Raw genomic sequence first — 113294 nt, forward strand, 5'->3', positions numbered from 1 at the left:
GAAGATCGGCACCATCGCCGACCTGATCCACTACCGCATGATCCACGAGCGCACCGTGCAGCGCGTCTCCGAGCAACCGGTCGAGAGCGAGCTGGGTGAGTTCAACCTGGTCACCTACCGCGACGCGGTGGAAGGTGACGTGCACATGGCCTTGACCCTGGGCAAGATCTGCGCCGAAGAGCCGACCCTGGTCCGCGTACACAACATGGACCCGCTGCGCGACCTGCTGCTGGTCAAGCAACCGGGCCGCTGGAGCCTGCGCGCCGCCATGGCTGCCGTGGCCGAGGCCGGCAGCGGCGTGGTATTGCTGCTGGGGCACCCGCTGGACGGCGACGTGCTGCTGGCGCACATCCGCGAAAGCGCTGGCGATGCACCAGTCAAGGCACCGACCACCTACAGCACCGTGGGTGCAGGTTCGCAGATCCTGCGCGACCTCGGTGTGCGCAAGATGCGCCTGATGAGTTCGCCGATGAAGTTCAACGCGATATCCGGATTCGATCTGGAAGTTGTAGAATACGTGCCCTCCGAGTGACTTGAGGCGGCAGTGACGCCCTCCAGCTCGAGTCCATACCCCTGTCGAGGCCGCCAGCATGCGGCCTCGCTCTTGAAGATGAGAATATCGGAATGACCCTGAAGACCATCGAAGGTACCTTCATCGCCCCCAAAGGTCGCTATGCTTTGGTGGTTGGCCGCTTCAACAGCTTCGTCGTCGAAAGCCTGGTAAGCGGTGCCGTTGATGCCCTGGTACGCCACGGTGTCAGCGAAAGCGACATCACCATCATCCGTGCCCCGGGTGCATTCGAAATCCCGCTGGTGGCACAGAAGGTCGCCCAGCAAGGCGCCTACGACGCGATCATCGCCCTGGGCGCAGTGATCCGTGGTGGTACCCCGCACTTCGAATACGTGGCGGGCGAATGCACCAAGGGCCTGGCCCAGGTGTCCATGGAGTTCGGTGTTCCGGTGGCCTTCGGCGTACTGACCGTCGACTCCATCGAGCAGGCCATCGAGCGTTCCGGCACCAAGGCCGGCAACAAAGGTGCTGAAGCTGCCCTGTCCGCTCTGGAAATGGTCAGCCTGCTGGCGCAGTTGGAGGCCAAGTGATTAGCGACGAAAGCGATCGTTTCAACCCGCGCGATCCAAAACCTGCGGATGCCGGCAAGCCATCGAAGAGTGCCAAGCGCCGCGAAGCCCGCAAGCTCGCGACCCAGGCACTGTACCAGTGGCACATGGCGCAGCATTCGCTGAACGAGATCGAAGCGCAGTTCCGGGTCGATAACGATTTCTCCGATGTCGACGGCGCTTATTTCCGCGAGATCCTGCATGGGGTCCCGGCGATCAAGAGCGAAATCGACAGCGCCCTGAAGCCATGCCTGGACTTGGCACTGGAAGAGCTCGACCCGGTCGAGCTGGCCGTGCTGCGTCTGTCTACCTGGGAGTTCATCAAACGCGTCGACGTACCGTACCGCGTGGTGATCAACGAAGGTGTCGAGCTGGCCAAGGTCTTCGGTGCCACCGATGGCCACAAGTTCGTCAACGGTGTGCTGGACAAGCTGGCCCCGAACCTGCGCGAAGCAGAAGTAAAGGCGAACAAGCGCTGATCCTGGCGCTTGCGGACCATGGGTGAGTTCGAGCTGATCAGCCATTACTTCGCCGCCGCGCCCTGTGCGCAAGGCGGTGAAGGCGTGGCTCTTGGCATTGGTGACGACTGCGCCTTGCTGGGCCTTCCTGCCGGCGAGCAACTGGCGGTGTCCACCGACACCCTGGTTGCCGGGGTGCATTTTCCGGCTCTGTGCGACCCTTGGTTGCTCGGCCAGCGCTCGCTGGCCGTGGCGGCCAGCGACCTGGCTGCCATGGGCGCCACCCCCATCGGCTTCACCCTTGCCCTGACCTTGCCCGAGGTCAGCGCCGACTGGCTGCAAGCCTACGCCAGCGGCCTCAACCGCATGGCCGGCCACTGCCAGCTAAGCCTTATCGGTGGCGACACCACTCGCGGCCCCCTGAGTATCACCATGACCGTGTTCGGCCGGGTTCCGGTGGGGCAGGCGTTGCGCCGTGATGGCGCTCGCCCGGGCGACCTGCTTTGCGTCGGGGGCGAGTTGGGTAACGCGGCAGGGGCTTTGCCGCTGGTGCTGGGCCAGCGCCAGGCCGATGCCGCGCTGGCGCAACCGTTGCTCGACCATTACTGGTCGCCGTCGCCGCAGTTCGCCCTGGGCCAGTTGCTGCGCGGGCGTGCAACTTCGGCACTGGATATTTCCGACGGCCTGCTGGCCGACTGCGGGCATATCGCCAAGGGCTCCCGCGTGGCGCTCGAAGTGAACCTGGAGCAGGTGCCGGTGTCATCCGCCCTGCAGGGCTTGCTCGGCGCCGAGGCGGCCGTACACGCGGCGCTGACCGGTGGCGATGACTACGTGCTGGCGTTCACCTTGCCGCCAGCCGAGCTTTCATCCCTGCAGGCACAAGGCCTGGCGGCATTCCACGTCATCGGGCGGGTGCTCGAAGGGCAGGGTGTGAGCCTGCGCGACCGGCAGGGCCAGGACATCACCCCGCGGCAACGCGGCTATCAACATTTTAGGGAGACACCGTGACCGATCACCCCAACCAGGTGCCTGCGGAGTTTGTTCCGCCTTCGGTCTGGCGCAACCCGTGGCACTTCATCGCCTTCGGTTTCGGTTCTGGCACCTTGCCAAAGGCGCCGGGCACCTGGGGCTCGCTGGTGGCCATACCGTTCATCCCGCTGTGGCAGATGCTGCCCGACTGGGGCTACTGGCTGTTGCTGGGCGTGAGCATGCTGTTCGGCTTCTGGCTATGCGGTAAGGTCGCCAATGACTTGCGCGTGCACGACCATGAAGGCATTGTCTGGGACGAGATCGTCGGCATGTGGATAACCCTCTGGCTGGTGCCGGAAGGCTGGCAGTGGCTGCTGGCGGGGTTCCTGATGTTCCGCTTCTTCGACATTCTCAAGCCGTGGCCGATCCGCTGGGTCGACCGTCATGTGCATGGGGGCGTTGGCATCATGCTCGACGATATCCTGGCTGGCGTGTTTGCCTGGCTGGGGATGCAGGTTCTGGTTTGGGCGGTTGCCTGATACAGGGAGCGTGTGAATGGCCATGAGGACCGTGCTGCTGGCAATGCTGCTGAGCCTTGCCCCGTGGGCGGCGGCTGCCGAGGGTGTGCCGAAACAGATCCACCTGGTCAGCGAAGAGTGGCTCGACTACACCAACGCCGACGGTACCGGGGTAGCCTGGGACGTGCTGCGCAAGGTGTTCGAGCCGGCCGGGGTCAAGGTAGTGACCCAGAGCGCGCCCTACAGCCGTGCGGTCGGGCTGGTGAAGCGTGGCGAGGCTGACGCCTGGGTAGGCTCGTACAAGGAAGAGAACGACGACAACCTGTACCCGCGCTGGCACTTCGACATGGACCACATTTACGCGCTAGGGTTGGTCAGCAAGCCAGTGCCTACTCGGCAGACCATAGGCCGCTACCGCTTGGCCTGGGTGCGTGGCTACGACTTCGGTAGCTATCTGCCCGATGTGCATGACTTCCGCGAAGTCCAGCGCCGCGAAGGCATCCTGCCGATGCTCGAGCATGACCGTGTGGACTTCTACATCGATGCGCTGACCGAGATCGACTATGTGCTCGGCCAGACCTCCCAGCCCGAGCGCTTCCGCCGCACCCATGTGGCCGAACTGCCGCTGTACCTGGCCTTTGCCCGCAGCGACCAGGCCAAGGCCCTGCGCGACCTGTTCGACAAGCGCATGACCGAGCTGGTGCGCAGTGGTGAGCTGAAGCCGATCTTCGAGCACTGGCAGCAGCCGTATCCGTTCAGCCCGGATAGCAAACCACATTGAGCGCCCCGTTTCATGGGCATGCCCGCTCCCACAGGATTGAGTACAGACCTTTGCTAAGCATCGAACTTTTCGATCTTACCCCACGGTATTCAGCCAGCCCACATCCCCCAACCTGCTGATACAATCGGCCCACGAGAAATTTAAACTTATTCCAGGAGCACAACGTGCCCGTCGTCTTTGTTGCCGCCTCTAAACTCCCGACTCCCTTCGCGACCTTCACCATGCATGGCTTCCTCGACGAAGCCACTGGCCGTGAGCACGTGGTGCTCAGCCTGGGTGACATCGCGGACGGCCAGCCGGTGCTGGGGCGCCTGCACTCCGAGTGCCTGACCGGCGATGCCCTGTTCAGCCAGCGCTGCGACTGCGGCTCGCAGCTGGAAGCCGCGCTGCAGGCCATCGCCCGTGAAGGCCGTGGCGTGCTGCTGTACCTGCGCCAGGAAGGCCGTGGCATCGGCCTGCTGAACAAGATTCGCGCCTACGAGCTGCAGGACGGTGGCGCCGATACCGTCGAGGCCAACGAGCGCCTGGGCTTCGCCGCCGACCAGCGCGACTACGCCATGTGCCTGCCGATGCTGGAGCACCTGGGCGTGAAGTCGTTGCGCCTGATGACCAACAACCCGCGCAAGGTCAAAGCCCTGACCGACATGAGCATCGTCGTCGCCGAGCGCGTACCGCTGCACACCGGGCACAACCCGCACAACCGCTACTACCTGGCAACCAAGGCCGGCAAGCTGGGCCACATGCTGGGTAACGAGCACCAGGGCGAGGTGCCTCAGGCGTGACCCGCGCCGAGGTCAAGCGGCGCTTGGCGCTGGCCTGGTGGCAATACCTGGCGGTGGGCCTGGTGCCGCTGCCAGTGATGGCCTGGGCCTTCGGTGGCGGTGATGCGCTGGCCTCGGTGCTGGCCATGCCACTGTTCATTGCCGGCGCGGCGACCATGTTCCTCAGCCTGCCGCGCTTTAGTGCCTACAAGCGCGCCCTCATCGCCACTTCCAAGGTGCTCGGCACTGGAGAAGAGCCCGCCGCCTGGATCGAACTGGCGCGGGTGCGGCGCCTGGCTATGTTGTATGCCTGCTTCCCGGCCTGGGTCGCCGCTTTGTCGGTGCTGGTCGGCCTTGAGGCGGTGCCGCAGATCCTGCTGGCGTTGTCCACCGCAGTGGTGCTGTACCTCTATCGTATTCCACGCCAGCTCGGCTGATGCGCCTGCTGCCCGGCCTGCTGGCGCTGCTCGTCTGCTCCGCACTGCCCGCCGAACCCCTGCGAGTGGTCAGCCTGGCCCCGTCGATGAGCGAGATCATGCTCGAACTGCAGGCCGATGACCTGCTGGTCGGTGTGCTCGACGGTGGCGAACGGCCGGCGGCGCTGCGCGAGTTGCCCTCGGTGGGGCGCCAGGGGCAACTGGACCTCGAACGCCTGCTCAGCCTGCGCCCCGACCTGTTGCTGCTGTGGCCGGGCAGCGTGCCGCCGGCCCAACGCGACCAGCTCAAGCGCCTGGGTATCGCAACGTATAGCGCAGAACCCCATGACATCGACCAGCTGATCGAGCAGATCGAAGCCATCGCCGAACGAATCGGCCGTGCCGAACAGGGCCATCGGTATGCCCAGGCCCTGCGTGACCGGCTGCGGCAGCTGCGCCAGCAGTATCGACGGGACGAGCCCTTGCAGGTGTTCTACCAGGTCTGGGACCGACCGCTGTACACGCTCGGTGGCCGGCAGGTGGTCAGCGATGCCCTGGCCGTTTGCGGCGCGCGTAATGTCTTCGCCGATCTCACCCAGGCGGCGCCGCAGGTAAATGTGGAGTCTGTGCTGCTGCGCAACCCACAGGTCATTCTGGCGGGTGATCAGGCGCAGCTGGAGAGTTGGAAGGCCTGGCCGCAACTGCGTGCGGTTGCCGATGATCGTTTACTGGTGGTGCCAGACAAAGGCCTGGAGCGGCCTAGTGGGCAGATGATCGAAGCTACGGCGCGCTTGTGTGCGCTGCTCGAGGCTAACGCGTCAACGCCCAAGTGAGGTTCTGCGAGGGCTGCGCCCTCGATCGCTGGCAAGCCAGGCTCCCACAGGGATAGCGCATGACTTGAGGCTGGCGCGGTCGAGGTGGGAGCTGGCTTGCCGGCGATTGGGCCGCAAAGCGGCCCCCGGGGATTACAGGCCGAGCCTGGCCATCCGAGCCTTCACCGAAGCCTCGATCCCAGCCGCATCCAGCCCGCACTCAGCCAGCATCTGCGCCGGCTTGGCATGCTCGACATAGATGTCCGGCAACCCCAGGTGCAGCAGCGGTTTCACGATCGCCTGGCTGGCCAGGAACTCACCCACAGCCGCACCGGCACCGCCCATGATGGCGTTTTCTTCGATGGTCACCAGCAGCTCATGGCTTGCGGCCAGTTCCAGCACCAGTGCCTCGTCCAGCGGTTTGACGAAGCGCATGTCGACCACGGTAGCGTTGATCTGCTCAGCCACCTGCATGGCCTCGGCCAGTTGCACGCCGAACACCAGCAAGGCGACTTTCTCGCCCTGGCGACGGACCACGCCCTTGCCGATTTCCAGCGGCTCCAGGTCACCGCTGATCGGCGCGTTCGGGCCGGTGCCACGGGGGTAACGCACAGCCGCCGGGCCGTTGTACAGGTGGCCGGTGCTGAGCATCTTGCGCAGCTCGTTTTCATCGCTTGGGGTCATCACCAGCATGCCCGGGATGCAGCGCAGGTATGACAGATCGTAGCTGCCCGCGTGGGTCGGGCCGTCTTCGCCGACCAGGCCGGCGCGGTCGATGGCGAACAGCACGTCAAGATTCTGTACCGCCACGTCGTGGATCAGCTGGTCGTAGGCGCGCTGCAGGAAGGTAGAGTAGATCGCCACCACCGGCTTGCTGCCCTCGCAGGCCATGCCGGCCGCCAGGGTCACGGCATGTTGCTCGGCGATCGCCACGTCGAAGTAACGCTCCGGGTAGCGCTCGCTGAACTCGACCAGGTCGGAGCCTTCCTTCATCGCCGGGGTAATGCCCACCAGGCGGTTGTCGGCGGCAGCCATGTCGCACAGCCACTGGCCGAACACTGCGGAGTATTTCGGGCCGCTGGCTTTCTTCGGTGCGGCGGGTTTGTCGGCCGGCTCCAGCTTGGTGATGGCGTGGTAGCCGATCGGGTCGATCTCGGCTGGGGCGAAGCCCTTGCCCTTCTTGGTCACCACGTGCAGGAACTGCGGGCCCTTGAGGTCACGCATATTCCGCAGGGTGGCGATCATGGTCGGCAGGTCGTGGCCGTCGATCGGGCCGATGTAGTTCCAGCCCAGTTCTTCGAACAGCGTGCCCGGCACCAGCATGCCTTTGGCGTACTCTTCGGTGCGGCGGGCGATTTCCCAGGCGCCCGGCAGGCGCGACAGCACTTTCTTGCTGCCTTCGCGCATGCTCGCATAGGTGCGGCTGGAGAGGATCTTGGCCAGGTAGTTGGACAGACCACCGACATTGCGCGAAATCGACATGTCGTTGTCGTTGAGGATCACCAGCATGTCGGCGTTGACTTCCTGGGCGTGGTTCAACGCCTCGAAGGCCATGCCGGCGGTCAGCGCGCCGTCACCGATCACCGCGATCGACTTGCGGTCGCTGTTCTGCAGGCGGGCGGCAATGGCCATGCCCAGTGCAGCGCTGATCGAGGTGCTGGAGTGGCCGACGCCGAAGGTGTCGTACTCGCTCTCGCTGCGGCGCGGGAAGGCGGCGATGCCGTCCTTCTGGCGCAGGCTGAGCATGCGGTTACGGCGCCCGGTGAGGATCTTGTGCGGGTAGGCCTGGTGACCCACGTCCCACACCAGCCGGTCGTCGGGGGTGTCGAAGACGTAGTGCAGGGCGATGGTCAGCTCGATGACACCCAGGCCGGCACCAAAATGCCCACCGGTCTGACCCACGGTGTAGAGCAGTTCCTGGCGCAGTTCGTCGGCCAGGGTCTCCAGGTCGGCTTCGGCCAGCCGGCGCAGGCCGGCAGGCGTGTCAGCGCGGTCGAGCAACGGCGTGACCGGGCGTTCGCGGGGGATCTCTTGAAACGTCGTGGGCATCAGGCGAGTCGTTATAGGTGTGTTAAGACGCGGCAGTTTACCCCATTGTAGGAAATACTGCCCATTCAACCACGGGTTACGCGGCCCCTGTGGGAGCGGGTTCACCCGCGAATGCGGCGGTAAACTCAACATCGCATTCGCGGGTAAACCCGCTCCCACAGGGATTGGTGTCGTTGCTTAATTGCGGCGTTCGACGATGTAACGCGCCAACGCCCGCAGCGGTTCGGCCTTTTCGCCGAACCCTTGCAGTGCGACCAGCGCCTGGTCGCGCAGTTCGATCGCATAGGCCTTGGCCGCTTCCAGGCCCAGCAGCGCCGGGTAGGTCGGTTTGTCACGGGCGATATCGGCCCCTTGGCGTTTGCCCAGGGTGGCGGTATCGCTTTCCACGTCGAGAATGTCGTCCTGCACCTGGAAGGCCAGGCCTATCGCCTGTGCATATGTCTGCAGGGCATCCAGTTGCGCCTGCTCGGCGCGGGCGCTGGCCAGGGCGCCGAGGCGCACGCTGGCTTCGATCAGCGCACCGGTCTTGTGCCGGTGCATGAACTCCAGCGCCTGCTGGTCCAGCTTCAGGCCCACCGAGCCCAGGTCGATGGCCTGGCCACCGACCATGCCTGCCGGGCCGGCAGCCTTGGCCAGGGCCTGGACCATAGCCAGGCGAATGCTGTCGTCTTGCGGGCTCAGGCGCGGGTCGAGCAGGGCGCTGAAGGCCAGGCTCTGCAAACCGTCGCCGGCGAGGATCGCGCAGGCTTCATCGAAGGCTTTGTGGGTGGTCGGCTGGCCGCGGCGCAGGTCGTCGTCATCCATGGCCGGCAGGTCGTCATGCACCAGCGAGTACGCGTGGATCAGTTCCACCGCACAGGCTGCGCCGTTGGCGTGTTCGGCCGGGGCACCCAAGGCTTCGCAGGCCGCGTAGGCCAGCAGCGGACGAACGCGTTTGCCACCGTTCATCACGCTGTAGCGCATGGCGGCGTAAAGGCGTTCGAGTTCCTTGGTCGGGGCGACGAACAACGGTTCGAGGGCGGCGTCGACCCGCGCCTGGCAGCTGGCCTGGTAGGTGCCGATCATGCTTCCGGCTCCGCGTCGAAGGGCTGGGCAGCCAGTTCGCCATCGCGTTCCAGCAGGATTTGCACCTTCTGTTCGGCCTGGGCCAGGGCGCCCTGGCAATCGCGGGTCAGGGCGATGCCTTGCTCGAAGGCGGCCAGCGACTCTTCCAGCGACAACTCGCCGTTCTCCAGGCGCTCGACCAGTGCTTGCAGGTCTGCGAGGGATTGCTCGAAATCGAGGGAGGCTTTTTTGCGGGCCATGGCGACTGTCTCGGTGGCATTCAGAACGGCGCGACACTAGCAGAGCGGGGCGGGGGGAGCAAACTTCCGGCAGCCTGAGGTTGGACTTGCTGGCCTCTTCGCGGGTAAACCCGCTCCCACAGGTACTGCACCGGTTGCGAGTCTGCGCGGTCCCTGTGGGAGCGGGTTTACCCGCGAATGGGCCGCAAAGCGGCCCCGTGCGGTGCATCAGGCTGGCTCTGTTTCCAGCTCCAGCATGGCCTCACGGTAACGCGCCAGTTCCTCGATGGTCAGCACCGGCAGATTGTATTGCCGCGCATACACCGCCACCTGCTCGCCACGGGCCATCGTGCCATCGGGGTTCATCAGTTCGCACAGCACTGCCGCCGGGCGCAACCCGGCCAGGCGTGCCAGGTCCACCGAGCCTTCGGTGTGGCCACGGCGGGTCAGCACCCCGCCATTGCGGGCGCGCAGCGGGAATACATGCCCCGGGCTGACGATATGGCGCTGCTCCGCAGTAGAGCGCAATGCCGCGCCAATGGTGGTGATGCGGTCCTGGGCGGACACCCCGGTGGTAATGCCTTCCGCCGCCTCGATGGTGACGGTAAAGCCGGTGCCGTGGCGTGCCTGGTTGTTCTGCACCATGGGTGCCAGTTGCAGTTCGTCGACGGTGGCCTCGTCCAGGCACAGGCAGACGATGCCGCTGCAATCGCGAATCATCATGGCCATGGTCTGCAGCGAGATGTTCTCGGCGGCGGCGATGATGTCCGCTTCGTCCTCGCGGTCGTCGTCGTCGAGCAGCAGCACAGGGCGCCCGGCCCGGAAGGCGGCGATGGCGGCGCTGACATTGGGGAATTGCGGGTGGTGCGTGGTGGACATGAAACGCTCCTCGTGAATGATCGATGAACGTCTCGGGGCGAACAAAATGCGCGCGCAGGGGCGCCCGGATGGCCCCTGCCTGACGCCTTCTTTCATCCGGACTATGACCGTCGGCTCTGGAGTCTCACCAGATCTGCTGACCCCCGACATGGCCGGGGCGCTCGCGGGCTCATCTTTCGATTTACCGCCGGTGGGGACTTTCACCCCGCCCTGAAGACCCGCCAAGCATACAGCACATTGCCACCTCGCTGGCAACCGACGGCTCTACGACCTTTGGCGGTATCATTCGGCTATGCATTCGAGGAACAGCCCCATGGACATTCTTCAGGTCGCCGGCGGCAAGCCGGTCAAGTTGTGGACCGACGGCGTACCGGTGGAAGACGACGCCCGCAAGCAACTGCTCAACACGGCCAGGATGCCGTTCATCTTCAAGCACCTGGCTGTGATGCCGGACGTGCATCTGGGCAAGGGCTCGACCATCGGCAGTGTGATCCCCACGGTTGGCGCGATCATCCCCGCCGCGGTGGGTGTGGATATCGGCTGCGGAATGATCGCCGCGCGCACGTCGCTGCACGCCCGCGACTTGCCGGATAACCTGCATGGCCTGCGCAATGCCATCGAGCACGCCGTGCCGCATGGCAAGACCTTCGGCAAACGCGACCAGGGCGCCTGGGCCGATGTGCCGGCCCAGGCTGACAAGGCCTGGGGGCGGTTGGCCGGGCGCTTCAAGGCCATCACCGACAAGTACCCGCGGCTGGAGAAGACCAATAACCGCCATCACCTGGGGACGCTGGGCGGCGGCAACCACTTCATCGAGGTGTGCCTGGACGAGGCCGACCGCGTCTGGTTCATGCTGCACAGCGGCTCCCGGGGCGTGGGCAATGCCATCGGCAACCTGTTCATCGAACTGGCCCAGGCCGACATGCGCCAGCACCTGGCCAACCTGCCGGACAAGGACCTGGCGTATTTCGAGGAAGGCAGCCGCCATTTCGCCGACTACGTCGAAGCGGTGGAGTGGGCGCAGGACTACGCCAGGCAGAACCGCGAACTGATGATGCTGGCGGTGGTCGGTGCGGCTCGCAAGGCGCTGGGCAAACCGTTCGAGGCCAGCCTGGAAGCGGTGAACTGCCACCATAACTATGTGCAGCGCGAGCAGCATTTTGGCCGAGAGGTGCTGGTGACGCGCAAGGGGGCGGTGTCGGCGCAGAAAGGGCAGTTGGGCATCATTCCCGGCTCGATGGGGGCCAAGAGCTTCATCGTGCGAGGGCTGGGCAACGAGGAGTCTTTCTGTTCCTGCAGCCATGGTGCCGGCCGGGTGATGAGCCGGACCAAGGCCAAGAGCCGCTTCACCGTGGAAGACCAGCGGCGGGCCACGGCGCATGTGGAATGCCGCAAGGACAAGGAGGTGATCGACGAGATCCCCATGGCCTACAAGGACATCGATGCGGTGATGCGCGCGCAGCAGGAATTGGTGGAGGTGGTGCACACCTTGCGGCAGGTGGTGTGTGTGAAGGGCTGACGGGTTTACCGCGACATCCCCTCAATCGCGCCGGTAATAATCAGATTTTTCCCGTTGCGCGTAGGGCGTTTCTGAAATAGCTTCCTAGCGCCCTTGAGCCATTGCGGTGGTGTTCCTGGCGGCCTAGTGTGGCCCTGTCGTTGCCAAATCAGCGACCGGGCCTGCAAGCCTGTCCAGAGCAAAATGCCGATCACCGATGCCAATGGCATGCCATTGCGCGCGCTTAATGGTGGCTGCGTACGGGAGGTTTTCGAACCTGCCGGATTTTGCTCTCTGCCGGTCTTGCAGACCCGTACGTGGCTGCCACCCATCACACTGCAAGTCATGAGTGGCAGCTCTAGCCAACCTATAGAGAGTGTCACCATGCTTAAGATTGTCCCCGATCCACCCCACGATATTCATTCCCTTGAAGACACCCTGATCCAGGCCACGGACTATGCGCTGTGCGCTGCGACCGTTGTGCATCAGGCCATGCTGCTGCCGCCCAAGTCGCCGGCGTCGGTTTTGATGATGACGTCGATGCATGAACTGGAGACGCTGCGGGCTTTGCTGGAGTCGGCATTGATTCAGGTGCAGATGCCCACTGGGCCCAGGACTTTGCACTAGGGCCTAAGCAATGTGTTGCCTGTTCCGGCCTCTTCGCGGGCACGCCCGCTCCCACAGGATCTTCACAGTACTCAAGACTTGCACAGTACCTGTGGGAGCGGGCGTGCCCGCGAAAGGGCCAGAGCAAGCAGTCGAGAAATTTCAGGGGGATTCAACAATGACCACAGAAGACACCCAGTTCACCGTCGGCAAAACCACCTTCTACCAAGGCGAACACGGCACCCATCCACTGTTCCGCATCGAGCCCGGCATCCCCTGCCGCGATGCCCGCGAGCAGTCCTCAGAGTTGATGGGCTATGTCCGCGAACTGACCATCACCGGCCTGATGGATGAGAAGCCGATGATGATCTGGGCTGCGCACTACCTGAGTGCGATGGCCAAGGCGCTGATGGATGATGCCGAGCTGGGCATGGGGCAGTGAGCGTTTGCCTTCAGGTTGTGTGAAGGCCGCAAGGTGTTCGCCTTAGCAATTTCAGCGCCTATGAGACCGAGCGCCGCCCGCGCGGCGCTTCGCGGGGCAAGCCCGCTCCCACATTTGTTGCAACGTGCCAAACCTGTCAGGCCATGGTTGCCCGCTTTGTTGGACTGGCGATATCTCCCCGTTGGCGCTGCTGCCGCCCCACCTATCTTGAGTCGTGCGCCAAGGCTGACAACCATGGCCTCACAGACATGGCCACGTTGCAACAAATGTGGGAGCGGGCTTGCCCCGCGAAGCGCCGCGCGGGCGGCGCTCGGTCTCATAGGCGCTGCAAACCTGTCGGTATACACCTGCTGGCCCGCTGGACCCGGCGGATCGCGTGCTGCGTAACCTGCCTTCAGTCTTTATGCATGTGCTGCTTGCCATCGCGATGAGTATGGGCCTTTGAATGCCCCTCATCATGCTGGCTTGCGCCCGAGGCCTGCTCACCATGGTGGCCAGGCACGTTGCCGCGGAGCTGGCCTTCATGGTTGTGCATTTCACTTTCGCCACCACCATGCTGGTGGCCGCCACTGGCCGCGACCATCGTTTTGTACTGCTGGGCGTTCAACTGGGGGAGCTGATCCAGGAAGGCGACGATGCCCCAGATGTATTCATCGCCCATGCTCTTGCCCCATGCCGGCATGCCGGAGGCCTTGATGCCGTGCTTGATGATCCAGAACGCTGCAGCGGGGTCGCCACCGATCCCGCTTTTGGTCAGGTTGGGGGGCGATGGATAAAGAGCCTGGCTGAGCTCGGTCTTCTCGACGCCAGGGGCAAGGTGACAACCGATGCACATGGCGTTGTAGTTACCGGCGCCGGTACCAATCAGCGTTTCATCTTTCAGGTCTGGCACCTCGATGTCCCTGGCCCGTACTGCGATCGAGCGGTCCCGTGCCATGGCCAGAAAGGCATGCACGGCGGGGAAATGGGGATCATCGGCCCCGACGTTGACCAGGCCGGAGTACGCAGCACCCAGCACGGCCACGCTGGCCACCGCGCCTGCTGCAACAAGCGTTGTTATTGTTCTTTTCATGTCTGGTTCTCAAAACCACATGCGGATACCGGCCACGAAACGCGCTTCATCCACATCACCACCCTCGTCGCGGACGAAATCAGCGGTTTTGCCGTAGGAGCGGTTCCAGGTGACGCCGATGTATGGGGCGAACTGGCGAACAATTTCATAGCGCAGGCGTAGCCCGACTTCGGTATTGGCCAGGCCGGAACCCACACCGCGCACAGGGTCGTTCTTGCCATAGAAATTGGCTTCAGCGGTCGGCTGCAGGATCAGGCGGTTGGTCAGCAGAATGTCGTAGTCGCCCTCCAGGCGCGCGGCAGTCTGGCCGTTCTCGCCAATGAACACGGTGGCTTCGGCTTCGAAGTCGTAAAGCGCCATGCCCTGGATACCGAACGCCGCCCAGGTCTGGGGGGATTCAGGCTTGAAGTCCTGGCGCACCCCGGCAACCACATCCCACCATGGGCTGATCGAGCGGCCGTACAGCAGCTGCAATTCGGCATCCTCGGTGACACCGTTGGTGCGTTCACCTTCGGAGCGGATCCACAGCCGGTTGATATCGCCGCCTACCCAGCCAGAAGCATCCCAGGCCAGCGTGCTGCCTTCATCCGCATCCTGGTACTCGAGCTGATCCAGCAGGAAGAAGCTGTTGATAGCACTGTCGTGCATCTGATGCCCGCCCAATGGGGGGAAGGCTGCCTGGCGGTCGGCATCGGTCAGCACCGGGATCGGGGTACGGCTTGTTGTCGGTGTATCCGCCGAGCCTTGGTTCATTGTCGAATGGTCCATAGCCTCATGATTCATAGCTCCATGATTCATCGCGCCATGGTCCATGCCCTGCATGCTGCCATGATCCATCTCGCCGTGGTCCATCATCGAATGGTCCATTTCTTCAGCGGCGAAGCTGGGCGCAGCGCCCAGCGCCCCCAGCGTAACGGTCAGTGCCAACAGCGATGGTCGTGCCAGGCTATTGAGCATCTTTCCCTGCCTTGGCTTTGTTACTGCCATGGGATTCCATCATCTTGCCGTGGTCCATGCCCTGCATCGAACCATGGTCCATACCCTTCATGGCGTCATGGTTCATACCTTTCATCGAGCTGTGATCCATCCCTTTCATGGCGCCATGGTCCATGCCTTGGGCACTCCTGGCTTCCTTGGCATCGGCAGACTGCTGATCGTTGCCGTCGGACCAGGATGATGGGGCATAAACTGCAAACAGGCCGGCCATCGCAGCAGAGAGAAAAAACGCGCTTCGTTTCATTGGTTTGCTCATCTCGGATCTCCAGTTCATTCGTCCACGCGGACTTCGCGGAACATGCCCATTTCCATGTGGAACAGCAGGTGACAGTGATAGGCCCAACGCCCCAAGGCATCTGCCGTGACGCGATAGCTTCGTTTTGAGCCAGGCGGCATGTCGATCGTGTGTTTGCGCACCATGAAGTTGCCGTTCTCATCCTCCAGGTCGCTCCACATGCCATGCAGGTGGATGGGGTGAGTCATCATGGTGTCGTTGACCAGGGTGATGCGCAGGCGCTCGCCATACTTGAGGCGCAGTGGCTCGGCATCGGAAAACTTGATGCCGTCGAAGGACCAGGCGAACTTTTCCATGTGGCCGGTTAGGTGCAACTCGATTGTGCGACCAGGCGCGCGGCCGTCCGGGTCCGGGAAGGTGCTGCGCAGGTCGGCATAGGTCAGCACACGGCGGCCGTTGTCACGCAGGCCGATGCCCGGATCGCCCAGTTTTGGCGTCGGGGTCATCGTTTGCATGTCGACCAGGGGGTTGTTGGTCTCGGACTCTGGGTGGCTCTGCATGGGCGCGCTGGTGCCAGCCATTTCGCCATGGTCCATGCCGGCCATGCTGCCATGGTCCATGCCGGCCATGCTGCCATGGTCCATGCCAGCCATGTCGCCATGGTCCATGCCCATATCGCTCATGGAAATGGTCGGCCGTGGATCGACAGCGGGAACAGGGGCTTGTAAGCCTTCGCGAACAGCCAGGGTGCCCCTGGAATACCCGGTACGGTCCATGGATTGAGCGAAGATGGTGTAAGCCTGCTCGCTTTCGGGCTCGACGATGACATCGTAGGTTTCGGCAACGGCGATGCGGAACTCGTCGACCGCAACGGGTTTGACATGCTGCCCGTCCGCCGCGACAACCGTCATCTTCAGGCCGGGAATTCGCACATCGAAATACGTCATGGCCGAGCCATTGATGAAGCGCAGGCGGATTTTCTCGCCCGGCTTGAACACGCCCGTCCAGTTACCGTCGGGGGCCTGGCCGTTCATCAGGTAGGTGTAGGTGTAGCCGCTCACGTCAGCGAGATCGGTGGGGCTCATTTTCATCTCGGCCCACATCTTGCGGTCGGCTACCGCGGCGGACCAGCCCATTTCGCTCACATCGTTGACGAAATCGCCCACCGTGCGCTTGTGGTAGTTGTAGTAGTCGGACTGCTTCTTGAGCTTGGACAGCACCCCTGCAGGGTCTTCATCCGTCCAGTCGCTGAGCATGACCACGTAGTCCCGGTCATAGGTGAACGGCTCAGGGTCTTTCGCGTCGATGACCAGGGCGCCATACACCCCGACCTGCTCCTGGAAACCGGAGTGGCTGTGGTACCAGTAGGTGCCGTTCTGCTGGACCTTGAACTTGTACTCATACATGCCGTCGGGGGCGATGCCATGGAAGCTCAGGCCCGGCACGCCGTCCATGTTCGCCGGCAGGATGATGCCGTGCCAGTGGATGGAGGTGTCCTGCTGCAAGCGGTTGCGCACACGCAGCGTGACGGTATCGCCTTCGCGCCAGCGCAGGATGGGCCCGGGGATGGAGCCGTTGATTGCCATCGCTGTACGCGCAGCGCCGGTAATGTTGACCGGCAGCTCACCGATGTAGAGGTCGAAGTCGGTGCCGCTCAGCACATTCGGTTGGCCGGGGCTGGTCACGGCCCAGACCGGCGTGCGCCACATGCCCAGCCCGCCAAGCAGTCCGGTAGCGGCAAGGCCTTTGACGAAGGAGCGTCTGGTGGTTTTGCTTTGCATGCCGTTGCGTCCAGTCAGTCGAAAAGTTGCTGGTGTTCAGGCGGTTGAACGCCCCAGCCGTGGGTCGAGAAGCCCCACAATCTTCCTTCACGCTAGCGGACCTGCGCTGTCAGTTGGCTGAGCTTCAGATTACTTTTCTGTCAGCTTGCGGTGGGTCAAATTCAGTAAGCACGCCGCGCACCCTGTGGGAGCGGGTTCACCCGCGAAGAATGCGACGCGGTTTATGGCACCGGCTTTGCCGGTGTTCGCGGGTAAACCCGCTCCCACAGGGCCCTGCGACATCTTTGGGTTATGTACTCTGTGGGAGCGGGCGTGCCCGCGAAGGGCTGCAAAGCAGCCCCATCAAGGGGCTCTTTGGCCTGGCCACTACTCGATATGCAGCGCCGCCACCGGATGCAGGCGGGCCGCCCGCACGGCCGGAGCCAGTCCGGCGAGAATGCCGAGCACCGCCGCCAGCAGCAGCGCCAGCAGCAGAAACAGCGGTTGCAGCGCCAAGGGCAGGCTCGGCATGGCCAGGTGCAGTAGCCCCAGCAGCAGGCCCATCAACATCAGGCCAAGCACGCCACCGGCCAGGGACAGCAGCGTCGCTTCGGCCAGAAACAACCCAAGTACCTGCCGCGGACTGGCGCCAATCGCCCGCAACAGGCCGATTTCTGCCGTGCGCTCGCCCACAGTGGTCGTCATGATGGTGAGAATGCCGACGGCGCCGACCAACAGCGAAATGCCCCCCAACGCACCAATGGCCAGGCTCAGGGTGCCGAGAACGCGGTTGAAGCTGCGCAGCATGTCGTCCTGGGTGGTCAGGCTGAAGTCCTCCGCACCGTGTCGTTCGCCGAGCACCTCGCGAATCTGCCGGCTCAACGCCCGTGAAGTGGTACCTGCGCCAAACACCACATGGGCTTTGACCACCCCGGTACGGTTGAACAGGCTTTCCGCCCAGTCCACCGGGATGTAGGCGATATCGTCGAGGTTGAAACCGAGCAACTGGCCTTTCTCCGCCATCACGCCGATCACCCGGAAACGCACGCCGCCGACGCGTATCAGATCACCCAGCGGGTTGCGCGCCCCGAACAGTTCGGTACGCAGCTGATGGCCGAGCACCACATAAGGCGGCGAACGGCCGTCACGGGCCGGGGGCAGGAACTCGCCCAGGCTCAGTTGCATGCGCCAGGCCTGCGCCATCTGATGGCCACCACCGAGAATGTCGCTGCGTCGGCTCAGTTGACCGAACTGGATATTCCCGCTGCCCTGAATGATCGGCACCGCCGCCTCGACATGCGGCAAGCGCCGCAGGGCGTCGGTGTCACTGATGGTCAGTGGCCGCACGCTGCCGAGCAGGCCGCCGAGGCCGCTGGTTTGGGTCTTGCCCGGGCGCACGGTGATGATCCGCGTACCAAACTGCGAGAAGTTCTCCAGCACATAGCCGCGCACGCCTTCGCCTATGGCCGTGAGCAGCGCCACGGCGGCTATGCCGATCGCTACCCCGAGCAGGGTCAGCAGGCTGCGCAGCGGGCGGCAGGTCAGCGCCGAGCTGGTCAGCCGGAAACCATCTTGCCAGCGCATCAGTGCGCCCCCGGCGGGCGTAGCGCCGCCACCGGCTCCAGCGCCGAGGCCCGAGCGGCCGGCAGCCAGGCGAACAGCAGCGCCGTGCCAAGTGCCAGCAGCACTGCTCCAGCCCGCGCCCACCAGGGGGCATAGAGCGGCAGATCGAACGCCAGGCGCCCCAGCCAGAGCAAGGTTTCGGCCAGCAGCAGCCCTGCCAGTGCCCCTGTCAGGGCCAACAGCGCTGCCTCGCCGAGGAACAGCAGGCGCAGCTGCGCCGCCGTCACGCCTATGGCTTTGAGCAGGCCGATCTCGGCGCTGCGCTGGCTCACTGCAATCCAGGTCACGTTCATGATCAGGATGCCTGCCACCAGCAGGCTGATCGCGGCAATGCCAGCCACCGCCAGGGTCAGCACCGCGAGTATCTGGTCGAAGGCGCTGAGCAGGCTGTCCTGGCTGACCAGGGTAACGTCCTCCTCACCCTCGTGACGCTCCTTGAGCGCGGCGAGTATCAGCTGCTTGCTAGGGTCGAGAAAGCTCGGACCATGCACCTCGACAAACACCCGCGACAACCCCTCGCTATTGAACAAGGCCTGTGCACTGGCCACCGGGATGATCAACATCTCGGCGAAATCCATCCCCAACGATTCGCCCCGCTCACCGAGAATGCCGACCACCCGGAAGCGCCGGTCGCCGGCGCGCAACCATTCACCCAGGGCCGGGCGAGCCCCGAACAGTTCGCGCCGGAGTTTGCCGCCGATCACGCAGACGGCTTCAGCCTGCTCAGGGTCCAGCGTCGGTAGGGGCTGGCCTTGTACGACCGTCAGTTGGCGAATGGCGAAGAAGTCCCGGGTGGTGCCCAGCGTCAGCACCTCACGATTGCGGTTGCCGACTATTACCTCCATCTGCCCGGCCTGCTGCGGCGCGACCCGGCGGATGCCCGGCAACCGGGTGATGGCCTGGACATCCTGCAAGGTCAACTCGTGTGGCGTCAGCCCGGTGAGCGGCGGCATTCGCCCGGTGGTTTCCTTGCGCCCCGGGAAAACGATGAGTATGTCGCGCCCGAGCAGCGAGAACTCGTTCAGGACGAAGGCCCGCGCCCCCGCGCCAAGACCGGTGAGCAGATTGACCGCGACCACCCCGATAGCGATGGCCAGCAGTAGCATTAGGCTGCGTGAGCGATGCCCACGCAAGGCACCTAGCCAGAAGCCCAGGGCATCGGCAGCGCGCATCAGGCCAGCGCCCACTGCGGCGCAATACTGTGGATCCGCCCGTCACGCATGTGCAGCTGGCGCTGTGCACGGGCGCCCAGGCTGGCATCGTGGGTCACCACTATCAGGGTCAGGCCCTCGCCGTTGAGCTCCTCCAGCAGGCTGAAGACCTCTGCGCCGGCCTGGCTATCGAGATTGCCGGTGGGTTCGTCGGCCAACAGCAGCGCCGGTTGCATGACCATCGCCCGGGCGATCGCGACGCGCTGGCGCTGGCCACCGGACAGCTCGGCCGGGCGGTGGGCAATGCGCTCGCCCAGCCCCAGGCGTGCCACCAATTGGCTGCTGCGCTTGCGCCGTTGTGCCGCACCAATGCCGGCGAGGACCATCGGCAGCTCGATGTTTTCCAGCACCGTCAGCCGTGCGATCAGGTGGTAGGACTGGAACACGAAACCTATCAGTCGGCTGCGCAACTGGGCGCGGCGCGCCTCGCTCAGCGACGCCGTGGCCTCGCCCTGCAGCCAGTATTCGCCGGCGCTCGGCGCGTCGAGCAGGCCGAGGATGTTCAGCAGGGTCGACTTGCCCGAGCCTGACGGGCCCATCACCGCCATGTAGTCACCGGCGGCGATGTCCAGGTCCAGGCCATCCAGCCCCATCACCTGCTGCTCGCCCAACTGGAAGCTGCGGCTACCGCCGCGCAGGCGGATCATTTCTCGGTCTCCGCGGTATCCACAGGGATCACCGCCACGGTATCCTTGAGCCCTTCCTGCTCGTGGCTGGCGACTATGCGTGCGTCCTCGTCCAGCCCTGCAAGCACCTCGGTCCAGCGCCAGTTGCTCAGCCCGGTTTGCACCTGCACCTCGCGCAACACCCGGGCGCTCGGGTCATATCGCAGCACGCGCTGCCCCTCCAGCAGGGTCTCGGTGGGGATGCGCAAGGCACCCGTGTGCTGCTCCAGGAGGATCTCGACATCGGCGCTATAACCGGTGAGCAGGGCCAGGTCTGCCGGCGGCTGGTCGAAGCGCACCTCGACATCGACGGTGCGCGCCTGCTTCTCCAGTTCGCGCACATAGGGCGCGATGCGGCTGACGCGGCCGGTGAAATGCTGACCACGGAAGGCATCCAGGCTGATCCGTACGGCGGTTCCTGGGTGAACCCGGGCAGCGTCCACCTCATCGATCGGTGCCTCTACATACAGGCAGCTGTCGTCGATCAGGTCGACTGCTGGCGGCGTGGGAATACCTGGCGGCGAAGGGGTGACGAACTCGCCGAGTTCGCCGTTGATTTCTGCGACGATGCCGGCGAATGGCGCGCGCAGAGTCGTCTGTTCCAGCAGTGAGCGCTGCAACTGCAGGCTGGCGTCGGCCTCGCGTATCAACACGGCACTGGCACTGCACATCAGCTTCGCCAGGTTGGCCTTGGTTGCCGCCTGATCGAGGCGATCGGCGGCAATCAACTTGCGGTCGGCCAACTGGCCCAGGCGATCAAGGTCGCGTCGGTCCAGGAGAGCTTGCTGGCAGCGCTGTTCGCGGGTGTTGCGCTGGGCCTCCAGCCGCGCCTCGGCTTCCTGCAGCCTGGCCTGTTGCTCGTCCTGCCGCAGGCGCATGAGCACCTGACCCGGCTGGACCCGCTGGCCCTCGCTGACCAGCAACTCGGCAACCTGGCCGCCGACATTGAAGGACAGGTGCGAGCGTCGACAGGACTTCAGCGTACCCGCGCGCGTGTTGGCCACCACCGTCTCAACCGGCCCCCGCTCAACTTCCAGCAGCCTGACCGGCAACGGCTGCGGGCGGCTCAACCAGCCGCCCAACACCACGAGACAAGCCAGGATCGACGAGCCAATCAATAATTTGCGCATGGACTACACCTCCTCCCATATGGCTTGAGCCTAGATCAGGAGGGTGAAAGCTCCACGCGAAACGTCATTTATCCGACTATTTTCGGATGAGCGTTAGTATAGCGTCATAAAAATGGCGAATGAGATTTTTTTCGCTCACGCAACGGCGATTCCCCGGCCATGGGAAGGCTGCAGAAAGTTCAGAGGATGAGAATGGCGGGCATTAAAAAGCCGGCTTGTGGCCGGCTTCTCGGGGACGCTTCCGACTAATTTATGGTAAGCCGCAATCGCCTTAACTGTGTGGCCATCAAGGGGCCGAAAGAGATGGCAGATGCCCGTGTGGGATATCGCCGAGCCCTCTGGACCGCGGCTTGCGCCGGTCGGGGCTGAATGTGCGGCGTAGCATACAAGGGCGCGCGCAGGATGCCCAGCAAAAAATGGCACAGGTTGTTTCAGTCGGGCCGTTGCTGGCGGAAATGCGACCAGTGGAACACCCAGCCCAGTATCTTCAGCCCTTGTGTCTGGCGCTGGGCGGCGGTGTAGCGTTCGACCGCATAGTTGCGCCGATCATGGCTGTGCAGGTACAGCGTGCCGTGCTGGCCGAGGCTGAGGTTGTTAACCCTGAGCACGCCGTTGTGCAGCAGGGCATAGGTTTCGCCCTCGACCACCTGGGTCATGCCCAGGTCGATGGCCAGGGTAGCTTGCAGCGGAATCAGCGGGGTCATGTTGCTGGCGGGCATGGCCAGGCAGATGGCGTCGTCGGCATGCACTCCCAACCCTTTCAGGGCTTTTGCGGGCAGGCACAGGTGTTTGCCGGCCACGGGCGACAGCAGGCCGTTGTGCAGCTCGTAAAAGGGCACCTTCAATGTACGGCCGCCTTGCGCCGATAGCGGCGTGGGCGGGTTGGCGGGCGCCGGCCCCGGTGGGCAGGTGCGCAGGATCGGGTTGTGGTGTTTGGGGCCTTCGCCCGTGCGCAACCAGCGACGATGCACGCAGAACAGGTCCGCCATTTCGTCCAGCCGGGCCAGGGGCACGCCGCGCTTGAGCCAGTTGTTGACGTGCTGGGGCGTGACGCTGCGCTGGGCGGCGAAATCAGAAGGGGTCAGGCCACATTCGTGGAGGAGGGCTTTGAGTCTGTCACCGGATGTGTTCATGGCGGCGAGTGTAGCGGCGGGGTGCCAGCAAGGATATGAACCGGATGTTGATGGAGCTTGTGTGAAAAGCGCCTGTTTGTAGGGCGTTGGAGTAGGACTGCGTAGGATTTATTACCGCATCAGGCGTTGGCGCGGTAGCTGTAGGAGCGGCCTTGTGTCGCGACGGGGCGCGACGCGGCCCCAAACCATCCCGCACGATGTACCTGAGAGACCGCATTTGCTGATTTTACGGCCGCTTCGCGCCCGATCGCGACACAAGGCCGCTCCTACAACCGACCGCGAAGGCAGGTCATTCAACAAGAGGGCCGCGAACGCAGGTGTTGACGAATGGCCATAAAAAACCCCGCCGAGGCGGGGTTCTTCATGCAACCGGCATCAGCCCTTGTAGGCAGCAACCGATTTGGTGATCGCGGCGCGGGCGGCGTCAGCGCCTTCCCAGCCTTCGATCTTGACCCACTTGCCCTTCTCGAGATCTTTGTAGTTGGCAAAGAAGTGCTCGATCTGCTGGATCAGCAGGGCTGGCAGGTCGGTGTATTCCTTCACGTCGACGTACAGCTGCGACAGCTTGTCGTGAGGAACAGCGATGACCTTGGCGTCGCCGCCGCCGTCGTCGGTCATGTTCAGCACGCCGACCGGACGGGCGCGGATAACCGAACCTGGGGCTACCGGGTAAGGGGTAACGACCAGCACGTCCAGCGGATCACCGTCATCGGCCAGGGTGTTCGGGATGAAGCCGTAGTTGGCTGGGTAGAACATCGGGGTAGCCATGAAACGGTCGACGAACAGGGTATCGCTGTCCTTGTCGATCTCGTATTTGATCGGCGCGTGGTTGGCCGGGATCTCGATGGCGACGTAGATGTCGTTCGGCAGGTCTTTGCCCGCCGGAATCTTGCTGTAGCTCATTGGGCAGTGCCCCCGTGTTTGACCAAAAAAGTGGCGGCGATTATAGGCACATTCTGCATGGGCATGCCACGCCTGGCCTGATGTGCGGCCCCGTCAGGCGTGGCTTTCGCGGTATTCCGGGTGTTCGGCCTGCAGCCGGCACAGGCGCGCCAGCGGGTCCTGGCGGTAGAACAGCGACAACTGGCGGTAGACCTGTGGATAAGCCTGTTGCAGCAGGTCGGGAGCACTAAAGAAGTACTCGCTGGTTACGGCAAAGAACTCTGCGGGGTTCTCTGCGGCATATGGATCGATGGCGGTTTCGGCGTCGGGGTTGGCGTCCAGCTGGCGGTTGAGGTCGTCATAGGCCTGTTGCATGGCGGTTGCCCATTCATCCACGGGCATGCCGCTGTGCAGCGGCGGCAGGCCGTTGGCATCACCATTGAGCATGTCGAGCTTGTGCGCCAGTTCATGGATGACCAGGTTGTAGGCCTCCCAGCCACCACTGGCCAGCACGCCGCTCCAGGCGAGGATGATCGGGCCCTGCTGCCAGGCTTCGCCGCTGTGCTCACCGTCCCACACGTGCTCCACGCCACTGGCATCGCGGTGGCGCTGGGGGCTCTTGAAGTCGTCGGGGTAGAGGATGATTTCGTGGAAACCCTGGTACCAGTTCAGCTCGCCCAGGTGCAGCAGCGGCAATTGCGCCTGGGCCGCCAGCAACAGGCGCTGCTCGTCATCCGGCTCGACGCCGGGCAGGCAGGTGAGGTGCTTGTCGAGCAGGAACAGGATGCAGGCTTCACGCAGCCAGCGATCCTCTTCGTCAGTGATGCCGTCCAGCATTGGCAGGCGCTCGCGCACGGCCTGCCATTGCTGGGGGGTGATGGGATAGCGCGCCAGGGTGCGCTTGCGCCGCCAGGCGCTGAACGACCACATCGGCAAGTTTCAGTGCGCTTTGGCCGTGCGGCCCAGACGGCCACGCAGCAGGCCGAGGATCATCGGTACCAGCGACAGGATGATGATGCCCACCACCATCAGCGACAGGTGCTGTTTGATGAATGGCACGTTGCCGAAGAAGTAGCCCAGGGTCACCAGGCCGCCGACCCACAGTAGCGAACCGGCGACACTGAAACCGAGGAAGCGCGGGTAGTGCATGTGGGCGATGCCGGCGACGAACGGCGCAAAGGTGCGCAGGATGGGCAGGAAGCGCGCCATGGTCACGGTCTTGCCGCCGTGGCGTTCATAGAAGTCGTGGGTACGCTGCAGGTAGTCGCGACGGAAGATCTTCGAGTTGGGGTTGTTGAACAACCGCTCGCCCGTCGTGCGGCCGATCACATAGTTGGTGCTGTCGCCGAGGATCGCGGCGGCCATCAGCAGGCCGGCCAGCAGCAACGGGTCCATGCCGCCACCGGCGGCCACGGCGCCGGCAATGAACAGCAGCGAATCGCCAGGCAGGAAGGGCATGACCACCAGCCCGGTTTCACAGAAGATCACGGTGAAGAGGATGGCGTAGATCCAGGGACCGTAGTTGGTGACCAGCAGATCGAGGTAGGCATCGAGATGCAGGATAAGGTCCAGCGGGTTGAAATCCATGTACAGCACCTGTGTTCTTGGGCGTAGGCTCGGTTACCTGCGGATGGGTAAATTTTCACACACGACAGGTGGGCCATTATACGGCTAAGTCAGGATCATGCCCGGGGAGTTTGTAGCGGGGGGTTACGGCAGGGGGTATTCCTGTACCGGCCCTTTCGCGGGCATGCCCGCTCCCAAAGAGATATCACTGCTTCCTAAGGCTGTGCTGTACCTGTGGGAGCGGGCGAGCCCGCGAAAGGGCCGGTGCAGGTCAATCCTGGCTGATCGGCAGGATATAGCTCTTGAACTCGTTATCCTCACGAAACCCGATGGATTCGTAAGTCTTGTGCGCTACCTCATTGTCCGCGCTGGTTGACACCCGCATGCGCACGGCGTTGGTTTCCTTGGCCATTTTCTTCGCCTCACGCATCAGGTGGTCGGCCACCAGCATGCGCCGCGAGTCCTCGGCCACGTAGATATCGTTGAGAATCCATACCCGCTTCAGCGACAGCGACGAGTAGCTCGGGTACAGCTGGCAGAAGCCCAGCAGCTTGCCGTCATCATCATCGGGTAGCGCCAGGTAGATCACCGACTCATCCCGCTTCAGGCGCTTTTCCAGGAAGCTGCGCGAACTGTCGGGGTAGGGTAGCTGCCCATAGAACTCGCGGTATTTGACGAACATCGGCGTAAGCAGATCGAGGTGTTCCAGGGTTGCCTTGATGATGCGCATGTGCGGCCCTCAGAGTCCATTAGGGGAAACAGCGGATTGCCAGCAGCTTTCAAAGGCATGCTGCCCAATGCTTGGCGCAAGTGCAATCCGCCTTCCGTGACATGTTTTTTATCCTTTGCCGAGCAGGAAGTTACCTTTCTGGCCGGTGCTGTTTTCGCTCTCCAGGCTATGGACCTCGGCCTCGTCCTTCAGATTCACCCCGGAAAGCTGGCGCCGGCAGGCTTCGCGCATCAAGTACAGCAAGCGGTGCGCCGCCATGCCATAACTCAGGCCCTCCAGGCGGATGTTGGAAATGCAGTTGCGGTAGGCATCGGTCAGGCCGACCTTTGGCGCATAGGTGAAGTACAGGCCAAGGCTGTCGGGCGAGCTGAGCCCCGGGCGTTCGCCGATCAGCATCACCGTCATCCGTGCGCCCAGCAGCTCACCAACCTCGTCGGCCACTGCCACGCGGCCCTGCTGCACCAGCACCACCGGGGCGCTGGTCCAGCCGTCGGCGGCGGCCTGTTCCTCGAAGCGCGCCAGGAACGGCAGGGTGTGGCGGTGCACGGCCAGTGCCGAGAGGCCGTCAGCGACGACGATGGCCAGGTCGACCCCGCCGGGGTTGGCCTGGGCATGCTGGCGCAGCGCGGCAACCGAATCTTCGTTCAGCCGTCGCCCCAGGTCCGGGCGTTGCAGGTACTGGTTGCGGTCGCTGGCGGCGCTGTGCAGCACCAGGCTTTCGCGCCCGCGGTCACTCAGCTGGGTAGCCAGGCCGGCATGGTCGAAGGCCAGGTGCACGGCATCGCGTGCCTGGGCGTGGGCGAACTGGAAGTCCAGTTGTGCACCTGTAGGCAGGCTGGTGCCGGTGCGGCCCAGGGCGATGCGCGCCGGGGTCAGGTTGCGCAGGGCCAGCCAGGGGTTTTCGGGGGTAGGCGTGCGGTGGTCCATGGTCATCCCTATGCAAGCTGTGCCAAGGCCTGGCGGAAGGCCGGCGGCAGGTTGTCACCAAAGCGCACCCGGCCATCGGCCTGGGTGAAGATGCCGGTGCGGGCCAGCCATGCCTCGAATTCCGGCCCGGGCTTCAGGCCCAGGGTCTGGCGCGCGTACAGCGCGTCATGGAACGAGGTGGTCTGGTAGTTGAGCATGATGTCGTCGGAGCCTGGGATACCCATGATGAAGTTGATCCCGGCCACGCCCAGCAGGGTCAGCAGGGTGTCCATGTCGTCCTGGTCGGCTTCGGCGTGGTTGGTGTAGCAGATGTCGCAACCCATTGGCACTCCCAGCAGCTTGCCGCAGAAGTGGTCTTCGAGGCCGGCGCGGATGATCTGCTTGCCGTTGTACAGGTACTCCGGGCCGATGAAACCGACCACGGTGTTGACCAGGAACGGCTTGAAGTGGCGGGCCACGGCATAGGCGCGGGTTTCACAGGTCTGCTGGTCGACGCCGTGGTGGGCGTTGGCTGACAGCGCGCTGCCCTGGCCGGTTTCGAAGTACATCAGGTTCTGCCCGAGGGTGCCGCGTTTCAGCGAAAGGCCCGCTTCGTAGCCTTCCTGCAGCACGTTCAGGTTGATGCCGAACCCGGCGTTGGCCGCCTCGGTGCCGGCAATGGATTGGAACACCAGGTCCAGTGGCACGCCACGGTTGATCGCCTCGATCGAGGTGGTGACGTGGGTCAGCACGCAGGCCTGGGTGGGGATGTCGTAGCGCTGGATGATGGCGTCGAGCATCTCCAGCAGGGCGCAGATCGAGGCGATGCTGTCGGTGGCCGGGTTGATGCCGATCATGGCGTCGCCGTTGCCGTACAGCAGGCCGTCGAGAATGCTGGCGGCGATGCCGGCCGGCTCGTCGGTCGGGTGGTTGGGCTGCAGCCGGGTCGACAGGCGCCCGCGCAGGCCCATGGTGCCACGGAACCGGGTGACCACGCGGATCTTCTGTGCCACCAGCACCAGGTCTTGCACGCGCATGATCTTCGACACCGCTGCGGCCATTTCCGGCGTCAGCCCGGGTGCCAGGCTGCGCAGGCTGTCCTCGTTGGCCTCTTCGCTCAGCAGCCAGTCGCGCAGGCCACCCACGGTCAGGTGGCTGACCGGGGCGAAGGCCTGGGCGTCGTGAGTGTCGATGATCAGGCGCGTGACTTCATCATCTTCGTAAGGGATCAGCGCTTCGTTGAGGAAATGCGTCAGCGGGATATTGGCCAGGGCCATCTGCGCGGCGACCCGTTCGCCATCATTGCTGGCCGCGACGCCCGCCAGGTAGTCCCCCGAGCGGGCGGGGCTGGCCTTGGCCATCACTTCCTTGAGGCTGTCGAAGCGGTAGACCAGGTGGCCGACCGTGTGTACGAAACTTGCCATACAGACTCTCCAGAGCCGCGGGTTGCCCCGCGGCGGGTGGCGGCGATCAGTGCAAGGCCTCTTCGGCCTTCTGGATCGCGGCGAATTCCTCTTCCGGTGTACCCGCGACCAGGTGGTGGCGGCTGTAGAAAGCAAAGTAGGCAATTAATACCGCATAGATCACTGCGGCGCCAATCACCACCCGTGGGTCTACCAGGAAACCGGCGACCACAGCGATGCAGGCCAGTACCAGTGCCAGGCCCGAGGTGAAGATGCCACCAGGGGTGCGGTATGGGCGCTCCATCTTCGGCCGACGGATGCGCAGGGTGATGTGCGCGGCCATCATCAGCACGTACGACAGGGTAGCGCCGAACACCGCCACCAGGATCAGCAGGTCACCCTGGCCGGTCAGCGACAGGGCAAAGCCGATGATCCCGGGGATGATCAAGGCCAGTACCGGGGCCTTGCTCTTGTTGGTTTCCGACAGCTTGCGCGGCAGGTAGCCGGCGCGGGACAGGGCGAAGATCTGCCGGGAGTAGGCGTAGATGATCGAGAAGAAGCTGGCGATCAGCCCGGCCAGGCCGATCAGGTTGACGAAGCCGCCCATCCAGGTGCTACCGCCGTAGGCTTTGGACAATGCTTCCACCAGCGGGTTGCCGGACGCTTTCAGTGCTTCGGAGCCTGCGCCGCCAGGGCCGACCACCAGGATCAGCAGGGCGAAGGCCAGCAACACCAGCATGGCGCCGATCAGGCCGCGTGGCAGGTCACGCTTGGGGTTCTTGGTTTCTTCGGCAGCCAGCGGCACGCCCTCTACGGCAAGGAAGAACCAGATGGCATAGGGGATGGCCGCCCACACGCCGACATAGCCGAACGGCAGGAAGCTGCTGGCGCCCACAGCGTCCGTTTTGGCGATGTCGAACAGGTTGGCTGCATCAAAATGGGGCACCATGCTCACCAGGAACACGGCCAGAGCGATGGCTGCGATGGCGGTGATGATGAACATCAGCTTCAACGCCTCACCCACGCCAAAGATGTGGATGCCGATGAACACGATGTAGAACGCCAGGTAGATCATCCAGCCGCCGATGCCGAACAGTGACTGGCAGTAGGCGCCGATGAACACGGCGATGGCGGCGGGGGCGATAGCGTACTCGATGAGGATTGCCGTGCCGGTGAGGAAGCCGCCCCAGGGGCCGAAGGCGCTGCGGGCAAAGCCGTAGCCGCCGCCTGCGGTGGGGATCATCGACGACAGCTCGGCCAGCGAGAAGCACATGCACAGGTACATGGTGGCCATCAGCAGGGTGGCGAGGAACATGCCGCCCCAGCCGCCCTGCGCCAGGCCGAAGTTCCAGCCGGCATAGTCGCCGGAGATGACGTAGGCCACGCCCAGGCCGACCAGCAGGACCCAGCCGGCGGCACCTTTTTTCAGTTCACGTTGCTGGAAATAGTCCGAGCCGACTTTTTCGAAGTCGACGGAAGAGCCTGCCGGCGAGCCGGCGGAATGATCGCTTGGCATAGATTCACCTGTTGTTTTTCTTGGTGGCCGGACGGGTTCCGGGCCGATGGTGATGGGTACTGCAGGAAGCGAGCCAGAGCGGTTGGTGCTCTGGATATTGTGTTTGCAGGTCCGGCCTCATCGCCGGCAAGCCGGCTCCCACAGGTACTGCACAGGTCTGGAATCCCCTGCGATCCCTGTGGGAGCTGGCTTGCCGGCGATGGGCTGCAAAGCAGCCCCGAGGCCATCCCAGGTTTAGAAGAAGCCCAACGGATTGATGTCGTAGCTCACCAGCAGGTTCTTGGTCTGCTGATAGTGGTCGAGCATCATCTTGTGCGTCTCACGCCCGACCCCCGACTTCTTGTAGCCACCGAACGCGGCATGCGCCGGGTACAGGTGGTAGCAGTTGGTCCACACGCGGCCAGCCTTGATCCCACGGCCCACGCGGTAGGCACGGTTGATGTCGCGGGTCCACACGCCGGCGCCCAGGCCGAACTCGGTGTCGTTGGCGATCGCCAGGGCTTCGGCTTCGTCCTTGAAGGTGGTGACGCTGACCACCGGGCCGAAGATTTCTTCCTGGAACACGCGCATCTTGTTGTTGCCCTTGAGCAGGGTCGGCTGGATGTAGTAACCGGTGGCCAGCGAGCCCTCCAGTTTTTCGACCTTGCCGCCGGTCAGCAACTCGGCGCCTTCCTTCTGGGCGATATCCAGGTACGACAGGATCTTCTCGAACTGCTGTTGCGAGGCCTGCGCTCCGACCATGGTGTCAGTGTCCAGCGGGTCGCCGCGCTTGATCTGCAGCACCTTCTTCATCACCACTTCCATGAACTGCGGGTAGATCGACTCCTGCACCAGTGCCCGTGACGGGCAGGTGCATACCTCGCCCTGGTTGAAGAACGCCAGCACCATGCCTTCGGCCGCCTTCTCGATGAAGCTTGGTTCGGCTTGCATGATGTCTTCGAAATACACGTTCGGCGACTTGCCGCCCAGTTCGACGGTGGACGGGATGATGTTCTCGGCGGCGCATTTCATGATGTGCGAGCCCACCGGGGTCGAGCCGGTGAAGGCGATCTTGGCGATGCGCTTGCTGGTGGCCAGTGCTTCACCGGCTTCGCGGCCATAGCCTTGCACCACGTTGAGCACACCAGGTGGCAGCAGGTCACCGATCACTTCCAGCAGCACGGTGATGCCCAGCGGGGTCTGTTCGGCTGGCTTGAGCACCACGCAGTTGCCGGCGGCCAGTGCCGGGGCGAGCTTCCAGGCGGCCATCAGGATCGGGAAGTTCCACGGGATGATCTGCCCGACCACGCCCAGTGGCTCATGGATGTGGTAGGCCACGGTGCCTTCGTTGATTTCCGCGGCGCCGCCTTCCTGGGCGCGGATGCAGCCAGCGAAGTAGCGGAAGTGGTCGACCGCCAGCGGAATGTCGGCATTGAGGGTTTCGCGGATCGGCTTGCCGTTGTCCCAGGTTTCGGTAATGGCCAGCAGTTCGAGGTTCTGCTCGATACGGTCGGCGATCTTCAGCAGAACGTTGGAGCGGTCCTGCACTGAAGTGCGGCCCCAGGCGTCGGCCGCAGCGTGGGCTGCATCCAGGGCTTTATCGATGTCTTCGGCAGTGGAGCGAGGGAATTCAGCGATCAGCTTGCCATTCACCGGGGAGGTATTTTCGAAGTACTGCCCCTTTACCGGAGGAACGAACTCACCACCGATGTAGTTGCCGTAGCGGCTCTTGAAGGAAACCTTCGCGCCTTCGGTACCGGGATGTGCGTAACGCATGGTGTGTCTCCTGGCTATTGTGTTTGTTAGGGAGTTGGAAAGCGTAGAGCAAAGGTTGGGCCAGCGTTTCGAGCGCCAGGAAAATCAATGACTTGGCTCGGTTCTTTGGGCCTGGCCCACGATCTCTGTGCCAGCGCCGGTACGCGCGGGGGTGACACTTTGTGCCATTTGCGACACGTAACCGGAGGGTGCATTGCAAAGCCTTGCCGGGTGGAGGATGCTGGCGGGACTCTCTATCTGCGGAGAACTACAACAATGCAGAGCAATCATTTCAGTCGCCATGCCCAGCAAGTCCATACCGTCGCCCATGGTGGGGCCGGAGAGGGTGGAAGTGACCCGTCCATCGCCCGCTCCTGGCTGCGCTGCCTGGAGGACTACCACCTCGACCCGTCGGTGATCGAGGCCCCGGTGGTGCTCGAGCATGGGCGCCTGCTGGAAAGCCGCGAGCGCCTGCGCCAGGTGCTGCAGATTGCCGACCATGAAATGAACAGCCTGCACCAGCAGCTTTCCGGGGCCGGCCATGCGGTGCTGCTGACCGATGCCCGTGGGGTGATCCTCAATTGCGTCAGCGCGCCGACCGAGCGGCGCAGCTTCGAGCGTGCCGGGCTGTGGCTGGGCGCTGACTGGAGCGAGGCGCGCGAGGGCACCAACGGCATCGGCACCTGCCTGGTCGAGCGCCAGGCGCTGACCATCCACCAGAACGAGCACTTCCGTGGCCGCCACACCGGCCTGACCTGCTCGGCCAGCCCGGTGTTCGACCCGCATGGCGAGTTGCTTGCAGTGCTGGATGTGTCTTCGGCGCGGCCCGACGTTTCCCGGCAGAGCCAGTTCCACACCATGGCTTTGGTCAACCTGTCGGCGAAGATGATCGAAAGCTGCTACTTCCTGCGCCATTTCGAACAGCAATGGCTGCTGCGTTTTCACCTGCAGGCCGAGTCGGTCGGCCTGTTCAGCGAAGGCCTGCTGGCGTTCGACGGTGACGGGCGCATCTGCGCCGCCAACCAGAGTGCGCTGAACCTGCTGGGCACGGTGCGTGGTGGCGTGCTGGGCAAACCGCTGGAACGCTTTTTCGCTTGCAGCCACGACGAACTGTTCAGCCGCGCCACGCCCAGCGGCAGCACGGCCTGGCCGCTGCATACCCTGGACGGGCGCCAGGTGTTCGCCAGCCTGCGTGGCCAGGCGCGCGCACCGGTGTGGTCGGTACCAGCCGCCCAGCCGCGGCCCACGCGGGAAGTGGAGCCGCTTATCTGCCTGCTCGACCCCGCCTTGCAGAACGACTTCCGCCGCAGCGTGCGGGTGTTCGAGCGCGATGTGCCGCTGTTGCTGCGCGGCGAGACCGGCTGTGGCAAGGAGGCTTTTGCCCAGGCCGTGCACCAGGCCAGCGAGCGGCGCGGCAAGCCGTTCGTCGCCATCAACTGCGCCTCGATCCCGGAGAGCCTGATCGAGAGCGAACTGTTCGGCTACCGCGGCGGCAGCTTTACCGGTGCACGCAAGGAAGGCATGCGCGGCAAGCTGCTGCAGGCCGATGGCGGCACCTTGCTGCTGGACGAGATTGGCGACATGCCACTGGCCCTGCAAACCCGCCTGCTGCGCGTGCTGGAGGAGCGCCAGGTGGTGCCGATCGGTGGCGAGCCGCAGGCGGTCGACGTGCGCATTGTCAGCGCTACTCACCGTGACCTGCTGGATAGGGTGGAGCAGGGCAGTTTCCGCGAGGACCTGTATTACCGGCTGAATGGCCTGGAAGTGGCATTGCCTGCGGTGCGCGAGCGCAGTGACAAGGCGCAGTTGCTGGACTTTCTGCTGCGTCAGGAGGCGCAGGGAGAACCGATCGATATCGAGCCCAGGGCGCGGCAGGCACTGCTCGACTTCGCCTGGCCGGGCAACGTGCGGCAGATGCGCAACGTGCTGCGTACCCTGGTGGCACTTTGCGAAGACTCCCGCATCGTGTTCCCGGATCTCCCAGCCATTGTTCGCAACAGCACCGTCCCTGTAGGAGCGGCCTTGTGTCGCGAAAGGGCCGCAGAGCGGCCCCAGGGGCCCAGCCGCGCCGACCAATTTGCAGGGGCTGCTGCGCAGCCCGATCGCGACACAAGGCCGCTCCTACAGGATGCGGAGCGGCAAGCATTGTTGGAGACGCTAGAGGCAAAACACTGGCACCTCACCCGTGTCGCCGAGCACTTGGGCATCAGCCGCAATACCTTGTATCGAAAACTGCGCAAACACGGCATCACCAGGGCCGACTGAGCGAAACATCTGGTGCGATTTGTCGCGCCCTGGGCTACCCTGCCTCGATGTTTTGCGAGGTCGACCATGCATATTCACATTCTCGGTATTTGCGGCACTTTCATGGGCTCGCTGGCGGTGCTGGCCAAGGAACTTGGCCACCGCGTCACCGGCTCGGACGCCAACGTCTATCCCCCGATGAGCACCCAGCTTGAAGCCCAGGGCATCGAGCTGACCCAAGGCTATGACCCGGCCCAGCTGGACCCGGCGCCAGATCTGGTGGTCATCGGCAACGCCATGTCGCGTGGCAACCCGGCGGTGGAGTACGTGCTGAACAAGGGCCTGCCCTATGTTTCCGGCCCGCAGTGGCTGGCCGACCACGTGTTGCAGGGCCGCTGGGTGCTGGCCGTTGCCGGTACCCACGGCAAGACCACTACCAGCAGCATGCTGGCCTGGGTGCTGGAACACGCTGGCATGAGCCCGGGCTTCCTGATTGGCGGTGTGCCGCAGAACTTCTCGGTGTCGGCGCGCCTTGGCGATACGCCGTTCTTCGTGGTCGAAGCCGACGAGTACGACAGCGCCTTCTTCGACAAGCGCTCGAAGTTCGTCCACTACCACCCGCGCACGGCGATCCTCAACAACCTCGAGTTCGACCATGCGGACATCTTCCCCGACCTGGCCTCGATCGAGCGGCAGTTCCACCACCTGGTGCGCACCATCCCCAGCGAAGGCCTTGTCATCCACCCCACCACCGAGCAGGCGCTGGAGCGAGTGATCGGCATGGGTTGCTGGACCCCGGTGCAGACCACCGGCGAAGGTGGCCAGTGGCAAGCCCGTCTGCTCAGCCCCGACGGCTCGCGCTTCGAAGTGCTGTTCGACGGCGAAGCGCAGGGCGTGGTGGACTGGGCGCTGACTGGCCAGCACAACGTCGCCAACGCCCTGGCTACCCTGGCAGCGGCGCGCCATGTAGGCGTGGTGCCAGCCATGGGCATCGAAGGCCTGAGCGCCTTCAAGAGCGTCAAGCGGCGTATGGAGAAGGTTGCCGAAGTGCAGGGCGTGACCATCTACGATGACTTCGCCCACCACCCGACCGCCATCGCCACCACCCTAGACGGCCTGCGCAAGCGCGTTGGCGAAGCCCCGGTGATCGCCGTGATCGAGCCGCGCTCCAACTCGATGAAGCTCGGTGCCCACCGTGACGGCCTGCCGGAAAGCGTCAACGACGCCGACCAGGTGATCTGGTACGCCCCGGCCAACCTTGGCTGGGACCTGGCTGCCACCGCCGCGCAATGCAAAGTGCCCAGCGTGGTGGCCGACAGCCTCGAAGCGATCATCGAGCGGGTCAAGGGCCAGGCCCGCCCAGGTACCCATGTGGTGATCATGAGCAACGGCGGCTTCGGCGGCCTGCACGGCAAGCTGGCCGAGGCACTGAAGTGAGCGGGCCGGAACGCATCACCCTGGCCATGACGGGCGCCTCTGGTGCCCAGTATGGCCTGCGCCTGCTCGACTGCCTGGTGCGTGAGGACCGCGAGGTGCACTTCCTGATCTCCAAGGCCGCGCAACTGGTGATGGCCACCGAGACGGACGTGGTGCTGCCGGCCAAGCCACAGGCGATGCAGGCCTTCCTCACCGAATATACCGGCGCTGCCGACGGGCAGATCCGCGTGTATGGCAAGGAAGACTGGATGTCGCCGGTGGCCTCGGGCTCCGGCGCCCCGGCGGCAATGGTCGTGGTGCCCTGTTCCACCGGCACGTTGTCGGCGATTGCCACCGGTGCCTGCAACAACCTGATCGAACGTGCTGCCGACGTTACCCTCAAGGAGCGTCGCCAACTGATCCTGGTGCCGCGCGAGGCGCCGTTCTCCACCATCCACCTGGAGAACATGCTCAAGCTGTCGCAGATGGGCGCGGTGATCCTGCCGGCGGCGCCGGGCTTTTATCACCAGCCGCAGACCATCGACGACCTGGTCGACTTCGTGGTGGCGCGCATTCTCAACCTGCTGAACATTCCCCAGGACATGTTGCCGCGCTGGGGTGAGCACCACTTCGGGGTGGATGATTGAAGCGAGCGCTGGTGGGCTTGCTGGCGCTGGTGCTGCTCGGTGGCTGCGCCACGGTGCGCACGTTGGATGCCAACAAACCCGGGGCACCGGTGGTGTATGCCGGTACCCGGTTGGACTTGTATGTGATCAATGGCGGGTGCTGCCCGCGGGATCGTTACGGGGCTGAGGCGCCAGCGTATCCGGGGCTGGACCTGCCGGGGAGCATGTTGCTCGATACCTTGTTGCTGCCGTTGTCGTTGCTGACAGCGGCCGGTGTAGGCTTCCAGGCCACTGGTGGCCTGTAAGGGCCCTTTCGCGGGTAAACCCGCTCCTACAGGATCTGTGTAATCTTCTTGTGATCACTGTACCTGTGGGAGCGGGCGTGCCCGCGAAGAGGCCATCACAAGTGAAGCCTACTTCTTGCCCAACCTGCGCAACTCATCCGACTCCACAATCCGCACCCCGTCCTCTTCCTCCAGCGCCAGCCGCCACAGCGCCCGGGCCAAGGTACAAGCCTCGATCCCCCGATACTTCCCGGGTATCAGCTTGGCAAACGGCGAAGCCAACTGTTCACTAAGCCGAGGCTCGACCCGCTCACCCAGCAGCAACGATGGCCGCACGATGGTCAGCTGCGGCCAATCCTGAGCCTTGAGTGCCTCCTCCATCTCACCCTTGACCCGGTTGTAGAAAATCGACGATTTCGGGTCGGCGCCCAATGCACTGACCACCAGCAGATGCCGCGCGCCCAACTCCCGGGCACGCTTGCTGAACGCCACCACCATGTCCAGGTCCACCGCGCGGAAGGCCGATTCGGAACCGGCCTGCTTCAGTGTGGTGCCCAGGCAGCAATAGGCGATATCGACCCGCCCACCCAGTTGTGGAAGGAACACAGCCGGGTCGCCTACCGGGTTTTCCAGGTGCGGGTGCTCGGCCAATGGCCGGCGGGTAGGCGCCAGTACGCGAGTGATGGTGGGCTCGTTGAGCAGGCGGTCGAGCAGGTGTTCACCTGTCAGACCCGTGGCACCGGCAAGCAGGACATGCTGAGGCGTCAAATACATGATGTCTCTCCCTTGTTACACACAAGCTTAGTGGCTGCGTGGCGTTTCCGCCTGTTCCCCCACGTTGGCCTGTGCGGCGTTACGCAATGCTTCTTCGGCCTGTTGCCGGCGCAGGTGCTGCCAGTGCTCAAGCACGTTCGGCGGCGCCCACAGCTGCGGTTCGGAGGCCTCGAAACCTTCCCTTTGTTCTCTTTCGGCAACGCTGGCGCGCGCCAGTTCAAACGCCTGTTTCAGGTCGTCGGTCTGGTTCAGCGCTTCGGCGAACAGGGCATCGCCGAAATAGGTGAAATCGGCTTCTTCCGAGCAACCGAAAGACACGCGGTCGGCCCGGGCGGCGGTCATGATCAGCGTGCGCTCATCTTTGAGCGGCGTGATGTAGCCCCCTGAATAGCAGGCGGATATGACAATCACCTTGTCGCGGTTCTTCAGCGGTGCCAGCGCGCTCGCCAGCTCGTCGGCAGACAGATCGGCCAACTGCAGGCGCGGTTGGTCGAGTACCAGCTGATGGTCCTGGCTGCCATGACTGGTGAGATAGATGAACACCAGGTCTTCGGGGCCGCTGCGCTCGGCCAGGGTACGGGCGGCGCGGGTCAGGTTTTCGCGTGTGGCCATGGCTCGGGTGGTCATGTGGTCGCGGTGGTTGACCAGGGTCACCTGGCCACTGGCGCCAAAGCGCACCTTGAGCATGTTGCTGACATAGTCGGCTTCACGCATGAACACGCTCTGCTGGCCATCGCCGGCCACCACCAGGCTGTATAGCTGAACTGGTGGCGCCGAGCGCGGTACCCGGGCCAGCGCTTCATCCAGCAAACGGCCCTGGTTGAGCAGCGTCAGGTCCAGCGGGTCGGGCAACAGCTTGCCGTTCTGGTCCCGTACGCGCACGCCGTTGCTCCAGGTGCCACTTTCGACCTTGCCGTTGGCCAGGATCAGCCGGCCCTGGCCGTGGTAGGCATCGTTGAGAAAGCCACCGATGTACTTGCTGCCGTCGGCCAGTTGCAGGCTGCCCTGGCCCGACAGGCGCCAGTCGGCGAAGGTGCCTTTGTAGTGGCTGCCATCGCTGCCCAGCAGTTCGCCTTCGCCAACCAGCGAGCCGTCCTTGAATTCGCCGATCCACACATCACCATCGGCATTTTCGTAGCGGCCACGGCCTTCCAGGCGGTTGTCCTTGAACTCGCCGATGTACTGCTCGCCGTCAACGCTGTCGTAGGTGCCGCTGCCTTCCAGCTGGCCATTGATGAAGTGGCCGCTGAACTGGTTGCCGCTGGCATCGCTGCGCACCCCAGCGCCGTTGGGCTTGCCCTTGGCGAACAGGCCCTGGTAGCGGCTGCCGTCGGCCAGTTCCAGCTCGCCGGCGCCTTCGTACAGGTCGTCCTTGAACTGGCCGCGGTAGGTCTGGTCGGCTTGCTTGAGGGTGCCTTCGCCGTCGCGGCGGCCGTGGCTGAAGGTGCCGGCATAGTGGCTACCCGGGGTAGTCAGCTCGCCCAGCCCCTGGAACAGCCCTGCGGCGAACTGGCCGCGGTACACCTCGCCGTTGCGGCCGTGCCATTCGCCCTGACCGTGCCATTGGCCGTCCTTGAAGGTACCGGCGTACCAGCTGCCGTTGGGGTAGTCGATCCGGCCCTCGCCTTGCAGCAGGCCATCGACCACCTGCCCCCGGTACCGCCCACCGTCAGGGAGGCGCGCGTCCGGCGGGAGCAGCGATTCGCCATCGCCGCAGGCGGCGAGCAGCAGGACCAGGGTGACGGGGAGCAGTGAACGCATGGCGAGAACCGGGCAATAGGTCTGCCGAGTATGACGCAGAATGGGGTCCTGAAACAGCGAACGCATGTGCTGGCGCAGCTCTCGAGCCTGCACTGCATTGAAAAGCTGGCACGGAACCTGTGGCAGCGGGCGTGCCCGAGAACACCGGCGAAGCCGGTGCCATGTACCGTGTGGTCTTCTTCGCGGGTGAACCCGCTCCCACAGGTATTGCGGTGACCTTCAGCTTTGCGCAATACCTGTGGGAGCGGCTTTAGCCGCGAACACCGGCGAAGCCGGTGCCATCCACCGAGTTGCCTGATTCGCGGGCACGCCCGCTCCCACAGGTTACGTGTTGCCTTTGAGGTGCAATCAGCGCACGCCCGGCGAAACGATGATCTTCACGTTCTCCTCCTTGTTGTTGACCAACTCCTCGAAGCCCAGCTCGACAATCTGCTCCAGCCCGATCCGCCCGGTCACCAGCGGGCGAATGTCCAGCCTGCCGTCAGCGATGAAGGCAATCACATCGGCAAACTCGCCGTTGTACGCCAACGCTCCCAGCACCTGCTTTTCGGTGGATACCAGTTCGAAGAAGTTGAACTCGCTAGGCTCCTCGAATATCCCCACCAACACGCACTTGCCCGCCTTGCGGATGGTGTCGATGGCCAGCTTGGCCGTGTGCTTGTTGCCGATGCATTCAAAACTCACATCCGCGCCCAGCCCGGCAGTGAGCTTGCGGATTTCCACCAGGGCGTCGCACTGGCTGGGGTCCAGCACCACGCTGGCGCCAACCTCTTTGGCCTTGGCCTTGCGCGCCGAGGACATTTCCAGGGCGATCACCTGCGCCGCGCCAGCCGCCTTGGCACACATGATGGTGCACAAACCGATGGTGCCGGCTCCAACTACCACCACCGTCTGGCCAAGCAGGCTGCCGGCCTTCTTTACCGCATGCATGCCCACCGCCAGCGGTTCGATCAGCGCCCCGGCCTCTGCCGGGAAACCCTGCGGCAGCAGGTACAGCAGGTTGGCGGGCACGTTGACCAGTTCGGCAAAGGCGCCGTTGTTCATCAGGCCGGTGAAGGCCAGGCGCTCGCAGATGTTGTACAGGCCGTGGGTGCAGTAGTAGCAGGTGCCGCAATGCTGGCAGGCGTCCGCAGCCACCGGGTCACCGACGGCAAAACCTTCCACGCCTTCACCCAGCTTGGCGATCTGGCCGCAGAACTCGTGGCCGAGGATGCACTGGCCCTGGATGCCGGTCAGCGGGTGCGGTGCCTCCACCGGGATGAATACCGGGCCAGCGACGTATTCGTGCAGGTCGGAGCCGCAGATGCCGCACCAGTCCACCTTGATCTGCACCCAGCCGGGCGCAGGGTCGGCCGGCAGGGGCACCTGTTCGACGCGAATATCATTGCGGCCATGCCAGACGGCGGCGCGCATGTGGGTGTGGCTCAGGTCGTTCATTGTTGTTCTCCAGGCTCACGGAAAGGGCTTAGTGCTTGCGCAGGAACGCGAGCAGTTGCTGGTTGACCTGTTCGGCCGCCTCCATTTGCACCATATGGCCAGCCTCGGGCAGCACCAGCACTTCAGCCTCCAGCCCTTCGGCATGGCTGGCCGGGATGATCGCGTCCTTGCCGCCCCACACCACCAGGGCCGGGTGTTGTCCCAGCACCCCGCGCAGGTCGTGGCGCTGCCGGTCGCCGTCAGCGATGGCCGATGCCAACAGGCGCAACGCGTCGTCCACGCCTTCCAGGCGCTTGAACTTGAGCATGTCCTCCAGCATCTGCCGCGTTACCAGTGCGGGGTCGGCAAACAGCTGTACCATCTGCGGTTTGAGGGCATTGCGGTTGGCGGCAGCGACGAAGCCTTGCAGGTACTGTCCGTTGATCTCCTCGCCCAGCCCGGCACTGGCCACCAGGCTCAGGCTGGCCACCCGTTGCGGCGCCAGGCGCGCCACGTTCAGGCTGACCGCGCCGCCCATGGAGTGGCCGGCCAGGTGGGCCTTGGCGATGTCCAGGTGGTCGAGCAGGGCCAGTACGGTTTCGCTCAACTCATCCAGGTCGCCCCGTTGCAGGGCCTTGGCCGACTCGCCATGGCCCGGCAGGTCGAGGGCGATTACCCGTCGCTCGGCAGCCAGCGCCGGGTGGTTGAACAGCCAGTTGTTGAGGTCGCCACCAAAACCGTGCACCAGCACCAGCGGCGTGCCGCCTTCACCGAGCTCGAACCAGCGCAACTGCCGGCCAGCCACTTCAGCCTTCTGTGGCGCTGGCCCTTGGGCCTGGTCGGCGCCCCCCTCGGCGACGAACTCGGCCTGGAAGCGCTGCACCACGGCATCGATTTCGGCTTCTTCGGCTTCGCCTTCCACCACCACCGCCAGCAGGGCACCGACCGGCAGGGTTTCATCAGGCCTGGCCACCTGGCGGCGCAACACACCGCTGAACGGGGCTTCGACGCTGCTGCTGATCTTGTCGGTCTCGACGTCCAGCACCTCGTCGCCCTTGTTGATTTCGTCACCTTCCTGCTTCAGCCAGGTATCCACCCGGCCCTCGGTCATCGACAGGCCCCACTTGGGCATGGTCAGGGTATGGATCTGGCTCATGCGGCACTCCTTGCGGCTTCGATCACTTTGCGTACCGCAGCCTCGATCTTCGCCGCGTCAGGGATGTACAGGTCTTCCAGTGCATCGGAGAACGGCACAGGAGTATGCGGGGCGGTGACCATTTCGATCGGGCCCTTGAGCGCGCCGAAGGCCTTCTGTGCCACCAGCGCGCTGATGTCGGTGGCCATGGAGCAACGCGGGTTGGCTTCGTCGATCACCACCAGGCGGCCGGTCTTTTCCACGCTTTCCAGGATGCTGTCCTCATCCAGCGGGCTGGTGGTGCGCAGGTCCAGCACTTCGCAGTCGATACCCTGGCGGGCCAGGTTGTTGGCGGCCTCCAGCGCCACATGCACCATGCGGCCATAGGTGACCAGGGTCACGTCGTCGCCATCACGCAGGAAGTTGGCCTCACCGAACGGTACGGTGTACACCTCTTCCGGCACCTCTCCCTGCATGCTGTAGAGCAGCTTGTGCTCGCAGAAGATCACCGGGTCGTTGTCGCGGATCGCCTGTATCAACAGGCCCTTGGCATCGTACGGCGAGGACGGGCAGACCACCTTCAGGCCGGGAATGTGCGTCCACAGCGAGGTGAGCATCTGCGAGTGCTGGGCCGCCGCGCGCAGGCCGGCGCCGTACATGGTGCGCATCACCAGCGGGGTTACCGCCTTGCCGCCGAACATGTAGCGGAACTTGGCGGCCTGGTTGAGGATCTGGTCCAGGCAGCAGCCGGCGAAGTCGACGAACATCAGCTCGCACACCGGGCGCAGGCCCTGGGTGGCAGCACCGACGGCAGCGCCGACGTAGCCGATTTCCGACAGCGGTGCGTCGAGCACGCGCCCCGGGAACTGATGGTAAAGGCCCTTGGTCACGCCCAGCACGCCCCCCCAGGCGTCATCCTCGCCGGGGGCACCGGCGCCGCCGGCAACGTCTTCGCCAATGATGAATACAGTGTTGTCGCGGCGCATTTCCTGGGCCAGGGCTTCGTTGATGGCCTGCTGGTAGCTGATCTTTCTTGCCATGGTGATTCTCCTGTTGTTCTTGTAATCCGCGGCTCAGGGGTAGGCGACGTAGACGTCGGTGAGCAGGTCGGCGGGCTGTGGCTTGGGATCGGACTTGGCGCGGCGCACGGCGTCTTCGATCAGGTCCTCGACGCGGGCGTCGATGGCGTCCAGTTGCGCAGCCGTGAGCAGGCCGGCGCGGGTGGTCTTGTTGCGGAACTGCATGAGGCAGTCGCGGGATTCACGCAGGTTCTTCACTTCGTCCGGGGCGCGGTAGGTTTGTGCATCGCCTTCGAAATGGCCGTAGTAGCGGCTGAGCTTGACCTCGATCAGCGACGGGCCTTGCCCGGAACGCGCACGTTCGATGGCAGCGCCGGCGGCCTCGTACACGGCAAAGAAGTCGAAACCGTCGATGGTGACACCGGGCATGCCGAACCCGGCCGCGCGATCGGCGATATGGTCGCAGGCAACCGACCAGGTCGAGGCGGTGGCTTCGGCGTAGCCGTTGTTCTCGGCCACGAAGATGCACGGCAGGTTCATGATCGAGGCCATGTTCATGGCTTCGAACACGGCGCCTTCGTTGGAGGCGCCATCGCCGAAGAAGGCCACCGATACATCGTCGCGGCCTTTGATCTTGGCCGCCAGCGCCGCCCCGGCCACCAGCGGAGCGCCGGCACCGACGATGCCGTTGGCGCCGAGCATGCCTTTTTCCAGGTCGGCGATGTGCATCGAACCGCCCTTGCCGCCGCACACGCCGGTCTTCTTGCCGTAGATCTCGGCCATCATGCCGTATACGTCCACACCCTTGGCGATGCAGTGGCCGTGGCCGCGGTGGGTCGAGGCGATACAGTCGCTATCGCGCAGGTGGGCCATGACTCCGGCGGCGGAAGCCTCCTCGCCGGCATACAGGTGCACGAAGCCAGGGATCTCGCCGGTGGCGAACTCGACGTGCAGGCGTTCTTCGAAGGCACGGATAGTGCGCATCACTTCATAGGCATGCAGCAGTTGTTCGGTACTGAGTTGATTGGACATCTTGTTGTTCTCCGGGGTTGTCTCAACACGGGTTTGCAGGGTGCAGCCGATGGCCACGGGGCACGGCCAGCAAGTGATGGCGGGCGGCGTGCGCCAGTACGGCCTCGACGTCCACGCTCAATGGGCCTTGGTGGTCGAGGGTGATGGTGGGGCTGTCATGCTCGGCGAATTCGATTTCGCGCTCGCCGTCCAGCGCCAGGGTGCCGCTGGCCAGGCTCAGGCGATGGGCTACGCCGGGCGTCAGGGCGCCGCTGGCGGTGATGCCGCAGCCTTGCAGCAGGCCGGGTGCCAGTGGTGCGAGCAGCGCTTGTTCAGCACCGGGGTTCAGGCGTACCCAGGCACCGTGCGGGTCCTGGCGCGAGACCGGGCACCACAGGCCGCACAGGGCCGAGAGGCCGATGGCATGGGGTTCGGCGAAACACGCGAAGACTTCGCAAAGGTCTTCGCTGCGGCTCAGTGCCCGAGCGCCGATGAAGCGCTGAGGCGACACCGCCACCTCCACCAGTGCCCATTCGGCAAGCTGTTGTTCGGGCACCTTCACCAGCAGGCGCTTGTTGCGGCGCAGGCCGATGCTGGCTGGTACCCGTCCGCTGGCAAGCAGGCCGCCGGCCAGGCCGGCGCTGGTGGCCTCGCGCAGTTCGGGGAAGGCATTGTTGGTGCCGGTGGACAAGGTCAGCAGCGGCACGTCCCCGGCCTCGGCAGCGACTGCCTTGTGGGTGCCGTCGCCGCCAAGCACGGCGATCATCGCCACACCGCGCTCGACCATTTGGCGGGTGGCCAGGCGGGTATCGGCAACAGTCTGGGTCAGCGGCAGGTCGAGGATTTCGATGGCCGGCCAGTGCTGGTCATGGGCGACCGGGCCCTGGCTGGCCTTGAGCACGGCAGCGGCGATGCCGGTCATGTCGCTGGGCAGCAGCACCTGGCCGATGCCGGTAGCACCGAAGGCAGCGAGCAGGCGCTGGATCGCCGATGCCTTGTCGGTACTCGAATAGAGCCCGGCATTGGCAGTCAGGCGGCGCAGGTCGCGGCCGGAGGCAGGGTTGGCAATGATGCCGACAGTTGGGGCGGGTAGCGGCATGGCGCACCTCGTTTCTTGTTTGCCAGTGCCGGAGCAAGCGCGGTGCCAGTTTTCCTTGGGTTGGCTGAAATCACCGGGGCAGAGCGGTTTCGTTGCGCTCTGGCCGGAACGTATGGCCGGGCTGGCGAGACGCCGGGTGCCAGCCGAGGTATGGCATGGCCGAGACGCTGAGACGCTGCGTTTCAAGCCGGCCGGTAATCACGCAGTGCTTGTCGGGGCATGCCTGGAAGCGCTTAATGGCCGGACAACGATAAAAACAGCAACGAGAACCGGAGGGCCTGAATGCTTGCCGCGAACTCCCGAGCCCATGTCGACTGCGTCAGCAGGGTGCTGAAGAATGCCGACCGCCTGCCGCAGGCGCCGGTGCCACCGCTGATTCTCGATTCATGGCGCCGTTCCATGGAGCTGTACCGCCTCGACCCCGGGTCCCAGCAGGGGCCGCGCATTCTGTCCCAAAGCCTGCTCAACGAGTGCCGTGAGCGCGCCGAACTGTTCCTGCGTATCGCCAGCGATGCCGTGGCCCGCCTGCATGAGCGGGTGCGCGGTGCCGACTACTGCGTGCTGCTCACCGACGCCTTGGGGCGCACCATCGATTACCGGGTCGAGTCTGCCATCCGCAACGACTGCCGCAAGGCCGGGCTGTACCTGGGCACCTGCTGGTCGGAGGGCGAGGAGGGCACCTGCGGCGTGGCGGCGGTGTTGACCAGCAAGGCGCCGGTCACGGTGCACAAGCGCGACCACTTCCGCGCCGCGTTCATTGGCCTGACCTGTACGGCGGCACCGGTGTTCGACCCGCTGGGCGAGTTGCTGGGCGTGGTGGATGTCTCGGCCTTGCAGTCGCCGGACGACCGCCGCAGCCAGCACCTGATCCGCCAATTGGTCGAGCAGACTGCGCGCGAGATCGAAAATGCCTTCTTCATGCACAGTGCCCAGGGCCATTGGGTAATGCGTGCCCATGGCACGCCGGGCTATGTGGAAAGCCAGCCCGACTACCTGCTGGCCTGGGATGGCGATGGCCGTCTGCAGGCGATCAACAGCCTGGCGCGCCAGCGCCTGGTGGAGCATTTGGGGCGTTTGCCCGAGCACATTGGCGAGCTGTTCGACATGGATCAGCTGCGCCGCGTGAACGCATCGTCTGCGCAACGCCTGCCGGGCCTGGGTGGGCTGTACGGCCGGGTCAGCGCCCCCCGCCAGCGCCAGCGTGCGCAGCCGTTGCGCCAGGCCCAGGACGCCCGTATCGAGCAGCATCTGCGCCTGGCCACGCGGGTCAAGGACTGCAATCTGGCGGTGCTTGTACAAGGCGAGACGGGGGCTGGCAAAGAGGTGTTCGCCCGCCAGCTGCATCAGCAAAGCCTGCGTCGCGATGGCCCGTTCGTCACCCTGAACTGCGCGGCCATCCCGGAAAGCCTGATCGAGAGCGAGCTGTTCGGCTATGTGGCCGGGGCCTTCACCGGGGCTTCCAGCAAAGGTATGCAGGGGCTGTTGCAGCAGGCCGATGGCGGCACGCTGTTCCTCGACGAAATCGGTGACATGCCGCTGAACCTGCAAACCCGGTTGCTGCGCGTGCTGGCGGAGGGTGAAGTGGCGCCGCTGGGCGCGGCGCGGCGGGAGCGGGTGGATATCCAGGTGATTTGCGCGACCCACCGCGATTTGGCGGCGATGGTGGAGGATGGGCGTTTTCGCGAGGATCTTTACTTCCGCCTGGCCAATGCCCGCTTCGAATTGCCGCCGCTGCGCGAGCGTGAGGACCGCTTGGGGTTGATTCACCAGTTGCTGGTCGAGGAGGCCGAGGCCTGCGGGGTCGAGGTGATGTTGGCGGATGATGCGCTGCAGGCGCTGCTGGTCTATCGCTGGCCGGGGAACTTGCGCCAGCTGCGGCAGGTGTTGCGCTATGCCTGTGCGGTGAGTGAGGGCGGGCAGGTGCAGATGCAGGACCTGCCGCAGGAGGTGCGCGGCGAGGTAGTCGCATCGGCTGAAAGCAGCATGTCCTGTCCGGCCCGGCAGTTGCTGCTGGATGCGCTGATCCGCCATCGCTGGAAGCCGGCCGATGCGGCGCGGGCTCTGGGGATATCGCGGGCAACTTTGTACCGGCGGGTGCATGAGCACCACATCGAGATGCCGCGGATGAAGGGGTAGGACCCGGGGGCTGCTTTGCAGCCCAATCGCCGGCAAGCCAGCTCCCACCTCGACCGCATAGACCTCAAGCCGTGTGCAATCCCTGTGGGAGCTGGCTTGCCGGCGATGAGGCCCTGACAGGCAATAAAAAACCCCGGAACAAGTCCGGGGTTTTCAGTACATCACACTACGCGATCACTCCTGGCTGGCCAGTTTGTGCTCGAGGTAGTGAATGTTGACGCCGCCTTTGCAGAAACCTTCATCACGCACCAGGTCGCGGTGCAGCGGGATGTTGGTCTTGATGCCGTCGACGACGATCTCGTCCAGGGCATTGCGCATGCGCGCCATGGCTTCGTCGCGGTCCTTGCCGTAGGTGATCAGCTTGCCGATCAGCGAGTCGTAGTTCGGCGGAACCGAGTAACCGCTGTACAGGTGCGAATCAACACGCACGCCGTTGCCGCCCGGGGCGTGGAAGTGCTTCACCTTGCCTGGGCTCGGGATGAACTTCTTCGGGTCTTCGGCGTTGATACGGCATTCCAGTGCATGGCCACGGATGACCACGTCTTCCTGGCGGAACGACAGCTTGTTGCCAGCGGCGATGCTCAGCATCTCCTTGACGATGTCGATACCGGTCACCATCTCCGACACCGGGTGCTCAACCTGCACGCGGGTGTTCATCTCGATGAAGTAGAAGCGGCCGTTCTCGTACAGGAACTCGAAAGTACCCGCACCACGGTAGCCGATCTCGATGCACGCATCGACGCAGCGCTTGAACACTTCCTGACGGGCTTTCTCGTCGATGCCCGGGGCTGGCGCTTCTTCCAGTACCTTCTGGTGACGGCGCTGCAGCGAGCAGTCACGGTCGCCCAGGTGAATGGCGTTGCCCTGGCCGTCGGACAGTACCTGGACTTCCACGTGGCGTGGGTTGGTCAGGAACTTCTCCAGGTAGACCATCGGGTTGCCGAAGGCTGCACCGGCTTCGGTACGGGTGAGCTTGGCCGAGGAAATCAGGTCCTCTTCCTTGTGCACCACGCGCATGCCGCGACCACCACCGCCACCGGCGGCCTTGATGATCACTGGGTAGCCGACGTCACGAGCAATCGCCAGGGCGACTTCTTCATCTTCCGGCAGCGGGCCATCGGAGCCCGGCACAGTCGGTACGCCCGACTTGATCATCGCGTCCTTGGCCGAAACCTTGTCGCCCATCAGGCGAATGGTGTCGGCTTTCGGGCCGATGAAGGCGAAACCGGATTTTTCCACCTGCTCGGCGAAATCGGCGTTTTCCGCCAGGAAGCCGTAGCCCGGGTGGATCGCGGTGGCGCCGGTCACTTCGGCGGCAGCGATGATCGCCGGGATATGCAGGTAGGAATCCTTGGACGATGCAGGGCCGATGCAGACCGACTCGTCTGCCAGGCCCAGGTGCATCAGTTCACGGTCGGCGGTGGAGTGCACGGCGACTGTCTTGATACCCAGCTCTTTGCAGGCACGCAGGATCCGCAGGGCAATTTCCCCGCGGTTGGCGATCAGGACTTTTTCGAGCTTCCCAGACATCGTTGGCTCTCCGCGATTCAAACGACGGTGAACAGCGGCTGGTCGAACTCAACCGGCTGGCCGTCTTCTACCAGGATGGCGTCGATGACACCGCCAACATCGGCTTCGATGTGGTTCATCATCTTCATGGCTTCGACGATGCACAGGGTGTCGCCTTTCTTCACGGTCTGGCCAACTTCAGCGAAGTTCGGCGAGGTCGGCGAAGGCTTGCGGTAGAAGGTACCTACCATCGGCGAGCGGATCACGGTGCCTTTCAGGGCCGGGGCGGCGGCAGCGGCTTCAGCGGCCGGAGCGGCAGCGGCGACCGGGGCAGCAACAGGAGCGGCGGCTACCGGAGCCGGTGCGAAGTACTGCTGGGCAGCCGGGGTCTTGCTGTGACGGCTGATACGGACCGACTCTTCGCCTTCCTTGATCTCCAGTTCATCGATGCCAGACTCTTCCAGCAGCTCGATCAGTTTCTTGACTTTACGGATATCCATTAATCATCAACTCCCAAAGGTTCGGTCAGGGGGCGAAATACAAAAAACGTATCTGAAACGTTTCTCTCGAACCCTGGCCCACTGAGGCCAGGGTTTTCATCATTTGGGCTGTGCGTTGGCAGCCAGTTGTTCCAGCGCGGATTCCAGGGCCAGGCGATAACCGCTGGCGCCCAGGCCGCAGATCACCCCTACTGCAACATCGGAAAAGTAGGAGTGGTGGCGGAACGGTTCGCGTTTGTGCACGTTGGACAGGTGCACTTCGATGAATGGGATGCTCACCGCAAGCAATGCGTCACGTAATGCGACGCTTGTGTGGGTGAAAGCAGCCGGATTGATCAGGATGAAGTCCACACCCTCGTTGCGTGCGGCGTGAATGCGGTCGATCAGTTCGTATTCGGCGTTGCTCTGCAGGTACTGCAGATGGTGGCCTGCGGCGCGGGCACGTTGCTCCAGGTCCTGGTTGATCTGGGCCAGGGTCACGGCGCCGTAGTGGCCAGGCTCGCGGGTACCGAGCAGGTTGAGGTTGGGGCCGTGAAGCACCAGTAGCGTTGCCATCTGCGGATTCCTTGGATTTGTAGGGCAATTCGACACAGCGCGGCGAGTGTGCCGTAAAGCGACGGCAAGTGTCCAGTTCCCGGCAATAGCCAGCACGATGTCCGAGGTTCGCGCGAAGTATGTGACCAAATAATTAAATTTGGTCACTGATTTCTGGATTTTTCACAGCTCGCGGGAAGTTATAGACCGACTTTACCGCGCACGCGTGTGAGAATTTGCGCAAATTCACTGGCATTTATCTCGCCAATGACCCGATCAGCGGTTATTTCGCTACCGTTCGCGGCAAAGAACAGCAGGGCGGGCGGGCCGAACAGCCGGTAGCGATCGAGCAGGCTGCGTTGTTCGGCATTGCTTTCGGTGATGTCAAAACGCAGCAGCTTGAAGCCGGCCAGTTGCGCTTGCACCTGCGGCGTGGTGAGCACCTCGCGTTCGATCACCTTGCAACTGATGCACCAGTCGGCGTACCAGTCCAAGAGCACCGGCTGGCCGGCTGCCTTGGCCTGGGCCAGGGCAGCGTCCAGTGCGGCGGGGGTAGTGATCGTCTGCCAGCTATCCGCCTGCACCGCGGGCCCGTTGCCGGTGGCCACAAGGGTTGCCGGCGGCAGCGGGCGCAGTGGGTCGCCGTGGCCGCTGAGGGCGCCGTACCAGCAGGCCAGGGCGTACACCAGCAGGGCCAGGCCGAGCAGTTGGGCCAGGCGCTGGCGCGCGGTCTTGACGACAAATTCGAGGGCACCGAGGAACAGCGCCACGCCGGCGGCGAGGAAACCGACCAGCAGCAAGGTCAGCGGGCCTGGCAGCACACGGCTGAGCAAACCGATGGCCAAGCCCAGCAGCAGGACGCCGATGGCGTTCTTCACCGTGTTCAGCCAAGGGCCGCTTTTCGGCAGCCAGGCCGCGCCACCGGTAGCCACCAGCAGCAATGGTGCGCCCATGCCCAGGCCTAGGGCGAACAGCTTGAGTGCGCCGCCCAGGGCATCGCCGCTGGCGCTGATGTACAGCAGCGCACCGGCCAGCGGCGCCGACACACAGGGCGAAACCAGCAGGCTGGAGAGTACGCCCAGTATTGCCGCGCCCAGCAGCGAGCCGCCCCGGGTGTGGCTGGCCACATTGTTCAGGCGGTTGCTCAGGGCTTGCGGCAGTTTCAGTTCGAACAGGCCGAACATGGCCAGGGCAAATACCACGAAAAACAGCGCGAAGGGCACCAGTACCCAGGCCGACTGCAGGCGCGCCTGCAGGTTCAGGCCGGCGCCGAACAACCCCATCAACGCACCGAGTACCGCGAAGCTGGCCGCCATCGGCAGCACATAGGCCAGCGACAACGCCAAACCGCGCAGGCCGCCAGCCTGGCCGCGCAGCACCACGCCGGAAAGGATCGGCAGCATCGGCAGCACGCAGGGGGTGAACGTCAGGCCGACCCCAGCGAGGAAGAACAGCAGCAGCGACTTCCAGGTCCAGGCGTGTTCACCGCCGGCCGGGGTGCTTTTGCCGCCTTCGCCATCGATGCTCAGGCGTGCGGTTTCTGGCGGGTAGCACAGGCCTTTGTCGGCGCAGCCCTGGTAGCCCACCAGCAGGGTGAAGGCGCGCGGGTCATTGCGCGGGAGCTCGATATCGAGCACGCCGTGGTACACCTCGACATCGCCGAAGAACTCATCGTGCTTGGCCTCGCCCTTGGGGATGCTTGGTGTGCCCAGGGCAATGTCGGCCGGTTCGGTGCGGAACTGGAAACGGTGGCGATAGAGGTAGTAGCCGTCGGTTGCGACGAAGCGCAGCTTGATGGTTTGCGCATCGGCCTGGACCAGGCTGAGCTTGAACGCTTCGTGTACCGGCAGGAAGTCGGCGTTGTTGGCCAGCGAAGCTGCGCCGAGGGTGGCGCTGGGGCGGTTGTCGAGCAGGCCCGTGGCGAAGGCAGGGCTGGCCAGCAGCAGGAACAGCAGGAAAAACAGGCGGCGCATGGCGGACTCGCGAGGTGGAACGTGCTGGGCATGATAGCGGAGTTGGTGCGGGTTGGGGCCATGCTGGTGGCGGGGGCGACACATGGCCGCTGGCTCATGTGCTGCCTGTGTCGGCCTCTTCGCGGGTAAACCCGCTCCCACCTCGTCCGCATGAACCTCAAGCCATGCGCTATCCCTGTGGTAGCGGGCATGCCCGCGAAGAGGCCGGTACAGGCCAACCTAGACTCTGAAGGCCCGCACCGCCCGGTTCAGTTCACCACCCAGGCTCAGCAACTGCTCGCCTTGCTCTCGCCCCTCGCCAATGCGCTGCAGGTTGTCCTCACCCAGCTCATGAATCCGCTCGCTGTGGTCGCGAATCTCACTCACGGCACCACTCTGCTGCGCCGTGACATCGGCAATCCGCACCGCAGTGTCCGAAATGGTGCGAATGGCACAGACGATCTCGTCCAGCGCCCCGTCCGCCGCCTGGGCCTGGTTGGCCGTGGCCTCGGCATGCTCAAGCTGCGCACGCATCCCGGCTACCGAGCTTCTGGCTGCCTGCTGCAAGCGGTCGATCAGTGCCTGAATCTCGCCGGTCGCCCCGGTGGTGCGCTGTGCCAGCGAACGCACCTCATCGGCCACCACGGCAAAACCACGGCCCATCTCACCGGCGCGGGCCGCTTCGATCGCGGCATTCAGCGCCAGCAGGTTGGTCTGCTCGGCAATCGAGCGGATCACCGTCAGGACGCCGCCGATGGTGGCCGACTCCTCCGCCAGTTGCTCGATCATGCGGGCGTTGCCCTGCACCTCGTCGACCAACTCACGCAAGCCCGACAGGCTCTGGCCGATCACCGCCTGGCCCTGCTCCACTGCACGCCCGGCATCGCGGCTGGCGTCGGCTGCGGCGCTGGCGTCGCCGGCCACTTGCTGGATGGTCGCTTCCAGTTCACCCAAAGCATCGCGGATCTGCCCGGTGTCGCCGGCCTGGCGTTCGGCGCCGTCATGAAGGGCGGCGCTCATGCCGGCCAGGGCGTGGCTGCTGCCAGCCACCTGCTCGGCGTTGTGGCGGATGGTGCCGACCAGCTCTACCAGATACTGGCGCAGGCGGTTGAGCGATTCCTGGATGTCGCGCAGTTCGCGGTTGGTCCTGCCCAGGGCGATGGCCTCGGCGAAGTCACCCTCGGCCCAGCGCGACAGGGCCGGGGCCAGGCCGGTCAGGGTGCGCGCCAGGCGGCGTTGCAAGGTGTCGATCAGCAGGGCGATAAGCAGGATCAGGCCGATCATCAGACCCTGGATGATGCGCACTTCGCCGGCAATTTTCGCATGCTGGCCGCGTACCTCGGGCTCCAGTGCCGCAATGGCCTGTTGCACGGCCTCCAGGCGTTGGCCGGTGCTGGTAGCCAGGGCGACGCGGCGCTCGATCTGTTCGCGGGTGCGCTGCAGCTCGGCCGGGTAGCGGCCGAGCAGGCTCTGCAGTTCGCGCTTGAGGCCGACGGCAATGTCTTCCTGCTGGGCGCTGGCCTGGGTTTCCAGGCCCATCATCGCGGCGAAGTCGTCGGCACCGGACTCGGCGCTACGGGTTACGCCGAGCAAGGGCAAGGCATCGATCGCCTGGGCCTGGGCACGGATCAGCTGCAGCTCACGCTCCACTTCGTCGGCCAGCTCCGGGCGGCCGCTGCTGACCAGCTTGTCCCGGGCCAGCGACAGGCGACCGAGGTGCACGGTGGCGTCGAGCAGTGGCACCAGGTAGCGGTTTGCGTCGGCGTTGCCGCTGTCGCGGGCGTAGCCGGCCAGCTGTTCGAAGTTGGCACCCAGTTCCCGCTCGGCCTGCAGCAGCAGGGCTTGCGGGTCGCCGGCCAGCTTGCCGGCGGCCAGCAGCTCCTCGGCGGTAAAGGCCTGCAGGCTGTCCAGGCTGGGGCGCAGTTTGTCGGCCAGTTCGCTGGGCCACTCGGCCAGCGCGGCCTGCAACTGCTGGTTGGCCTCCATCGCCGCGGCATGGCGCAGGGCATCGCCGCTGCCCAGGTACGCCTGGATGTTGCGGGCCGCCTGGTTCTGGAACTGCTGGGACAGGCCCAGGTAGCGCTCCATCAACTGGTAGGGGCGCTCAAGGGCCCGCTGCGACCACCAAAGGGTGGCGCCCAGAGCGATACACACGGTTACCAGCAACAGGGTGTTGAAATTGGTCAGCCACTTCAGGCGCATAGCCGCGAGCTTCCTGCGGGGAGGGGAGAGGTCGGTGGCTGAAGTTATTGCGATTTTGTGACGGGGTGATGACGACAGGGGGGTGGCGCCATAAAAAAGTGGCACAGTGCCTCTATTGGTGGCCGTCTGCACTGGCCTCTTCGCAGCACAAGGCTGCTCCTACAGAGCGTGCGATACCTGTAGGAGCAGCCTTGTGCTGCGAAGAGGCCAGTGCAGGCTATAAGAAACTCAAGGCTCCACACGGACTACGCAATTACGCCCGGCATGCTTGGCCCGATACAGCGCCTCGTCCGCCGCACTGGCCATGGTCAGCGCATCCAGCCCCTCATCCAACTGCACCACCCCTGCACTGAAGGTGCACTGCAAGTCCCGTGGCTGCGCCGGGTAGAGGATCTCGGCAAAGCGCCGGCGGATTTCGTCCAGCACCTTGTGCGCCGCGTCCAGCGCGGTATTGGGCATCACAATGGCGAACTCTTCACCGCCGTAACGGCCAATGAAATCGGTCTTGCGCAAGCGCTGTTTGAGAAACAGCGCCAGGCTCTTGATCACCCGGTCGCCCATGGGGTGACCGTGGCGGTCGTTGATCTTCTTGAAATGGTCGATGTCGAGCATGGCAAAGCACAACGGCAGCTGCTCGCGACGGGCGCGGAAGCTGCAGTCTTCCAGCAATTGCAGGATGTGGGTGTGGTTGTACAACCCGGTCAGGCTGTCGCGCACCATGCGCGCCTTCAGGTGCCGGGCGCGGGCGGCGCGGTTGCGCACGGTGGTGATCAGGTGGCGAGAACGAAACGGCTTGGTCAGGAAATCATCACCGCCTTCGCTCATGGCATCCAGCTGCTTGTCCAGGTCGTCTTCGGCAGACAGATAGATGATCGGCACGCTCACATAACGGTCGCTGTGGCGGATCACCTTGGCCAGTTCAGGGCCGGTGCAGGCCGGCATGTACAGGTCGAGGATGATCAGGTCGGGCTGGAAGTCAGCCAGCTCGGCCATGGTGCGGATCGGGTCGGTCAGGCTGCGGGTGATCATGCCGGCGCTGGCCAGCACGCGCTCGGTGTACAGCGCCTGGGTGCGTGAATCGTCGATGACCAGTACGCGCAACGGGTCGTGCTGGGTTGCATTGGTCAGCAGTTCGACCTTTTCCAACAGGCTGGAGGCTTCCAGGGTGCCGGTGAGGAAGTCCTGGCCACCGGCGCGCACGGCGGCCAGGCGGGTCGGGGTGTCGGTTTCGTGATGGCTGAAGAACAGCAGTGGTATATGTCGGGCCAGCCCCTGCTGCATCTGGGCAGCCAACAGCAGGCCTTGGCCGGCACCGTTGAAGTCGACATCCATGATGATGGCCGAGGGCGGGTATTCGCTGATCGAGGCCTGAAACGCCGCAGCGCTGGCAAGCGCCTGCACCACCAGGCCAAAGAATTCCAGTTGCTGGGCCAGGCGCTGGGCGCGCTCGTGGTCCTGCAGCAGGATGTACACCGGCTTGCGCAGGGGCGGCAGCAGCACCTGATCGAGCGGGTCGTCCTTGCGCAGGCCGCTACGCGTCAGCTGTTGGGCGGGGCACAGCGGGCTCGGCTCGGCTGCTTGGCTCATGTCCTGGCTACTTGTAGGTTGGGGTGTGCAGGGGCAATGATGGCTCTATGCTAGCAGTTCTTTTCAGGTGCGTGAGTGCCCTGCGTCAACAAAGCGGCCAGAACGAATATTCAGTTGCTGACCGATTGGTCGCTTATGCGTAAGGCGGTGTCTGCTTTATAGTGCTGCCACGCGGGCTTGCCGTGGCACCCTGGCGCAGGCCTGTGGTCCAAGCCCCTGAACCGTCGTGACTGATTAAGGACAAAGCCATGCTGGACTGGAAAAACCGCGAGGCCAAAGCCGAGCCCCGCGAGCGTGTCGACGGCCGTGGCGCCGCCGCCCGTAGCTATCTTGGCGGCCTCTGGAGCCGTGCCCTGGGGACCCTGATCGGGTTGTACCTGCTGGTGTGCATCGGCCTGGGCTGGTACTGGAGCCAGGAGCCGGAGCTGTTCCCGGTGCAGCAGAACGCCCAGGCCGCAGCCGAGCGTACCGGCCAGCAGATGGTGGTGGGCTACACCACTATCGAAACCCTCAAGACCGTGGCCGGCACCTTGCTGAACAAGCCGGGTGGCTACATTTCCAACGACCGCTTCCCGCCAGGGCTGTGGATGGACAACATGCCGAGCTGGGAATATGGCGTGCTGGTCCAGGTGCGCGACCTGTCCCGTGCCTTGCGCAAGGACTTCGCCCGTTCGCAGTCGCAGTCGACCGAAGACGCCGACCTGGCCAAGGCCGAGCCGCGTTTCAACTTCGACAACAAGAGCTGGATCCTGCCGTCGAGCGAGTCGGAGTTCGAAGAGGGCATCAAATCGCTGACCCGCTACCAGACCCGTCTGGCTGCCGGCGACAAGGGCGCAATCTTCTATACCCGTGCCGACAACCTGAACAACTGGCTGGGTGACGTGGCCACCCGCCTGGGCTCGCTGTCGCAGCGCCTGTCGGCCAGCGTTGGCCGGGTCAAGCTCAACACCACGCTGAAGACCGAGTCGCTGGTCGCCGGCCAGGCGCCGCAGGTGGACGAGGAGCTGGTGGAAACCCCATGGCTGCAGATCGACAACGTGTTCTACGAAGCCCGTGGCCAGGCCTGGGCGCTGTCGCACCTGCTGCGCGCCATCGAGGTGGACTTTGCCGACGTGCTGGCGAAGAAGAACGCCACGGTCAGCGTGCGCCAGATCATCCGTGAGCTGGAGGCCTCGCAGGAAGCCCTGTGGAGCCCGATGGTGCTCAACGGCAGCGGCTTCGGCATGTGGGCCAACCACTCACTGGTCATGGCCAACTACATTTCCCGGGCCAACGCGGCGGTCATCGACCTGCGTCAGCTGCTGTCGCAGGGTTGATGATGGCGATCAGCCCGAACGAGGCCGCCCACCGGGCGGCTTCCGACCGAGAACTGGTCACCTGGGTGGATGAAGCCGACCGGGTGCTGGGTGCCTTGCCCCGGGCCGAACTGCGCGAGCGCGGCCTGATAGGGCGTTGCACGTTCATTCTGCTGTTCAACAGTGTCGGTGAACTGTGCGTGCACCGGCGTACCCTGAGCAAGGCGCTGTACCCGGGTTACTGGGATGTGGCGGCAGGCGGCATGGTGACGGCCGGGGAGGCGTATGCCGATTCGGCAGCGCGGGAGCTGGCCGAGGAGCTGGGGATCGACGGTGTGGAGCTGCGTTTTCATGAGCGGTTCTACTTTGACCAGCCGGATAACCGCTTGTGGTGTGCGGTGTATTCGGCGGTTTCGGATGCGCCGTTGCGGCTGCAGCCGGAAGAGGTGATCGAGGCGCGGTTCATTGGCCTGGAGCAGGCTGAGCAAGAAAGTCTGACCAAGCCGTATTGCCCGGACTCGTTGGCGGCGTTGCAGCGCTATAAAGCCAGCCTGGGATGACGCCGTGAACCGCTTTGCGGTCCTTTCGCGACACAAGGCCGCTCCTACATTGATCGGGGTACGCAGGGCTTTGTAGGAGCGGCCTTGTGTCGCGATCGGGCTGCAAAGCAGCCCCAGTGTCGAAAGGAGTCGCAAAACATTCGCAAAATGCCGCATTCCAGTACTTAGCAACAGCGGGATTTATCGTTACACTGCGCGCCCTTTTCGGGCTGCCGCAGGTCTTGTGGCAGTAGCGCCGCCCCTGCCAGAGTGGGGCTTCGCGGTCGGGCTCAACCCCCAGGGGCCGACCAGTTTTTGTCCTCAGCACAGAGGAACAAAAGTGGCCAAGAAAGCTTCTTCCTTCGCCGCCCTTGGCGGTCTCGTTTACTCCACCGACACCGGTCGGCACTGCCCCGACTGTAGCCAGCCGGTGGATGCTTGTACCTGCAAGCAGCAGGTCATCCCCGAAGGCGATGGCATTGCCCGTGTGCGCCGCGAAAGCAAGGGCCGCGGCGGCAAGACCGTGACCACCGTCACCGGCGTGCCGCTGCCGCTCGATCAGCTCAAGGAGCTGGCCTCTACCCTCAAGCGCCGCTGCGGTACCGGTGGCGCCCTGAAGGATGGGGTCATCGAAATCCAGGGCGACCATGTCGAACTGCTGATCGGTGAGCTGACCAAGCAGGGCTTCAAGGCGAAAAAATCCGGCGGCTGATGCGGCCACGCGATTTTTTGCCCAGTGCTTTCTAAACTCGTTGCCGTGACCAGGGTCTACCCCAGGGCACGGACGAATCGTCATTTTTGGCTTTTACACTGCGCCCGCCTCCTTGCGGGGCAGTGTCTTCGACTTATCTATAGGGGACTTGAATGTCCGTACGACGCACACGCAAAGACGATGGTAGCCAATGGACCGTGGCCGACAGCCGCAGTGTTTATGGCATCCGCCATTGGGGCGCTGGTTATTTCGCCATCAATGAAGCCGGGCGCGTCGAAGTACGCCCCAACGGCCCCAAAAGCGCACCGATCGACCTGTTCGAACAGGTCGACGAATTGCGCCAGAGCGGCCTGTCGCTGCCATTGCTGGTGCGCTTCCCCGACATTCTGCAAGACCGCGTGCGCCAGCTGACCGGCGCCTTCGATGCCAACATCGCGCGCCTGGAATACCAGAGCAAGTACACCGCGCTGTACCCGATCAAGGTCAACCAGCAGGAAGCGGTGGTGGAAAACATCATCGCCACGCAGAACGTCTCCATTGGCCTGGAAGCCGGCTCCAAGCCCGAGCTGCTGGCAGTGCTGGCGTTGGCGCCGAAGGGCGGCACCATCGTCTGCAACGGCTACAAGGACCGCGAGTTCATCCGCCTGGCGCTGATGGGCCAGAAGCTCGGCCACAACGTGTTCATCGTCATCGAGAAAGAGTCGGAAGTGGCCCTGGTGATCGACGAGGCCGCCGAGCTCAAGGTCAAGCCGCAAGTCGGCCTGCGCGTGCGCCTGTCGTCGCTGGCCTCGAGCAAGTGGGCCGACACCGGTGGCGAGAAGTCCAAGTTCGGCTTGTCCGCCGCCCAGCTGATTTCGGTGGTACAGCGCTTCCGCGATGCCGGCCTGGACCAGGGTATCCGCCTGCTGCACTTCCACATGGGCTCGCAGATCGCCAACCTGGCGGACTACCAACACGGCTTCAAGGAAGCCATCCGTTACTACGGTGAGCTGCGTGCGCTGGGCCTGCCGGTCGACCATATCGACGTTGGCGGTGGTCTGGGCGTGGACTACGACGGTACCCATTCGCGCAATGCCAGCTCGATCAACTACGACATGGACGACTACGCCGGCGTGGTGGTGGGCATGCTCAAGGAATTCTGCGACGCGCAGGGCCTGCCGCACCCGCACATCTTCTCCGAGAGCGGCCGTTCGCTGACCGCCCACCACGCCATGCTGGTGATCCAGGTGACCGACGTCGAGAAGCACAACGACGACGTGCCGACCATCGAGAACAAGGAAGCCCTGCCCGAGACCGTGCAGTGGCTGGTCGACCTGCTCGGCCCGACCGATATCGAGATGGTGACCGAGACCTACTGGCGCGCCACCCACTACATGGGTGACGTGGCTGCGCAGTATGCCGATGGCAAGATCAGCCTGGCCGAGAAGGCCCTGGCCGAGCAGTGCTACTTTGCCGTGTGCCGCCGCCTGCACAACTCGCTGAAAGCCCGCCAGCGCTCGCACCGCCAGGTGCTGGACGAGCTGAACGACAAGCTGGCCGACAAGTACATCTGCAACTTCTCGGTGTTCCAGAGCCTGCCGGACACCTGGGCCATCGGCCAGGTATTGCCGATCATCCCGCTGCACCGCCTGGACGAAGAGCCGATGCGTCGTGCCGTGCTGCAGGACCTGACCTGCGACTCCGACGGCAAGATCAACCAGTACGTCGACGAGCAGAGCATCGAGACCAGCATGCCGGTGCATGCGGTGAAGGAGGGCGAGGACTACTTGCTGGGTGTGTTCCTGGTCGGTGCCTACCAGGAAATCCTCGGTGACATGCACAACCTGTTCGGTGACACCGACTCGGTGAACATCTACCAGAACGCCGACGGTAGCGTGTACCACGCCGGTATCGAGACCCACGACACCATCGAAGACATGCTGCGCTATGTGCACCTGTCGCCGGAGGAGTTGATGACGCATTACCGTGACAAGGTGGCCAGCGCCAAGATCACTGCGCGGGAGCGGACTCAGTTCCTGGATGCTTTGCGCCTTGGTCTGACTCGGTCTTCGTACCTGTCGTCGTGATCCTCGGGGGCCGCTTTGCGGCCCATCGCGACACAAGGCCGCTCCTACAGGGGACCGCGAAACCACATGGAATTGCGGTTTCGCGGGAAATCGCGGCGCGAGCTTTTGTAGGAGCGGCCTTGTGTCGCGATCTGAGGGCGCAGCCCTCACCGCGTCATACTCGGTAATGATCCACCGGCGATGCATTTCATCGCCATGCCTATCCTGTGAATGCAATGTTCAAAGGAAGTCGACATGGATCGTCACGGCAACCATCGCTTGCGCCAAGGGCGCTTTTCAGAGCCAGGCCGGCTCTACCTGCTAACCACCATCACACGCCATCGCCTCCCGTTATTCGAGAACCTCTGGTTTGCGCGTTCGGCCATTCAGCAATTGCGGCTGAGTGATCGAGAGGGGAGTTGCCGTTCGCTGGCCTGGGTCTTGATGCCGGACCATTTGCATTGGCTGATCGAGCTCGGCCCGACCAGCCTGGGCAAACTCATGTGTGCCTTCAAGTCGCGAAGCAGTTGCGCGCTCTACCGTACAGGTGCCGAGCGACAGCACATCTGGCAACCCGGCTTTTACGACCGGGCGCTGCGCAAGGAGGAGGATGTAAAGGCCGCTGCCCGCTACATCATCGCCAATCCCATTCGGGCTGGCCTGGTGCGGCGGGCTGGTGATTATCCACATTGGGATTGTGTGTGGCTGTGAATCCGCAGGTGATCGCGATACCAGGCCATCTCCATGTAGGAGCGGCCTTGCGTCGCGATGGGCCGCAAAGCGGCCCCGGCATTACTGAATCCACTCACCTTTTTCCTGCAACCGCCATCCCACCCACCCCAACGTCACTGCCCGCAACCCCATGAACCCGAGAAACGCCAACCACAACCCATGGTTGCCAAACCCACTCATGAGCACCCCCAAGGGCAGCGCAATCACCACCGAAACCAACATCGCATTACGCATCTCCCGCGCCCGGGTCGCGCCTATGAACAAGCCATCCAGCAAATAACTCCACACCGCAATCAACGGCAGCAATGCCAGGTACGGCAGGTACGGATAAGCCGCTGCCCGCACACTCTCGATGTCGGTCTGCAAATCGATGAACAGGTGCCCGCCCAGCAGGAACAACCCGGCAAACCCCAGGCTGATGATCAGCGACCAGCCACAGGCCACCACCAGCGAGCGGCGCAATGTGTCGCGGTCGCGGGCGCCAATGGCATGGCCGCACAGGGCCTCTACCGCGTGCGCCAACCCGTCAAGCGCATAGGCAGTCAGCAGCAGGCCGTTGAGCAGCAGGGCATTGGCCGCCACGGTGGCTTCGCCCAGACGAGCGCCTTGCACGGTGATCAGCAGGAACACCAGTTGCAGCGCCAGGCTGCGCAGGAAGATGTCGCGGTTCACCGCCAGCAGCGGTCGCCAGGCCTGCCAGCGCTTGAGCGCCGCCCACACGATCTGCCCCGGGTAGGCGCGCAGGGCCGGGCGAGTCAGGGCCAGGCCGAGCAGGGCGGCGCTCCATTCTGCAATCACCGACGCCCGCGCCGAACCTAGCACGCCCCAGCCCAGGCCAAGCACGAACCACAGGTTCAAGGCGATGTTCAGCAGGTTGGTGGTCAGCAGGATGGCCAGTGGCGCCCGCGCGTTCTGGGTGCCGAGGAACCAGCCGACCAGGGCGTAGCTGGCCAGTGCCGCGGGCAGGCCAAGCAAGCGGGTATGGAAGAAGTCTTCGGTGGCTTGCTGCAGGGCCGCGCTGGGTTGCATCGCGTGCAGCGCCAGCTGGCTGAAGGGCAGGGCCAGCAGGCCGATCAGCAGGGCGAAGCCGACCGCCAGCAACAGCCCTTGTACCAGTACCTGGCGCAACGCTGCACCGTCGCCTCGGCCGGCGGCCTGGGCGGCGAAGCCGGTGGAGCCCATGCGCAGGAAGCCCATCAGGCCAACCATGAAGGTGAACAGCGTGGCGCCCACGGCTACGGCACCCAACTGGTGGGCGTGGGGGAGGTGGCCGATGACCGTGCTGTCGACCAGGGCTACCAGCGGCACGGAGATGTTGGACAGGATCATCGGCGCGGCCAGGGCCCAGACCTTGTGGTGGGTGGGGCGGTGCTGCCAGTCGGTGGTCAGTGAGGTCATCGGGCGTCCTGGGGAATCCTGGGGCTGCTGCGCAGCCCTTTCGCGACACAAGGCCGCTCCTACAGGAACCGCAAGGCCTTCCAGGTTGCCGCGGTCTCTGTAGGAGCGACCTTGTGTCGCGAAAGGGGCGCAAAGCGCCCCCCGCTTTTCTAAATTGCCAGCAGTGTACCGGCCATGCAGCTAATTCGCGCGACCATAGTTGCGCTATAGTTGCTGCCCTCACGTACACGCTGCCAAAGAGTTCTACTCCATGTTCAACAAAGGATTGTTGCTGGCCTGCGCGCTGGCTTTGCTCAGTGCCTGTGACTCTTCGACGCCGGACAAGCCGGCGCCATCCCAAAAGCCGGCGGCCACAGCGCCCGCCGCCACCCCGGCACCCCAACGCGAAGACCAGGCCGTACTCGCCAAACGCTACGAGGGCCGCGAGCTGACGGTGCTGGATGTTTCCGAAGTGCAGCTCGATGGCGCCGCGACGCTGTCGATCAGCTTCTCCGCGCCGCTGGATGCCAAGCAGGACTTCGCCAGCAAAGTGCACCTGGTCGACACCGTCAAAGGCAAGCTCGACGGCGCCTGGGAACTGTCCGATAACCAGATGGAGCTGCGTCTGCGCCATCTGGAGCCGCAGCGCAAGCTGGTGCTGACCGTCGACAAGGGCCTGCTGGCGGTCAATGGCAAGCAACTGGACAGCGAGTCGATCAGCCGCCTGGAAACCCGCGACATGCAGCCGACCATCGGCTTCGCCAGCCGCGGTTCGCTGCTGCCCACGCGCCTGGCCGAGGGCCTGCCGGTGATCGCCCTCAACGTCGACAAGGTCGATGTCGAGTTCTTCCGCGTGAAGCCGGACATGCTCTCGACCTTCCTGGTCAACTGGGGGCGCAACAGCAGCCTTTACTACTACCAGTCCAAGGAAACCCTGGACATGGCCGATCTGGTCTACAGCGGCCGCTTCGACCTCAACCCCGCACGCAACACCCGCGAGACCGTGCTGCTGCCGATCGCCGGCATCAAGCCGCTGCAGGAGCCAGGCGTGTACCTGGCGGTGATGCGAGCCTCGGGCACTTACGACTACTCGCAACCAGCGACCCTGTTCACTCTCAGCGACATCGGTGTGTCCGCGCATCGCTACCGTGACCGCCTCGATGTGTTCGCCCAGGCCCTGGAAGGTGGCAAGGCGATGAACGGCGTCAACCTGGAAATCCATGACGACAAGGGCAAGCTGCTGGCTCAGGCCAGCACCGACAGCGATGGCCACGCCCAGCTGCCGATCACGCCCAAGGCCGACACCCTGATCGCCACCCAGGGCGTGCACACCACCCTGCTGCGCCTGAGCAGCGCGGCGCTGGACCTGGCCGAGTTCGACATCACCGGCCCGCAGGCCAACCCGCTGCAGTTCTTCATCTTCGGCCCGCGTGACCTGTATCGCCCCGGTGAAACGGTGTTGCTCAACGGCCTGCTGCGCGACCAGGACGGCAAGCCGGTCAAGGCGCAGCCAGTGAGCGTGGAAGTGCGTCGCCCGGATGAGCAGGTCAGCCGCAAGTTCGTCTGGGAAGCCGACGGCAATGGCCTGTACCAGTACCAGCTGCAGCTGGCCAGCGAGGCCCCGACCGGCCGCTGGCAACTGCTGCTCGACCTGGGGGGCGGGCGCAAGCAGGTGTATGAATTTCTCGTCGAAGACTTCCTGCCCGAGCGCCTGGCGCTGGAACTCAAAGGCAGCAGCAAACCGTTGTCTCCGGATCAGGATGCGCGTATCCAGGTCAATGGCCGTTACCTTTACGGCGCCCCGGCTGCCGGCAACCGCCTGAGCGGCCAGGCCTATGTTCGCCCGCTGCGCGAGGCGGTACCGGCGCTGCCTGGCTACCAGTTCGGCTCGGTCACCGAAACCGAGCTGAACCAGGACCTGGAGCTGGACGAAGTTACCCTCGACCAGGCCGGCAAGGCCGTGGTCGATATCGAAAGCCGCTGGGCCGAAGCCCGCTCGCCGCTGCAACTGACCGTGCAGGCCAGCCTGCAGGAGTCCGGTGGCCGGCCGATTACCCGCCGCCTGGAACAACCCATCTGGCCGGCCGAGCGCCTGCCGGGCCTGCGTGGCCTGTTCGACGGCGAGGAAACCGACAGTGACGGGCCGGTGGAGTTCGAGTTCCTGGTGGCCGACCGCAACGGCAAGAAACTGGCGGCCAACGACCTCAAGGTGCGGCTGGTGCGCGAGCGCCGCGACTACTACTGGAACTACTCGCAGAGCGATGGCTGGAGCTACGCCTACAACGAGAAGTTCCTGACCCAGAGCGAAGAGACCGTAAGCGTCAAGGCCGGCTCCACCGCCAAGCTGAGCTTCCAGGTGGAATGGGGCCCTTACCGTGTCGAGGTGGAGGACCCGGAGACGGGCCTGGTGTCCAGCGCGCGCTTCTGGGCAGGCTATCGCGCCCAGGACAACGCCGAAGGCGGCGCGGTGCGGCCGGACCAGGTCAAGCTGGCGCTGGACAAACCGGCCTACGCCGACGGCGCTACCGCCAAGGTCACCGTCACCCCGCCCGCAGCCGGCAGTGGCTACCTGATGATCGAGTCCAGCGATGGCCCGCTGTGGTGGCAGGAGATCGACGTTCCCGCCGAGGGCAAGACGTTCGATGTGCAACTGGACAAGCAGTGGGCACGCCATGACCTGTACATCAGCGCGCTGGTGATCCGCCCGGGTGAGCGCAAGGCCAACGCCACGCCGAAACGCGCGGTGGGCGTGCTGCACCTGCCGCTGAACCGCGCCGAACGCAAGCTGGCGGTGAGCCTGCAGGCTCCGGAAAAAATGCGCCCGAAACAGCCGCTGACCGTGAAGATCAAGGCTGCAAATGCCGATGGCAGCGTGCCTGAACGGGTGCATGTGCTGTTGTCGGCGGTGGACGTGGGCATCCTCAACATCACCGACTTCAAGACCCCCGACCCATTCGCCAGCCTGTTCGGGCGCAAGGCTTACGGTGCTGACCAGCTGGATATCTACGGCCAGTTGATCGAAGCCGGCCAGGGCCGCCTGGCCAGCCTGGCATTTGGTGGTGACGCAGCGATGGCCAAGGGTGGCAAGCGCCCCAACACCACGGTGACCATCGTCGCCCAGCAGAGCCTGCCGGTGACCCTGGACGACAAGGGCGAGGGCCAGGCCACGGTCGATATCCCCGACTTCAATGGCGAACTGCGGCTGATGGCCCAGGCCTGGACCGAGGAACAGTTCGGCATGGCCGAAGGCAAGACCGTGGTCGCCGCGCCGCTGATCGCCGAACTCTCGGCGCCGCGTTTCCTGGCCGGTGGCGACCGTACCAGCCTGGCGCTGGACCTGGCCAACCTGTCTGGTCGTGCCCAGCAACTGAATGTTGAAATCAGCACCGAAGGGCAGCTGAGCCTGGCGGCCAACGCCGTGCAAAACGTAGCCCTGGCTGAAGGCCAGCGCTCGACGCTGATGATCCCGGTACAGGCCCAGGGTGGCTTGGGGCAGGGCAAGGTACATGTGCGGGTTACTGGCCTGCAGCTGCCGAACGAGCCGACCGGCGCGTTCGAACGCGAGTGGACGCTGGGCGTGCGCCCGGCCTACCCGGCGATGCTCAAGCACTACCGCGTGGCCTTGAAGGACCAGCCATGGACCCTGCCTGAAGCAGACCTGGCCGCCTTCGAACCCGCCGGGCTTGAAGGCAGCCTGGCCTTGTCGAGCCGGCCACCGCTGAACCTGGCCGAGCAGATCCGTGCCCTCGAAGCCTACCCCTACGGTTGCCTGGAGCAGACCACCAGCGGCCTCTACCCGTCGCTGTACGCCGATGCCGACAGCCTCAAGCGCCTGGGCATCAAGGGCGAGCCAGCCGATGTGCGCAAGCGCAAGATCGAGATGGGTATCGAGCACCTGCTGGGCATGCAGCGCTACAACGGCAGCTTCGGCCTTTGGAGCTCGGACAGCGAGGAAGAATACTGGCTGACCGCCTATGTCACCGACTTCCTGCTGCGCGCCCGTGACCAAGGCTATGGTGTGCCGGCCGAAGCGCTGAAGAAGGCCAGCGAGCGCCTGCTGCGCTACCTGCAGGAGCGCAACCTGATCGAAGTCGACTACAGCGAGAACGCCGAACACACCCGCTTCGCCGTGCAGGCCTATGCGGCATTGGTGCTGTCGCGCAGCCAGCAGGCGCCTCTGGGGGCACTGCGCGGCTTGTTCGAACGCCGCGCCGACGCCCGCTCTGGCCTGCCACTTGTGCAACTGGCGGTGGCGCTGGACAAGATGGGCGACAAGCCGCGTGCCGAGCAGGCCCTGCAGGCGGGCCTGGGCATCAGCCGCGGTAAAGGCTGGATGGCCGACTATGGTAGCGCCCTGCGCGACCAGGCACTGATCCTGGCGCTGCTGCAGGAAAGCAACCTGGCCAGCCGCCAGGTCGACCAGCGGCTGTTCGCCCTGTCGGATGAGCTGGCGGCCAACCGCTGGCTGTCGACCCAGGAGCGCAATGCGCTGTTCCTGGCCGGCCGTGGCCTGCTGGGCAAACCGGAAGGCCAGTGGCAGGCGCGCCTGGACAGCGCGGGTGAAGTGCGCGAGTTCAACAATGCCGAGTCTGGCATGAAGCTCGAAGGCCCGTTGCTGGCTTCGCCATTGAGTGTGCAGAACCAAGGCAGCGAGACGCTGTACCAGCAACTGACCTTGTCGGGTTACCCACGCCAGGCGCCTGCGGCCGGTGGCAACGGCATGCAGATCCGCCGTGAGTACCTGGGCATGAATGGTCAGCCGTTGGACCTGCATAACCTGCGCAGCGGCGACCTGGTGCTGGTGCACCTGGCGCTCAAGGCTGAAGACCGGGTGCCGGATGCGCTGGTGGTGGACTTGCTACCGGCGGGCCTGGAGCTGGAAAACCAGAACCTGGCGCAAAGTGCCGCCAGCCTGGAAAACGCCAGCAGTGCGGTGAAGGAATGGCGCGAATCGATGCAGAACGCCAGCGTGGTGCACCAGGAGTATCGGGATGATCGTTACGTCGCCGCGCTCAAGCTGGACAGCTATGGCACCACCCACCTGCTGTACCTGGCTCGGGCGGTGACCCCGGGCACCTATCGCGTGCCGCCGCCGCAGGTTGAATCGATGTACCGGCCAAACCTGCAGGCCGTGGGGGATGGGCAAGGGGAGATGACCGTAAAAGCCCGCTAGAATTTTGTCGCCTTTACCGGCCTCATCGCCGGCAAGCCAGCTCCCACAGGATGGAGCATGGCTTGAGGGCGACGCGGTCGAGGTGGGAGCTGGCTTGCCGGCGATTGGGCCGCAACGCGGCCCCCGGCCTTGTTCAGTGTATCACCCAGCTCATCACCCACAACCCCAGCAACAGCCAGATGATCCCGAGGATGATCGAGGCGCGCATGAACGCGCGGATTGCCGAGTACAGCAGCACCAGCCCGATGATCAGGGCGAGGATGCTGAGCAGCGAGGTCTCCATGCCCAAGGTGCGCGCCAGGCCATCGATGAAATTGCCACCGGCATTGGCCAGCAGGTTGAACAGCCCGCTCAATGCGTCGACGATGAAGCGGATCAATGACCCCAGCGCCTGGCCCAGCCACTCGAAAAAACCTTCTACATGCATAGTTGCTTCCTGATGAACGAATCGGCGATGTTGCCGTTCCCAAGCCTTTGGCCATCACCTGGCCAGGTCGGTTCCCGATGCCAAGCTTAACGCGGCCGCATACCCGTGCGGGCAGGCTGTTGCGCGCCACGGCGATCGGCATGCTGGTGCTGTTCGGCCTGTTGTGGCTGGCCGACCGCCTATGGCCGCTGCCCATGCCCGGAGACGACCTGGCCCGCGTCGTGCTGGCCGAGGACGGCACGCCGTTGTGGCGCTTTGCCGATGCCGATGGCGTATGGCGCTACCCGGTCAGCTCCGACGAAGTCTCGCCGCTGTATCTGCAGGCGCTGCTCACCTACGAAGACCGCTGGTTCTACAGCCACCCCGGAGTCAACCCGCTGGCCCTGGCTCGCGCTGCCTGGCTGAACCTGCGTGGCGGGCGTGTGGTGTCGGGCGGCAGCACGCTGTCGATGCAGGTCGCACGCCTGCTCGACCCGCATGAGCGCACCCTGGCCGGCAAGCTGCGCCAACTATGGCGCACGGCGCAGCTGGAATGGCACTTGTCCAAGCGCGAAATCCTGCAGATCTACCTGGACCGCGCGCCCTTCGGCGGCACCCTGCAGGGCGTGGCGGCGGCCAGCTGGGCCTACCTTGGCAAGTCGCCCATGCACCTGACCCCGGCCGAAGCGGCACTGCTGGCCGTGCTGCCCCAGGCGCCCAGCCGCTTGCGCCCGGACCGTCACCCCGAGCGTGCGCAGCGCGCCCGGGACAAGGTGCTGCAACGCCTGGCCGAATACCAGGTGTGGCCGGCTCAGCAAATCCGTGAGGCTGCCGAAGAGCCGCTTGTACTGGCGCCACGTCAGGAGCCGGCTCTCGCGCCGTTGCTGGCCCGGCGCCTGAACAGCGCCGACAGCCCGCCGCTGATCCGTACCACGCTCGACGCCGCACTGCAGCGGCGCCTCGAAGACCTGCTGCTGGGCTGGCGGGCACGGCTGCCGGAGCGCACCTCCGCCGCCATCCTGGTGGTCGATGCGCAGACGATGGCGGTGCGTGCCTACCTGGGTTCTATCGACCTGGCCGACGAGCGCCGCTTCGGGCATGTCGACATGGTGCGTTCGTTGCGCTCGCCGGGCTCCACTCTAAAGCCGTTCCTCTACGGCATGGCACTGGATGATGGCCTGATCCATTCCGAGTCGTTGTTGCAGGATGTGCCGCGACGCTATGGCGACTACCGCCCCGGCAACTTCTCCATGGGCTTCAGCGGGCCGGTGTCGGCCAGTTCGGCGCTTGCGCTGTCGCTCAACCTGCCGGCGGTGCAGCTGTTGGAGGCCTATGGTCCGAAACGCTTTGCCGCGCAACTGCGCATGGCGGGCATGCCGCTGATATTGCCGCCTCTGGCAGAGCCCAACCTGTCGTTGATCCTGGGTGGTGCGGGCAGCCGCCTGGAGGACCTGGTGGGTGGCTACGCTGCGCTGGCGCGGGGTGGCAATAGTGCGAGGGTGCGCCTGCAACCACAGGATCCGTTGCTGGAACGGCGCCTGCTGTCGCCAGGGGCGGCGTGGATCATCCGGCGCATCCTCAGCGGCCAGGCGCGCCCCGACCGCGACCCGCATGCCGAGCTGGTGCAACGCCCGCAACTGGCGTGGAAGACGGGCACAAGCTACGGCTTTCGCGATGCCTGGTCGATCGGCGTGGGCCCGCGCTACCTGATCGGCGTATGGATTGGCCGCCCCGATGGCACACCGGTCCCCGGCCAATTCGGGCTGGCTTCGGCAGCGCCGCTGATGCTGCAGGTGCACGACCTGCTGAGCAACCGTGACAGCCAGCGTGGCATCAGCGTGCCGGTGGAGCGGGTGCCGGCGAACGTCGGCGTGGCTGCGATCTGTTGGCCACTGGGCCAGCCGATGAGCAAAAAGGACCCCAACTGCCGGCGTCAGCGTTTCGCCTGGACTTTGGACGGCACTACGCCGCCAACCCTGCAGGCCGCCGACCAGCCACTCGGCCTGGGCCTGCGCGAAAGCGTATGGGTCAACGACCAGGGGCTGCGCGTCGATGGCAGTTGCCCGGGCGCCAAGGCCCGCGATATCGCCCTATGGCCCGCCCCGCTGGAGCCTTGGCTGCCACGTGTGGAGCGGCGTGCGGCGCGCCTGCCGGCCATCGACCCGGCCTGCCCGCCGCAGGTGCCGGCCAGCGCGCCACCGCTTTCGATCGTGGGCGTGCGCCCAGGCGACAACCTGCGCCGCCCGGCCACCAGCAGCGAGCCGTTGCAACTGCATGTGTCGGCACTGGGCGGCGGCGGTCGGCGCTGGTGGTTCCTCAACGGCCAGCCATTGGGCGAAACCCAGGGCCAGGACAGCCTGCTGGTGCGCTTCCAACAGGTAGGCCAGGCCGAAATCAGCGCGCTGGATGAAAGCGGCGAGACGGCGCGCGTGGCGTTCCAGATCAGCGAGTAGCCGTTCGACGAGGGCCGAGGCAGCACCTACGCTTGCAGGTAACGGGTGTGACCGGCTGGCGCCCCTGATGCCTGACAGTCAAGCAATTTGGGGCCGCTTGCGGCCCTTCGCGGGCGCGCCCGCTCCCACAGGTTTGGTGCTGGGTTCAGGAAAGCGCGATCTCGGTGGGAGCGGGCGCGCCCGCGAAGGGCTGCAACGCAGCCCCAGGGAACATGGAGCGCCCTATGCGTCCTCTGGCCGTGCCCCTATTGTTGCTGCCTTGGGCACTTGCGGCCCATGCCGAGCCTTTGCCGGGTTTTCTCGACAGCCATGAGTACGAACGTCGCCTGCCCAGCGCCAACCTTCCAATAGACGCCTACCGCCCGGTCAGCGCTCACCTGCAGCTGGCTGGGGTGGAGGGTGACAGCCCCGCGTGGGCGCCTGCGAATACCCCGCTGGTGCTGCATAAAGTGCGCTTCGAAGGCGGCACGGTGTTCCCCTTGAGCGACCTGCGCGAACACTACCAACCGCTGATCGGGCGCCAGACCACGTTGGGCGAGCTGCAGCAGTACACCGCGCGCCTGACCCAGCGCTATCGGCAGGAAGGCTACCTGTTGTCGTACGCCTACCTGCCGCCGCAGGAAGTGGCCGATGGCCGGGTCAATGTGGTGCTGGTCGAAGGTTATATCCGTGATTACCGCGTGGACGGCGATATCGGCCCGGCCGGCGCCTATCTGCATCAGCTGCTGGAGCGGCTTGCCACCGAGCGCCCGCTGACCCGAGAAACGCTGGAGCGCTACCTGGGCCTGGCCAAGCGCCTGCCGGGGGTAACGATAGAGCCGCAGCTGGCCGTGGCGCAAACCGCTGATGGTGCTGCGCGGTTGACTGTGCATGCGCAGCGCAAGCCGTTCAGCGCTGCTGTTATCGTTGCTGATGGCAACCGCGACGATGCGCAGGCGCTGCTGACGGCAACCAGCCACGCCCAGACCCGCTTTGCCGAACAGATCGAGGCCAGCCTGTTGCTGCCGCCGGGGGATGACCAGGTGCATTACCAGCGCCTGGCCTACAGCCAGTACCTGGACGCGGGCGGCAGCCAGCTGCTGCTGTCGGCTTCGCGCTACCGCAGCGAACCCGGCACGCGGATTCGTCTGGACGATGGCCGTGACATCACCCGCAAGCGCGACAGCGATCGCTATGCGATCGGCCTGCGCCAGCCGGTGATCGTCAGGCCGGATGAATGGATGGTGGTGCAGGGGCAGGTGTATTCGGTCAGTGAGCACTTCGAGGACCGGGTAGATGGGTTGCCATCGGCACGGGACTACGACACCTACGTGCGTGCGCTGTCATTCGAGGGCGACTGGCGCAAGGTGGAAGAGGGCCGTTTGCGCATCGTCAGCGCCGGGGTCTATCAGGGCCTGGATTATCTGGGGGCGCGTAGCGATGCCGACTACGATCTGGATTTTCTGCGGTTGCGGCTTTCCGGCTTGCAGAGCAACACGTTGCTAGGTAACTGGCAGGGGGTGGTGTCCGGGGCGTTGTACTGGAGCGATGACCAGCTGCCTGACAGCGAGCGTGCGGGATTTGGCGGGCAAAATTTCGGCCGTGGCTACCCGCGCGACCAGGCGGACGGCGACAAGGGCTGGGGTTTGGCTTACGAGGTGAACTACAGCATGCACGGCAGCTGGCTGGCGTTGGTGCAGCCCTATGTGGTGGTGGACACGGCGCAGGCATGGCATAACCGAGGGCCTGTGGAGGATGCCCACCTGGCTTCGGCGGCGCTTGGGGTGCGATTGGGCGATGGGCGCTTGTTCAATGTGGCGCTGGAGGTGGCCAAGCCTTTGGCCGATGTGGCATTGGACAGCCTGGACCGCGCGCCGCGCGTGACGTTAAAACTGGCTATCCAGTTGTAACAGGTGAACCGAGGATCTGTAGGAGCAGCCTTGTGCTGCAAAGAGGCCATTTCAGGCGCAATCTTTTGTATGCCATGAGGGCCCTTTCGCAGCGCAAGGCTGCTCCTACAAAAAAGCGGTGTGCCTACCGGTCACTCAATGGGTAGTAAACCGCTGATGCACCGGCGACGAACTGGGTGTCAGTGCCAGTGCCAGCTGGGTGCGGTTGTGCATGTGGGTCAGGCGCAGCACCTGCGACACATACAGCTTCACGGTATTCTCGGTAATGCCCAGCTCACAGGCGATCTGGTAGTTGGTCTGGCCCTTGCCCACCAGGCGGGCTACTTCCAGCTGGCGTGGCGACAGCTTCTCGAACGCCGCTGGCAGTTCGCTTTCACTCTCGTCCACATCGCTGGCACGCCGGTGCATGCCCTGGCCCCGGGCTTTTTGCAGGTCCTGGTAAAGCTCGTCCATCGACTCTGCCAGCTCTTGCAGACGCTGGCTCAACCCGCCCAGCTCGCGGAAGCTGCGCTGGCGCTCCTGCACGGCCTGTTCCTGGCGGCGTACGCCCTCCAGCAGTTCATTGAGGTCCATGGGTTTCTGGTAGTAATCGGCAAAGCCCTCGCGCAACGCTCGGATCACATCCTGCTTCTCCGCTCGACCGGTCACCATGATGGCCTCGAACGCGCGCTGCCCGCCTTGTATCTTCAGTTCGCGGACCAGTTCAATACCATCACGACCAGGCATGTGCAGGTCACAGATGACCACGCCAATGGTCTCGTCTGCCAGGTAACGTTCCAGGGCTTCGTCAGTGGAGTGGGCCGGCAGGCAGCGGTAACCCTTGGTTTCGAGAAACTCACACAAATGTTCGACTATCACTGGTTGGTCATCGACCACCAATATCTTCACATCACTGAATGCTCTGGACACGATCAACTCCCTGTCGTTACGCGGTCCTGCTCCCGGGCCAAGCGCTCTGCAAACTAAAAATAGTCGGGGGTAGTGGATTTGTACAAATTACATATTCTGTACAGCCATCGGACCACGAGATTGCTCACTGGATCCATACAGCAGTCAAAAGAAAACCGGTGAGCACATAGGGGACGAACGCCTGCTTGTCACCCATTTCCTCGGTCAAAGCCTGCAAGCGCTTTTTTACCTTGGGGTTGAGCAACGTCCACAGGCGCCGGCGGGTAAGCAGCCACAGCAGCACGCTGACGCCGGCGCCGATGAAGGTGCCAAGCACGTATTGCGGGCTGGTGGCCAGGGCCAGGGCGCCCATCAGCTTGACGTCATCGGCACCGAAACGGCCGAGCATGTAGCCGGGCAGGGTCAGCAACATGACGATGGCCAGCGCCCATCCGGCATCGCTGGCATCGGCGCCGATCCAGCTGCGGCCAGTGGCGAAAAGCCAAGCCAGGGCACAGGCAGCCACACCCAGGGTGAGCATGTTGGATATCTGGCGTTGACGCACGTCCTGTTCGGAGCACAAGGCAAGCCACAGCAGGAGAACAATGCTTTGCATTGGCAGGTCGCCCTTCCCAAATGTTGAACACATCTACCCGGTCAGTCAGGTTTCCTTAAGTGAAGATAGACGGGAACCTGCGGGGAGTGGAGCGGGAGAGGGAAAAAGGCGTGGCCGGGATGGATTTTGTCGCTGTTGAAACAGGCCTCGCAGGCGACCCTTGTGGGAGCGGGTTCACCCGCGAACACCGGCAAAGCCGGTGCCATGCACCGCGTTGTTTTCTTCGCGGGTAAACCCGCTCCCACAGGGGCTGCGGTGCCTGCATAACCGCGCTCGGTGTTACTTCTTGCTCCCCGGCGGGTAGTTGGCCAACACCTTGGTCACGGTGTTCTGGATCGCGCTGTTGCGTTCCTCGGGGCTTGGCGGGTAGTTGTTCATGATCTGCTCGGCACTGCCGCGCCACACCAGCTTGCCGTCACGCCCATCGAACAGGTCGATCTGGATAGTGGCGACCTTGTAGTCGACGCTGCGAGTTTCGTTGTACATCGGGCCACCCCAGTAGCCGCCCCAGTAGCCTCCCCAGCCACCGCCGTAGTTGGTGGTGATCTGTTGCTGGCGCTGCTCGACGATCAGGTACGCGCGCACTGTCACGTCCGGCCGGGCGCCGCCTTGTACCGGGCGCAGGCCACGCTGGTCGAGTTGGCTTGCAACTGCCTGGCGAATGCGTTGCTCGGTGAGGTCGCTCTTGATTCGTGGGTCATCCGGGCGGTACTGCAGGCCCGGTTCCTGCCATGCCCAGCTGCGGTAGGCGGCAAAGTCACGGCTGGCATCGAAATCCTGCTGGACGTTATTGCTGGAGCAGGCGGCGAGCAACAACGCGAATGACAGTAGAACGAGACGGCGCAACATGATGGTTCTCCGTTGGATATCAACTGGGAGGATAGCCGTTGAGCGCCTTGTGCACAGAATCGCGCAGGGCGCTTTCGCGTTCACGCGGCGAGTCCTTGTCGCTGCCGCTTTCGGCACTGGCACTCCATACCGGCTGGCCGCTGCGGGCGTCGTACAGGTCGATACGCACCACCATCACCTGCACTTCGTAGGTGCGCACGATGGGCACGCTGGCATAGCCCCCATAGCCATGGCGGTAGCCGCCATAGCCGACACCGCCATAGGGATACGGGCCGTAGTAAGGGTCGTAGGCATCGTAGTCACGTACCTGGCGCAAGCGCTTTTCCAGGCGTATGTCGGCGCTGACCAGCAAGTCGCCGGGGCCGCCCCGGGCGGGACGCAGGCCATGCTGGTCCAGTGCGCCGCTGACGGCATCGGCCAGTTGCGCCGGGTCGGTATCGACCGAGCCACTGGGCAACTGGCCGTTGAGCCAGCTCCAGCTACGGTAGTGCCCGTAATCACGGGCCGGTGTCGGGTAGGCACTGGCATCGAAGGTGCTGGCCGCCTGGGCCGGTGCCGGTGGTAACGGGCGGCTGCTGGCCACGTAGGGGTTGCTGCCCTGGCAGCCAGCCAGGGCAAGCGGCAGCACGGCCAGGCACAACAGACGGTACGGCATGTATTCCTCCCGGCGGGCAGGTCAACGGGGGCGACAGACCCAGTGCAGGTAGCGGCCGAGCCCGGCGAAGCTGGGGTGGCGACGGTAGGCCAGTTCCATTTCCAGCAGGTCGAGCAGCTCGGCCTTGCCTTGGAATTCCTTGGGCATGTAGTCGTGGAACACCCGCACGCCACTTTCGCTTTCAACCTGCCACATAGGATCAAGTTGCGCCCTGAGTTCCCGTGGATCAAGCGGTTTTTGCGGGGTCAGGCTCTGCTTTTCACCTTCCAGCCGGTTGCTGCGCAACTTGCGGAAATGGCCCTTGAGCAGGTTGCGATAGACCAGGGCGTCGCGGTTGTAGAAGGCCAGCGACAGCCACCCGGAAGGGGCCGTGAGCTGGTGCAGCACCGGCAGGATGCTTTCGGGCTCGGCCAGCCATTCGAGTACGGCGTGGCATAGCACCAGATCGTAGGGTTCGGTCAGCTGGCCAAGCAGGTCTTGCCAGGGGGCCTGGATGAAGGTGGCCGGTTGGCCGGCTTCGGCAAAGCGCGCCCGTGCGCCGTCGAGCATGGGCGCGGCGGGTTCGGCCAGGGTCAGCTGGTGGCCGCGCTGGGCCAGCCACAAAGCCATGTGACCCAACCCGGCACCGATGTCGAGGATGCGCAGCGGGCGGTCAGGCAGGGCTTCGGCCAGGTCGGCCTGCAGCACGGCCAGGCGGATCGCGCCCTTGGCGCCGCCGTAGATCTTTTCGGCAAAGCGGGTAGCCAGCTCATCGAAGTGACGGTCGTTCATCGGGCGAAGCGCCTCTCGCTGTGGGCCAGCTTGGCTCGCACTACCTGGTCCATGTCCAGGCCAAGTTCGCTGCACAGCAGCAACAGGTAGAGCACCACATCGCCGATTTCCTGGCCGGCATGGGCCAGCTTATCGGCTGGCAGCTGGCGCGATTGGTCTTCGCTCAGCCACTGGAAGATTTCCACCAGCTCGGCCATTTCGACACTGGCGGCCATGGCGAGGTTCTTCGGGCTGTGAAAGCCGCGCCAGTCGTTGTTGTCGCGGATCTGGTGCAGGCGTTGGGTGAGTTCTTGCAGATTCATCGGGGGTCTCCTAATGCTGCATAGCTTCTGCGCAGGCCCGATGCAAAGCAAGGGGGCCGCTTTGCGGCCCATCGCGACGCAAGGCCGCTCCCACAGGAGGGCACTGGCATCAAGCCGAATGCGGTACCTGTGGGAGCGGCCTTGTGTCGCGAAAAGGCTGCGAAGCAGCCTCACGATTCAAAGCCGGTCCCAGCGCCCGACCATGTGCAGCACCCCGCCATGCCCATCCAGCTGCAGCTCTCCCGCAGCCCCCGCCTCACTGGCACCGAGCACCACCTCCGATGGCAACCGCACCGGCTTGCGGAAATCCACCTCGAAGGCATAGCCACTGTGCGGCAGGTGCCCGCGCAGTGCCGCCAGGGCCATGGCCTTGCTCCACATGCCATGGGCAATGGCCGTGGGGAAGCCGAAGAGCCGGGCACTGGCCGCGCTGAGGTGGATCGGGTTGTAGTCCCCGCAGACCTTGGCATAACGCCGGCCGATATCGCTGTCGGCGTACCAGCGGGTCGCCTCTGGCAGCGCTTGCGGTTCGTCCTCGGCAGGCTCACCTGCCTGGCTTTCCAGCTTCAGCCCGCGCACCAGCATGCGGCTGGTCTCGCGCCAGAGCAGGCCGATGCCGTCTTCGGCTTCGGTGACCAGGTCGAAGGTGCCGCCCTTGGCATGCGCTTGCAGATTGCCTGCATGCACCGCAAAGCGCAGCCCTTCGATACCGCCCAGCGGGCGCATCACTTCGATGCGGTTGTGCAGGTGCACCAGGCCGAGCAGCGGGAAGGGGAAGTTTGGCGCGGTCATCAACTGCAGCTGCAGCGTGAACGCCATGACATGTGGATAAGTACCCGGCAGGCGGCCATCGTCGGTGAAGTGGCACAGCCGACGATAGGCGGCCAGGTTGCCCGACTGGACGCGAATGAAACAGCGCAGGCCGTCGTCCGGCAGCTGGTCGCCGCTGATGGTGCGCTTGCTTGCCGCGCGCAGGTACAGGCTGGCGCGCGAAGCCGGGCTGTGCAGGTCGTGCCAGTGTCGGCTCATGTTCAGGCCCCCATCAAGGCTTGGCCGCATACCCGCAGCACCTGGCCGTTGACTGCACCGGAGCCCGGCTGGCTGAGCCAGGCGATGGCTTCGGCGACATCCTGCGGGCGGCCGCCCTGGCCAAGCGAACTCAAGCGTCGCCCGGCCTCGCGCAGGCCCATGGGCATGGCGGCGGTCATGTGGGTTTCGATGAAACCGGGTGCCACGGCATTGATGCTGCCGCCGCGCTCGGCGAGCCGGGGCGCCCACGCCTGGGCCAGGCCGATCAGCCCGGCCTTGCTCGCGGCATAGTTGGCCTGCCCGCGGTTGCCGGCGATACCGCTGACCGAGGCCAGCAGGGTGATGCGCGCGTTTTCACCCAGGGCGCCGTTGTCGTACAGCGCCTGTGTCAGCACCTGCGGTGCCTTGAGGTTTACCGCCAGCACCGCGTCCCAGTATTCCGGGGTCATGTTGGCCAGGGTCTTGTCGCGTGTGATACCGGCGTTGTGCACCACGATGTCGACGCCGTCGGGCAGGGCCGCAAGCAGTTGCGTTGCCGCGTCGCCGGCGCAGATGTCCAGGGGCAGCGCCTTGCCACCCAGGCGTGCGGCCAGGGCGTCGAGGTCCTGACTGGCTTGCGGCACGTCCAGCAGCAGTACGTCGGCACCGTCCCGCGCCAGGGTTTCGGCAATGGCGGCACCGATGCCGCGTGCGGCCCCGGTTACCAGGGCGCGGCGGCCAGCCAGCGGCCGTGTCCAGTCCTCGACCTGGCTGGCGCAGGCATGCAGGCGCAGCACCTGGCCGGAAATGAAGGCGCTCTTGGGCGAGAGGAAGAAGCGCAGGGCGCCTTCCAGCTGGTCCTCCGCGCCGGGGCCGACATACAGCAACTGCGTGGTCGCACCGTTGCGCAGTTCCTTGGCCAGCGAGCGGCTGAAGCCTTCCAGGGCTCGTTGGGCAATGCTGGCCAACGGGTCGTCGAGGTTTTCTGGCGCGCGGCCCAGCAACACCACATGGGCGCACGATGCCAGGCTGCGCAGCAGAGGCTGGAAAAACTCGCGCAACTGCTTCAACGCGTCGCTGTCGGACAGGTGACTGGCATCAAATACCACGGCCTTGATCTTCGGCCCCAGGCCAGCCACCCATGCCTCGGCCTGGAGGTTGTCGGTATTGAAGCTGTAAAGCGTGTCGGTCAGGCGCGGGGCAATGGCTTCGACCTGGCTCGCCAGTGGCCCGCCACCCAGTACCAGGGCACCTTCGACCGGGCGCAGGCGGCCTGCCTGCCAACGCTCCAGCGGCGCTGGACGTGGCAGGCCAAGGGCATCCACAAGGCGGCGGCCGAGGTTGGAGTTGGCAAAGCCGAGGTAGCGATCGCTCATGAGTGGGTCTCCCGGAAGGCAAGCTTGAAAGTGTGGACCAACTTTGTGGCAAGGTCGTTCGAATGCGGCAAAAACACCTAGGCTGTACGGATCAAATTGTTTCAGGAGGAACAAGCGCATGCGTTCACTTCGCCGGGTCGCGATCCTGGGCGGCAACCGAATTCCCTTCGCCCGTTCCAATGGCGCCTACGCCACGGCCAGCAACCAGGCGATGCTAACCGTCGCCCTCGAAGGGCTGATCGAACGCTACCGCCTGCATGGGTTGCGCATGGGGGAAGTGGTGGCCGGTGCGGTGCTCAAGCACTCGCGTGACATGAACCTGACCCGGGAGTGCGTGCTGGGCTCGCGGCTGTCGCCGCAGACGCCGGCCTACGACATCCAGCAAGCCTGCGGCACCGGGCTGGAGGCAGCGCTGCTGGTGGCCAACAAGATTGCCCTGGGGCAGATCGACTGCGGGATTGCCGGCGGCGTGGACACCACCTCCGATGCGCCGATTGCGGTAAACGAAGGCCTGCGCCACATCTTGCTGCAGGCCAACCGTGGCAAAAGCCTGGGCGAGCGGCTCAAGCCATTCCTCAAGCTGCGCCCTCACCACCTGAAACCCGAATTGCCGCGCAACGGCGAGCCGCGCACCGGGTTGTCGATGGGCGAGCATTGCGAACGCATGGCCCAGGCCTGGCGCATTGGCCGTGCCGAACAGGACGAGCTGGCGCTGCTCAGCCACCAGGCGCTGGCTGCCGCGTACGCCGAAGGTTGGCAGGATGACTTGCTGACGCCGTTTCTGTCGTTGACCCGTGATAACAACCTGCGCCCCGACCTGACGCTGGAACAATTGGCCAAGCTCAAGCCAGCCTTCGACCGCAGCGGGCAGGGCACGCTGACGGCGGGCAACTCCACACCGCTGACCGATGGTGCTTCGCTGGTGTTGCTGGGCAGCGAGGAATGGGCCGAGCAGCAGGGGCTGTCGGTGCTGGCCTATCTGGTCGATGGTGAAACCGCTGCGGTGGATTTCGTTACTGGTCGCGAAGGGCTGTTGATGGCGCCGGTGTATGCGGTGCCGCGGCTGTTGGCGCGCAATGGCCTGACGCTGCAGGACTTTGACTATTACGAGATTCACGAAGCCTTTGCTGCCCAGGTGCTGTGCACGCTCAAGGCCTGGGAAGATGCCGATTATTGCCGCGAACGGCTGGGGCTGGATGCGCCGCTCGGGGCGATTGACCGCAGCAAGCTCAACGTCAAGGGCAGTTCGCTGGCGGCCGGGCACCCGTTTGCCGCGACCGGGGGGCGGATATTGGCCAACCTGGCCAAGCTGCTGGCGAGGTCGGGGAAGGGGCGGGGGTTGATATCGATCTGCGCTGCGGGTGGGCAGGGGGTGACCGTCATCGTCGAGCGCTGAGCTGTTAGGCTTGTCTGGTCAGAACTACAAGAAACCACCATGCCCATCATCGGACACCCCCGCCCCATTCCGGCGCTGGACTACCTGCCCAGGCCACTCTATGCCCGTGCCGAAAGCCTCGGCGCCGGCTCCTGGACCACCCGCCACCAGCACGACTGGGTGCAGTTTTCCTATGCCATCAGCGGCGTCCTCGGGGTGTATACACAGGAAGGCAGCTACTTCGCCCCACCCCAGTGGGGCGTATGGATCCCAGCCGATTTCGAACACGAGGTGGTCACCTCGATGCAGGCCGAAATGCGCAGCCTTTACGTGCGCCGGGATGCCTGCCCGTGGGCACCGGAGCAATGCCGGGTACTGGAAGTGACCCCGCTGGCGCGCGAACTGATCAAGCAGTTCTGCCTGTTCCCGGCAGACTACCCGGAGGGTGACAGCGCCGAGGCGCGGCTGGTGGTGGTGCTGCTCGACCAGTTGCGCATGCTGCCCGAGGTCGGTTTTTCGCTGCCACTGCCACGGCACCCGGGGTTGCTGGCGCTGTGCAATGGGCTGATCGCTGCACCGGACCAGTCGCAGACCTTGCAGCAGTGGGCGCGAGAGCTGGGGTGCTCGGAGAAGACGCTGATGCGGCTGTTCCAGCGAGAGACGGGCTTGAGTTTTCGCAACTGGCGGCAGCGTATGCGGCTGTTGTCGTCGCTGGCGCTGCTGGAGGCCGGGGAGAGTGTGACCGAGGCGGCGTTGGGGTGTGGGTATGACTCCACCTCGGCTTACATTGCGGCGTTCAAGCAATTGTTCGGCGCGACGCCGGGGGAATTGAAGCTTTAGGCAATCAGGCATTGTTTGCCTGCACCGGCCTTATCGCCGGCAAGCCAGCTCCCACAGGATCCCACTGCACTCAGGGCCTGTGCAGTACCTGTGGGAGCCGGCTTGCCGGCGATAAGGCCGGGGCAGGCAAAACATCAGGTACGGAACCTGCGCACCAGTGCATCCAGCTCATTGGACAACCCGGCCAGGCTCTCCGAATCCATCCGCGCCGCTTGGGCCAGTTCGGCCACCAGCTGCGCATCGCCATGAATCTGGCTGATGTGCCGGTTGATGTCTTCGGCCACCTGGTGCTGCTCTTCGGCCGCCGTGGCAATCTGGGTGTTCATGTCGCGGATCACATCCACCGACTCGCGGATCTGCCCGAAGCTGTCACGGGCCAGGCCGATGCGGCTCACCGACTGCTGCGAAACCTCCAGGCTGGCGTGCATCTGTGCGGCCACTTCGGCAGTGCGGCTGGCCAGGTTGCCCAGCAGGCCGTCGATCTCTGCGGTGGAGTCGGCAGTGCGCTTGGCCAGCGCCCGCACCTCGTCGGCAACCACGGCAAAGCCACGGCCCTGCTCGCCGGCACGGGCCGCTTCGATGGCGGCGTTGAGTGCCAGCAGGTTGGTTTGCTCGGCAATCGAGCGGATGGTGCCGAGGATCGACTGGATGGCGTTGCTGTCACGCTCCAGCTGCTGGATCGACTGCGCCGACTGTTCTATCTCCTGGCTCAGGCGGTCAACGCTATGTACCGCGGCATCGATTTGCTGCTGGCCTTCGCGGGCCTGCTGCTGGCCGCTGTCGGCCGACTGTGCCGCCTGGCTGCAGGAACGTGCCACTTCGTTGGCGGTGGCGACCATTTCGTGGAAGGCGGTAGAGACCATGTCCACCGCTTCGCGCTGGCGGCCTGCGGCTTCGGCCATGTCGCTGGAAACGCGGGTCGAGCTGCTGGAGGTGCTGAGTATCTTGCTGGCGGCAGCCCCGATGTGCTGGATCAGGCTGCGAATGGCACCGAGGAACTGGTTGAACCAGCTGGCCAGTTGCGCTGTTTCGTCGCGGCCACGGATCTCCAGGTTGCGGGTCAGGTCGCCCTCGCCCTGGGCGATATCTTCCAGGCCGCTGGTGACGCTGTTGATCGGGCGTACGATCAGCTTGGCGAAGGTGGCACCGACCACGGCGAACAGCGCGGCCAGTACCAGGGCCACCACGCCGATCAGCCAAGTCAGGCGGGTGGTGGTCTGCATCACTTCGCTTTGTTCGATCAGGCCGATCAGGGTCCAGCCCAGCTGTTCGTCCGGGTAGATGTTGGCCATGTAGCGCACGCCATTCAGTTCCACTTCGGCCAGCCCCTTGCCGTGCTTGGCCAGCTCGGCGTACCCGTCGCCAAAGCTCGCCAGTTGCTTGAAGTTATGCTTGGCGTCACGAGGGTCGACCAATACGTTGCCGTTGTTTTCCACCAGTAGCACGTAGCCGCTTTCGCCCAGCTTGATCTGCTGGACGATCTCGGTAAGGCCTTTGAGCGAGACGTCGACGTTGACCACGCCACCAGGGTTGCCCAGTTGGTTGGCGACGGTGCGCACGGTGCTGACCAGCACGGCGTCGTCGGCAGCCCAGTAGTAGGCGCCGGTACGCAAGGTCTTGCCAGGGTTGGCCATTGCCAATTGGTACCAGGGGCGGGTGCGCGGGTCGTAATTGACGAACTTCTGCCCGGCCGGCCAGCCGACATAGCCACCGTCATTCACCCCGTAGGACAGGTACGCATAGCTGGGATGTGTGGTGGCCAGGCGGGTCATGAACTCCAGCAGCTTGTTGGCCTGGTCGCCCAATTCGTTGGACGGGGTTGCGCTCATGTACTTGTTCAGTTCGCTACCCGTGGCGGCGACCATCGGCTGCGCAGCCAGGTACTCGACATTCTGGTTGATGCCCTGGAAGAAGATGTTCATCGCGTTGCTGACCTGGCGGATTTCCCGGCTGCTGCCATCGAGGAATCCGTCGCGGGCTTCGCCACGCAGGTTGAGGACCACCAGGGTGGCCACAAGGATTATGGGCAAGCCGGCGATGACCGCGAATGCCCAGGTCAGTTTCTGTTTGATGCTCATCGACGCTCCCGGATTTGTTATTTTCGACACACGAGGCAGGTAACAATTGCATCGGCAGCATCCGGGTTTAATGTAGGAAAACGCCCGTATTTATTGGATAAAGTCGCAGTTGGTGACTATTCGGTCGTGTTTGGACGTATATGGCATACCAAACGTTGCGGGTGGCTCAGTGACAGCAGCCATTAGCAGAGCCATTGGCCAGATCCTTGAGGATCGGGCAGTCCGGGCGCTCGTCTCCCTGGCAATGCGATACCAGTTCGCCAAGGGTGTCGCGCAGGTTCACCAGCTCTTCAATGCGCCGGTTCAGCTCATCGATGTGTTGCATGGCCAGCGCTTTCACATCGGCGCTGGCACGCTGGCGGTCCTGCCACAAGGTCAACAGCTTGCCGACCTCCTCAAGGGAAAAGCCCAGGTCGCGGGAGCGCTTGATGAAGGCCAGGCTGTGCAAGTCTTCCGCCTGGTAAAGGCGGTAGCCGCTGTCACTGCGCGTGGCGGGTTTGAGCAGGCCGATGGACTCGTAGTAACGGATCATCTTGGTGCTGAGCCCGCTGCGGCGGGCGGCCTGGCCTATGTTCATGGGGCCTCCTGGGTGTTGCTGGTGGGTTTCCACGCCTTGAGCCACAGCGCGTTGCTCACCACGCTGACGCTGGACAGGGCCATGGCGGCGCCGGCCAGTACCGGGTTGAGGTAACCCAGCGCGGCCAGCGGGATGCCGATCAGGTTATAGATGAACGCCCAGAACAGGTTCTGGCGGATCTTCGCATAGGTCTTGCGGCTGATCTCCAGGGCGGCCGGTACCAGGCGTGGGTCGCCGCGCATCAGGGTGATGCCGGCGGCCTGCATGGCCACATCGGTACCGCCGCCCATGGCAATGCCGATATCGGCGGCGGCCAGCGCCGGCGCATCATTGATGCCATCCCCGACCATGGCGACCACGCCATCCTGCTTGAGTGCAGTCACGGTCGCGGCCTTGTCGGCCGGCAGCACTTCGGCATGCACGTCGTCGATGCCCAGGGCATCGGCCACCACTTTGGCGCTGCCGCGGTTGTCGCCGGTCAGCAGGTGGCTGCTGATGTGTTGCGCGTGCAGGGTATCGATCGCCTGCGCGGCGCCGGGCTTGAGGCTGTCACCAAAGGCGAACAGGCCCAGCACACGCGGCTGCGCGCCGCGTTCGATAAGCCATGACAGGGTGCGCCCCTCGGCTTCCCAGGCCTGGGCCTTGGCGGCCAGGTCGCCGGGTGGCAGGGCGCTTTCATCGAGCAGGCGGCGGTTGCCCAGGGCCAACTCGCGGCCTTCCACACGCCCGGCAATACCACGCCCGGTCAGCGACTGGCTGTCAGCAACGCCAGGCACGTCCAGGCCCTGTTCGGCACAGGCATCCAGTACCGCCTTGGCCAGCGGGTGTTCGCTGCCGCGCTGCAGGGCACCGGCCAGGCGGTGCAGGTCGGCGCTGCTGCCCACCTGCGCCTGGCTGTGGACAACGCGCGGGCTGCCGGAGGTGAGGGTGCCGGTCTTGTCGAACACCACACGGTTGACCGCATGGGCGCGCTCCAGGGCTTCGGCGTCCTTGATCAGGATGCCATGGCGGGCGGCGACCCCGGTGCCGGCCATGATCGCGGCGGGTGTGGCCAGGCCGAGGGCGCAGGGGCAGGCGATGACCAGTACCGCGACGGCATTGATCAGCGCGGTTTCCAGTGGCGCGCCAGCCAGCCACCAACCGACCAGGGTGATCAGCGCCAATACCAGCACGGCCGGGACGAATACCTGGCTGACCCGGTCGACCAGCTTCTGGATCGGTGCCTTGGCCGCCTGGGCGTCTTCCACCAGGCGGATGATGCGTGCCAGCACGGTTTCGGTACCCAGTGCCTGGGTGCGTACCAGCAGCCGGCCTTCGCCGTTGATGGCGCCACCGGTGACCCTGTCCCCTGGCTGCTTGGGCACCGGCAGGCTCTCGCCGCTGATCAAGGCTTCATCGGCATGGCTGCTGCCGTCTTCCACCACGCCATCGACCGGGAAGCGCTCGCCGGGTTTGACCAGTACCAGGTCGCCGAGGCGCAGTTGTGCAATGGCCACGTCCTCTTCCTGGCCATCGACCAGGCGCACGGCCCGTTCCGGGCGAAGGGCTTCGAGGGCACGGATGGCGCTGGCAGTCTGGCGCTTGGCACGGCTTTCCAGGTACTTGCCCAGCAGCACCAGGGCAATCACCACGGCCGAAGCTTCGAAGTACAGGTGAGGGGCCATGCCGGCGGGGGCTTGCGCCCACTGGTACAGGCTCAGGCCGTAGCCGGCGCTGGTGCCCAGGGCTACCAGCAGGTCCATGTTGCCAGTCCCGGCGCGCACGGCTTTCCAGGCGGCCACGTAGAACCGCGCGCCGAGAATGAACTGCACCGGTGTGGCCAGCAGGAACTGCACCCACGCTGGCAACATCCAGTGCACGCCAAACGGCTGCACCACCATTGGTACCACCAGCGGCAGGGCGAGCAGCAACGCTGCGCCGACCGCCAGGCGTTCGTTACGCAGGCGGTGCTGGGCAGCGTGCTGGTCGTCCTTGGCGGTTTGCGGCAGGCTGGCGCTGTAGCCGGCCTTTTGCACGGCGTCGATCAGCAGGTTGTCGTCGAGGGCCGCGAGCACTTCGAGGTGAGCGCGTTCGCTGGCCAGGTTGACGCTGACCCGTTCAACACCCGGCAGCTTGCCGAGAGCGCGCTCTACGCGGCCGACGCAACTGGCGCAGGTCATGCCGCCAATCTGCAGTTCGACGGTGCGGGTGGGCACGCCATAGCCGGCTTCGCGTATGGCCTCGACCAGCGCGGGCAGACTGTTGGCCGGGGCCTGGACCCGGGCCTGTTCGGTGGCGAGGTTGACGCTGACCTGTTCAGTGCCGGTGACCTTGCGCAGGGCGCGTTCGACCCGGCCGGCACAACTGGCGCAGGTCATGCCGGAGATCGGCAGGTCGTATGTGGTGGATGCGGGCATGGCTCTCCTCCTTGGACAGGCCTCCAGCATCAACCTTGCCACGCAGGTAAGGTCAATAGCCCAGGCCGGCTCGCTTCAACTCCAGCCCATATTGCCCCATGGCGATGCGGTATTTGTTGATCTGGCCCGCCTGCAGGTCCAGTCGTGTGCTGCGTTGGTCCTCGACACCCGGGGCGCAGCCGGGCATTTGCCCGGGCAGCAGGCGCAGGCGCACGTCCACCGGGCCGGGCGGCAGGTTGAACGAGGTGGACTGCTCCTGGAACACGCGCCCGGAGAGCTGGTCGTTGAGGTAGATGCCGATTTCGCAACTGGTGGCCACTTCCAGACGCTCCCGGGAAATGATCAGCACGCTGTAGTCCGAGTTGCCCTCGGCGCTGGCCGGTGGCACTGCAGCCAGCGTGCTCAATAGCCCGACGACGCCCAATGCTGCCCTGAACATGAAGAATCTCCTGCTTGCCTGATCATCAAAGGCGCAGCTTGGCCGACGCGCGCGCGGATTTCCACCCCGGCTGGTGTCGGCAAGTCTTGACCTTGCCCCGATGGCAAGCTTGAGACTTGTGGAAAACCCGAAGGAGGTAACCCCCATGCAAGTGTTCAATGTACAAGGCATGACCTGTGGCCATTGCGTGAAAGCCGTGACCCGGGCGGTGCAGGAACAGGATGCCGCGGCCAAGGTGGAGGTCGATCTGGCGGCCAGGCAGGTACGGGTGCAGAGCGAGTTGGCTCAGGAGCGGATCCTCACGGCCATTCGCGATGAAGGTTATCAGGTCGAGGCGGCCTGAATACTGACCTGTGGGAGCGGGCGTGCCCGCGAACACCGGCGTAGCCGGTGCCATCCACCGCGCCGCCTGATTCGCGGGCACGCCCGCTCCCACAGGGGGCGCTCCAGGCTCGGTATTGTTGCAAATGTTTTCATGTCGATAGGGCCCGCAGCAGGTAGAATCGAGCACTTGCTTAGCCTGCTATGGATTCCTGATGAACCTGCGAATGGTGCTCATCCTGGGCGCACTCAGTGCGTTCGGGCCCTTGGCGATCGACTTCTACCTGCCTGCTTTCCCGGCCATGGCGCAGGCGTTCGCCACCGATGAAAAACACGTCCAGGCCACTTTGGCCGCCTACTTCCTTGGCCTGTCCATCGGGCAACTGGCCTACGGGCCGGTGGCTGACCGCTTTGGCCGACGCAAGCCGCTGATGTTCGGGGTGACCCTGTTCACCCTGGCGTCACTGGCCTGTGCCTATGCCCCCAACCTCGATACCCTGGTGCTGGCGCGGTTTGTCCAGGCGTTGGGCGGTTGCGCCGGGATGGTGCTTTCGCGGGCCATCGTCAGTGACAAGTGCGACCCGGTGGCCTCGGCCAAAGTGTTCTCGCAGCTGATGCTAGTCATGGGCCTGGCGCCAATCCTGGCACCGATGCTGGGCGGGGTGCTGGTGAACGTGGCCGGCTGGCAATCGATCTTCCTCGCCCTGAGCCTGTTCAGTGCCGGCTGCCTGCTGGCGGTCAGCCTGGGCCTGCCGGAAAGCCTGCCCGAGCACATACCGCGGCAACCGCTGTCTGGCGCCATGCGCCAATACTTGCGTCTGTTCGCTGACCGGGTGTTCGTCGGCCATGCCCTGACCGGTGGTATCGCCATCGCCGGCATGTTTGCCTACATCGCCGGTTCACCTTTCGTGTTCATCAAGCTCTACGGCGTGCCGGCCGAGCATTACGGCTGGTTGTTCGGCACCAATGCCGCCGGCTTCATCCTGGTGGCGCAGGTGAATGCACGCTTGCTGGCCAAGCGCGGGCCGGCGTTTCTGTTGGCGCGTGCGGTGTGGCTGTACCTGGCTGCGGGCTTGGTGTTGCTGGCCGTGGCGGCAATGCGGCCAACACAGCTGTGGCCACTGCTGGTACCGCTGTTCGTCTGCATCTCCAGCCTTGGCTGCATCATCCCCAACGCCTCTGCCTGTGCCATGAGCGGGCAGGGGGCGCGGGCCGGCAGTGCCTCGGCGCTGATGGGCTGCCTGCAGTTCAGCGTTGCCGCCGGCGCAGCAGCGCTGGTCGGGCTGCTGCATGATGGCAGTGCGGTACCGATGGCGCTGGTGATCAGCCTGTGCGGGGCGCTGGTGGTCAGTGTCGCGCTGCTGACCCGACGCTTGCCGGCCAAGGCTCCCGCATAAGCGGGTGAGGTGCATGCAGGCGGGTTTCCAGCGTGGCGACGAAGGCACGCGCCTCGGCCTCGCTGCGGAAACTGACCACGTGTTGATCGAGCTGGACCTGCCAGGGGCAAGCGGGGTTTCGGCTCGACGCACTGACGACAATTTTCATCGCGGCATACCTCCAAAGGGGGAGAGCGGATGAAGTGTAGCGCTGCACCTTCTGCCCGCCATGACCTGCATCAGTGTCCTGACTGACGGTCGGCAAGAATGTTTTCTACATGTTTTTTCCTGCTTGGGGTGCAATGCCCGCAAGCACGTGGAACCTTCGCTTTGGCTTGCGCTACTTGTGGAAATTGGTTGTCGGCCGCGTCCGAAGTTGCATCCGGTGTTTTTTCCGCCTGTCGTTCCCGGGCTCCTGCCATGTGTGCCGGGCTGCTTGCCCACGCGGTCCGGGCAGCTTTCACGCACTGCTTCACTGCTTGCCATGGGTAGGCATACCCAGTGGTATTTTGCCTGTGGCACCACTGCGCGGCGCTGCCTGAATGGCGTTTTTTGCGGCTTATACTGGCGAACCAGGCCAGTGCCAGCGAGAGGCGCTTCCCTGCCAAGGGTGGCCATCGCATCCACACAGTGAACTTGCAGGGAGTTACAGGGACATGAACGCAGCCAGCAGTATCAGCCAGATTGCCAGCCTGATGGCCGACCCCAAGCGCAGTGCCATGTTGTGGGCATTGATCGATGGTACGCCGCGGCTGGCCAACGAGCTCGCGGTAATGACAGGCCTGACCTCGTCATCGGCCTGCGCTCATCTTTCGTTGTTGTCGTCGGCCGGTTTGCTCCGGCACGAAGCGCGGGGGCGCAAGCGCTACTTCCGGCTGGCCACCCCGCAAGTCGGGGCAGCGGTGGAGGCCCTGGCCAGTGTCCAGTTGGAGAGTGCCAGGGGGGAGCGGGCCAAGGCACCGGTATCACCGCTGCCCATGTCGATACGCAGGGCGCGTCGCTGTGGCGATCACCTGGGTGGGGAACTGGCCGGTGAGCTGTATCACCGTCTGGTGGTGGCCGGCTGGCTGGAGGGTAGTGGTCGGCAGTTGATGGTAAGCGAAGAGGGGCGGACGCAGCTGGCTTTGGTCGGGGTCTACATCGATGCCTTGGCGCCGCACCAGCAACGTGGCTGCGTGATCTGCCGCTGCACCGAGTGGAACGACCAGGGGCCGCACCTGGGCGGCGTGCTGGGGCAGGCCTTGTTCCGGCTGTTCCTGCAATCTGGCTGGATGCGCGAGGCCGAGGACTCGCGGGCATTGCATATTTCTGCGTTGGGTATCCAGCAGATCAATCGCATTGCCCGCGTGCCGACGTTGCAGGTAGGTTGACGGCGCCACAGATATGTCGCCGTCAGGTCATTCAGGCCAGCCGGGCATCCAGGCTGTTCTGGGCCAGTCGACGGGCCTGGTCTTCGGTCATGCCCAAATGGGTGTACAGGGCGTGGAAGTTTTCGGTGACATAGCCGCCGAAGTAGGCCGGGTCGTCAGAGTTGACCGTGACCTTCACGCCGCGCTCGAGCATCTCGAGGATGTTGTGTTGGCTCATGTGGTCGAACACGCACAGCTTGGTGTTCGACAGCGGGCACACCGTGAGCGGGATCTGCTCGTCGATGATGCGCTGCATCAGGCGCTCGTCCTCGATGGCGCGCACACCGTGGTCGATACGCTTGACCTTCAGCAGGTCCAGGGCTTCCCAGATGTACTCGGGCGGGCCTTCCTCGCCGGCATGGGCAACGGCGACCAGGCCTTCGCTGCGGGCGCGGTCGAACACTCGCTGGAACTTGCTCGGTGGGTGCCCCATTTCCGAGCTGTCCAGGCCAACGGCGATGAACGCATCGCGGAATGGCAGGGCCTGGTCGAGGGTTTTCTGTGCTTCATCTTCGCTGAGGTGGCGCAGGAAGCTGAGGATCAGGCCACTGCTGATGCCCAGTTGCTCGCGACCGTCCTTCAACGCCTGGTTGATGCCGTTGAGCACCACCTCGAAGGGGATGCCGCGGTCGGTGTGGGTCTGTGGGTCGAAGAACGGTTCGGTGTGGATCACGTTCTGCGCCTTGCAGCGTTGCAGGTAGGCCCAGGTCAGGTCGTAGAAGTCCTGCTCGGTGCGCAGCACGTCGGCGCCTTGGTAATACAGGTCGAGGAACTCCTGCAGGTTGTTGAAGGCATAGGCACCGCGCAAGGTCTCCACATCGGCCCAGGGCAGGGCGATCTTGTTGCGCTCGGCCAGGGCGAACAGCAGCTCGGGCTCCAGCGAGCCTTCCAGGTGCAGGTGCAGTTCGGCCTTGGGCAGGGCGTTCAACCAGTCATACATGGTGGGTCATCTCAATCAGGTACGGTTGCCGCCATTCTACAGAGCCTTGCCGGGCATTGCGCCCGGCCAGGCTGCGACCTGGTGAATCACCAGACCAAGGGTTCGCCCTTGTAGTTGATGAAGCGCAGGCCGCCGTTGCCGCTTTGCGCCTTGATCTGTTCAAGCATGCCGCGGGTGCTGGTCAGCACGTCGATCTCGGCGTTTTCACCGCCCATGTCGGTTTTCACCCAGCCCGGGTGCATGGCCAGCACGCACAGGTCGGGGCGTTGTTGCTCGACGACGAAGCTGTTGATCATCGAGTTCAGGGCCGCTTTGCTGGCCTTGTACAGGCAGATTTCGCCGCCATCGGGGATGGTCACGCTGCCGAGGATCGAGCTCATGAAGGCCAGCACGCCGCTGCTTTCGCGTACCTGACCGACCAGGCGGCGGGCCACGCGGATTGGCGCCACGGCGTTGGTCATGAAAAGGTCGCCGATGTCCTTGTTCTGCACTGTCTCCAGGTCTTGCGGCAGAGGCCCCATGACCCCGGCGTTGATGAACACCAGGTCGAAGACTTGGTCTTGCAGGCGTTGCTTGAGGCCATCGAGCTGGGCCGTGTCGTTCATTTCCAGCTGTTCGATGCGCACGCCGGGCACGTCCGCCAGGGCGCCGGGCTGCTGCGGGTTGCGCACGGTGGCGGTGATGTTCCAGCCGTCTTCCTGGAGGCGTTGCACCAGGCCCAGGCCTAGCCCGCGCGAGGCGCCGATGATGAGTGCGGTTTTTGCGTTAGCCATTTGGATGCGCTCCGTGATCGGTTCGAAGAAGGATATTGAGGATAATGCACTGTGGTGCCGAGCGCCTCGTGGTGGGCTGTACGAAAAATCACCAGTTGCGTCAGGCCCTTGTACGGCGTGGCCTTCGGCCTGTTGGCGCACGGGTTATCCACAAGCTGGTCCACAGTTATTGTGTGCAAGCGCAGATTGCTTGCGGGGGGTACGCAGGCTGGGGACCTGGGGATAACCTCAGGAGCATCAACGGTTTGCGGCTGTCATCAAATGGTGATCAAAATATGATCAAGCCTCTGTAGCCCTTGATTAATGCTGCCTGCAAGCGAATGCCCCAAGCTTATCCACAGGCCGGCCCACAGTTGTTGTGGGCAATGTTCAACGTGCTTCGAGCAGAATGCGCCCGCGGCTCAAGTCGGCCAACTGCTGCTGAATTTGCGCCAGATGGGTGTCGCCGAGTGCAATCAGCAGGTCCACGCCATTGGCGGTGAATTGTTCGTCCAGAACCAGGCCGTCAACCTCTGCCAGGCGCAGCTTCACCAGTGCCAGTTCGCTGAAACTGCAACTGCAGGTGAATTCGCTGCGCTGCACCAGAAGCCGCTTGGGTGCCTGTTGCAGGCATTTGTTTGCGCCGCCGCCGTAGGCCCTGGCCAAGCCGCCAGTTCCCAGCTGAATGCCGCCGTACCAGCGGATTACCAGCACCACCACCTGGTCGCAGTCCTGCGCCTCGATGGCCGCGAGGATTGGCCGCCCCGCGGTACCGCCAGGTTCGCCGTCATCGCTGCTGCGGTACTGGGCGCCAAGCTTCCAGGCCCAGCAGTTGTGGGTGGCGGCCAGGTCGCTGTGGCGTTCGATGAAACTCATCGCGTCGGCGGCACTGCTGATCGGCCCGGCCAGGGTGATGAAGCGGCTTTTGCGGATTTCCTCGCGGTACTCGCAGAGGTCGAGCAGGGTAGAAGGCATAAATGACGATCAGGCAGCCGGCTTGATGCCGCAGCCCTTCAAAATGATGTGGATAAGATTGTTGCTCGCGTCTTCCATGTCCTGCTTGGTCAGGCGGCTGCGGCCGGTCACCTGGCAGATCTGGGTGGCGAAGTCGGCGTAGTGCTGGGTGCTGCCCCACAGCAGGAAGATCAGGTGCACCGGGTCGACCGGGTCCATCTTTCCGGCTTCGATCCAGGCCTGGAACACCGCGGCCCGGCCGCGGAACCATTCGCGGTAGTCGGCACTGAAGTATTCGCTCAGGCAGGTGCCGCCGCTGATCACTTCCATGGCGAAAATCCGCGAGGCTTGCGGGTTGCGCCGGGAGAACTCCATCTTGGTGCGGATGTACTGGCTCAGGGCTTCGCCCGGATCGTCGTCGACGCTCAAGGCGTTGAAGGTGCTGTCCCACAACTCGATGATGTTGCTGAGTACGGCAATGTACAGGCCCAGCTTGTTGGTGAAGTAGTAATGCAGATTGGCCTTGGGCAACCCCGCCTTGAGGGCGATGGTGTTCATGCTGGTGCCCTTGAAACCATGGCGGGCAAACTCGTCTTCGGCGGCCTGGATAATGGCCTGTTCGTTCTTCTGGCGGATGCGGCCCGCGGGCTTGCCCGAGGCGGAGAGGCGATGCGCAGGGACTTCTAGGGTCATGGACGATTCCGTACGGGTCAGTGGCTGCGGCTGTCGGACAAGATTACCTGCCTGTGCCGAAGTGACAAGCGTTTGCGGCACAGACTGGCATCAGCGTGTCGCAGCCAGGCTTTCGAGGAAGCTTTCCAGTACCAGGTTCGGCCGCCGGCCCTTGCGCGTTACCCAGCTGAGACTCAGGTCATAGAAGCGTTCCCGGGGCTTGAGGGCACGCAAGCGGCCTTGCTGCACCCAGAACGTGGCGTAGTGGTCTGGCAGGTAGCCGATGTAGCGCCCGGTAAGGATGAGAAACGCCATGCCTTCGCGGTCCGAAGCACTGGCCGTGCAATTCAGTGCCTGGTAATGCGCCTGGATTTCGGCCGGCAGGCGGAAGGTGGGGGTGATGGCTTCCTGGCTGTTGAGGCGGTCGTCGTCGATCTGCTGGTCATCGGCATAGAACAGCGGGTGGCCGACTGCGCAGTACAGCAGTGAGCGCTCACTGTACAGCGGCTGGTACTCGAGGCCCGACAGCGGGCTGGTCTGCGGCACCACGCCGACATGCAGGCTGCCATCGAGCACACCGTGCTCGACCTGGCTGGGTGCGATCATGCGGATCTGGATGCGCACATCGGGGCCGCGGTCCTTGAGCTCGGCCAGGGCATGGGTAATGCGCATGTGCGGCAGCGTCACAAGGTTGTCGGTCAGGCCAATGTTCAGCTCTCCACGCAAATGCTGGTGCAGGCCGTTGACCTCGGTGCGGAAGCTTTCCAGGGCGCTGAGCAGTTGCAGCGCCGAGTGGTAGACCTCGCGGCCTTCCTCGGTCAGTGAGAACCCGGCGCGGCCGCGCTGGCACAGGCGCAGGCCGAGGCGTTGCTCGAGGTCGTTCATCTGCTGGCTGATGGCCGAACGGCCAATGCCCAGCACGTTTTCGGCGGCCGAGAAACCGCCGCACTCTACGACACTGCGGTAGATCTTCAGCAGGCGGATGTCAAAATCGCTGACTTGGGCGAGTGGATCGGGGCGTCGGCTCATTAGTTTAGTCAGGGCCTGTCTGAAGATTAGAAATGTTGGCTTTTCCAGACTTTATCGCCGTGCCAATTTAGCTGCAACAACATCCATCGTTGCCTAATCGTCTTCCGAGGAACCGCCGATGAACATGCCCGAAACCGCCCCCGCCGGTATCGCCAGCCAGCTCAAGCTGGATGCGCACTGGATGCCCTACACCGCCAACCGCAACTTCCAGCGCGACCCACGCCTGATCGTGGCGGCCGAAGGCAGCTACCTGTTCGACGACCAGGGGCGCAAGATCTTCGATGCCCTGTCCGGTTTGTGGACCTGCGGCGCCGGGCACACCCGCAAGGAAATCACCGAAGCGGTGGCTCGCCAGATCGGCACACTGGACTACTCCCCGGCCTTCCAGTTCGGCCACCCGCTGTCGTTCCAGCTGGCCGAGAAGATCACCGAACTTACCCCGGGCGACCTGAACCATGTGTTCTATACCAACTCCGGTTCCGAGTGTGCCGACACCGCGCTGAAGATGGTGCGTGCCTACTGGCGCCTGAAAGGCCAGGCGACCAAGACCAAGATCATCGGCCGTGCTCGCGGCTACCACGGCGTGAACATCGCCGGCACCAGCCTCGGTGGCGTCAACGGTAACCGCAAGCTGTTCGGTCAGCTGCTGGATGTCGACCATCTGCCTCACACCGTGCTGCCGGTCAACGCCTTCTCCAAAGGCATGCCCGAGGAGGGTGGTATCGCCCTCGCTGACGAGATGCTCAAGCTGATCGAGCTGCACGACGCCTCCAACATCGCTGCCGTGATCGTCGAGCCGCTGGCAGGTTCGGCTGGTGTTCTGCCGCCGCCGAAGGGTTACCTGAAGCGCCTGCGTGAAATCTGCACCCAGCACAACATCTTGCTGATCTTCGACGAAGTGATTACCGGCTTCGGTCGCATGGGCGCGATGACTGGCTCCGAAGCCTTCGGCGTGACCCCGGACCTTATGTGCATCGCCAAGCAGGTGACCAACGGCGCTATCCCGATGGGCGCGGTTATCGCCAGCAGCGAGATCTACCAGACCTTCATGAACCAGCCGACCCCGGAGTACGCCGTGGAATTCCCGCACGGCTACACCTACTCGGCCCACCCGGTAGCCTGCGCCGCCGGTATCGCCGCGCTGGACCTGCTGCAGAAGGAAAACCTGGTGCAGGCCGCCGCCGAGCTAGCGCCGCACTTCGAGAAGCTGCTGCATGGCGTGAAGGGCACCAAGAACATCGTCGATATCCGCAACTACGGCCTGGCCGGCGCGATCCAGATCGCTGCCCGCGACGGTGATGCCATCGTGCGTCCGTACGAGGCAGCGATGAAACTGTGGAAGGCAGGCTTCTATGTACGCTTCGGTGGCGACACCCTGCAGTTCGGCCCAACCTTCAACACCACGCCGCAGGAACTGGATCGCCTGTTCGACGCAGTAGGCGAAACCCTGAACCTGATCGACTGATCTTTCCGATTCTGATGCCTGGCGCGTGAACGCATCGCGCGCCTGCCTCAACCTTCTTTATCTGGAGTTTTGCATGAGCATTGTTCAGCACCTGATCCATGGCGAACTGGTTACCAAGGGTGAGCGCACCGCCGATGTCTTCAACCCGTCCACCGGCCAGGCCGTGCGCAAAGTCGAGTTGGCCAGCCGCGCGACCGTGCAGGAAGCGATCGATTCGGCCAAGGCTGCCTTCCCGGCCTGGCGCAACACCCCACCGGCCAAGCGCGCCCAGGTGATGTTCCGCTTCAAGCAACTGCTGGAGCAGAATGAAGCACGAATCTCGCAGATGATCAGCGAAGAGCACGGCAAGACTCTGGAAGATGCTGCCGGCGAACTGAAGCGTGGCATCGAGAACGTCGAGTTCGCCTGCGCCGCGCCGGAAGTACTGAAAGGCGAGTACAGCCGCAACGTTGGCCCGAACATCGATGCCTGGTCCGACTTCCAGCCACTGGGCGTGGTTGCCGGTATCACCCCGTTCAACTTCCCGGCCATGGTGCCGCTGTGGATGTACCCACTGGCCATCGCCTGCGGTAACGCCTTCATCCTCAAGCCTTCCGAGCGCGACCCGAGCTCGACCCTGTTCATCGCCCAGTTGCTGCTGGAAGCCGGCCTTCCGAAGGGTATCCTCAACGTGGTGCATGGCGACAAGGAAGCGGTGGATGCGCTGATCGAAGCGCCGGAAGTGAAGGCCCTGAGCTTCGTCGGTTCGACTCCGATCGCCGAGTACATCTACGCTGAAGGCACCAAGCGCGGCAAGCGTGTGCAGGCCCTGGGTGGTGCGAAGAACCACGCGGTGCTGATGCCGGATGCCGACCTGGACAATGCCGTGAGCGCACTGATGGGGGCTGCCTATGGTTCGTGCGGCGAGCGTTGCATGGCCATTTCGGTGGCGGTGTGCGTGGGTGACCAGGTGGCAGACGCCCTAATTGCCAAGCTGGAACCGCAGATCAAGGCACTGAAGATTGGGGCCGGCACCTCGTGCGGCCTGGACATGGGGCCGCTGGTGACGGCTGCTGCCCGTGACAAGGTGGTGGGCTACATTGATGACGGTATTGCTGCTGGCGCCAAGCTGGTGGTGGATGGCCGTGGCTTCCGTGTGGCTGGTAATGAGGATGGCTACTTCGTCGGTGGCACCCTGTTCGATAAGGTGACCCCGGAGATGCGTATCTATAAGGAAGAGATCTTCGGCCCGGTGCTGTGCGTAGTGCGTGTGAACAGCCTGGAGCAGGCCATGCAACTGATCAACGATCATGAGTATGGCAACGGCACCTGCATCTTCACCCGTGACGGTGAAGCGGCGCGCCTGTTCTGCGACGAGATCGAAGTGGGCATGGTCGGTGTGAACGTACCGCTGCCGGTGCCGGTGGCCTACCACAGCTTTGGTGGCTGGAAGCGCTCGCTGTTCGGTGACCTGCATGCCTATGGTCCGGACGGTGTGCGCTTCTATACCCGTCGCAAGGCGATTACCCAGCGCTGGCCGCAGCGGGCCAGCCATGAGGCTTCGCAGTTTGCGTTCCCTAGTTTGTAAGGGATGAAGCAGAAGCGGGGAGGCCGACAGGCCTCCCCGCTTTGTTTTTGGGGTTTGGTGTTTTGGCTTTTGGTTGTCGTGTGCGTCAGGGCGGCTATGGGCCTGTCTTTAGATGGCATTGGCTTTGAGAGGTGGCTGTCTTGGGTTTTCTGGCGCCTGTGAGATCGAGCGCCGCCCGCGCGGCGCTTCGCAGCACAAGGCTGCTCCTACCGTTTGTTTCGGGCCAATTATTCCTGTGAGAACGGCACGCGACCGCCTTGGCGTCCACCTCGATGTCGCGTCGGGCAAACAAGGCGGTCGCGTGCGCAGGCACAGGCGTGACTGGCCCGAAACAGATGTAGGAGCAGCCTTGTGCTGCGAAGCGCCGCGCGGGCGGCGCTCGATCTCATAGGCGCAGAAGGTGTTGTGGCGAACATCTGGTGGCCTTTATAAGGTCTTCGCCTGGGATATTTCAAATAAATGAAATTAACCCTTGACCGCCTTCTGAATCCCCTTATAATGCGCCCCACTTCCAGCGACGCCGGAACGACAAACTCCTTGATTTTCAAAGAGTTAGATAGTTGAAGCGAAGTTGAAAGGGCTACGATCAAATGATCGGCAGCGGTTGAGATGATGGTTGACAGCGCTTCTAAACGCTGTATGATTCGCCTCCCGCTACGAGAGATCGCAGCGAGTCAAGTGTTTGAAGCTAAACGAGTTTCTCGCAAAAAACTTCAAAATAAACGCTTGACAGCAAATGAGGAAAGCGTAAAATGCGCGCCTCGGTTGAGACGAAAGGCTCTTAACCAAACGCTCTTTAACAAATCGAATCAAGCAATTCGTGTGGGTGCTTGTGAGTACGGACTGATAGTCACAAAGATTATCAGCATCACAAGTGGCCATGCGAGAAATCACATAGTCATTTGAGATTGCTGAGCCAAGTTTAGGGTTTCTTAAAAACCCAAGCAGTATTGAACTGAAGAGTTTGATCATGGCTCAGATTGAACGCTGGCGGCAGGCCTAACACATGCAAGTCGAGCGGATGACGGGAGCTTGCTCCTTGATTCAGCGGCGGACGGGTGAGTAATGCCTAGGAATCTGCCTGGTAGTGGGGGACAACGTTTCGAAAGGAACGCTAATACCGCATACGTCCTACGGGAGAAAGCAGGGGACCTTCGGGCCTTGCGCTATCAGATGAGCCTAGGTCGGATTAGCTAGTTGGTGAGGTAATGGCTCACCAAGGCGACGATCCGTAACTGGTCTGAGAGGATGATCAGTCACACTGGAACTGAGACACGGTCCAGACTCCTACGGGAGGCAGCAGTGGGGAATATTGGACAATGGGCGAAAGCCTGATCCAGCCATGCCGCGTGTGTGAAGAAGGTCTTCGGATTGTAAAGCACTTTAAGTTGGGAGGAAGGGCAGTAAGTAATACCTTGCTGTTTTGACGTTACCGACAGAATAAGCACCGGCTAACTCTGTGCCAGCAGCCGCGGTAATACAGAGGGTGCAAGCGTTAATCGGAATTACTGGGCGTAAAGCGCGCGTAGGTGGTTCGTTAAGTTGGATGTGAAAGCCCCGGGCTCAACCTGGGAACTGCATCCAAAACTGGCGAGCTAGAGTACGGTAGAGGGTGGTGGAATTTCCTGTGTAGCGGTGAAATGCGTAGATATAGGAAGGAACACCAGTGGCGAAGGCGACCACCTGGACTGATACTGACACTGAGGTGCGAAAGCGTGGGGAGCAAACAGGATTAGATACCCTGGTAGTCCACGCCGTAAACGATGTCAACTAGCCGTTGGAATCCTTGAGATTTTAGTGGCGCAGCTAACGCATTAAGTTGACCGCCTGGGGAGTACGGCCGCAAGGTTAAAACTCAAATGAATTGACGGGGGCCCGCACAAGCGGTGGAGCATGTGGTTTAATTCGAAGCAACGCGAAGAACCTTACCAGGCCTTGACATGCAGAGAACTTTCCAGAGATGGATTGGTGCCTTCGGGAACTCTGACACAGGTGCTGCATGGCTGTCGTCAGCTCGTGTCGTGAGATGTTGGGTTAAGTCCCGTAACGAGCGCAACCCTTGTCCTTAGTTACCAGCACGTTATGGTGGGCACTCTAAGGAGACTGCCGGTGACAAACCGGAGGAAGGTGGGGATGACGTCAAGTCATCATGGCCCTTACGGCCTGGGCTACACACGTGCTACAATGGTCGGTACAGAGGGTTGCCAAGCCGCGAGGTGGAGCTAATCTCACAAAACCGATCGTAGTCCGGATCGCAGTCTGCAACTCGACTGCGTGAAGTCGGAATCGCTAGTAATCGCGAATCAGAATGTCGCGGTGAATACGTTCCCGGGCCTTGTACACACCGCCCGTCACACCATGGGAGTGGGTTGCACCAGAAGTAGCTAGTCTAACCTTCGGGAGGACGGTTACCACGGTGTGATTCATGACTGGGGTGAAGTCGTAACAAGGTAGCCGTAGGGGAACCTGCGGCTGGATCACCTCCTTAATCGACGACATCAGCCTGCTGATGAGCTCCCACACGAATTGCTTGATTCATGGTTGAAGACGATCAAGACCCTATATAGGTCTGTAGCTCAGTTGGTTAGAGCGCACCCCTGATAAGGGTGAGGTCGGCAGTTCAAATCTGCCCAGACCTACCAATATTTGGGGCCATAGCTCAGCTGGGAGAGCGCCTGCCTTGCACGCAGGAGGTCAGCGGTTCGATCCCGCTTGGCTCCACCACTTGCTTTACTTGATCAAACTCAGAAATGAACATTCGCATCGAATGTTGATTTCTGACTTTTGTCAGATCGTTCTTTAAAAATTCGGATATGTGATAGATATAGACTGATGGCCAGTTTCACTGCTGGTTAATCAGGCTAAGGTAAAATTTGTGAGTTCTGCTCGAAAGAGCAACATGCGAATTTTCGGCGAATGTCGTCTTCACAGTATAACCAGATTGCTTGGGGTTATATGGTCAAGTGAAGAAGCGCATACGGTGGATGCCTTGGCAGTCAGAGGCGATGAAAGACGTGGTAGCCTGCGATAAGCTTTGGGGAGTCGGCAAACAGACTGTGATCCAGAGATCTCTGAATGGGGGAACCCACTCAGCATAAGCTGAGTATCTTGTACTGAATACATAGGTGCAAGAGGCGAACCAGGGGAACTGAAACATCTAAGTACCCTGAGGAAAAGAAATCAACCGAGATTCCCTTAGTAGTGGCGAGCGAACGGGGACCAGCCCTTAAGTTGATTTGAGATTAGTGGAACGCTCTGGAAAGTGCGGCCATAGTGGGTGATAGCCCCGTACACGAAAATCTCTTGTCAATGAAATCGAGTAGGACGGAGCACGAGAAACTTTGTCTGAATATGGGGGGACCATCCTCCAAGGCTAAATACTACTGACTGACCGATAGTGAACCAGTACCGTGAGGGAAAGGCGAAAAGAACCCCGGAGAGGGGAGTGAAATAGAACCTGAAACCGTATGCGTACAAGCAGTGGGAGCCTACTTTGTTAGGTGACTGCGTACCTTTTGTATAATGGGTCAGCGACTTATATTCAGTGGCGAGCTTAACCGAATAGGGGAGGCGTAGCGAAAGCGAGTCTTAATAGGGCGTTTAGTCGCTGGGTATAGACCCGAAACCGGGCGATCTATCCATGGGCAGGTTGAAGGTTAGGTAACACTGACTGGAGGACCGAACCGACTACCGTTGAAAAGTTAGCGGATGACCTGTGGATCGGAGTGAAAGGCTAATCAAGCTCGGAGATAGCTGGTTCTCCTCGAAAGCTATTTAGGTAGCGCCTCATGTATCACTCCAGGGGGTAGAGCACTGTTTCGGCTAGGGGGTCATCCCGACTTACCAAACCGATGCAAACTCCGAATACCTGGAAGTGCCGAGCATGGGAGACACACGGCGGGTGCTAACGTCCGTCGTGAAAAGGGAAACAACCCAGACCGTCAGCTAAGGTCCCAAAGTCATGGTTAAGTGGGAAACGATGTGGGAAGGCTTAGACAGCTAGGAGGTTGGCTTAGAAGCAGCCACCCTTTAAAGAAAGCGTAATAGCTCACTAGTCGAGTCGGCCTGCGCGGAAGATGTAACGGGGCTCAAACCATGCACCGAAGCTACGGGTGTCATCTTTGATGACGCGGTAGAGGAGCGTTCTGTAAGCCTGTGAAGGTGAGTTGAGAAGCTTGCTGGAGGTATCAGAAGTGCGAATGCTGACATGAGTAACGACAATGCGAGTGAAAAACTCGCACGCCGAAAGACCAAGGTTTCCTGCGCAACGTTAATCGACGCAGGGTTAGTCGGTCCCTAAGGCGAGGCTGAAAAGCGTAGTCGATGGAAAACAGGTTAATATTCCTGTACTTCCAGTTATTGCGATGGAGGGACGGAGAAGGTTAGGCCAGCCTGGCGTTGGTTGTCCAGGTTTAAGGTGGTAGGCTGAAATCTTAGGCAAATCCGGGATTTCAAGGCCGAGAGCTGATGACGAGTTGCCTCTAGGCGACGAAGTGGTTGATACCATGCTTCCAAGAAAAGCTCCTAAGCTTCAGATAACTGGGAACCGTACCCCAAACCGACACAGGTGGTTAGGTAGAGAATACCAAGGCGCTTGAGAGAACTCGGGTGAAGGAACTAGGCAAAATGGCACCGTAACTTCGGGAGAAGGTGCGCCGGCGAGGGTGAAGGACTTGCTCCGTAAGCCCATGCCGGTCGAAGATACCAGGCCGCTGCGACTGTTTATTAAAAACACAGCACTCTGCAAACACGAAAGTGGACGTATAGGGTGTGACGCCTGCCCGGTGCCGGAAGGTTAATTGATGGGGTTAGCGCAAGCGAAGCTCTTGATCGAAGCCCCGGTAAACGGCGGCCGTAACTATAACGGTCCTAAGGTAGCGAAATTCCTTGTCGGGTAAGTTCCGACCTGCACGAATGGCGTAACGATGGCGGCGCTGTCTCCACCCGAGACTCAGTGAAATTGAAATCGCTGTGAAGATGCAGTGTATCCGCGGCTAGACGGAAAGACCCCGTGAACCTTTACTATAGCTTTGCACTGGACTTTGAATTTGCTTGTGTAGGATAGGTGGGAGGCTTTGAAGTGGGGACGCCAGTTCTCATGGAGCCATCCTTGAAATACCACCCTGGCAACTTTGAGGTTCTAACTCAGGTCCGTTATCCGGATCGAGGACAGTGTATGGTGGGTAGTTTGACTGGGGCGGTCTCCTCCCAAAGAGTAACGGAGGAGTACGAAGGTGCGCTCAGACCGGTCGGAAATCGGTCGTAGAGTATAAAGGCAAAAGCGCGCTTGACTGCGAGACAAACACGTCGAGCAGGTACGAAAGTAGGTCTTAGTGATCCGGTGGTTCTGTATGGAAGGGCCATCGCTCAACGGATAAAAGGTACTCCGGGGATAACAGGCTGATACCGCCCAAGAGTTCATATCGACGGCGGTGTTTGGCACCTCGATGTCGGCTCATCACATCCTGGGGCTGAAGCCGGTCCCAAGGGTATGGCTGTTCGCCATTTAAAGTGGTACGCGAGCTGGGTTTAGAACGTCGTGAGACAGTTCGGTCCCTATCTGCCGTGGACGTTTGAGATTTGAGAGGGGCTGCTCCTAGTACGAGAGGACCGGAGTGGACGAACCTCTGGTGTTCCGGTTGTCACGCCAGTGGCATTGCCGGGTAGCTATGTTCGGAAGAGATAACCGCTGAAAGCATCTAAGCGGGAAACTTGCCTCAAGATGAGATCTCACTGGGATCTTGAATCCCCTGAAGGGCCGTCGAAGACTACGACGTTGATAGGTTGGGTGTGTAAGCGCTGTGAGGCGTTGAGCTAACCAATACTAATTGCCCGTGAGGCTTGACCATATAACACCCAAGCAATTTGCTAACGCAGATTGCGGTGGTGAAGACGAAACAACCGAAAGTTCGCAACATCACAAATATCGCATATCCGAATTCGCTGGGCTGTCCATCTGGACATTCTGGCAACAGAATTTCTTGACGACCATAGAGCATTGGAACCACCTGATCCCATCCCGAACTCAGCAGTGAAACGATGCATCGCCGATGGTAGTGTGGGGTTTCCCCATGTGAGAGTAGGTCATCGTCAAGATTCATTTCGCAAAACCCCTATCTGCACATGCAGGTAGGGGTTTTGTCTTTGTGGCGCAAAAATTCCCGGGCATACGCAGTCCCTGTGGGAGCGGGTTCACCCGCGAAGCAGACGACCCGGTGTATGGCACCGGCTTCGCCGGTGTTCGCGGCGGTTCGACGCCTCGACTCGCCCGCACTGGTCTCCGTTCGATCGTCGCCTCCCACAATTCGAGCCAGAACACTAGAATAGGCCCACGCACCTATTCAGAAGCGCTATATGCCCAATCCTGTCGAACCTGAAACCCTGGCCCAGTTGCCGTTGGACGAGCTTGTCGCCTGTCATGAATGTGACCTGCTGCTGCGCAAGCCCGTGCTCCAGCATGATGAGAAAGCCCAATGCCCGCGCTGCGGCTATGAGCTGTACGCCCATCGGCACAATGTGGTCAACCGCAGCCTGGCCCTGGTGCTCACCGCCTTGCTGCTGTTTGTGCCTGCCAATTTCCTGCCGATCATGCAGCTGCACCTGCTTGGCCAGACATCGGACGATACCGTCTGGAGCGGCGTGCTGGGCCTGTACAACTCGGAAATGCGCGGTGTGGCCGTCGTGGTTTTCCTGTGCAGTATGGCCATCCCTTTGGCAAAACTGCTCTGTCAGCTGGTCGTGCTCTTGAGTATCCGTCTGAACGTGGGGCGTAGTTTCGGCCTGCTGTTCTACCGCATCTATCACCACTTGCGTGACTGGGGCATGCTCGAGGTCTATTTCATGGGCGTGCTGGTAGCCATCGTCAAGCTGGTGGACCTGGCCGAGCTGACGGTAGGCCTGGGGCTGTTCTGCTTCATCAGCCTGTTATTGATCCAGGTGTGGCTCGAGGTGGTGATGTCACCGCACCAGATCTGGAGTGCGCTATCAGGGGAGGACCTGCATGCGGGCGATTGATGCAGGCATTCTTGTCTGCAATGAATGTCACGAGCTGAACCGGCAACAGCCAGACAGCACTTCACAAACCTGTACACGCTGCGGTGCCATCGTGCATGCCCGTCGGCCGAACAGCATCGCGCGTACCTGGGCGCTGCTGATTGCCGCGTCGATCCTGTACATCCCGGCCAACATGCTGCCGATCATGACCGTGAGCACCCTGGGCCAAGGCAGCCCCGACACGATCATGTCCGGTGTCATCACCTTGCTCAAGCATGGCATGGTGCCCATTGCTGCCGTGGTGTTCATTGCCAGTATCCTGGTGCCCACGTTCAAACTGGTGGGCATCGGCTTGCTGTTGTACTCCGTTCAGCGTCGTCAGCCGCTTTCGGCACGGCAACGGATATTGATGTACCGCTTCATCGAATTCATTGGGCGCTGGTCCATGCTCGATATCTTTGTCATCGCCATCCTGGTGGCGGTGGTGAATTTCGGCCGAATAGCCAGTGTCGAAGCCAACCTGGGCGCTGTCGCCTTTGCAACTGTGGTGATCCTGACAATGCTTGCCGCTTTAACTTTCGATCCCCGACTGATTTGGGATAACACGGAGTCGGATGACGACCATGAGTGACCTGCCAACGGCTAAAACCCGCCCAGCCTCGAACTGGTCGGCCATATGGATCCTGCCTTTGATCGCCTTGATGATCGGTGGCTGGCTTGCGTGGCAGGCTTACCGTGATGCCGGTGTGGAAATTGAAGTCCGCTTCGAGTCGGGTGAGGGTATCGTCGCCAACAAGACCGAGGTGATCTACAAGGGCATGCCGGTTGGCAAGGTCAAGAGCCTGGTGCTCGACGCCAAGGGTGAGAACCAGGGGGTGATCGCCACCATCGAGATGAACAAGGCTGCCGAGCCGCATCTGACCAAAGGCACGCGTTTCTGGCTGGTGAAGCCGAGCGTCAGCCTGGCGGGTATTTCCGGCCTGGAAACTCTGGTGTCAGGCAACTACATCGCCGTCAGCCCAGGGGAGGGGGAGCGCACCAAACGTTTTACTGCCTTGAAGGTTGCGCCGCCGCTGTCGGACACCGAGCCGGGCCTGCACCTTACCCTCAAGGCTGAGCGGCTTGGGTCGCTCAACCGTGACAGCCCGGTGTTCTACAAGCAGATCCAGGTTGGCCGGGTAAAAAGCTACCGCCTGTCCGAGGACCAGAGCACTGTCGAGATAAAGGTCTTCATCGAGCCGGCCTATGCCAGCCTGGTGCGCAAGCACACGCGTTTCTGGAATGCCAGCGGCGTCAGCATCGATGCCTCGCTGTCGGGCGTGAAAGTGCGTAGTGAATCGCTGTCGAGCATTGTCGCCGGTGGTATCGCCTTTGCCACGCCGGAACACCGCAAGGACAGTCCACCCACCGACTCGAACCTGCCGTTCCGTCTGTATGAGGACTTTGATGCGGCCCAGGCCGGTATCCGGGTGAAGGTGAAATTGAGCGATTACGAGGGCCTGCAGGCGGGCCGTACACCGGTCATGTACAAGGGCATCCAGGTAGGCTCGCTGAAAGCCCTGACAATGGCAGACAACCTGGCCAGTGCCTCGGCCGAGCTTACGCTGGACCCGTTGGCCGAGGATTACCTGGTCGAGGGCACGCAGTTCTGGGTGGTAAAGCCGTCGATTTCTCTGGCGGGTATCACCGGCCTGGAGGCGCTGGTAAAGGGTAACTACATTGCCATTCGCCCTGGTGAAAAGGGCGCGCGGCCCGAGCGCGAGTTCGAAGCCCGCGCCAAGGCGCCTCCGCTCGACCTCAAGGCACCAGGCCTGCACATGGTGCTGTTCGCCGACACCCTGGGTTCGCTGGAAGTCGGTAGCCCGGTCATGTACCGCCAGGTGAAGGTGGGTAGCGTGCAGAGCTACCAGTTCGCCCGCAACAGCAACCGCATCCTGATCGGTGTGCATATCGAGAAGGAATACGAAAAGCTGGTCAACGGTTCGTCGCGCTTCTGGAATGTCAGTGGCATCACCCTGACGGGCGGCCTGTCGGGCATCAAGATCAAGAGTGAATCACTGCAAACCCTGATGGCCGGTGGTATCGCGTTCGACACGCCACGGCCCGATGTGCCGCTCAAACGCCACATCCCACGCTTCCGCCTGCATGACAGCCAGGAGGCGGTCAACCGCGCAGGAACGTTGATCACCATTCGTGTGGACCGTGCTGACGGCCTCAAGCCAGGCACGGCGATCCGCTTCCGTGGCCTGGATGTGGGCAGCATCGAGAGCGTCGACCTGACCGATGACCTGCAGGCGGTGCTGCTGCGGGCGCGCATTACCGAAGCGGCGGACCGTATCGCCCGCGTCGGTACGCAGTTCTGGGTGGTCAAGCCAGCCTTTGGCCTGGTGCGCACGCAGAACCTCGACACTCTGGTGGGTGGGCAGTACCTGGAAGTGCAGCCGGCTGCCAAGGACCGTGGCCCGCAGCGCGATTTCATCGCCTTGGCCGACGCCCCGCAGGTGGCAGGGCCTGAAGTCGGGCTGCCGTTGACGCTGAGCGCTCCGCGCCGTGGCTCGATCAAGCCGGGCGTGCCGGTGACCTACCGTGAGGTTGCGGTGGGCAAGGTGACGGGCTTCGAGCTGGGCCAGAGCGCTGACCGCGTGTTGATCCATATCCTGATCGAACCGCGCTATGCGGCCCTGGTGCGCAGCGGCAGCCGCTTCTGGAACAGCAGCGGCTTCGGTTTCGACTGGGGGCTGGTCAAGGGGGTTACGGTGCGTACCGAGTCGGTGGAGACCATGATCGACGGCGGTATCGCCTTCGCCACGCCGGATGGCGAGCAGATGGGCAACCCGGCACGGCCGCAGCAGACGTTCGCCTTGTTCGACAAGGCCGAGGATGAATGGCTGCAGTGGGCGCCGAAGATTCAGATTGCCAAGTGATGTGGAGGCAGGGCTGCCAAGTGCAGCCTTGCGCTTTTCCGTAGGAGCAGCCTTGTGCTGCGAATGGGCTGCGTAGCAGCCCCGACAATGTCCGCTGCCAGCTGAAGCCTGGGGCTGCTATGCAGCCCATTCGCAGCACAAGGCTGCTCCTACAAAAAGCCGATCGTAATCAACTGGGCGGGATGCTTGCACAAATCGCAGGCAACAAAAAACCGACCCTAGGGTCGGTTTTTCGACTAGCGCGTCGCTTAGGCAGCTGCAGCTTCTTTCAGCGCCTTGATGTGGCCATTCAGACGGCCTTTGTGACGAGCAGCCTTGTTCTTGTGGATGATGCCCTTGTCGGCCATACGGTCGATTACAGGCACAGCCAGAACGTAAGCGGCTTGCGCTTTTTCGGCGTCTTTTGCGTCGATGGCTTTAACTACATTCTTGATGTAGGTACGGACCATGGAACGCAGGCTGGCGTTGTGGCTGCGACGCTTCTCAGCCTGTTTTGCACGTTTCTTGGCGGAAGGTGTGTTGGCCACCGTCGAGCTCCTCGAAAGACTTTAGGTAAATAGCAAACAAAATAGGCCGCGAATCATGCCGATCAGTCGAACGGATGTCAAGGCCACCTGCAAGGTTCCGCCGAGCGGTGCGCCAACAAGAGGGAAATATTCCTTTCTGCTGCGCGACCTGTAAACTCGGGAATTTTTGGCTCCCCTGCGAAGGCGCGGGAGTATCGCACATTCGGACGCTGTCTGGCAGCGTCCTCTGCCCTTGGCGTGAATCTTTTCGATGAACCTGCTCAAATCCCTGGCTGCGGTAAGCTCGATCACCATGATTTCCCGGGTGCTAGGCTTTGTCCGCGACACCATCCTGGCGCGTGTTTTCGGCGCCGGCATCGCCACCGATGCTTTCTTCATCGCCTTCAAGCTGCCCAACCTGCTGCGGCGCATCTTCGCCGAGGGCGCGTTTTCTCAGGCCTTCGTGCCGATCCTGGCCGAATACAAGACCCAGCAAGGCGAGGAGGCGACCCGCACCTTCGTCGCCTATGTCAGTGGCCTGCTGACCTTGGTTCTGGCGCTGGTGACCGCCATCGGCATCCTGGCGGCGCCATGGGTGGTGTGGGCGACCGCCCCAGGCTTTGTCGACAGTGCCGAAAAGTACGAACTGACCACCGCCCTGTTGCGGGTGACTTTTCCTTATATATTGCTGATCTCGCTGTCCTCCCTGGCCGGGGCAATCCTCAATACCTGGAACCGTTTCTCGGTGCCGGCCTTTACCCCGACCTTGCTGAATGTGGCGATGATTGCCTTCGCCGTGCTGCTCACGCCGTATTTCGACCCGCCCATCATGGCCCTGGCATGGGGCGTGCTGGCCGGTGGCCTGGCACAGTTGCTGTACCAGCTGCCAGCGCTGAAGAAGATCGGCATGCTCGTGCTGCCACGCCTGAACCTGCGTGATGCCGGCGTGTGGCGGGTGCTCAAGCAGATGCTGCCAGCGATCCTCGGGGTGTCGGTGAGTCAGATCTCGCTGATCATCAACACCATCTTCGCCTCCTTCCTGGTAGCCGGCTCGGTGTCGTGGATGTACTACGCCGACCGCCTCATGGAGCTGCCTTCCGGTGTACTGGGCGTGGCCCTGGGCACCATACTGCTGCCGACCCTGGCCAAGACCTACGCCAACAAGGACCGCGAGGAGTACTCACGGATCCTCGACTGGGGCCTGCGCCTGTGTTTCCTGCTGGTGCTGCCCTGCACCCTGGCCCTGGCCATCCTCGCCGAGCCTTTGACCGTGGCGCTGTTCCAGTACGGCAAGTTCACTGCCGTCGACGCAGCCATGACCCAGAAGGCGCTGATCGCCTATTCGGTGGGCTTGCTGGCGATCATTCTGGTCAAGGTACTGGCACCGGGCTTCTATGCGCAGCAGAATATCCGTACACCGGTGAAGATCGCGGTATTCACCCTGGTCTGCACCCAACTGTTCAACCTGGCCCTGATCGGGCCGCTCGCGCATGCCGGCCTGGCCCTGGCGATCAGCCTGGGGGCCTGCCTGAACGCCGGCCTGCTGTTCTGGAAACTGCGCAGTCAGCAGCTGTTTCAGCCGCAACCAGGCTGGGCGATATTCCTGCTCAAGCTGTTGCTGGCGGTGGGGCTGATGTCGGCGGTGTTGCTGGCCGGCATGCATTATCTGCCAGCCTGGGAACAGGGCAACATGCTCGAGCGCCTGGTGCGCCTGGGGGCTCTGGTACTGGCGGGCGTCGTGACCTATTTCGGCTGCCTGTACCTGTGCGGCTTCCGGCCTCGGCATTTCGCCCGCAAGGCCTTGCACTGAGGCATCGGGCGGGTCAGGCGTCGGTTTTTCGCATTCCACGCCGCCCTTGGGCGCTGCTGCCTGTCACCGGCGCCCGGGTGTGGTTATAATCGGCCACTTTATGAGCAAGAAGCGCGTTATGCAGCTGGTTCGAGGTCTTCACAACCTGCGCCCCGAGCACCGGGGCTGTGTCGCCACCATTGGCAACTTCGACGGGGTTCACCGCGGCCACCAGGCTATCCTGGCGCGCCTGCGCGAGCGCGGCCAGGCCTTGGGCCTGCCGACCTGCGTGGTCATCTTCGAACCGCAACCACGCGAGTACTTCGCCCCCGACACCGCGCCGGCCCGCCTGGCCCGGCTGCGCGACAAGATCGAGCTGCTGGCGGCCGAGGGTATCGACCGGGTGCTGTGCCTGGCATTCAACCAGCGCCTGAGCAATCTCGGCGCCGATGCCTTCGTCAAGGCCATCCTGGTCGACGGCCTGGGTGTACGCCACCTCGAAGTGGGCGATGACTTCCGCTTCGGCTGCGACCGCGCCGGCGACTTCGCCTTCCTGGTCGAGGCCGGCAAGCAGTACGGCTTCACCGTCGAGGCTGCCAACACGGTGATCCAGGACGGCCTGCGGGTCAGCAGCACCGAAGTGCGCAAGGCCCTGTCCGAAGGCAACTTCGAGCTGGCCGAGCACCTGCTGGGCCGCCCATACCGCATCAGCGGCCGCGTGCTGCATGGCCAGAAGCTGGCCCGCCAGCTCGGCACACCTACCGCCAACATCCAGCTCAAGCGCCGCCGCGTGCCGCTGTCCGGGGTCTACCTGGCCAGCATCGAAATCGACGGCAAGGCCTGGCCGGGTGTCGGCAATATCGGCGTGCGCCCCACCGTTGCCGGTGACGGGCGCCCGCACCTGGAGATTCATCTGCTGGACTATGCCGGCGACCTTTACGGCCGGCGCCTGACGGTGGAGTTCCACCACAAGCTGCGTGAAGAGCAGCGATTCGCCTCCCTGGAGGCGCTGAAGTCGGCGATCGATGCGGATATCGCCGCCGCACGTGCACATTGGCACGCTCAACCGCTAACGAAGAGCCTGAAATGACCGACTACAAAGCCACGCTTAACCTTCCGGACACCGCCTTCCCCATGAAGGCCGGCCTGCCTCAGCGCGAACCGCAGATCCTGCAGCGCTGGGACAGCATTGGCCTGTACCAGAAGCTGCGCGAAATTGGCAAGGATCGTCCCAAGTTCGTCCTGCACGACGGCCCGCCCTATGCCAACGGCAAGATTCATATCGGTCATGCGCTGAACAAGATCCTCAAGGACATGATCGTCCGTTCCAAGACCCTGGCCGGCTTCGATGCGCCGTATGTGCCGGGCTGGGACTGCCATGGCCTGCCGATCGAGCACAAGGTCGAGGTCACCCACGGCAAGCACCTGTCCGCCGACCGCACTCGCGAGCTGTGCCGCGAGTACGCCGCCGAGCAGATCGAGGGGCAGAAGACCGAGTTCATCCGCCTGGGCGTGCTGGGTGACTGGGACAACCCGTACAAGACCATGAACTTTGCCAACGAGGCCGGCGAAATCCGCGCCCTGGCCGAGATGGTCAAGCAAGGCTTCGTGTTCAAGGGCCTGAAGCCTGTGAACTGGTGCTTCGATTGCGGTTCGGCCCTGGCCGAGGCCGAAGTCGAGTACGCCGACAAGAAATCGCAGACCATCGACGTTGCCTTCCCGGTAGCCGATGACGCCAAGCTGGCTACTGCCTTCGGTCTGGCTTCGCTGGCCAAGCCGGCTGCCATCGTGATCTGGACCACCACCCCGTGGACTATCCCGGCCAACCAGGCGCTGAACATCCACCCGGAGTTCAAGTACGCCCTGGTCGACACCGGCGAGCGTCTGCTGGTTCTGGCCGAAGAGCTGGTCGAGTCGTGCCTCAAGCGCTACAGCCTGGAAGGCTCGGTCATCGCCACCGCCCAGGGTTCGGCACTGGAACTGATCAACTTCCGCCACCCGTTCTATGACCGCCTGTCGCCAATCTACCTGGCTGACTACGTCGAGCTGGGCGCCGGTACCGGCGTGGTGCACTCCTCGCCAGCCTACGGTGAAGACGACTTCGTCACCTGCAAGCGCTACGGCATGGTCAACGACGACATCCTCACCCCGGTGCAGAGCAACGGCGTGTATGTGGACTCGCTGCCATTCTTCGGCGGCCAGTTCATCTGGAAGGCCAACCCGGCCATCGTCGAGAAGCTGAGCGAAGTCGGCGCGCTGATGCACACCGAAACCATCAGCCACAGCTACATGCACTGCTGGCGCCACAAGACCCCGCTGATCTACCGCGCCACCGCGCAGTGGTTCGTGGGTATGGACAAGCAGCCGACCACCGGCGAGCCGCTGCGTGAGCGCGCACTTAAAGCCATCGAAGACACCAAGTTCGTCCCGGCCTGGGGCCAGGCGCGCCTGCATTCGATGATCGCCAACCGCCCGGACTGGTGCATCTCCCGACAGCGCAACTGGGGTGTACCGATCCCGTTCTTCCTGCACAAGCAGACCGGCGAGCTGCACCCACGCACCGTCGAGCTGATGGAAGCAGTGGCCAAGCGCGTCGAACAGGAAGGCATCGAGGCCTGGTTCAAGCTGGACGCCGCCGAACTGCTGGGCGCTGAAGCCGAGCAGTACGACAAGATCACCGACACCCTCGACGTGTGGTTCGACTCGGGTACCACCCACTGGCACGTGCTGCGTGGCTCGCATGACATCGGCCACGCCACCGGCCCGCGTGCCGACCTGTACCTGGAAGGTTCCGACCAGCACCGCGGCTGGTTCCACTCGTCCTTGCTGACCGGTTGCGCCATCGACGGCCACGCGCCGTACCGCGAGCTGCTGACCCACGGCTTCACCGTGGACGAGAACGGCCGCAAGATGTCCAAGTCGCTGGGCAACACCATCGAGCCGGAGAAGGTCAACAACACCCTGGGTGCCGATATCCTGCGCCTGTGGGTTGCCGCTACCGACTATTCCGGTGAAATGGCCGTTTCCGAGCAGATCCTGCAGCGCAGCGCCGACGCCTACCGCCGTATCCGCAACACTGCACGCTTCCTGCTCTCCAACCTGTCCGGCTTCGACCCGGCCCGCGACCTGCTGGCCCCGGAAGACATGCTGGCGCTGGACCGCTGGGCGGTTGACCGCACCCTGCTGCTGCAACGCGAGCTGGAAGAGCACTACAGCGAGTACCGTTTCTGGAACGTCTACTCCAAGGTGCACAACTTCTGCGTGCAGGAACTGGGCGGCTTCTACCTCGACATCATCAAGGACCGCCAGTACACCACCGGCGCCAACAGTGTCGCTCGCCGCTCCTGCCAGACCGCGCTCTACCACATCAGCGAGGCGCTGGTGCGCTGGATCGCGCCGATCCTGGCGTTTACCGCCGACGAAATCTGGCAGTACCTGCCAGGCGAGCGCAACGAGTCGGTAATGCTCAACGGCTGGTACGAAGGCCTGAGCGAGCTGCCGGAAGGTACCGAACTGGACCGCGCCTACTGGGACCGCGTGATGGCCGTCAAGGCATCGGTCAACAAGGAGCTGGAAAACCAGCGTACCGCCAAGGTCATCGGCGGCAACCTGCAGGCCGAAGTCACCCTGTACGCCGACGAAGGCCTGAGCGCCGACCTGGGCAAGCTGGGCGACGAACTGCGCTTCGTGCTGATCACCTCGGCTGCCAGCGTGGTGCCATTCGCGCAAGCGCCGGCCGAAGCGGTGGCCACCGAAGTCGAAGGCCTCAAGCTGCAAGTGGTCAAGTCCGGCCACACCAAGTGCGGCCGTTGCTGGCACTTCCGCGCCGACGTCGGCAGCCACCCGGAGCACCCGGAAATCTGCGGCCGTTGCGTCGACAACCTGAGCGGTTCCGGCGAGGTGCGCCACTATGCCTAACCCTGTAGCGGGGCGCTTCGGGCGCCTTGCATGGCTTTGGCTGAGCCTGGTGGTACTGGTCCTCGACCAGGCCACCAAGCTGTATTTCAACAATGCCCTGACCATGTACCAGCAGGTTGTCGTCATCCCTGACTACTTCAGCTGGACCCTGGCCTACAACACCGGCGCGGCGTTCAGCTTCCTGGCTGAAAGCTCCGGCTGGCAGCGCTGGCTGTTTGCCCTGATCGCCGTGGTGGTCAGTGCCGTGCTGGTAGTGTGGCTCAAGCGCCTGGGGCGCAACGAGACCTGGCTGGCCGTGGCGCTGGCGCTGGTGCTGGGTGGCGCGATCGGCAACCTGTACGACCGCGTCGTGCTCGGCCATGTGGTCGACTTCATCCTGGTGCACTGGCAGAACCGCCATTACTTCCCGGCCTTCAACCTGGCCGACAGCGCCATCACCGTTGGTGCGGTGATGCTGGCGCTGGATATGTTCAAGAGCAAGAAGTCCGAGGATCCGGTCCATGACTGACACCCGTATCGGCCAGAACACCGAAGTCACCCTGCACTTCGCGCTGCACCTGGAAAACGGCGACACCGTCGACAGCACGTTCGACAAGGCCCCGGCCACCTTCAAGGTTGGCGATGGCAACCTGCTGCCAGGGTTCGAGAACGCCCTGTTCGGCTTCAAGGGCGGCGACAAGCGTACCGTCGTGGTGGCCCCGGAGAACGCATTCGGCCAGCCAAACCCGCAGAACGTGCAAGTCATGCCGCGGTCCCAGTTCGAGGGCATGGAGTTGTCCGAAGGGCTGTTGATCATCTTCAACGACGCCGCCAACACCGAGCTGCCGGGTGTGGTCAAAGCGTTCGATGACGACCAGGTGACCATCGACTTCAATCACCCATTGGCTGGCAAGACCCTGACCTTCGAGGTGGAGATCCTCGAGGTGAAGGCCCTGTAAGCCTGGAGCCGAGCATGCAAATCAAACTCGCCAACCCTCGCGGCTTCTGCGCGGGGGTCGACCGGGCGATCGAGATCGTCAACCGCGCGCTGGAAGTCTTCGGCCCGCCGATCTATGTGCGTCACGAAGTGGTGCACAACAAGTTCGTGGTGGAAGACCTGCGCAACCGTGGCGCCATCTTCGTCGAAGAGCTGGACCAGGTACCGGACGACGTCATCGTCATCTTCAGTGCCCACGGTGTTTCCCAGGCCGTGCGCCAGGAAGCTGCTGGCCGTGGCCTGAAAGTGTTCGATGCCACCTGCCCGCTGGTGACCAAGGTGCACATCGAAGTGGCCAAGTACAGCCGCGACGGCCGTGAGTGCATTCTCATCGGCCACGAAGGGCATCCGGAGGTCGAAGGCACCATGGGCCAGTACGACGCCAGCAACGGTGGCGCCATCTACCTCGTCGAAGACGAGGAGGATGTTGCCAACCTGCAGGTGAAGGACCCGGACCACCTGGCGTTCGTCACCCAGACCACGCTGTCGATGGACGACACCAGCCGCGTGATCGACGCCCTGCGTGCCCGCTTCCCGAACATTGGCGGCCCGCG

General features: G+C 63.5%; 96 protein-coding genes, 2 tRNA genes, 3 rRNA genes, 1 pseudogene and 1 riboswitch (2 of these 103 running past the window's edge). Of the genes and pseudogenes, 46 read left to right on the plus strand and 56 right to left on the minus strand.

Annotated elements, in window-relative coordinates:
• From ribBA to GEV38_RS03045, 9 genes are all read left to right on the plus strand, one after another.
• On the plus strand, positions 1–532 hold the 3' end of the coding sequence (ribBA, locus tag GEV38_RS03005) for a bifunctional 3,4-dihydroxy-2-butanone-4-phosphate synthase/GTP cyclohydrolase II (protein ID WP_003259341.1). Its footprint begins 560 nt before the window's first position; only the last 532 of its 1092 coding nucleotides appear in the window; its start codon lies off the left edge, out of view; its stop codon occupies positions 530–532.
• A gap of 92 nt (positions 533–624) precedes the next feature.
• Positions 625–1101: a 6,7-dimethyl-8-ribityllumazine synthase gene (ribE, locus tag GEV38_RS03010; RefSeq protein WP_003255395.1), complete on the plus strand. Its 477-nt coding sequence runs from the start codon at positions 625–627 to the stop codon at positions 1099–1101.
• Positions 1098–1598 carry a transcription antitermination factor NusB gene (gene nusB / locus GEV38_RS03015; protein ID WP_013970674.1) on the plus strand — a complete coding sequence of 167 codons (501 nt, stop codon included), beginning with the start codon at positions 1098–1100 and terminating at the stop codon, positions 1596–1598. Before ribE ends, nusB begins: the two co-directional genes overlap by 4 nt.
• A gap of 18 nt (positions 1599–1616) precedes the next feature.
• The gene (gene thiL, locus GEV38_RS03020; RefSeq protein ID WP_015268776.1) at positions 1617–2585 is read left to right on the plus strand and encodes a thiamine-phosphate kinase; all 969 of its coding nucleotides are present in this window, start codon (positions 1617–1619) and stop codon (positions 2583–2585) included.
• Entirely contained in the window at positions 2582–3085 is a 504-nt protein-coding gene (locus tag GEV38_RS03025) for a phosphatidylglycerophosphatase A (protein ID WP_004376077.1), read from the plus strand. Before thiL ends, GEV38_RS03025 begins: the two co-directional genes overlap by 4 nt.
• 16 nt (positions 3086–3101) lie before the next feature.
• Complete coding sequence (locus tag GEV38_RS03030; RefSeq protein WP_015268778.1) at positions 3102–3845, plus strand: ABC transporter substrate-binding protein; 744 nt, start codon at positions 3102–3104, stop codon at positions 3843–3845.
• 164 nt (positions 3846–4009) lie between these two features.
• A complete protein-coding gene (ribA, locus tag GEV38_RS03035) occupies positions 4010–4627 on the plus strand; it encodes a GTP cyclohydrolase II (protein ID WP_015268779.1) in 618 nt (205 codons plus the stop codon).
• Entirely contained in the window at positions 4624–5043 is a 420-nt protein-coding gene (locus GEV38_RS03040; RefSeq protein WP_015268780.1) for a hypothetical protein, read from the plus strand. Before ribA ends, GEV38_RS03040 begins: the two co-directional genes overlap by 4 nt.
• On the plus strand, positions 5043–5855 hold the full coding sequence (locus GEV38_RS03045) for a cobalamin-binding protein (RefSeq protein WP_054572941.1): 813 nt from the start codon (positions 5043–5045) through the stop codon (positions 5853–5855). The genes GEV38_RS03040 and GEV38_RS03045 overlap by 1 nt, the downstream gene beginning before the upstream one ends.
• Positions 5856–5987: 132 nt before the next feature.
• Here the strand turns inward: GEV38_RS03045 and dxs are convergent, their stop codons facing one another.
• The 4 genes from dxs to ribB form a co-directional block, all read right to left on the minus strand.
• Positions 5988–7883: a 1-deoxy-D-xylulose-5-phosphate synthase gene (gene dxs / locus GEV38_RS03050; RefSeq protein ID WP_024086183.1), complete on the minus strand. Its 1896-nt coding sequence runs from the start codon at positions 7881–7883 to the stop codon at positions 5988–5990.
• A 177-nt stretch (positions 7884–8060) separates the two neighbouring features.
• On the minus strand, positions 8061–8948 hold the full coding sequence (gene ispA / locus GEV38_RS03055) for a (2E,6E)-farnesyl diphosphate synthase (RefSeq protein WP_015268783.1): 888 nt from the start codon (positions 8946–8948) through the stop codon (positions 8061–8063).
• Positions 8945–9187, minus strand: coding sequence for an exodeoxyribonuclease VII small subunit (locus GEV38_RS03060; RefSeq protein ID WP_003255380.1), 243 nt, complete (start codon positions 9185–9187; stop codon positions 8945–8947). The genes ispA and GEV38_RS03060 overlap by 4 nt, the downstream gene beginning before the upstream one ends.
• Before the next feature lie 207 nt (positions 9188–9394).
• Entirely contained in the window at positions 9395–10045 is a 651-nt protein-coding gene (gene ribB / locus GEV38_RS03065; RefSeq protein WP_054572940.1) for a 3,4-dihydroxy-2-butanone-4-phosphate synthase, read from the minus strand.
• Between the two features lie 80 nt (positions 10046–10125).
• Positions 10126–10267: riboswitch (FMN riboswitch) on the minus strand.
• A gap of 91 nt (positions 10268–10358) precedes the next feature.
• Here ribB and GEV38_RS03070 point away from each other — a divergent pair.
• The 3 genes from GEV38_RS03070 to GEV38_RS03080 all read left to right on the plus strand — a co-directional run bounded on the left by GEV38_RS03070 (position 10359) and on the right by GEV38_RS03080 (position 12591).
• Positions 10359–11564, plus strand: a complete 1206-nt coding sequence (locus GEV38_RS03070) for an RtcB family protein (RefSeq protein WP_054572939.1) — start codon at positions 10359–10361, stop codon at positions 11562–11564.
• A gap of 363 nt (positions 11565–11927) precedes the next feature.
• Complete coding sequence (locus tag GEV38_RS03075; protein WP_015268786.1) at positions 11928–12170, plus strand: hypothetical protein; 243 nt, start codon at positions 11928–11930, stop codon at positions 12168–12170.
• Positions 12171–12327: 157 nt separating this feature from the next.
• Complete coding sequence (locus GEV38_RS03080; protein ID WP_015268787.1) at positions 12328–12591, plus strand: DUF3077 domain-containing protein; 264 nt, start codon at positions 12328–12330, stop codon at positions 12589–12591.
• A 394-nt stretch (positions 12592–12985) separates the two neighbouring features.
• On the opposite strand, the gene GEV38_RS03085 is transcribed toward GEV38_RS03080, so the two are convergent.
• The 17 genes from GEV38_RS03085 to GEV38_RS03165 form a co-directional block, all read right to left on the minus strand.
• Positions 12986–13663, minus strand: coding sequence for a cytochrome c (locus GEV38_RS03085; RefSeq protein ID WP_054573496.1), 678 nt, complete (start codon positions 13661–13663; stop codon positions 12986–12988).
• Positions 13664–13672: 9 nt separating this feature from the next.
• Positions 13673–14620, minus strand: coding sequence for a copper resistance protein B (locus tag GEV38_RS03090; RefSeq protein WP_054573495.1), 948 nt, complete (start codon positions 14618–14620; stop codon positions 13673–13675).
• Positions 14610–14915: a hypothetical protein gene (locus tag GEV38_RS03095; RefSeq protein WP_223998038.1), complete on the minus strand. Its 306-nt coding sequence runs from the start codon at positions 14913–14915 to the stop codon at positions 14610–14612. Before GEV38_RS03095 ends, GEV38_RS03090 begins: the two co-directional genes overlap by 11 nt.
• Positions 14916–14929: 14 nt before the next feature.
• Positions 14930–16675 (minus strand): copper resistance system multicopper oxidase, encoded by a 1746-nt coding sequence (locus GEV38_RS03100; protein ID WP_054573493.1) that lies wholly within the window; start codon positions 16673–16675, stop codon positions 14930–14932.
• A gap of 366 nt (positions 16676–17041) precedes the next feature.
• Positions 17042–18238 (minus strand): ABC transporter permease, encoded by a 1197-nt coding sequence (locus GEV38_RS03105; protein WP_054573492.1) that lies wholly within the window; start codon positions 18236–18238, stop codon positions 17042–17044.
• Positions 18238–19449 carry an ABC transporter permease gene (locus tag GEV38_RS03110; protein ID WP_054573497.1) on the minus strand — a complete coding sequence of 404 codons (1212 nt, stop codon included), beginning with the start codon at positions 19447–19449 and terminating at the stop codon, positions 18238–18240. Before GEV38_RS03110 ends, GEV38_RS03105 begins: the two co-directional genes overlap by 1 nt.
• Positions 19449–20135, minus strand: coding sequence for an ABC transporter ATP-binding protein (locus tag GEV38_RS03115; RefSeq protein WP_054573491.1), 687 nt, complete (start codon positions 20133–20135; stop codon positions 19449–19451). The genes GEV38_RS03110 and GEV38_RS03115 overlap by 1 nt, the downstream gene beginning before the upstream one ends.
• Positions 20132–21283 carry an efflux RND transporter periplasmic adaptor subunit gene (locus tag GEV38_RS03120; protein ID WP_054573490.1) on the minus strand — a complete coding sequence of 384 codons (1152 nt, stop codon included), beginning with the start codon at positions 21281–21283 and terminating at the stop codon, positions 20132–20134. The genes GEV38_RS03115 and GEV38_RS03120 overlap by 4 nt, the downstream gene beginning before the upstream one ends.
• Before the next feature lie 431 nt (positions 21284–21714).
• The gene (locus GEV38_RS03125) at positions 21715–22416 is read right to left on the minus strand and encodes a helix-turn-helix transcriptional regulator (RefSeq protein ID WP_015268796.1); all 702 of its coding nucleotides are present in this window, start codon (positions 22414–22416) and stop codon (positions 21715–21717) included.
• A gap of 375 nt (positions 22417–22791) precedes the next feature.
• Complete coding sequence (gene ppa, locus GEV38_RS03130; protein ID WP_003255365.1) at positions 22792–23319, minus strand: inorganic diphosphatase; 528 nt, start codon at positions 23317–23319, stop codon at positions 22792–22794.
• Positions 23320–23412: 93 nt separating this feature from the next.
• Entirely contained in the window at positions 23413–24228 is an 816-nt protein-coding gene (locus tag GEV38_RS03135; protein WP_013970691.1) for a zinc-dependent peptidase, read from the minus strand.
• 9 nt (positions 24229–24237) lie between these two features.
• The gene (locus GEV38_RS03140) at positions 24238–24885 is read right to left on the minus strand and encodes a DedA family protein (protein WP_015268798.1); all 648 of its coding nucleotides are present in this window, start codon (positions 24883–24885) and stop codon (positions 24238–24240) included.
• A gap of 250 nt (positions 24886–25135) precedes the next feature.
• Entirely contained in the window at positions 25136–25594 is a 459-nt protein-coding gene (locus GEV38_RS03145; protein WP_003257044.1) for a GNAT family N-acetyltransferase, read from the minus strand.
• Between the two features lie 108 nt (positions 25595–25702).
• Entirely contained in the window at positions 25703–26521 is an 819-nt protein-coding gene (eutC, locus tag GEV38_RS03150; protein ID WP_015268799.1) for an ethanolamine ammonia-lyase subunit EutC, read from the minus strand.
• 8 nt (positions 26522–26529) lie between these two features.
• Positions 26530–27924 carry an ethanolamine ammonia-lyase subunit EutB gene (locus tag GEV38_RS03155; protein ID WP_013970694.1) on the minus strand — a complete coding sequence of 465 codons (1395 nt, stop codon included), beginning with the start codon at positions 27922–27924 and terminating at the stop codon, positions 26530–26532.
• Between the two features lie 46 nt (positions 27925–27970).
• Complete coding sequence (gene eat, locus GEV38_RS03160; RefSeq protein ID WP_015268800.1) at positions 27971–29419, minus strand: ethanolamine permease; 1449 nt, start codon at positions 29417–29419, stop codon at positions 27971–27973.
• A 234-nt stretch (positions 29420–29653) separates the two neighbouring features.
• Positions 29654–31174: an aldehyde dehydrogenase family protein gene (locus GEV38_RS03165; RefSeq protein WP_015268801.1), complete on the minus strand. Its 1521-nt coding sequence runs from the start codon at positions 31172–31174 to the stop codon at positions 29654–29656.
• Positions 31175–31429: 255 nt separating this feature from the next.
• Between GEV38_RS03165 and GEV38_RS03170 the strand changes: the two genes are divergently transcribed.
• The 4 genes from GEV38_RS03170 to GEV38_RS03185 all read left to right on the plus strand — a co-directional run bounded on the left by GEV38_RS03170 (position 31430) and on the right by GEV38_RS03185 (position 35744).
• Positions 31430–33418: a sigma-54-dependent Fis family transcriptional regulator gene (locus GEV38_RS03170; RefSeq protein WP_102059509.1), complete on the plus strand. Its 1989-nt coding sequence runs from the start codon at positions 31430–31432 to the stop codon at positions 33416–33418.
• Positions 33419–33484: 66 nt separating this feature from the next.
• On the plus strand, positions 33485–34834 hold the full coding sequence (gene mpl / locus GEV38_RS03175) for a UDP-N-acetylmuramate:L-alanyl-gamma-D-glutamyl-meso-diaminopimelate ligase (RefSeq protein ID WP_015268803.1): 1350 nt from the start codon (positions 33485–33487) through the stop codon (positions 34832–34834).
• Complete coding sequence (gene ubiX / locus GEV38_RS03180; protein ID WP_013970698.1) at positions 34831–35460, plus strand: flavin prenyltransferase UbiX; 630 nt, start codon at positions 34831–34833, stop codon at positions 35458–35460. Before mpl ends, ubiX begins: the two co-directional genes overlap by 4 nt.
• Positions 35457–35744 carry a YceK/YidQ family lipoprotein gene (locus tag GEV38_RS03185; protein WP_015268804.1) on the plus strand — a complete coding sequence of 96 codons (288 nt, stop codon included), beginning with the start codon at positions 35457–35459 and terminating at the stop codon, positions 35742–35744. The genes ubiX and GEV38_RS03185 overlap by 4 nt, the downstream gene beginning before the upstream one ends.
• A 108-nt stretch (positions 35745–35852) precedes the next feature.
• Here GEV38_RS03185 and GEV38_RS03190 read toward each other — a convergent pair whose 3' ends face one another.
• From GEV38_RS03190 to GEV38_RS03220, 7 genes are all read right to left on the minus strand, one after another.
• Positions 35853–36497 carry an oxidoreductase gene (locus tag GEV38_RS03190; protein WP_015268805.1) on the minus strand — a complete coding sequence of 215 codons (645 nt, stop codon included), beginning with the start codon at positions 36495–36497 and terminating at the stop codon, positions 35853–35855.
• 27 nt (positions 36498–36524) lie between these two features.
• A complete protein-coding gene (locus GEV38_RS03195; protein ID WP_043936054.1) occupies positions 36525–38258 on the minus strand; it encodes a C13 family peptidase in 1734 nt (577 codons plus the stop codon).
• A gap of 348 nt (positions 38259–38606) precedes the next feature.
• The gene (locus tag GEV38_RS03200; protein WP_223998105.1) at positions 38607–39671 is read right to left on the minus strand and encodes a 2,3-butanediol dehydrogenase; all 1065 of its coding nucleotides are present in this window, start codon (positions 39669–39671) and stop codon (positions 38607–38609) included.
• Positions 39672–39723: 52 nt separating this feature from the next.
• A complete protein-coding gene (locus GEV38_RS03205) occupies positions 39724–40830 on the minus strand; it encodes an acetoin dehydrogenase dihydrolipoyllysine-residue acetyltransferase subunit (RefSeq protein WP_039614647.1) in 1107 nt (368 codons plus the stop codon).
• Positions 40827–41849: an alpha-ketoacid dehydrogenase subunit beta gene (locus GEV38_RS03210; RefSeq protein WP_013970705.1), complete on the minus strand. Its 1023-nt coding sequence runs from the start codon at positions 41847–41849 to the stop codon at positions 40827–40829. Before GEV38_RS03210 ends, GEV38_RS03205 begins: the two co-directional genes overlap by 4 nt.
• Before the next feature lie 33 nt (positions 41850–41882).
• Positions 41883–42860 (minus strand): thiamine pyrophosphate-dependent dehydrogenase E1 component subunit alpha, encoded by a 978-nt coding sequence (locus GEV38_RS03215; RefSeq protein ID WP_015268810.1) that lies wholly within the window; start codon positions 42858–42860, stop codon positions 41883–41885.
• Between the two features lie 22 nt (positions 42861–42882).
• Positions 42883–43938, minus strand: coding sequence for an ATP-NAD kinase family protein (locus tag GEV38_RS03220; RefSeq protein WP_015268811.1), 1056 nt, complete (start codon positions 43936–43938; stop codon positions 42883–42885).
• A gap of 282 nt (positions 43939–44220) precedes the next feature.
• Here GEV38_RS03220 and GEV38_RS03225 point away from each other — a divergent pair, with 282 nt between their 5' ends.
• Positions 44221–46074 carry a sigma-54-dependent Fis family transcriptional regulator gene (locus tag GEV38_RS03225; protein WP_054572844.1) on the plus strand — a complete coding sequence of 618 codons (1854 nt, stop codon included), beginning with the start codon at positions 44221–44223 and terminating at the stop codon, positions 46072–46074.
• Between the two features lie 174 nt (positions 46075–46248).
• Here GEV38_RS03225 and accC read toward each other — a convergent pair whose 3' ends face one another.
• The 6 genes from accC to GEV38_RS03255 form a co-directional block, all read right to left on the minus strand.
• On the minus strand, positions 46249–47604 hold the full coding sequence (accC, locus tag GEV38_RS03230) for an acetyl-CoA carboxylase biotin carboxylase subunit (protein ID WP_003257054.1): 1356 nt from the start codon (positions 47602–47604) through the stop codon (positions 46249–46251).
• A gap of 17 nt (positions 47605–47621) precedes the next feature.
• Entirely contained in the window at positions 47622–48083 is a 462-nt protein-coding gene (accB, locus tag GEV38_RS03235) for an acetyl-CoA carboxylase biotin carboxyl carrier protein (RefSeq protein ID WP_015268813.1), read from the minus strand.
• Between the two features lie 99 nt (positions 48084–48182).
• Positions 48183–48638, minus strand: a complete 456-nt coding sequence (aroQ, locus tag GEV38_RS03240) for a type II 3-dehydroquinate dehydratase (RefSeq protein ID WP_003255330.1) — start codon at positions 48636–48638, stop codon at positions 48183–48185.
• Between the two features lie 179 nt (positions 48639–48817).
• Positions 48818–50590 (minus strand): protein-disulfide reductase DsbD, encoded by a 1773-nt coding sequence (locus GEV38_RS03245; RefSeq protein WP_015268814.1) that lies wholly within the window; start codon positions 50588–50590, stop codon positions 48818–48820.
• 219 nt (positions 50591–50809) lie between these two features.
• Entirely contained in the window at positions 50810–52771 is a 1962-nt protein-coding gene (locus GEV38_RS03250; protein WP_054572845.1) for a methyl-accepting chemotaxis protein, read from the minus strand.
• A gap of 228 nt (positions 52772–52999) precedes the next feature.
• Positions 53000–54358, minus strand: coding sequence for a diguanylate cyclase (locus GEV38_RS03255; RefSeq protein ID WP_015268816.1), 1359 nt, complete (start codon positions 54356–54358; stop codon positions 53000–53002).
• Positions 54359–54606: 248 nt separating this feature from the next.
• Between GEV38_RS03255 and GEV38_RS03260 the strand changes: the two genes are divergently transcribed.
• The 5 genes from GEV38_RS03260 to GEV38_RS03280 all read left to right on the plus strand — a co-directional run bounded on the left by GEV38_RS03260 (position 54607) and on the right by GEV38_RS03280 (position 59660).
• On the plus strand, positions 54607–55674 hold the full coding sequence (locus GEV38_RS03260) for a DUF2333 family protein (RefSeq protein WP_013970713.1): 1068 nt from the start codon (positions 54607–54609) through the stop codon (positions 55672–55674).
• 2 nt (positions 55675–55676) lie between these two features.
• On the plus strand, positions 55677–56213 hold the full coding sequence (locus tag GEV38_RS03265; RefSeq protein WP_054572846.1) for an NUDIX hydrolase: 537 nt from the start codon (positions 55677–55679) through the stop codon (positions 56211–56213).
• 319 nt (positions 56214–56532) lie between these two features.
• Entirely contained in the window at positions 56533–56904 is a 372-nt protein-coding gene (locus GEV38_RS03270; RefSeq protein WP_003257057.1) for a translation initiation factor Sui1, read from the plus strand.
• 152 nt (positions 56905–57056) lie between these two features.
• Positions 57057–58970, plus strand: coding sequence for an arginine decarboxylase (gene speA / locus GEV38_RS03275; RefSeq protein WP_025337567.1), 1914 nt, complete (start codon positions 57057–57059; stop codon positions 58968–58970).
• A 234-nt stretch (positions 58971–59204) separates the two neighbouring features.
• The gene (locus GEV38_RS03280; RefSeq protein WP_015268818.1) at positions 59205–59660 is read left to right on the plus strand and encodes a transposase; all 456 of its coding nucleotides are present in this window, start codon (positions 59205–59207) and stop codon (positions 59658–59660) included.
• A gap of 81 nt (positions 59661–59741) precedes the next feature.
• On the opposite strand, the gene GEV38_RS03285 is transcribed toward GEV38_RS03280, so the two are convergent.
• A complete protein-coding gene (locus GEV38_RS03285; protein ID WP_015268819.1) occupies positions 59742–61079 on the minus strand; it encodes an MATE family efflux transporter in 1338 nt (445 codons plus the stop codon).
• Positions 61080–61329: 250 nt separating this feature from the next.
• Between GEV38_RS03285 and GEV38_RS03290 the strand changes: the two genes are divergently transcribed.
• Positions 61330–66231 (plus strand): alpha-2-macroglobulin, encoded by a 4902-nt coding sequence (locus GEV38_RS03290; protein WP_054572847.1) that lies wholly within the window; start codon positions 61330–61332, stop codon positions 66229–66231.
• Positions 66232–66364: 133 nt separating this feature from the next.
• Here the strand turns inward: GEV38_RS03290 and GEV38_RS03295 are convergent, their stop codons facing one another.
• Complete coding sequence (locus GEV38_RS03295; protein WP_013970720.1) at positions 66365–66658, minus strand: hypothetical protein; 294 nt, start codon at positions 66656–66658, stop codon at positions 66365–66367.
• 77 nt (positions 66659–66735) lie between these two features.
• Between GEV38_RS03295 and pbpC the strand changes: the two genes are divergently transcribed.
• Both pbpC and GEV38_RS03305 read left to right on the plus strand, forming a co-directional pair.
• Positions 66736–69090 carry a peptidoglycan glycosyltransferase PbpC gene (gene pbpC / locus GEV38_RS03300; RefSeq protein WP_054572848.1) on the plus strand — a complete coding sequence of 785 codons (2355 nt, stop codon included), beginning with the start codon at positions 66736–66738 and terminating at the stop codon, positions 69088–69090.
• 224 nt (positions 69091–69314) lie between these two features.
• Positions 69315–70979 carry a ShlB/FhaC/HecB family hemolysin secretion/activation protein gene (locus GEV38_RS03305; RefSeq protein ID WP_015268822.1) on the plus strand — a complete coding sequence of 555 codons (1665 nt, stop codon included), beginning with the start codon at positions 69315–69317 and terminating at the stop codon, positions 70977–70979.
• 135 nt (positions 70980–71114) lie between these two features.
• On the opposite strand, the gene GEV38_RS03310 is transcribed toward GEV38_RS03305, so the two are convergent.
• The 8 genes from GEV38_RS03310 to GEV38_RS03345 form a co-directional block, all read right to left on the minus strand.
• On the minus strand, positions 71115–71888 hold the full coding sequence (locus GEV38_RS03310) for a response regulator transcription factor (RefSeq protein WP_054572854.1): 774 nt from the start codon (positions 71886–71888) through the stop codon (positions 71115–71117).
• 124 nt (positions 71889–72012) lie between these two features.
• On the minus strand, positions 72013–72483 hold the full coding sequence (locus GEV38_RS03315) for a prepilin peptidase (protein ID WP_013970724.1): 471 nt from the start codon (positions 72481–72483) through the stop codon (positions 72013–72015).
• Positions 72484–72762: 279 nt separating this feature from the next.
• Positions 72763–73332, minus strand: coding sequence for a DUF4136 domain-containing protein (locus GEV38_RS03320; protein ID WP_039614657.1), 570 nt, complete (start codon positions 73330–73332; stop codon positions 72763–72765).
• 19 nt (positions 73333–73351) lie between these two features.
• Positions 73352–73987 carry a DUF4136 domain-containing protein gene (locus tag GEV38_RS03325; protein WP_003257064.1) on the minus strand — a complete coding sequence of 212 codons (636 nt, stop codon included), beginning with the start codon at positions 73985–73987 and terminating at the stop codon, positions 73352–73354.
• A gap of 21 nt (positions 73988–74008) precedes the next feature.
• On the minus strand, positions 74009–74758 hold the full coding sequence (locus GEV38_RS03330; RefSeq protein WP_015268825.1) for a methyltransferase domain-containing protein: 750 nt from the start codon (positions 74756–74758) through the stop codon (positions 74009–74011).
• The gene (locus GEV38_RS03335) at positions 74755–75060 is read right to left on the minus strand and encodes a MazG-like family protein (RefSeq protein WP_015268826.1); all 306 of its coding nucleotides are present in this window, start codon (positions 75058–75060) and stop codon (positions 74755–74757) included. The genes GEV38_RS03330 and GEV38_RS03335 overlap by 4 nt, the downstream gene beginning before the upstream one ends.
• Positions 75061–75237: 177 nt before the next feature.
• The gene (locus GEV38_RS03340) at positions 75238–76089 is read right to left on the minus strand and encodes a MaoC/PaaZ C-terminal domain-containing protein (protein WP_054572855.1); all 852 of its coding nucleotides are present in this window, start codon (positions 76087–76089) and stop codon (positions 75238–75240) included.
• A 2-nt stretch (positions 76090–76091) separates the two neighbouring features.
• On the minus strand, positions 76092–77444 hold the full coding sequence (locus GEV38_RS03345; protein ID WP_015268828.1) for a 3-oxoacyl-ACP reductase: 1353 nt from the start codon (positions 77442–77444) through the stop codon (positions 76092–76094).
• A 118-nt stretch (positions 77445–77562) separates the two neighbouring features.
• Between GEV38_RS03345 and GEV38_RS03350 the strand changes: the two genes are divergently transcribed.
• Complete coding sequence (locus tag GEV38_RS03350; RefSeq protein ID WP_015268829.1) at positions 77563–78840, plus strand: acetyl-CoA C-acetyltransferase; 1278 nt, start codon at positions 77563–77565, stop codon at positions 78838–78840.
• A 39-nt stretch (positions 78841–78879) separates the two neighbouring features.
• Positions 78880–79659, plus strand: a complete 780-nt coding sequence (locus GEV38_RS03355) for a helix-turn-helix transcriptional regulator (protein ID WP_054572849.1) — start codon at positions 78880–78882, stop codon at positions 79657–79659.
• Positions 79660–79793: 134 nt separating this feature from the next.
• Here the strand turns inward: GEV38_RS03355 and GEV38_RS27970 are convergent, their stop codons facing one another.
• The 5 genes and pseudogenes from GEV38_RS27970 to GEV38_RS03375 form a co-directional block, all read right to left on the minus strand.
• Entirely contained in the window at positions 79794–80561 is a 768-nt protein-coding gene (locus GEV38_RS27970) for a methyl-accepting chemotaxis protein (protein WP_371033815.1), read from the minus strand.
• A gap of 90 nt (positions 80562–80651) precedes the next feature.
• Positions 80652–81737, minus strand: a pseudogene (locus GEV38_RS27975) (cache domain-containing protein); the annotation flags it as partial.
• Between the two features lie 166 nt (positions 81738–81903).
• Positions 81904–82314: a Cu(I)-responsive transcriptional regulator gene (gene cueR, locus GEV38_RS03365; protein ID WP_015268832.1), complete on the minus strand. Its 411-nt coding sequence runs from the start codon at positions 82312–82314 to the stop codon at positions 81904–81906.
• A complete protein-coding gene (locus tag GEV38_RS03370) occupies positions 82311–84710 on the minus strand; it encodes a heavy metal translocating P-type ATPase (RefSeq protein WP_054572851.1) in 2400 nt (799 codons plus the stop codon). The genes cueR and GEV38_RS03370 overlap by 4 nt, the downstream gene beginning before the upstream one ends.
• A gap of 52 nt (positions 84711–84762) precedes the next feature.
• Entirely contained in the window at positions 84763–85149 is a 387-nt protein-coding gene (locus GEV38_RS03375) for a hypothetical protein (protein ID WP_015268834.1), read from the minus strand.
• Between the two features lie 145 nt (positions 85150–85294).
• On the opposite strand from GEV38_RS03375, the gene GEV38_RS03380 reads away from it, so the two are divergent.
• Positions 85295–85492 (plus strand): heavy-metal-associated domain-containing protein, encoded by a 198-nt coding sequence (locus tag GEV38_RS03380; protein WP_003257072.1) that lies wholly within the window; start codon positions 85295–85297, stop codon positions 85490–85492.
• Between the two features lie 193 nt (positions 85493–85685).
• Positions 85686–86867: a multidrug effflux MFS transporter gene (locus GEV38_RS03385; protein WP_015268836.1), complete on the plus strand. Its 1182-nt coding sequence runs from the start codon at positions 85686–85688 to the stop codon at positions 86865–86867.
• On the opposite strand, the gene GEV38_RS27535 is transcribed toward GEV38_RS03385, so the two are convergent.
• Positions 86818–87015: a hypothetical protein gene (locus tag GEV38_RS27535; protein WP_015268837.1), complete on the minus strand. Its 198-nt coding sequence runs from the start codon at positions 87013–87015 to the stop codon at positions 86818–86820. The genes GEV38_RS03385 and GEV38_RS27535 overlap by 50 nt on opposite strands.
• Positions 87016–87502: 487 nt before the next feature.
• On the opposite strand from GEV38_RS27535, the gene GEV38_RS03390 reads away from it, so the two are divergent.
• Positions 87503–88216, plus strand: a complete 714-nt coding sequence (locus GEV38_RS03390; protein WP_013970739.1) for a helix-turn-helix transcriptional regulator — start codon at positions 87503–87505, stop codon at positions 88214–88216.
• 31 nt (positions 88217–88247) lie between these two features.
• Here the strand turns inward: GEV38_RS03390 and GEV38_RS03395 are convergent, their stop codons facing one another.
• The 5 genes from GEV38_RS03395 to GEV38_RS03415 form a co-directional block, all read right to left on the minus strand.
• Positions 88248–89195: an adenosine deaminase gene (locus GEV38_RS03395; RefSeq protein ID WP_013970740.1), complete on the minus strand. Its 948-nt coding sequence runs from the start codon at positions 89193–89195 to the stop codon at positions 88248–88250.
• An 86-nt stretch (positions 89196–89281) separates the two neighbouring features.
• Positions 89282–89968 (minus strand): SDR family oxidoreductase, encoded by a 687-nt coding sequence (locus GEV38_RS03400; RefSeq protein WP_015268838.1) that lies wholly within the window; start codon positions 89966–89968, stop codon positions 89282–89284.
• 369 nt (positions 89969–90337) lie between these two features.
• Positions 90338–90922: a YigZ family protein gene (locus tag GEV38_RS03405; RefSeq protein ID WP_015268839.1), complete on the minus strand. Its 585-nt coding sequence runs from the start codon at positions 90920–90922 to the stop codon at positions 90338–90340.
• Positions 90923–90931: 9 nt separating this feature from the next.
• On the minus strand, positions 90932–91594 hold the full coding sequence (locus tag GEV38_RS03410) for a TetR/AcrR family transcriptional regulator (RefSeq protein ID WP_003257076.1): 663 nt from the start codon (positions 91592–91594) through the stop codon (positions 90932–90934).
• A 90-nt stretch (positions 91595–91684) separates the two neighbouring features.
• Positions 91685–92602 (minus strand): LysR family transcriptional regulator, encoded by a 918-nt coding sequence (locus tag GEV38_RS03415; RefSeq protein ID WP_013970743.1) that lies wholly within the window; start codon positions 92600–92602, stop codon positions 91685–91687.
• Between the two features lie 118 nt (positions 92603–92720).
• Here GEV38_RS03415 and GEV38_RS03420 point away from each other — a divergent pair, with 118 nt between their 5' ends.
• From GEV38_RS03420 to GEV38_RS03465, 10 genes are all read left to right on the plus strand, one after another.
• Positions 92721–94067, plus strand: coding sequence for an aspartate aminotransferase family protein (locus tag GEV38_RS03420; protein WP_054572853.1), 1347 nt, complete (start codon positions 92721–92723; stop codon positions 94065–94067).
• 73 nt (positions 94068–94140) lie between these two features.
• Complete coding sequence (locus GEV38_RS03425; RefSeq protein WP_015268841.1) at positions 94141–95634, plus strand: CoA-acylating methylmalonate-semialdehyde dehydrogenase; 1494 nt, start codon at positions 94141–94143, stop codon at positions 95632–95634.
• 952 nt (positions 95635–96586) lie between these two features.
• Positions 96587–98122 (plus strand): 16S ribosomal RNA (locus GEV38_RS03430).
• A gap of 77 nt (positions 98123–98199) precedes the next feature.
• Positions 98200–98276, plus strand: a tRNA-Ile gene (locus tag GEV38_RS03435).
• A gap of 6 nt (positions 98277–98282) precedes the next feature.
• Positions 98283–98358 (plus strand) — tRNA-Ala (locus GEV38_RS03440).
• Positions 98359–98591: 233 nt separating this feature from the next.
• Positions 98592–101483 (plus strand): 23S ribosomal RNA (locus GEV38_RS03445).
• Positions 101484–101614: 131 nt separating this feature from the next.
• Positions 101615–101730, plus strand: a 5S ribosomal RNA gene (gene rrf / locus GEV38_RS03450).
• The 16S, 23S and 5S rRNA genes sit together here with 2 tRNA genes alongside, the layout of an rRNA operon.
• 258 nt (positions 101731–101988) lie before the next feature.
• Positions 101989–102648 carry a paraquat-inducible protein A gene (locus GEV38_RS03455; protein WP_013970746.1) on the plus strand — a complete coding sequence of 220 codons (660 nt, stop codon included), beginning with the start codon at positions 101989–101991 and terminating at the stop codon, positions 102646–102648.
• Complete coding sequence (locus GEV38_RS03460; protein WP_015268842.1) at positions 102635–103258, plus strand: paraquat-inducible protein A; 624 nt, start codon at positions 102635–102637, stop codon at positions 103256–103258. Before GEV38_RS03455 ends, GEV38_RS03460 begins: the two co-directional genes overlap by 14 nt.
• A complete protein-coding gene (locus tag GEV38_RS03465; RefSeq protein WP_015268843.1) occupies positions 103251–105551 on the plus strand; it encodes a PqiB family protein in 2301 nt (766 codons plus the stop codon). Before GEV38_RS03460 ends, GEV38_RS03465 begins: the two co-directional genes overlap by 8 nt.
• A gap of 248 nt (positions 105552–105799) precedes the next feature.
• Here GEV38_RS03465 and rpsT read toward each other — a convergent pair whose 3' ends face one another.
• Positions 105800–106078, minus strand: a complete 279-nt coding sequence (rpsT, locus tag GEV38_RS03470; RefSeq protein ID WP_003247625.1) for a 30S ribosomal protein S20 — start codon at positions 106076–106078, stop codon at positions 105800–105802.
• Between the two features lie 250 nt (positions 106079–106328).
• Between rpsT and murJ the strand changes: the two genes are divergently transcribed.
• The 6 genes from murJ to ispH form a co-directional block, all read left to right on the plus strand.
• Positions 106329–107867 carry a murein biosynthesis integral membrane protein MurJ gene (gene murJ / locus GEV38_RS03475; protein ID WP_015268845.1) on the plus strand — a complete coding sequence of 513 codons (1539 nt, stop codon included), beginning with the start codon at positions 106329–106331 and terminating at the stop codon, positions 107865–107867.
• Positions 107868–107985: 118 nt separating this feature from the next.
• Entirely contained in the window at positions 107986–108936 is a 951-nt protein-coding gene (gene ribF / locus GEV38_RS03480; protein ID WP_015268846.1) for a bifunctional riboflavin kinase/FAD synthetase, read from the plus strand.
• On the plus strand, positions 108933–111764 hold the full coding sequence (gene ileS, locus GEV38_RS03485) for an isoleucine--tRNA ligase (RefSeq protein WP_015268847.1): 2832 nt from the start codon (positions 108933–108935) through the stop codon (positions 111762–111764). The genes ribF and ileS overlap by 4 nt, the downstream gene beginning before the upstream one ends.
• Positions 111757–112272: a signal peptidase II gene (lspA, locus tag GEV38_RS03490; protein WP_003258216.1), complete on the plus strand. Its 516-nt coding sequence runs from the start codon at positions 111757–111759 to the stop codon at positions 112270–112272. Before ileS ends, lspA begins: the two co-directional genes overlap by 8 nt.
• Entirely contained in the window at positions 112265–112702 is a 438-nt protein-coding gene (gene fkpB / locus GEV38_RS03495; protein WP_003258215.1) for an FKBP-type peptidyl-prolyl cis-trans isomerase, read from the plus strand. Before lspA ends, fkpB begins: the two co-directional genes overlap by 8 nt.
• Positions 112703–112716: 14 nt before the next feature.
• On the plus strand, positions 112717–113294 hold the 5' portion of the coding sequence (gene ispH / locus GEV38_RS03500; protein WP_013970753.1) for a 4-hydroxy-3-methylbut-2-enyl diphosphate reductase. It continues 370 nt past the right edge of the window; 578 of the gene's 948 nt are visible here — the first part of the coding sequence; it begins with the start codon at positions 112717–112719; its stop codon lies beyond the right edge, outside the window.

This window comes from Pseudomonas sp. 13159349 (assembly GCF_013305685.1).
Taxonomy (GTDB): domain Bacteria; phylum Pseudomonadota; class Gammaproteobacteria; order Pseudomonadales; family Pseudomonadaceae; genus Aquipseudomonas; species Aquipseudomonas asiatica.

Excerpts from the sequence above, each read along its gene's own strand:
- ribE (WP_003255395.1), top strand. The coding sequence starts at position 625 with ATGACCCTGAAGACCATCGAAGGTACCTTCATCGCCCCCAAAGGTCGC.
- thiL (WP_015268776.1), top strand. The coding sequence starts at position 1,617 with ATGGGTGAGTTCGAGCTGATCAGCCATTACTTCGCCGCCGCGCCCTGT.
- GEV38_RS03030 (WP_015268778.1), top strand. The coding sequence starts at position 3,102 with ATGGCCATGAGGACCGTGCTGCTGGCAATGCTGCTGAGCCTTGCCCCG.
- GEV38_RS03045 (WP_054572941.1), top strand. The coding sequence starts at position 5,043 with ATGCGCCTGCTGCCCGGCCTGCTGGCGCTGCTCGTCTGCTCCGCACTG.
- dxs (WP_024086183.1), bottom strand. The coding sequence starts at position 7,883 with ATGCCCACGACGTTTCAAGAGATCCCCCGCGAACGCCCGGTCACGCCG.
- ispA (WP_015268783.1), bottom strand. The coding sequence starts at position 8,948 with ATGATCGGCACCTACCAGGCCAGCTGCCAGGCGCGGGTCGACGCCGCC.
- GEV38_RS03060 (WP_003255380.1), bottom strand. The coding sequence starts at position 9,187 with ATGGCCCGCAAAAAAGCCTCCCTCGATTTCGAGCAATCCCTCGCAGAC.
- ribB (WP_054572940.1), bottom strand. The coding sequence starts at position 10,045 with ATGTCCACCACGCACCACCCGCAATTCCCCAATGTCAGCGCCGCCATC.
- GEV38_RS03070 (WP_054572939.1), top strand. The coding sequence starts at position 10,359 with ATGGACATTCTTCAGGTCGCCGGCGGCAAGCCGGTCAAGTTGTGGACC.
- GEV38_RS03075 (WP_015268786.1), top strand. The coding sequence starts at position 11,928 with ATGCTTAAGATTGTCCCCGATCCACCCCACGATATTCATTCCCTTGAA.
- GEV38_RS03080 (WP_015268787.1), top strand. The coding sequence starts at position 12,328 with ATGACCACAGAAGACACCCAGTTCACCGTCGGCAAAACCACCTTCTAC.
- GEV38_RS03085 (WP_054573496.1), bottom strand. The coding sequence starts at position 13,663 with ATGAAAAGAACAATAACAACGCTTGTTGCAGCAGGCGCGGTGGCCAGC.
- GEV38_RS03090 (WP_054573495.1), bottom strand. The coding sequence starts at position 14,620 with ATGCTCAATAGCCTGGCACGACCATCGCTGTTGGCACTGACCGTTACG.
- GEV38_RS03095 (WP_223998038.1), bottom strand. The coding sequence starts at position 14,915 with ATGAGCAAACCAATGAAACGAAGCGCGTTTTTTCTCTCTGCTGCGATG.
- GEV38_RS03100 (WP_054573493.1), bottom strand. The coding sequence starts at position 16,675 with ATGCAAAGCAAAACCACCAGACGCTCCTTCGTCAAAGGCCTTGCCGCT.
- GEV38_RS03105 (WP_054573492.1), bottom strand. The coding sequence starts at position 18,238 with ATGCGCTGGCAAGATGGTTTCCGGCTGACCAGCTCGGCGCTGACCTGC.
- GEV38_RS03110 (WP_054573497.1), bottom strand. The coding sequence starts at position 19,449 with ATGCGCGCTGCCGATGCCCTGGGCTTCTGGCTAGGTGCCTTGCGTGGG.
- GEV38_RS03115 (WP_054573491.1), bottom strand. The coding sequence starts at position 20,135 with ATGATCCGCCTGCGCGGCGGTAGCCGCAGCTTCCAGTTGGGCGAGCAG.
- GEV38_RS03120 (WP_054573490.1), bottom strand. The coding sequence starts at position 21,283 with ATGCGCAAATTATTGATTGGCTCGTCGATCCTGGCTTGTCTCGTGGTG.
- GEV38_RS03125 (WP_015268796.1), bottom strand. The coding sequence starts at position 22,416 with ATGAACACATCCGGTGACAGACTCAAAGCCCTCCTCCACGAATGTGGC.
- ppa (WP_003255365.1), bottom strand. The coding sequence starts at position 23,319 with ATGAGCTACAGCAAGATTCCGGCGGGCAAAGACCTGCCGAACGACATC.
- GEV38_RS03135 (WP_013970691.1), bottom strand. The coding sequence starts at position 24,228 with ATGTGGTCGTTCAGCGCCTGGCGGCGCAAGCGCACCCTGGCGCGCTAT.
- GEV38_RS03140 (WP_015268798.1), bottom strand. The coding sequence starts at position 24,885 with ATGGATTTCAACCCGCTGGACCTTATCCTGCATCTCGATGCCTACCTC.
- GEV38_RS03145 (WP_003257044.1), bottom strand. The coding sequence starts at position 25,594 with ATGCGCATCATCAAGGCAACCCTGGAACACCTCGATCTGCTTACGCCG.
- eutC (WP_015268799.1), bottom strand. The coding sequence starts at position 26,521 with ATGGACCACCGCACGCCTACCCCCGAAAACCCCTGGCTGGCCCTGCGC.
- GEV38_RS03155 (WP_013970694.1), bottom strand. The coding sequence starts at position 27,924 with ATGGCAAGTTTCGTACACACGGTCGGCCACCTGGTCTACCGCTTCGAC.
- eat (WP_015268800.1), bottom strand. The coding sequence starts at position 29,419 with ATGCCAAGCGATCATTCCGCCGGCTCGCCGGCAGGCTCTTCCGTCGAC.
- GEV38_RS03165 (WP_015268801.1), bottom strand. The coding sequence starts at position 31,174 with ATGCGTTACGCACATCCCGGTACCGAAGGCGCGAAGGTTTCCTTCAAG.
- GEV38_RS03170 (WP_102059509.1), top strand. The coding sequence starts at position 31,430 with ATGCAGAGCAATCATTTCAGTCGCCATGCCCAGCAAGTCCATACCGTC.
- mpl (WP_015268803.1), top strand. The coding sequence starts at position 33,485 with ATGCATATTCACATTCTCGGTATTTGCGGCACTTTCATGGGCTCGCTG.
- GEV38_RS03190 (WP_015268805.1), bottom strand. The coding sequence starts at position 36,497 with ATGTATTTGACGCCTCAGCATGTCCTGCTTGCCGGTGCCACGGGTCTG.
- GEV38_RS03195 (WP_043936054.1), bottom strand. The coding sequence starts at position 38,258 with ATGCGTTCACTGCTCCCCGTCACCCTGGTCCTGCTGCTCGCCGCCTGC.
- GEV38_RS03200 (WP_223998105.1), bottom strand. The coding sequence starts at position 39,671 with ATGCGCGCCGCCGTCTGGCATGGCCGCAATGATATTCGCGTCGAACAG.
- GEV38_RS03205 (WP_039614647.1), bottom strand. The coding sequence starts at position 40,830 with ATGAGCCAGATCCATACCCTGACCATGCCCAAGTGGGGCCTGTCGATG.
- GEV38_RS03210 (WP_013970705.1), bottom strand. The coding sequence starts at position 41,849 with ATGGCAAGAAAGATCAGCTACCAGCAGGCCATCAACGAAGCCCTGGCC.
- GEV38_RS03215 (WP_015268810.1), bottom strand. The coding sequence starts at position 42,860 with ATGTCCAATCAACTCAGTACCGAACAACTGCTGCATGCCTATGAAGTG.
- GEV38_RS03220 (WP_015268811.1), bottom strand. The coding sequence starts at position 43,938 with ATGCCGCTACCCGCCCCAACTGTCGGCATCATTGCCAACCCTGCCTCC.
- GEV38_RS03225 (WP_054572844.1), top strand. The coding sequence starts at position 44,221 with ATGCTTGCCGCGAACTCCCGAGCCCATGTCGACTGCGTCAGCAGGGTG.
- accC (WP_003257054.1), bottom strand. The coding sequence starts at position 47,604 with ATGTCTGGGAAGCTCGAAAAAGTCCTGATCGCCAACCGCGGGGAAATT.
- accB (WP_015268813.1), bottom strand. The coding sequence starts at position 48,083 with ATGGATATCCGTAAAGTCAAGAAACTGATCGAGCTGCTGGAAGAGTCT.
- aroQ (WP_003255330.1), bottom strand. The coding sequence starts at position 48,638 with ATGGCAACGCTACTGGTGCTTCACGGCCCCAACCTCAACCTGCTCGGT.
- GEV38_RS03245 (WP_015268814.1), bottom strand. The coding sequence starts at position 50,590 with ATGCGCCGCCTGTTTTTCCTGCTGTTCCTGCTGCTGGCCAGCCCTGCC.
- GEV38_RS03250 (WP_054572845.1), bottom strand. The coding sequence starts at position 52,771 with ATGCGCCTGAAGTGGCTGACCAATTTCAACACCCTGTTGCTGGTAACC.
- GEV38_RS03255 (WP_015268816.1), bottom strand. The coding sequence starts at position 54,358 with ATGAGCCAAGCAGCCGAGCCGAGCCCGCTGTGCCCCGCCCAACAGCTG.
- GEV38_RS03260 (WP_013970713.1), top strand. The coding sequence starts at position 54,607 with ATGCTGGACTGGAAAAACCGCGAGGCCAAAGCCGAGCCCCGCGAGCGT.
- GEV38_RS03265 (WP_054572846.1), top strand. The coding sequence starts at position 55,677 with ATGGCGATCAGCCCGAACGAGGCCGCCCACCGGGCGGCTTCCGACCGA.
- speA (WP_025337567.1), top strand. The coding sequence starts at position 57,057 with ATGTCCGTACGACGCACACGCAAAGACGATGGTAGCCAATGGACCGTG.
- GEV38_RS03280 (WP_015268818.1), top strand. The coding sequence starts at position 59,205 with ATGGATCGTCACGGCAACCATCGCTTGCGCCAAGGGCGCTTTTCAGAG.
- GEV38_RS03285 (WP_015268819.1), bottom strand. The coding sequence starts at position 61,079 with ATGACCTCACTGACCACCGACTGGCAGCACCGCCCCACCCACCACAAG.
- GEV38_RS03290 (WP_054572847.1), top strand. The coding sequence starts at position 61,330 with ATGTTCAACAAAGGATTGTTGCTGGCCTGCGCGCTGGCTTTGCTCAGT.
- GEV38_RS03295 (WP_013970720.1), bottom strand. The coding sequence starts at position 66,658 with ATGCATGTAGAAGGTTTTTTCGAGTGGCTGGGCCAGGCGCTGGGGTCA.
- pbpC (WP_054572848.1), top strand. The coding sequence starts at position 66,736 with ATGCCAAGCTTAACGCGGCCGCATACCCGTGCGGGCAGGCTGTTGCGC.
- GEV38_RS03305 (WP_015268822.1), top strand. The coding sequence starts at position 69,315 with ATGCGTCCTCTGGCCGTGCCCCTATTGTTGCTGCCTTGGGCACTTGCG.
- GEV38_RS03315 (WP_013970724.1), bottom strand. The coding sequence starts at position 72,483 with ATGCAAAGCATTGTTCTCCTGCTGTGGCTTGCCTTGTGCTCCGAACAG.
- GEV38_RS03320 (WP_039614657.1), bottom strand. The coding sequence starts at position 73,332 with ATGTTGCGCCGTCTCGTTCTACTGTCATTCGCGTTGTTGCTCGCCGCC.
- GEV38_RS03325 (WP_003257064.1), bottom strand. The coding sequence starts at position 73,987 with ATGCCGTACCGTCTGTTGTGCCTGGCCGTGCTGCCGCTTGCCCTGGCT.
- GEV38_RS03330 (WP_015268825.1), bottom strand. The coding sequence starts at position 74,758 with ATGAACGACCGTCACTTCGATGAGCTGGCTACCCGCTTTGCCGAAAAG.
- GEV38_RS03335 (WP_015268826.1), bottom strand. The coding sequence starts at position 75,060 with ATGAATCTGCAAGAACTCACCCAACGCCTGCACCAGATCCGCGACAAC.
- GEV38_RS03340 (WP_054572855.1), bottom strand. The coding sequence starts at position 76,089 with ATGAGCCGACACTGGCACGACCTGCACAGCCCGGCTTCGCGCGCCAGC.
- GEV38_RS03345 (WP_015268828.1), bottom strand. The coding sequence starts at position 77,444 with ATGAGCGATCGCTACCTCGGCTTTGCCAACTCCAACCTCGGCCGCCGC.
- GEV38_RS03350 (WP_015268829.1), top strand. The coding sequence starts at position 77,563 with ATGCGTTCACTTCGCCGGGTCGCGATCCTGGGCGGCAACCGAATTCCC.
- GEV38_RS03355 (WP_054572849.1), top strand. The coding sequence starts at position 78,880 with ATGCCCATCATCGGACACCCCCGCCCCATTCCGGCGCTGGACTACCTG.
- GEV38_RS27970 (WP_371033815.1), bottom strand. The coding sequence starts at position 80,561 with ATGGCCGAAGCCGCAGGCCGCCAGCGCGAAGCGGTGGACATGGTCTCT.
- cueR (WP_015268832.1), bottom strand. The coding sequence starts at position 82,314 with ATGAACATAGGCCAGGCCGCCCGCCGCAGCGGGCTCAGCACCAAGATG.
- GEV38_RS03370 (WP_054572851.1), bottom strand. The coding sequence starts at position 84,710 with ATGCCCGCATCCACCACATACGACCTGCCGATCTCCGGCATGACCTGC.
- GEV38_RS03375 (WP_015268834.1), bottom strand. The coding sequence starts at position 85,149 with ATGTTCAGGGCAGCATTGGGCGTCGTCGGGCTATTGAGCACGCTGGCT.
- GEV38_RS03380 (WP_003257072.1), top strand. The coding sequence starts at position 85,295 with ATGCAAGTGTTCAATGTACAAGGCATGACCTGTGGCCATTGCGTGAAA.
- GEV38_RS03385 (WP_015268836.1), top strand. The coding sequence starts at position 85,686 with ATGAACCTGCGAATGGTGCTCATCCTGGGCGCACTCAGTGCGTTCGGG.
- GEV38_RS27535 (WP_015268837.1), bottom strand. The coding sequence starts at position 87,015 with ATGAAAATTGTCGTCAGTGCGTCGAGCCGAAACCCCGCTTGCCCCTGG.
- GEV38_RS03390 (WP_013970739.1), top strand. The coding sequence starts at position 87,503 with ATGAACGCAGCCAGCAGTATCAGCCAGATTGCCAGCCTGATGGCCGAC.
- GEV38_RS03395 (WP_013970740.1), bottom strand. The coding sequence starts at position 89,195 with ATGTATGACTGGTTGAACGCCCTGCCCAAGGCCGAACTGCACCTGCAC.
- GEV38_RS03400 (WP_015268838.1), bottom strand. The coding sequence starts at position 89,968 with ATGGCTAACGCAAAAACCGCACTCATCATCGGCGCCTCGCGCGGGCTA.
- GEV38_RS03405 (WP_015268839.1), bottom strand. The coding sequence starts at position 90,922 with ATGCCTTCTACCCTGCTCGACCTCTGCGAGTACCGCGAGGAAATCCGC.
- GEV38_RS03410 (WP_003257076.1), bottom strand. The coding sequence starts at position 91,594 with ATGACCCTAGAAGTCCCTGCGCATCGCCTCTCCGCCTCGGGCAAGCCC.
- GEV38_RS03415 (WP_013970743.1), bottom strand. The coding sequence starts at position 92,602 with ATGAGCCGACGCCCCGATCCACTCGCCCAAGTCAGCGATTTTGACATC.
- GEV38_RS03420 (WP_054572853.1), top strand. The coding sequence starts at position 92,721 with ATGAACATGCCCGAAACCGCCCCCGCCGGTATCGCCAGCCAGCTCAAG.
- GEV38_RS03425 (WP_015268841.1), top strand. The coding sequence starts at position 94,141 with ATGAGCATTGTTCAGCACCTGATCCATGGCGAACTGGTTACCAAGGGT.
- GEV38_RS03455 (WP_013970746.1), top strand. The coding sequence starts at position 101,989 with ATGCCCAATCCTGTCGAACCTGAAACCCTGGCCCAGTTGCCGTTGGAC.
- GEV38_RS03460 (WP_015268842.1), top strand. The coding sequence starts at position 102,635 with ATGCGGGCGATTGATGCAGGCATTCTTGTCTGCAATGAATGTCACGAG.
- GEV38_RS03465 (WP_015268843.1), top strand. The coding sequence starts at position 103,251 with ATGAGTGACCTGCCAACGGCTAAAACCCGCCCAGCCTCGAACTGGTCG.
- murJ (WP_015268845.1), top strand. The coding sequence starts at position 106,329 with ATGAACCTGCTCAAATCCCTGGCTGCGGTAAGCTCGATCACCATGATT.
- ribF (WP_015268846.1), top strand. The coding sequence starts at position 107,986 with ATGCAGCTGGTTCGAGGTCTTCACAACCTGCGCCCCGAGCACCGGGGC.
- ileS (WP_015268847.1), top strand. The coding sequence starts at position 108,933 with ATGACCGACTACAAAGCCACGCTTAACCTTCCGGACACCGCCTTCCCC.
- lspA (WP_003258216.1), top strand. The coding sequence starts at position 111,757 with ATGCCTAACCCTGTAGCGGGGCGCTTCGGGCGCCTTGCATGGCTTTGG.
- fkpB (WP_003258215.1), top strand. The coding sequence starts at position 112,265 with ATGACTGACACCCGTATCGGCCAGAACACCGAAGTCACCCTGCACTTC.